At 31.3% G+C, this 115,343-nt stretch carries 99 protein-coding genes, 5 tRNA genes, 1 pseudogene and 2 riboswitches (2 of these 107 only partly in view); of the genes and pseudogenes, 81 read left to right on the top strand and 24 right to left on the bottom strand.

The window, feature by feature from the left end; all coding sequences use genetic code 11:
- From tenA to yidC, 5 genes are all read left to right on the top strand, one after another.
- Positions 1–390: the 3' portion of a thiaminase II gene (gene tenA, locus HMPREF2897_RS05675; RefSeq protein ID WP_070592792.1), read on the top strand. The gene continues 300 nt to the left of window position 1, outside the view; the window shows 390 of its 690 coding nt (coding positions 301–690); its start codon lies off the left edge, out of view; the stop codon is at positions 388–390.
- Positions 383–1,204 carry a bifunctional hydroxymethylpyrimidine kinase/phosphomethylpyrimidine kinase gene (thiD, locus tag HMPREF2897_RS05680; RefSeq protein WP_002458705.1) on the top strand — a complete coding sequence of 274 codons (822 nt, stop codon included), beginning with the start codon at positions 383–385 and terminating at the stop codon, positions 1,202–1,204. Before tenA ends, thiD begins: the two co-directional genes overlap by 8 nt.
- Positions 1,197–1,985 (top strand): hydroxyethylthiazole kinase, encoded by a 789-nt coding sequence (gene thiM, locus HMPREF2897_RS05685; RefSeq protein WP_002475462.1) that lies wholly within the window; start codon positions 1,197–1,199, stop codon positions 1,983–1,985. The genes thiD and thiM overlap by 8 nt, the downstream gene beginning before the upstream one ends.
- A 5-nt stretch (positions 1,986–1,990) precedes the next feature.
- On the top strand, positions 1,991–2,629 hold the full coding sequence (gene thiE / locus HMPREF2897_RS05690; RefSeq protein WP_002458704.1) for a thiamine phosphate synthase: 639 nt from the start codon (positions 1,991–1,993) through the stop codon (positions 2,627–2,629).
- A gap of 88 nt (positions 2,630–2,717) precedes the next feature.
- Positions 2,718–3,590: a membrane protein insertase YidC gene (yidC, locus tag HMPREF2897_RS05695; protein WP_002458703.1), complete on the top strand. Its 873-nt coding sequence runs from the start codon at positions 2,718–2,720 to the stop codon at positions 3,588–3,590.
- Between the two features lie 106 nt (positions 3,591–3,696).
- On the opposite strand, the gene HMPREF2897_RS05700 is transcribed toward yidC, so the two are convergent.
- Both HMPREF2897_RS05700 and cls read right to left on the bottom strand, forming a co-directional pair.
- Positions 3,697–4,350: an HD domain-containing protein gene (locus HMPREF2897_RS05700; protein WP_002475468.1), complete on the bottom strand. Its 654-nt coding sequence runs from the start codon at positions 4,348–4,350 to the stop codon at positions 3,697–3,699.
- A gap of 181 nt (positions 4,351–4,531) precedes the next feature.
- A complete protein-coding gene (gene cls / locus HMPREF2897_RS05705; RefSeq protein WP_002447769.1) occupies positions 4,532–6,016 on the bottom strand; it encodes a cardiolipin synthase in 1,485 nt (494 codons plus the stop codon).
- A gap of 173 nt (positions 6,017–6,189) precedes the next feature.
- Between cls and csoR the strand changes: the two genes are divergently transcribed.
- From csoR to HMPREF2897_RS05720, 3 genes are all read left to right on the top strand, one after another.
- Positions 6,190–6,483 carry a copper-sensing transcriptional repressor CsoR gene (gene csoR, locus HMPREF2897_RS05710; RefSeq protein ID WP_002458700.1) on the top strand — a complete coding sequence of 98 codons (294 nt, stop codon included), beginning with the start codon at positions 6,190–6,192 and terminating at the stop codon, positions 6,481–6,483.
- A gap of 6 nt (positions 6,484–6,489) precedes the next feature.
- Positions 6,490–6,699: a putative copper chaperone CsoZ gene (locus HMPREF2897_RS05715; RefSeq protein ID WP_002447767.1), complete on the top strand. Its 210-nt coding sequence runs from the start codon at positions 6,490–6,492 to the stop codon at positions 6,697–6,699.
- A 143-nt stretch (positions 6,700–6,842) separates the two neighbouring features.
- On the top strand, positions 6,843–6,980 hold the full coding sequence (locus HMPREF2897_RS05720) for an Lmo0850 family protein (protein ID WP_001829949.1): 138 nt from the start codon (positions 6,843–6,845) through the stop codon (positions 6,978–6,980).
- 98 nt (positions 6,981–7,078) lie between these two features.
- On the opposite strand, the gene HMPREF2897_RS05725 is transcribed toward HMPREF2897_RS05720, so the two are convergent.
- Complete coding sequence (locus HMPREF2897_RS05725) at positions 7,079–8,290, bottom strand: FtsW/RodA/SpoVE family cell cycle protein (RefSeq protein ID WP_002447766.1); 1,212 nt, start codon at positions 8,288–8,290, stop codon at positions 7,079–7,081.
- 390 nt (positions 8,291–8,680) lie between these two features.
- Between HMPREF2897_RS05725 and HMPREF2897_RS05730 the strand changes: the two genes are divergently transcribed.
- From HMPREF2897_RS05730 to HMPREF2897_RS05830, 21 genes are all read left to right on the top strand, one after another.
- Positions 8,681–9,754, top strand: coding sequence for a D-alanine--D-alanine ligase (locus HMPREF2897_RS05730; RefSeq protein WP_070592793.1), 1,074 nt, complete (start codon positions 8,681–8,683; stop codon positions 9,752–9,754).
- An 11-nt stretch (positions 9,755–9,765) separates the two neighbouring features.
- On the top strand, positions 9,766–11,121 hold the full coding sequence (gene murF, locus HMPREF2897_RS05735) for a UDP-N-acetylmuramoyl-tripeptide--D-alanyl-D-alanine ligase (RefSeq protein WP_070592794.1): 1,356 nt from the start codon (positions 9,766–9,768) through the stop codon (positions 11,119–11,121).
- A gap of 297 nt (positions 11,122–11,418) precedes the next feature.
- Positions 11,419–12,948, top strand: a complete 1,530-nt coding sequence (locus tag HMPREF2897_RS05740; protein ID WP_070592795.1) for a degradosome RNA helicase CshA — start codon at positions 11,419–11,421, stop codon at positions 12,946–12,948.
- A gap of 250 nt (positions 12,949–13,198) precedes the next feature.
- Entirely contained in the window at positions 13,199–13,678 is a 480-nt protein-coding gene (locus tag HMPREF2897_RS05745) for a PH domain-containing protein (RefSeq protein WP_002447762.1), read from the top strand.
- Complete coding sequence (locus HMPREF2897_RS05750) at positions 13,671–15,176, top strand: PH domain-containing protein (RefSeq protein ID WP_070592796.1); 1,506 nt, start codon at positions 13,671–13,673, stop codon at positions 15,174–15,176. The genes HMPREF2897_RS05745 and HMPREF2897_RS05750 overlap by 8 nt, the downstream gene beginning before the upstream one ends.
- Positions 15,163–15,681 (top strand): PH domain-containing protein, encoded by a 519-nt coding sequence (locus HMPREF2897_RS05755; RefSeq protein ID WP_002447760.1) that lies wholly within the window; start codon positions 15,163–15,165, stop codon positions 15,679–15,681. The genes HMPREF2897_RS05750 and HMPREF2897_RS05755 overlap by 14 nt, the downstream gene beginning before the upstream one ends.
- 38 nt (positions 15,682–15,719) lie before the next feature.
- Complete coding sequence (gene acpS / locus HMPREF2897_RS05760) at positions 15,720–16,073, top strand: holo-ACP synthase (protein ID WP_002447759.1); 354 nt, start codon at positions 15,720–15,722, stop codon at positions 16,071–16,073.
- 65 nt (positions 16,074–16,138) lie between these two features.
- Positions 16,139–17,287 (top strand): alanine racemase, encoded by a 1,149-nt coding sequence (gene alr, locus HMPREF2897_RS05765; protein ID WP_002458690.1) that lies wholly within the window; start codon positions 16,139–16,141, stop codon positions 17,285–17,287.
- Positions 17,288–17,373: 86 nt separating this feature from the next.
- Positions 17,374–17,544 (top strand): type II toxin-antitoxin system antitoxin MazE, encoded by a 171-nt coding sequence (gene mazE, locus HMPREF2897_RS05770; protein ID WP_001829931.1) that lies wholly within the window; start codon positions 17,374–17,376, stop codon positions 17,542–17,544.
- Complete coding sequence (locus tag HMPREF2897_RS05775) at positions 17,541–17,903, top strand: type II toxin-antitoxin system PemK/MazF family toxin (protein ID WP_002447757.1); 363 nt, start codon at positions 17,541–17,543, stop codon at positions 17,901–17,903. Before mazE ends, HMPREF2897_RS05775 begins: the two co-directional genes overlap by 4 nt.
- Positions 17,904–18,247: 344 nt before the next feature.
- A complete protein-coding gene (locus HMPREF2897_RS05780) occupies positions 18,248–19,249 on the top strand; it encodes a SpoIIE family protein phosphatase (protein ID WP_070592797.1) in 1,002 nt (333 codons plus the stop codon).
- Positions 19,250–19,348: 99 nt separating this feature from the next.
- Complete coding sequence (locus HMPREF2897_RS05785) at positions 19,349–19,675, top strand: anti-sigma factor antagonist (protein ID WP_001829952.1); 327 nt, start codon at positions 19,349–19,351, stop codon at positions 19,673–19,675.
- 1 nt (position 19,676) lies between these two features.
- Complete coding sequence (rsbW, locus tag HMPREF2897_RS05790; protein ID WP_002447755.1) at positions 19,677–20,156, top strand: anti-sigma B factor RsbW; 480 nt, start codon at positions 19,677–19,679, stop codon at positions 20,154–20,156.
- Positions 20,131–20,901 carry an RNA polymerase sigma factor SigB gene (gene sigB, locus HMPREF2897_RS05795; protein ID WP_002447754.1) on the top strand — a complete coding sequence of 257 codons (771 nt, stop codon included), beginning with the start codon at positions 20,131–20,133 and terminating at the stop codon, positions 20,899–20,901. Before rsbW ends, sigB begins: the two co-directional genes overlap by 26 nt.
- 291 nt (positions 20,902–21,192) lie before the next feature.
- On the top strand, positions 21,193–23,343 hold the full coding sequence (locus HMPREF2897_RS05800) for a Tex family protein (protein ID WP_070592798.1): 2,151 nt from the start codon (positions 21,193–21,195) through the stop codon (positions 23,341–23,343).
- Positions 23,336–23,791 carry a SprT family protein gene (locus HMPREF2897_RS05805; protein WP_070592799.1) on the top strand — a complete coding sequence of 152 codons (456 nt, stop codon included), beginning with the start codon at positions 23,336–23,338 and terminating at the stop codon, positions 23,789–23,791. The genes HMPREF2897_RS05800 and HMPREF2897_RS05805 overlap by 8 nt, the downstream gene beginning before the upstream one ends.
- 756 nt (positions 23,792–24,547) lie before the next feature.
- Positions 24,548–24,634: transfer RNA gene (locus tag HMPREF2897_RS05810), tRNA-Leu, on the top strand.
- A 21-nt stretch (positions 24,635–24,655) separates the two neighbouring features.
- A tRNA-Gly gene (locus tag HMPREF2897_RS05815) sits at positions 24,656–24,729 on the top strand.
- A 9-nt stretch (positions 24,730–24,738) separates the two neighbouring features.
- Positions 24,739–24,813, top strand: a tRNA-Asn gene (locus HMPREF2897_RS05820).
- A 1-nt stretch (position 24,814) separates the two neighbouring features.
- A tRNA-Glu gene (locus tag HMPREF2897_RS05825) sits at positions 24,815–24,886 on the top strand.
- Between the two features lie 53 nt (positions 24,887–24,939).
- A tRNA-Ser gene (locus HMPREF2897_RS05830) sits at positions 24,940–25,028 on the top strand.
- 146 nt (positions 25,029–25,174) lie between these two features.
- Here HMPREF2897_RS05830 and HMPREF2897_RS13120 read toward each other — a convergent pair.
- A complete protein-coding gene (locus HMPREF2897_RS13120) occupies positions 25,175–25,366 on the bottom strand; it encodes a tyrosine-type recombinase/integrase (RefSeq protein WP_083310231.1) in 192 nt (63 codons plus the stop codon).
- Positions 25,367–26,339: 973 nt separating this feature from the next.
- Between HMPREF2897_RS13120 and HMPREF2897_RS13260 the strand changes: the two are divergent.
- Together HMPREF2897_RS13260 and HMPREF2897_RS05835 are read left to right on the top strand one after the other, a co-directional pair.
- Positions 26,340–26,536: pseudogene (locus HMPREF2897_RS13260) on the top strand (hypothetical protein).
- A gap of 175 nt (positions 26,537–26,711) precedes the next feature.
- Positions 26,712–27,953, top strand: coding sequence for a Fic family protein (locus tag HMPREF2897_RS05835; RefSeq protein ID WP_070592800.1), 1,242 nt, complete (start codon positions 26,712–26,714; stop codon positions 27,951–27,953).
- Between the two features lie 740 nt (positions 27,954–28,693).
- Here HMPREF2897_RS05835 and HMPREF2897_RS05840 read toward each other — a convergent pair.
- Complete coding sequence (locus tag HMPREF2897_RS05840) at positions 28,694–29,359, bottom strand: Ltp family lipoprotein (protein WP_002446741.1); 666 nt, start codon at positions 29,357–29,359, stop codon at positions 28,694–28,696.
- Positions 29,360–30,606: 1,247 nt separating this feature from the next.
- Between HMPREF2897_RS05840 and menE the strand changes: the two genes are divergently transcribed.
- Together menE and menC are read left to right on the top strand one after the other, a co-directional pair.
- The gene (menE, locus tag HMPREF2897_RS05850) at positions 30,607–32,031 is read left to right on the top strand and encodes an o-succinylbenzoate--CoA ligase (protein ID WP_046044309.1); all 1,425 of its coding nucleotides are present in this window, start codon (positions 30,607–30,609) and stop codon (positions 32,029–32,031) included.
- A complete protein-coding gene (menC, locus tag HMPREF2897_RS05855; protein ID WP_070592801.1) occupies positions 32,021–33,022 on the top strand; it encodes an o-succinylbenzoate synthase in 1,002 nt (333 codons plus the stop codon). The genes menE and menC overlap by 11 nt, the downstream gene beginning before the upstream one ends.
- On the opposite strand, the gene yidD is transcribed toward menC, so the two are convergent.
- On the bottom strand, positions 33,019–33,267 hold the full coding sequence (gene yidD, locus HMPREF2897_RS05860; protein ID WP_002457867.1) for a membrane protein insertion efficiency factor YidD: 249 nt from the start codon (positions 33,265–33,267) through the stop codon (positions 33,019–33,021). The two genes, menC and yidD, sit on opposite strands and share 4 nt — an antisense overlap.
- Positions 33,268–33,337: 70 nt before the next feature.
- Between yidD and ytkD the strand changes: the two genes are divergently transcribed.
- Together ytkD and HMPREF2897_RS05870 are read left to right on the top strand one after the other, a co-directional pair.
- Positions 33,338–33,805 (top strand): RNA deprotection pyrophosphohydrolase, encoded by a 468-nt coding sequence (gene ytkD, locus HMPREF2897_RS05865; protein ID WP_002446736.1) that lies wholly within the window; start codon positions 33,338–33,340, stop codon positions 33,803–33,805.
- Positions 33,792–34,580 carry an alpha/beta hydrolase family protein gene (locus HMPREF2897_RS05870; RefSeq protein ID WP_080052294.1) on the top strand — a complete coding sequence of 263 codons (789 nt, stop codon included), beginning with the start codon at positions 33,792–33,794 and terminating at the stop codon, positions 34,578–34,580. Before ytkD ends, HMPREF2897_RS05870 begins: the two co-directional genes overlap by 14 nt.
- Positions 34,581–34,806: 226 nt before the next feature.
- On the opposite strand, the gene pckA is transcribed toward HMPREF2897_RS05870, so the two are convergent.
- Positions 34,807–36,399 carry a phosphoenolpyruvate carboxykinase (ATP) gene (pckA, locus tag HMPREF2897_RS05875; RefSeq protein ID WP_070592802.1) on the bottom strand — a complete coding sequence of 531 codons (1,593 nt, stop codon included), beginning with the start codon at positions 36,397–36,399 and terminating at the stop codon, positions 34,807–34,809.
- Between the two features lie 151 nt (positions 36,400–36,550).
- Positions 36,551–36,660: riboswitch (SAM riboswitch) on the top strand.
- A 108-nt stretch (positions 36,661–36,768) separates the two neighbouring features.
- On the opposite strand from pckA, the gene metK reads away from it, so the two are divergent.
- The 3 genes from metK to HMPREF2897_RS05890 all read left to right on the top strand — a co-directional run bounded on the left by metK (position 36,769) and on the right by HMPREF2897_RS05890 (position 39,996).
- A complete protein-coding gene (gene metK, locus HMPREF2897_RS05880; RefSeq protein ID WP_002457863.1) occupies positions 36,769–37,968 on the top strand; it encodes a methionine adenosyltransferase in 1,200 nt (399 codons plus the stop codon).
- Between the two features lie 102 nt (positions 37,969–38,070).
- On the top strand, positions 38,071–38,979 hold the full coding sequence (locus tag HMPREF2897_RS05885; protein ID WP_002446732.1) for a hypothetical protein: 909 nt from the start codon (positions 38,071–38,073) through the stop codon (positions 38,977–38,979).
- 180 nt (positions 38,980–39,159) lie between these two features.
- Positions 39,160–39,996 (top strand): aldo/keto reductase, encoded by an 837-nt coding sequence (locus HMPREF2897_RS05890; RefSeq protein WP_002446731.1) that lies wholly within the window; start codon positions 39,160–39,162, stop codon positions 39,994–39,996.
- 248 nt (positions 39,997–40,244) lie between these two features.
- Here the strand turns inward: HMPREF2897_RS05890 and HMPREF2897_RS05895 are convergent, their stop codons facing one another.
- From HMPREF2897_RS05895 to HMPREF2897_RS05905, 3 genes are read right to left on the bottom strand one after another with little or no spacing between them, the layout of a single operon-like run.
- Entirely contained in the window at positions 40,245–40,598 is a 354-nt protein-coding gene (locus tag HMPREF2897_RS05895) for a fluoride efflux transporter FluC (RefSeq protein ID WP_002457861.1), read from the bottom strand.
- On the bottom strand, positions 40,595–40,960 hold the full coding sequence (gene crcB, locus HMPREF2897_RS05900) for a fluoride efflux transporter CrcB (RefSeq protein ID WP_002446729.1): 366 nt from the start codon (positions 40,958–40,960) through the stop codon (positions 40,595–40,597). Before crcB ends, HMPREF2897_RS05895 begins: the two co-directional genes overlap by 4 nt.
- 36 nt (positions 40,961–40,996) lie before the next feature.
- Entirely contained in the window at positions 40,997–41,305 is a 309-nt protein-coding gene (locus HMPREF2897_RS05905) for a hypothetical protein (RefSeq protein ID WP_002446728.1), read from the bottom strand.
- Positions 41,306–41,581: 276 nt separating this feature from the next.
- Here HMPREF2897_RS05905 and HMPREF2897_RS05910 point away from each other — a divergent pair, with 276 nt between their 5' ends.
- The gene (locus HMPREF2897_RS05910) at positions 41,582–42,295 is read left to right on the top strand and encodes a transaldolase (protein ID WP_002446727.1); all 714 of its coding nucleotides are present in this window, start codon (positions 41,582–41,584) and stop codon (positions 42,293–42,295) included.
- Positions 42,296–42,434: 139 nt separating this feature from the next.
- Positions 42,435–42,878, top strand: coding sequence for a hypothetical protein (locus HMPREF2897_RS05915; protein WP_002446726.1), 444 nt, complete (start codon positions 42,435–42,437; stop codon positions 42,876–42,878).
- On the opposite strand, the gene HMPREF2897_RS05920 is transcribed toward HMPREF2897_RS05915, so the two are convergent.
- Positions 42,865–43,308 (bottom strand): competence protein ComK, encoded by a 444-nt coding sequence (locus HMPREF2897_RS05920; protein WP_002457860.1) that lies wholly within the window; start codon positions 43,306–43,308, stop codon positions 42,865–42,867. The genes HMPREF2897_RS05915 and HMPREF2897_RS05920 overlap by 14 nt on opposite strands.
- 5 nt (positions 43,309–43,313) lie before the next feature.
- Positions 43,314–43,793, bottom strand: coding sequence for a sigma-70 family RNA polymerase sigma factor (locus HMPREF2897_RS05925; protein ID WP_002446724.1), 480 nt, complete (start codon positions 43,791–43,793; stop codon positions 43,314–43,316).
- Between the two features lie 206 nt (positions 43,794–43,999).
- Between HMPREF2897_RS05925 and HMPREF2897_RS05930 the strand changes: the two genes are divergently transcribed.
- From HMPREF2897_RS05930 to ribE, 7 genes are all read left to right on the top strand, one after another.
- Entirely contained in the window at positions 44,000–44,215 is a 216-nt protein-coding gene (locus tag HMPREF2897_RS05930) for a hypothetical protein (RefSeq protein WP_002446723.1), read from the top strand.
- 378 nt (positions 44,216–44,593) lie between these two features.
- Positions 44,594–45,445: a peptidoglycan release complex glucosaminidase SagB gene (locus HMPREF2897_RS05935; RefSeq protein ID WP_001830727.1), complete on the top strand. Its 852-nt coding sequence runs from the start codon at positions 44,594–44,596 to the stop codon at positions 45,443–45,445.
- A gap of 348 nt (positions 45,446–45,793) precedes the next feature.
- Positions 45,794–47,278: an FAD/NAD(P)-binding protein gene (locus HMPREF2897_RS05940; RefSeq protein WP_002457859.1), complete on the top strand. Its 1,485-nt coding sequence runs from the start codon at positions 45,794–45,796 to the stop codon at positions 47,276–47,278.
- A 148-nt stretch (positions 47,279–47,426) separates the two neighbouring features.
- Positions 47,427–47,567: riboswitch (FMN riboswitch) on the top strand.
- 148 nt (positions 47,568–47,715) lie between these two features.
- Positions 47,716–48,759: a bifunctional diaminohydroxyphosphoribosylaminopyrimidine deaminase/5-amino-6-(5-phosphoribosylamino)uracil reductase RibD gene (ribD, locus tag HMPREF2897_RS05945; protein ID WP_070592803.1), complete on the top strand. Its 1,044-nt coding sequence runs from the start codon at positions 47,716–47,718 to the stop codon at positions 48,757–48,759.
- A 6-nt stretch (positions 48,760–48,765) separates the two neighbouring features.
- Positions 48,766–49,398, top strand: coding sequence for a riboflavin synthase (locus tag HMPREF2897_RS05950; RefSeq protein WP_002474991.1), 633 nt, complete (start codon positions 48,766–48,768; stop codon positions 49,396–49,398).
- 12 nt (positions 49,399–49,410) lie between these two features.
- Positions 49,411–50,592: a bifunctional 3,4-dihydroxy-2-butanone-4-phosphate synthase/GTP cyclohydrolase II gene (locus HMPREF2897_RS05955; protein WP_038812766.1), complete on the top strand. Its 1,182-nt coding sequence runs from the start codon at positions 49,411–49,413 to the stop codon at positions 50,590–50,592.
- A gap of 12 nt (positions 50,593–50,604) precedes the next feature.
- Positions 50,605–51,066, top strand: coding sequence for a 6,7-dimethyl-8-ribityllumazine synthase (gene ribE / locus HMPREF2897_RS05960; protein WP_002446718.1), 462 nt, complete (start codon positions 50,605–50,607; stop codon positions 51,064–51,066).
- A 46-nt stretch (positions 51,067–51,112) separates the two neighbouring features.
- Here ribE and HMPREF2897_RS05965 read toward each other — a convergent pair whose 3' ends face one another.
- Positions 51,113–52,114 carry a proline dehydrogenase family protein gene (locus HMPREF2897_RS05965; RefSeq protein ID WP_002446717.1) on the bottom strand — a complete coding sequence of 334 codons (1,002 nt, stop codon included), beginning with the start codon at positions 52,112–52,114 and terminating at the stop codon, positions 51,113–51,115.
- A gap of 242 nt (positions 52,115–52,356) precedes the next feature.
- On the opposite strand from HMPREF2897_RS05965, the gene HMPREF2897_RS05970 reads away from it, so the two are divergent.
- Both HMPREF2897_RS05970 and HMPREF2897_RS05975 read left to right on the top strand, forming a co-directional pair.
- Complete coding sequence (locus HMPREF2897_RS05970) at positions 52,357–53,184, top strand: alpha/beta fold hydrolase (protein WP_002446716.1); 828 nt, start codon at positions 52,357–52,359, stop codon at positions 53,182–53,184.
- Between the two features lie 490 nt (positions 53,185–53,674).
- The gene (locus tag HMPREF2897_RS05975; RefSeq protein ID WP_141751284.1) at positions 53,675–54,076 is read left to right on the top strand and encodes a SarA family transcriptional regulator; all 402 of its coding nucleotides are present in this window, start codon (positions 53,675–53,677) and stop codon (positions 54,074–54,076) included.
- A 267-nt stretch (positions 54,077–54,343) separates the two neighbouring features.
- On the opposite strand, the gene HMPREF2897_RS05980 is transcribed toward HMPREF2897_RS05975, so the two are convergent.
- Complete coding sequence (locus tag HMPREF2897_RS05980; protein ID WP_070592805.1) at positions 54,344–54,907, bottom strand: tRNA 5-(aminomethyl)-2-thiouridylate-methyltransferase MnmM; 564 nt, start codon at positions 54,905–54,907, stop codon at positions 54,344–54,346.
- Complete coding sequence (locus tag HMPREF2897_RS05985) at positions 54,904–55,857, bottom strand: tRNA modification radical SAM protein MnmL/YtqA (protein WP_002496794.1); 954 nt, start codon at positions 55,855–55,857, stop codon at positions 54,904–54,906. Before HMPREF2897_RS05985 ends, HMPREF2897_RS05980 begins: the two co-directional genes overlap by 4 nt.
- Positions 55,858–55,963: 106 nt before the next feature.
- Between HMPREF2897_RS05985 and HMPREF2897_RS05990 the strand changes: the two genes are divergently transcribed.
- The 4 genes from HMPREF2897_RS05990 to HMPREF2897_RS06005 all read left to right on the top strand — a co-directional run bounded on the left by HMPREF2897_RS05990 (position 55,964) and on the right by HMPREF2897_RS06005 (position 71,704).
- A complete protein-coding gene (locus HMPREF2897_RS05990; RefSeq protein ID WP_070592806.1) occupies positions 55,964–57,178 on the top strand; it encodes an MDR family MFS transporter in 1,215 nt (404 codons plus the stop codon).
- 288 nt (positions 57,179–57,466) lie between these two features.
- Positions 57,467–59,884: a leucine--tRNA ligase gene (leuS, locus tag HMPREF2897_RS05995; protein WP_141751285.1), complete on the top strand. Its 2,418-nt coding sequence runs from the start codon at positions 57,467–57,469 to the stop codon at positions 59,882–59,884.
- A 25-nt stretch (positions 59,885–59,909) separates the two neighbouring features.
- Positions 59,910–60,221, top strand: coding sequence for a rhodanese-like domain-containing protein (locus HMPREF2897_RS06000; protein ID WP_070592808.1), 312 nt, complete (start codon positions 59,910–59,912; stop codon positions 60,219–60,221).
- A gap of 404 nt (positions 60,222–60,625) precedes the next feature.
- A complete protein-coding gene (locus HMPREF2897_RS06005; protein ID WP_070592809.1) occupies positions 60,626–71,704 on the top strand; it encodes a SasC/FmtB family protein in 11,079 nt (3,692 codons plus the stop codon).
- A 467-nt stretch (positions 71,705–72,171) separates the two neighbouring features.
- Here the strand turns inward: HMPREF2897_RS06005 and HMPREF2897_RS06010 are convergent, their stop codons facing one another.
- Positions 72,172–73,434 (bottom strand): BaiN/RdsA family NAD(P)/FAD-dependent oxidoreductase, encoded by a 1,263-nt coding sequence (locus HMPREF2897_RS06010; RefSeq protein ID WP_070592810.1) that lies wholly within the window; start codon positions 73,432–73,434, stop codon positions 72,172–72,174.
- Between the two features lie 271 nt (positions 73,435–73,705).
- Here HMPREF2897_RS06010 and HMPREF2897_RS06015 point away from each other — a divergent pair, with 271 nt between their 5' ends.
- The 7 genes from HMPREF2897_RS06015 (at position 73,706) to trmB (ending at position 80,905) form a co-directional block, all read left to right on the top strand.
- Positions 73,706–75,367, top strand: a complete 1,662-nt coding sequence (locus HMPREF2897_RS06015; protein WP_002457848.1) for a putative polysaccharide biosynthesis protein — start codon at positions 73,706–73,708, stop codon at positions 75,365–75,367.
- Complete coding sequence (locus HMPREF2897_RS06020) at positions 75,364–76,056, top strand: pseudouridine synthase (protein WP_070592811.1); 693 nt, start codon at positions 75,364–75,366, stop codon at positions 76,054–76,056. Before HMPREF2897_RS06015 ends, HMPREF2897_RS06020 begins: the two co-directional genes overlap by 4 nt.
- Positions 76,057–76,073: 17 nt before the next feature.
- The gene (locus HMPREF2897_RS06025) at positions 76,074–76,502 is read left to right on the top strand and encodes a YtxH domain-containing protein (protein WP_002457847.1); all 429 of its coding nucleotides are present in this window, start codon (positions 76,074–76,076) and stop codon (positions 76,500–76,502) included.
- A 302-nt stretch (positions 76,503–76,804) separates the two neighbouring features.
- Positions 76,805–78,214 carry a dipeptidase PepV gene (gene pepV, locus HMPREF2897_RS06030; RefSeq protein WP_002486735.1) on the top strand — a complete coding sequence of 470 codons (1,410 nt, stop codon included), beginning with the start codon at positions 76,805–76,807 and terminating at the stop codon, positions 78,212–78,214.
- Positions 78,215–78,217: 3 nt separating this feature from the next.
- Positions 78,218–79,066, top strand: a complete 849-nt coding sequence (dat, locus tag HMPREF2897_RS06035) for a D-amino-acid transaminase (RefSeq protein ID WP_002474955.1) — start codon at positions 78,218–78,220, stop codon at positions 79,064–79,066.
- 386 nt (positions 79,067–79,452) lie between these two features.
- Positions 79,453–80,244, top strand: a complete 792-nt coding sequence (locus tag HMPREF2897_RS06040) for a phosphotransferase family protein (RefSeq protein WP_002457844.1) — start codon at positions 79,453–79,455, stop codon at positions 80,242–80,244.
- A gap of 13 nt (positions 80,245–80,257) precedes the next feature.
- Positions 80,258–80,905, top strand: a complete 648-nt coding sequence (gene trmB / locus HMPREF2897_RS06045; protein ID WP_002457843.1) for a tRNA (guanosine(46)-N7)-methyltransferase TrmB — start codon at positions 80,258–80,260, stop codon at positions 80,903–80,905.
- Between the two features lie 159 nt (positions 80,906–81,064).
- Here the strand turns inward: trmB and HMPREF2897_RS06050 are convergent, their stop codons facing one another.
- Entirely contained in the window at positions 81,065–81,379 is a 315-nt protein-coding gene (locus tag HMPREF2897_RS06050) for a PepSY domain-containing protein (protein WP_002474691.1), read from the bottom strand.
- An 84-nt stretch (positions 81,380–81,463) separates the two neighbouring features.
- Between HMPREF2897_RS06050 and HMPREF2897_RS06055 the strand changes: the two genes are divergently transcribed.
- The 11 genes from HMPREF2897_RS06055 (at position 81,464) to HMPREF2897_RS06105 (ending at position 96,064) form a co-directional block, all read left to right on the top strand.
- Positions 81,464–82,549, top strand: a complete 1,086-nt coding sequence (locus HMPREF2897_RS06055) for a M42 family metallopeptidase (protein ID WP_070592812.1) — start codon at positions 81,464–81,466, stop codon at positions 82,547–82,549.
- 5 nt (positions 82,550–82,554) lie between these two features.
- Positions 82,555–82,866: a thioredoxin family protein gene (locus HMPREF2897_RS06060; protein ID WP_002446698.1), complete on the top strand. Its 312-nt coding sequence runs from the start codon at positions 82,555–82,557 to the stop codon at positions 82,864–82,866.
- Positions 82,867–83,003: 137 nt separating this feature from the next.
- Positions 83,004–83,858: a DUF1444 domain-containing protein gene (locus HMPREF2897_RS06065; RefSeq protein ID WP_002457840.1), complete on the top strand. Its 855-nt coding sequence runs from the start codon at positions 83,004–83,006 to the stop codon at positions 83,856–83,858.
- 22 nt (positions 83,859–83,880) lie between these two features.
- Positions 83,881–84,477, top strand: coding sequence for a YtpR family tRNA-binding protein (ytpR, locus tag HMPREF2897_RS06070; RefSeq protein WP_002446696.1), 597 nt, complete (start codon positions 83,881–83,883; stop codon positions 84,475–84,477).
- 20 nt (positions 84,478–84,497) lie between these two features.
- Positions 84,498–88,007, top strand: a complete 3,510-nt coding sequence (locus HMPREF2897_RS06075) for a DNA translocase FtsK (RefSeq protein WP_070592813.1) — start codon at positions 84,498–84,500, stop codon at positions 88,005–88,007.
- Between the two features lie 20 nt (positions 88,008–88,027).
- Complete coding sequence (gene murC / locus HMPREF2897_RS06080; protein ID WP_002457837.1) at positions 88,028–89,341, top strand: UDP-N-acetylmuramate--L-alanine ligase; 1,314 nt, start codon at positions 88,028–88,030, stop codon at positions 89,339–89,341.
- Between the two features lie 74 nt (positions 89,342–89,415).
- Complete coding sequence (locus tag HMPREF2897_RS06085; protein WP_001830868.1) at positions 89,416–89,907, top strand: DUF948 domain-containing protein; 492 nt, start codon at positions 89,416–89,418, stop codon at positions 89,905–89,907.
- A gap of 77 nt (positions 89,908–89,984) precedes the next feature.
- Positions 89,985–91,208: a YtxH domain-containing protein gene (locus tag HMPREF2897_RS06090; RefSeq protein WP_070592814.1), complete on the top strand. Its 1,224-nt coding sequence runs from the start codon at positions 89,985–89,987 to the stop codon at positions 91,206–91,208.
- Positions 91,209–91,642: 434 nt separating this feature from the next.
- The gene (locus tag HMPREF2897_RS06095) at positions 91,643–92,734 is read left to right on the top strand and encodes a bifunctional 3-deoxy-7-phosphoheptulonate synthase/chorismate mutase (protein WP_001830908.1); all 1,092 of its coding nucleotides are present in this window, start codon (positions 91,643–91,645) and stop codon (positions 92,732–92,734) included.
- A gap of 255 nt (positions 92,735–92,989) precedes the next feature.
- Positions 92,990–93,979 carry a catabolite control protein A gene (ccpA, locus tag HMPREF2897_RS06100; RefSeq protein ID WP_002446692.1) on the top strand — a complete coding sequence of 330 codons (990 nt, stop codon included), beginning with the start codon at positions 92,990–92,992 and terminating at the stop codon, positions 93,977–93,979.
- Between the two features lie 417 nt (positions 93,980–94,396).
- Complete coding sequence (locus HMPREF2897_RS06105) at positions 94,397–96,064, top strand: formate--tetrahydrofolate ligase (protein WP_002490151.1); 1,668 nt, start codon at positions 94,397–94,399, stop codon at positions 96,062–96,064.
- A gap of 89 nt (positions 96,065–96,153) precedes the next feature.
- Here the strand turns inward: HMPREF2897_RS06105 and HMPREF2897_RS06110 are convergent, their stop codons facing one another.
- The gene (locus tag HMPREF2897_RS06110) at positions 96,154–97,059 is read right to left on the bottom strand and encodes a transglycosylase domain-containing protein (protein ID WP_002446690.1); all 906 of its coding nucleotides are present in this window, start codon (positions 97,057–97,059) and stop codon (positions 96,154–96,156) included.
- Between the two features lie 390 nt (positions 97,060–97,449).
- On the opposite strand from HMPREF2897_RS06110, the gene tyrS reads away from it, so the two are divergent.
- Positions 97,450–98,715 (top strand): tyrosine--tRNA ligase, encoded by a 1,266-nt coding sequence (gene tyrS / locus HMPREF2897_RS06115; protein ID WP_002446689.1) that lies wholly within the window; start codon positions 97,450–97,452, stop codon positions 98,713–98,715.
- A 190-nt stretch (positions 98,716–98,905) separates the two neighbouring features.
- Here the strand turns inward: tyrS and HMPREF2897_RS06120 are convergent, their stop codons facing one another.
- Positions 98,906–100,144, bottom strand: a complete 1,239-nt coding sequence (locus tag HMPREF2897_RS06120) for a S1C family serine protease (protein WP_058702852.1) — start codon at positions 100,142–100,144, stop codon at positions 98,906–98,908.
- A 279-nt stretch (positions 100,145–100,423) separates the two neighbouring features.
- Between HMPREF2897_RS06120 and HMPREF2897_RS06125 the strand changes: the two genes are divergently transcribed.
- The 3 genes from HMPREF2897_RS06125 (at position 100,424) to HMPREF2897_RS06135 (ending at position 103,949) form a co-directional block, all read left to right on the top strand.
- A complete protein-coding gene (locus HMPREF2897_RS06125) occupies positions 100,424–101,047 on the top strand; it encodes a lysophospholipid acyltransferase family protein (protein WP_002446687.1) in 624 nt (207 codons plus the stop codon).
- A 209-nt stretch (positions 101,048–101,256) separates the two neighbouring features.
- Positions 101,257–102,729, top strand: a complete 1,473-nt coding sequence (gene nagE, locus HMPREF2897_RS06130) for an N-acetylglucosamine-specific PTS transporter subunit IIBC (RefSeq protein WP_002446686.1) — start codon at positions 101,257–101,259, stop codon at positions 102,727–102,729.
- Positions 102,730–102,824: 95 nt separating this feature from the next.
- On the top strand, positions 102,825–103,949 hold the full coding sequence (locus HMPREF2897_RS06135; protein ID WP_070592815.1) for an HAD family hydrolase: 1,125 nt from the start codon (positions 102,825–102,827) through the stop codon (positions 103,947–103,949).
- A gap of 79 nt (positions 103,950–104,028) precedes the next feature.
- On the opposite strand, the gene serA is transcribed toward HMPREF2897_RS06135, so the two are convergent.
- The 3 genes from serA to HMPREF2897_RS06150 form a co-directional block, all read right to left on the bottom strand.
- Positions 104,029–105,624 (bottom strand): phosphoglycerate dehydrogenase, encoded by a 1,596-nt coding sequence (gene serA, locus HMPREF2897_RS06140; protein WP_002496783.1) that lies wholly within the window; start codon positions 105,622–105,624, stop codon positions 104,029–104,031.
- Positions 105,614–106,777 carry a pyridoxal-phosphate-dependent aminotransferase family protein gene (locus tag HMPREF2897_RS06145; RefSeq protein ID WP_070592816.1) on the bottom strand — a complete coding sequence of 388 codons (1,164 nt, stop codon included), beginning with the start codon at positions 106,775–106,777 and terminating at the stop codon, positions 105,614–105,616. Before HMPREF2897_RS06145 ends, serA begins: the two co-directional genes overlap by 11 nt.
- A 126-nt stretch (positions 106,778–106,903) precedes the next feature.
- Complete coding sequence (locus HMPREF2897_RS06150; protein WP_002446682.1) at positions 106,904–107,344, bottom strand: SACOL1771 family peroxiredoxin; 441 nt, start codon at positions 107,342–107,344, stop codon at positions 106,904–106,906.
- A gap of 77 nt (positions 107,345–107,421) precedes the next feature.
- On the opposite strand from HMPREF2897_RS06150, the gene HMPREF2897_RS06155 reads away from it, so the two are divergent.
- Positions 107,422–108,168, top strand: coding sequence for a glycerophosphodiester phosphodiesterase (locus tag HMPREF2897_RS06155; RefSeq protein WP_002446681.1), 747 nt, complete (start codon positions 107,422–107,424; stop codon positions 108,166–108,168).
- 273 nt (positions 108,169–108,441) lie between these two features.
- Here the strand turns inward: HMPREF2897_RS06155 and rpsD are convergent, their stop codons facing one another.
- Together rpsD and HMPREF2897_RS06165 are read right to left on the bottom strand one after the other, a co-directional pair.
- The gene (gene rpsD, locus HMPREF2897_RS06160; protein WP_002446680.1) at positions 108,442–109,044 is read right to left on the bottom strand and encodes a 30S ribosomal protein S4; all 603 of its coding nucleotides are present in this window, start codon (positions 109,042–109,044) and stop codon (positions 108,442–108,444) included.
- Between the two features lie 220 nt (positions 109,045–109,264).
- Complete coding sequence (locus HMPREF2897_RS06165; RefSeq protein WP_002446679.1) at positions 109,265–109,735, bottom strand: GAF domain-containing protein; 471 nt, start codon at positions 109,733–109,735, stop codon at positions 109,265–109,267.
- 134 nt (positions 109,736–109,869) lie between these two features.
- Between HMPREF2897_RS06165 and ezrA the strand changes: the two genes are divergently transcribed.
- The 5 genes from ezrA to tpx form a co-directional block, all read left to right on the top strand.
- Entirely contained in the window at positions 109,870–111,564 is a 1,695-nt protein-coding gene (ezrA, locus tag HMPREF2897_RS06170; protein ID WP_070592817.1) for a septation ring formation regulator EzrA, read from the top strand.
- Positions 111,565–111,893: 329 nt separating this feature from the next.
- Positions 111,894–113,033 carry a cysteine desulfurase family protein gene (locus HMPREF2897_RS06175; RefSeq protein ID WP_070592818.1) on the top strand — a complete coding sequence of 380 codons (1,140 nt, stop codon included), beginning with the start codon at positions 111,894–111,896 and terminating at the stop codon, positions 113,031–113,033.
- The gene (gene thiI / locus HMPREF2897_RS06180) at positions 113,033–114,256 is read left to right on the top strand and encodes a tRNA uracil 4-sulfurtransferase ThiI (RefSeq protein WP_002446676.1); all 1,224 of its coding nucleotides are present in this window, start codon (positions 113,033–113,035) and stop codon (positions 114,254–114,256) included. The genes HMPREF2897_RS06175 and thiI overlap by 1 nt, the downstream gene beginning before the upstream one ends.
- Positions 114,257–114,295: 39 nt before the next feature.
- Positions 114,296–115,060 (top strand): sulfite exporter TauE/SafE family protein, encoded by a 765-nt coding sequence (locus HMPREF2897_RS06185; protein ID WP_002491768.1) that lies wholly within the window; start codon positions 114,296–114,298, stop codon positions 115,058–115,060.
- Positions 115,061–115,299: 239 nt separating this feature from the next.
- Positions 115,300–115,343, top strand: the 5' end (the start) of a protein-coding gene (gene tpx / locus HMPREF2897_RS06190) for a thiol peroxidase (protein ID WP_002446674.1). Its footprint extends 451 nt past the window's final position; the window shows 44 of its 495 coding nt (coding positions 1–44); its start codon is at positions 115,300–115,302; the stop codon falls past the right edge of the window.

Raw genomic sequence — 115,343 nt, forward strand, 5'->3', positions numbered from 1 at the left:
GTAAAAGAAAAAGTATGGCCACCAAGTGGTGATCATTATATTAAACACATGTACTTCAATGCATTTGCACGTGAAAATGCAGCCTTCACGATTGCAGCGATGGCACCATGTCCATACGTTTACGCTGTCATTGGTAAACGTGCGATGGAAGATCCAAAATTAAATAAAGAATCAGTGACTTCTAAATGGTTCCAATTTTATAGTACTGAAATGGACAAACTTGTTGATGTGTTCGATCAATTGATGGACCGTTTAACTAAACATTGTAGTGAGACTGAAAAAAATGAAATTAAAGAAAATTTCTTGCAAAGTACTATTCATGAGAGACATTTCTTCAATATGGCATATATTAATGAAAAATGGGAATATAGGGGAGATAATAATGCATAAACCTAAAATTGCACTAACAATAGCAGGCACAGACCCCACCGGTGGGGCAGGTGTTATGGCGGATTTAAAATCATTTCACGCGTGTGGCGTTTATGGTATGGCCACTATAACAAGTATCGTTGCTCAAAATACTCTAGGAGTTCAACATATTCATAATTTAGAAACTTCATGGGTAAAGGAACAACTTGATAGTGTGTTTGATGATGAATTACCACAAGCTATCAAAACGGGTATGATTGCAACAAAAGAAACGATGGAGTTGATTCAAAGTTACTTAAAGGAACATTCCAATATTCCTTATGTGATTGATCCAGTTATGCTTGCCAAAAGTGGTGATTCATTGATGGATGACAATACTAAAAATCATTTGCAATCAACATTATTACCTTTGGCTGATGTTGTCACTCCGAATATACCTGAAGCTGAAGAAATTACTGGTATTAAAATTAACGATGAAGAAAGTATACGTAAAGCAGGTCAAATCTTTATTAATGAAATTGGTAGTAAGGGCGTTGTAATTAAGGGTGGACATTCAGCCGATTTAAATAATGCTAAAGATTTTCTTTTCACTAAGAATGAAACGTATACATTTGAGAACAGACGCTTTGATACTAAACATACGCATGGAACTGGTTGTACTTTTTCAGCAGTCATTACAGCAGAATTAGCTAAAGGTCGTTCCATAAATGATGCAGTAAAAAAAGCAAAAGAGTTTATTTCATTAAGTATTGAACATACCCCAGAAATTGGCAGGGGAAGAGGACCTGTAAATCATTTTGCTTATATGAAGAAAGTAGGTTTAGATGATGAATAATTTAGAACGATTACGTTCAGAAAATCCACTCGTAATTTGCTATACCAATGATGTTGTGAAAAACTTTACTGCGAATGGTTTACTAAGTTTAGGTGCTAGTCCCGCAATGAGTGAGGCACCAGAAGAAGCTGAAGATTTTACTCGAATGGCTAGTGCGCTTTTAATTAATATCGGTACACTCACACGTGAAAATGAGGAAGATATTATCAAAATAGGTAAAATTGCTAATCAGCAAGGTACACCAATAGTTTTTGATCCAGTGGCAGTTGGTGCATCTACATATCGTAAAAATTTTTGTCAACGTTTTCTTGATGAAGTTAATGTCACAGTTATAAAAGGCAATGCATCAGAAATATTGACATTAATTGATTTTAATACAACTATGAAAGGTACTGACAGTGATAGCGAATTAGATTCAGTAAATATTGCAAAAAAAGCGGCAAATACTTTAAACACTGCTATTGTCATTACTGGGGAAGATGATATTATTGCAAAAAATGAGAAAATAATTAAATTATCTAATGGTTCTCCGCTTCTTACTAAAATTACAGGGGCTGGATGCTTGTTAGGTGGTGTATTAGCAAGTTTCTTGTTTAGAAATACTCAACCTTCAATTGATTTATTAGTTGAAGCGGTAAGTGTCTACAACATCGCAGCAGAATTTGCTGAACAAGCACCTCATGTAAATGGACCTGGTACTTTTCTATCTGAACTACTAGATCAACTTTATCAAATAAATGATATTGCTTATAAAAATCAAGTAAAAAAGGTAGAGATATAAATATGATGTTTGATTCAAAACAATTATCAGTCTATTTTATTTGCGGAACACAAGATATACCTAAAAATAAATCAATTGAGCAAGTTCTCAAAGAGGCATTAGAAGCTGGAATCACATTGTATCAATTTCGTGAAAAAGGCCCTAATGCACTAAAAGGAGAAAAGAAAAAACAGCTAGCCTTAAAACTTAAACAATTATGTCATTCATATCACGTACCTATGATAGTTAATGATGATGTTCAATTAGCCCAAGAGATTAATGCTGATGGCATTCATGTAGGTCAAGATGATATGGAAATTCAACAATTTGCAAGCCAATTTAAAAATAAGATTATAGGTTTAAGTGTAGGGAATTTGAAAGAGTATCAACAATCTGATTTGTCTAAAGTTGATTATATTGGAGTAGGTCCAATGTATACAACATCATCAAAAGATGACGCTAGTAAACCTGTTGGGCCATCTATGATATCTCAATTAAGATTATATATTCATGATGTTCCTATAGTTGCCATTGGAGGTATTAATGAAACTAACGTGCAGCCTATTGTTGACGAAGGTGCAGATGGTATTTCTGTCATCTCAGCAATTACACGTAGTACCAATATAGACAAAACGGTTAAATACTTCTTAAGATATTTCACCTAAATCTCTATTTTTTCTACTTTTTGTTTTCTACTATTGTATTAGTATGATAAAATATACTCTATGTGAATATAACATTAGAGGTGGAAAAATGAAGAAAAAAGCGTTACTACCTTTGTTTTTGGGAATAATGATTTTTCTAGCAGGTTGTGATTACTCTACACCTGAGAAGCAAGATGGATTCTTCTTTAATACTTTTGTTCAACCTATGAAACATCTCTTACAGTGGTTAGGAAATGATGTTTTTCATAATAATTTTGGACTAGCAATTATTGTATTAGTTCTTTTCATTCGTTTAATCTTGTTACCATTTATGTTATCTAACTATAAAAATAGCCACATGATGCGTGAGAAAATGAAAGTGGCTAAACCTGAAGTAGATGGCATTCAAGAAAAGGTTAAACGTGCGCGTACACAAGAAGAAAAAATGGCTGCAAACCAAGAACTTATGGAAGTTTATAAAAAATATGATATGAACCCTATGAAGAGCATGTTAGGATGTTTACCTATACTTATTCAAATGCCAATTATTATGGGATTATACTTTGTATTAAAAGATAAACTTGTAAATGGTTTATCTGAACATCCGCATTTCTTATGGTTTAATTTAACTAAACCTGACATTTGGATTACAGTTATTGCCGGTGTGCTATACTTTATTCAAGCTGTAGTTTCAAGCAAAACGATGCCTCAAGAGCAACGTCAGATGGGTTATATGATGATGGTTATTTCTCCAATAATGATTATTTGGATTTCTTTACAAGCATCATCAGCTTTAGGTTTATACTGGTCTGTCAGTGCATTATTCTTAGTAATTCAAACGCATTTTGCTAATATTTATTACTCTAAACTTGCTAAAAAAGAAGTTCAACCTTTTATTGAAAAGTATGAAAGAGAACATAATCCTTCTTCAAAGAAAAAAGGGAAAAATACTCAAGTAGTATCAAAAAAGAATAAAAAATAATAAACAATAACCTGAGACACCAATCGTTGTCTCAGGTATTTTTTATGTGGTAGATACTAATGATTTTGGTTAAAACATGAATTAACAATTTATCTCTTATTTGAATTTACTCTTTATTAAAATTCCACTCTGACATAAATTGTTTGAGAAATTGAATCATAAATTGATGTCTTTCTTCTGCAAGTTTTTTTGCAGTAGGTGTGTGCATTAAATCTTTTAATTTAAATAATTTTTCATAAAAATGTTTTATTGCTGAATTGTCTAACTCTTCAATGTGAGACGTATGTAACGCTTCATTTGAAAACTTCGTTTCAGTCCACATAGGTTCACCAAAGTGTCCTGAAAATTGGAATGTTCTAGCAATGCCGATTGCTCCTATGGCATCTAGGCGATCAGCATCTCTAACGATTTCACCATCTATCGAAAGTTTAACGTGATTATTTTTACCAGCTCGATAGCTCATATGTTTAATAATGTAGAGGACTTGTTGTGATATTTCATCGCTTAAATCTAGAGTAGATAAGAACTGTTTAAGCTGATCATATGCTAAAATTTCATCAGTTAATTTACTATCAACAGTATCATGCAATAAAGATGATAGTTCTATAACGAATGTATCTGTTATATTTTCTTGTTTAGCGATATAACAAGCGTTGTTATAGACACGTTCCACATGTGCAATATCATGTCCAGTAGTATCATGTTGATGGAAACTTTTCATATATTCATAAGCGTTTTTAATCTTCATTCTTGAGTTCATAGATAGACTCCTTACTTAATTTAAAAGTATCAAAGTATTTCATTTTTTAACATTTAGTATTTAATAATATCTTTGACATCATTATAATGGTTTAATTAATGATACTACATATTTTGTTACATTAAAGAAGATATAAATGAAGAAGTGAACCTGTCGTTAAGCGTTCACTTCTTGCAAATTTCTATAAAATTGGAGAAAGTAGTTGTGAAATCCCTTCTTTGAATTTAACTAGTATATTTCGTTTAGCATATGCTTCAGAAGTGAGCTTGTTAGATAATTTCATATCATTAATGAAAGCTTGTTTTAATGATCGCGCTACACCTTCATCATAAATAAAAGCATTGACCTCAAAATTTAATGTAAAGCTTCGATTATCCATATTGGCAGTTCCTACACTTGCTACCTCATCATCAATGACAAGTGTTTTTGAATGTAGAAAACCATTATCATAATGATAGACATTTACGCCAGCTTCAAGTAAAGACGCTACGTTTTTAAGCGTAGCCCAATAAACAAAGGGATGGTCACGTTTGTTAGGAACCATGATGTTAACATCCACACCACCAAGCGCTGCAATCTTAATCGAATCTAAAAAAGCTTGATCGGGAATGAAGTATGGTGATTGAATGTATATAGATTCCTTAGCTGAAGAAATCATTTTTAAATAACCATATTTAATTTGTTCCCAATCTTCATCAGGCCCACTTGAAGCAATTTGTATGCCTATCGTACCACCAGAGTCAACATCAGGAAAATATCGAGATTCATAAGTTAAATTGTCACGAGTTGATTGTGAGTTCCAATCTAAGATGAATCTGAGTTGAAGGGCATTTACCGCGTCACCTTTAATACGTAAGTGTGTGTCCCTCCAATAACCAAATTTCTTAGATTTACCTAAATATTCATCTCCTACATTAAAACCACCAACATATCCAATCGTACCGTCAATGACTACTATTTTTCTGTGATTTCTATTATTCATTCTTAAATTAATAAGTGGTAATTTTGATGGGAAGAAAGATTCAGCATGGCCGCCTCTTTGACGAAATTTTTTTAAGTCCTTCTTTCGTAAATCTCTTGAGCCCATATCATCGTAAAGCATTTTAACTTCTATACCTTCTTCAGCTTTTTTTTCTAGTTCATGTAACAACTGCTTTCCGAGATTATCACTATGAATAATGTAGTATTGGATGTGAATATATGATTGTGCGTGTCTAATATCATTAATTAAATCATCGAATTTCTGATGACCATCTGTATAAATTGTTAAATCGTTATCAGTTGTTAAAAAAGCAGCATTATTATAAAGTAACATTTGTACCATTTCTTTAAATTTAACAATTTGATGATTACCCTTAGAAAAGTCTTGCTTTTTCAAAGCCTCTAATTGCTCGTCAACAATCATTTCAAGACCAACTTTATCCTCTTTGGCGAGTTTAAATATATGTTCTCTCTGTATTTGGCGACCTAATAATAAATACAATATGAATCCTACTAAAGGTAAAAAAACTAAAACCAATAACCACGCCCATATAGAATTTGCTGTACGCCTCTCCATGAAGATAATAATGAATGCAAAAACTAAATTTAATAAAAAGGCACTAACTAATAAAATATTAATTATAATATTAGATTGATGAAGTGCCATAGTAAAGACTTCTATCATAGGTTACCTCCTTTATGATTGTTTATTCTCACTCAGTTTTCATTTCAGTGATTTTTAAATATAATTATAGCATGAAGAAATACGAATATCATGGTGAGATGATATTTAATTAACTGAATCATTGACGAGTGAATTTATGAATAATACGATATAATATGAACAGAGGTGACTTTATGGCAGACATGGAGAGTGCACATCACTCAGAGCAAATAAAAACAAATTTAAAATCAAGATTAAATAGAATAGAAGGTCAAGTAAGAGCAATCAATCGTATGATTGATGACGATGTTTACTGTGATGATGTACTAACTCAAATTAGAGCAACACGTTCAGCATTGAATAGTGTAGCTATTAAATTACTAGATCATCACATGAAGGGTTGTATTATGGAAAAAATAAACGACGGTGCGCAAGAAGAAGCAATGGATGAATTGCTCGTGACATTCCAAAAATTAATAAAAGATTAAGAGGGTATGAAATTGAAAAAAGGATTGATACATGTTTCAGGTATTAAAACAACTGAACAAGAGAAACAGCTCAAAGATCATTTATCTAAGATGATAGGCATCAATAGTGTGGATATCGATTACCAAATGAATGAGATTCGAGTGGAATTTGACACTCCCGCAAATTTAAATAACATTGAAAAAGAAATTTACGATTGCGGATTTCGTATTTTATAATTAAAGGATTGTGTTTAATTCGTTTTTTTCTTTGAATTATTATAACTTTTAGAAATATTTAAAAATATTTCTTGGATGATGTAGTAAAGTAGAAGTAATTAGGGTATGATGGATATGAAGCTATTTCTAACGAGGTGATAATTGTGAAGAATCAGGATAAGATTCAAAATGTAGTCAAATTATTATCATCATTGGGTGTGAATATTAAGAAAACTAAATCTCGTTTAGATATTATTAATACTTTGCCTACATCTAATCAAGTAAGTCATGAATTAAAATGATTTGCATGATAATATAATATTTTATGTATTGATTATCTAAATTAATATAAAAAAGAGAGACACTGTTCAATGTGAATAGTGTCTCTTTTTTATATAGGTTAAATTGTATTAGATTTTTTAGATAATGCGGGTATTTGATATCGTTGAGGTTCATGATAATAAATTGAAAGAACTACTCCTATACCAGTCATTAAACTCCATAAAGAACTTCCGCCGTAACTAATAAACGGAAGTGGTATACCTGTAATAGGTAGTAATTGAACCGTCATGCCGATATTTTGTAACACGTGAAAGACAATCAACGATACATATCCTATGATAAATACTTTGTTAAACTGATTATCAATTTTACTAGCTAATCGTATAAGGTGGAATATTAAGAATAAGAAAAGTAATATCAATAATACTGAACCTATAAAGCCCATTTCTTCGCCAATCACTGAAAAAATAAAGTCGGTATGATTCTCAGGAATATAAACTTCGCCATGGTTATAACCTTTACCTAATAATTGACCAGAACCAATAGCTTTTAAAGATTCTGTTAAGTGATATCCATCCCCACTACTGTATGAATAGGGATCTAACCAAGAATTGATACGTCCCATTTGATACATTTTTATTCCTAATAGGCTCTCTATTAAGGATGGTTTATAAATGATAGCTAATATAATACTAGAGCCACTTACAAATGCAACAATAAAAAGAGGGGCTAATATTCTCCATGTTATTCCACTTACTAACATGACACCAGCTATAATTGCACATAACACCAAAGTAGTACCTAAGTCATTTTGCAATAGAATTAATGCCATAGGTATAATGGATACACCTATAATTTTAAAAAATAACATTAAATCAGACTGAAAAGACTTATTAAATGTAAATTGGTTATGTTTAGATATCGTTTTAGCTAAAGCAAGTATAAGTATAATTTTCATGAATTCGGAAGGTTGGATGCTTATAGGACCGAAACTGTACCAACTTTTAGCACCATTAATAATTGGGGTGATTGAAGTTTCAGGTAAAATAAGTAATCCTATTAATAGAATGCAAAATATACTATATAAAATATAAGTATTACTTTTAATTTTCTTCGGTGAAATTATCATAATTAAAAGTGCAATAATAGCTCCGAAAATATAATAAATGATTTGTCTAATACTGAAATTTGCACTATATTGTCCGCCACCCATAGCGGAACTGATTAAAATAACACTTGTTAGTGCTAATAGCGATATAACTAGTACGAGTATCCAGTCGACTTTACGTAACCAGTTTCGTTTAGGTTGTTGACGAGAAGAATAATTCATTGCTTACTCCTTTATGTATATGGATCACTTTACAAAATTGCTGTAGATACTTTTACAATATTTTAATTATCGGTATTCATTCAAATTTTCTAATCAAATATATATTAATTTTACATGACTTCTTTTAAATTTGCTAGAATATCAAAGAATGATAGCACCTTTTTAACTTTTAATATGTAATAGTCATAATAAAAATATGTATATTGACCCAAATTGTCACTAAAATTTAGTTCTATATTTAGATTATCAAATGCAATTGAATTTCAAAATATGATAATATTAAGTTTCAGAAGTCGTTATGAACTTAAAGTAGCAAATAAAAAGATCAATTAAACAATTACGTCAAAGAAAAAGGCTAAAAGAACTGTAATTGTAATGGAGGAAAACGAAATGACAAAAGAAAATATTTGTATCGTTTTTGGAGGTAAAAGTGCAGAACACGATGTTTCAATTTTAACTGCACAAAATGTTTTAAACGCAATTGATAAAGAACAATATCAAGTTGATATCATTTATATAACAAACGATGGTGAATGGAAGAAAAAAGATAATATTACACAAGAAATAAAAAATACTGACGAACTCGTCATTAATGATGTAGAAACTGGAGAAATCTCACAATTACTCAGTAAAGGTAGTTTAGGAAGATCATATGATGCAGTGTTCCCGTTATTGCATGGTCCAAATGGAGAAGATGGAACTATCCAAGGTCTTTTTGAAGTACTGGATATACCATATGTAGGTAATGGTGTGTTAGCTGCTTCAAGCTCAATGGACAAACTCGTGATGAAACAATTATTTGAGCATAGAGGTTTACCTCAATTACCTTATATTAGCTTTTTAAGAAGTGAGTATGAAAAATATGAAAATAATATCATTAAATTAGTTAATGATAAGTTAACATATCCGGTATTTGTAAAACCTGCTAATCTTGGTTCAAGTGTTGGTATAAGTAAATGTAACAATGAAGAAGAATTAAAATCTGGGATAGCTGAAGCATTCCAATTTGATCGTAAACTTGTCATTGAACAAGGAATTAATGCTAGAGAGATTGAAGTAGCTGTCTTAGGTAACGATTATCCCGAAACAACATGGCCTGGTGAGGTAGTTAAGGATGTAGCATTTTATGATTATAAATCAAAGTATAAAGACGGTAAGATTAAATTAGATATTCCAGCAGATTTAGATCAAGATGTTCAAATGACATTAAGAAACATGGCATTAGAGGCCTTTAAAGCTACTGATTGTTCGGGATTAGTTCGTGCAGATTTCTTTGTTACTGATGATAATCAAATTTATATCAATGAAACAAATGCCATGCCAGGATTTACTGCATATAGTATGTATCCAAACTTATGGAAAAATATGGGCTTATCTTACCCTGATTTAATTGCTAAATTGATTGATTTGGCTAAAGAACGTTATGAAGATAAAAAGAAAAATAAATATAAAATTGATTATTAGAGGTTTTAGTTATGATAAACGTCACATTAGAGCAAATTAAAAACTGGATAGATTGTGAAATTGATGAAAAATATTTAAAAGAAACAATAAATGGGGTTTCAATTGATTCACGGGAAATCAACGAAGGGTCGTTATTTATACCGTTTAAAGGCGAGAATGTTGATGGCCATCGTTTTATTACACAAGCGTTGAACGATGGTGCTGGAGCTGTTTTTAGTGAAAAAGAGAATAGGTATTCTGAAGAGATCCAAGGTCCTATTATTTGGGTAGAAGATACTTTAATAGCCTTACAGCAATTGGCAAAAGCATATCTAAATCATGTAAATCCTAAGGTGATAGCGGTCACTGGTTCTAATGGAAAAACAACCACAAAAGACATGATTGAAAGTGTATTATCAACTGAATTTAAAGTTAAGAAAACACAAGGAAATTATAATAATGAAATTGGAATGCCGTTGACTTTACTAGAACTTGATGAAGACACAGAAATTTCTATTCTAGAAATGGGAATGTCAGGTTTTCATCAAATAGAGTTGTTATCTAACATCGCACAACCTGATATAGCTGTCATCACAAACATTGGTGAGTCACATATGCAAGATTTAGGATCGCGAGAAGGTATTGCAAAAGCTAAATTTGAAATAACAACTGGTCTCAAAACAAATGGTATATTTATTTATGACGGAGATGAACCTTTATTAAAACCTCATGTTACTCAAGTTAAAGATGCGAAATTAATCAGCATTGGATTAAATTCAGACAATACATATACTTGTCATATGAACGATGTGAAAAACGAAGGTATTCATTTTACTATCAATCAAAAAGAACACTATCATTTACCAATTTTGGGCACGCATAATATGAAAAACGCTGCTATTGCAATTGCTATTGGACATGAATTAGGCTTAAATGAAACAATAATTCAAAATAATATTCACAATGTGCAATTAACTGCTATGAGAATGGAAAGACATGAATCATCAAATAATGTAACAGTAATTAATGACGCATATAATGCAAGTCCAACAAGTATGAAAGCTGCCATTGATACATTAAGTGTCATGAAAGGTCGAAAAATTTTAATATTAGCAGATGTACTTGAATTAGGACCTAATAGTCAAGTGATGCACAAACAAGTTGGTGAATATTTGAAAGATAAAAATATAGATGTTTTATATACATTTGGTAAAGAAGCCAGTTATATCCATGATAGTGGTAAAATTTTTGTTAAAGAAGCAAAACACTTTGATCAAAAAGAACAGTTAATTCAGACGTTAATATCTCAAGTTAAACCAGAGGACAAAGTCTTAGTTAAAGGTTCACGGGGTATGAAGCTTGAGGAAGTTGTTGACGCATTGTTGTAATATAAAATCTAATTTTAAAGCATGCAATGAATGAGCATCTGTAAATTAATTTGGGTGTTACTTTCAACGCATGCTTTTATTTTTTTAGTAAATCATGCAAAACGCTTACATTACATATTGCACGACCTTTTTGAAAGTTAAATTGTTTGATGAATTACATTGAAAACAGTAAATGTGTGAAATTGCTTTATTGCTATAATATTTTTAAGGTGGTACTATATAGAAGTTGATAAAACATAAGTGACCATATATGTAAAAAAGCATATTAAGAAATATACACGTAAAAGGAGAATTATTTTGCAAAATTTTAAAGAACTAGGGATTTCGGATAAAACGGTTCAAACATTGGAAACAATGGGGTTTAAAGAACCGACACCTATCCAAAAAGATAGCATCCCTTACGCGTTAGAAGGAGATGACATCCTTGGACAAGCCCAAACTGGTACTGGGAAAACAGGGGCGTTTGGTATACCTTTAATTGAGAAAGTTGTAGGCCAACAGGGTGTTCAATCATTAATTCTTGCGCCAACGAGAGAGCTTGCTATGCAAGTAGCTGAGCAATTAAGAGAGTTCAGTAAAGGTCAAAAAGTACAAGTTGTTACAGTCTTTGGCGGTATGCCTATTGAAAGACAGATTAAAGCATTAAAAAGAGGCCCTCAAATTGTAGTAGGTACGCCAGGAAGAGTTATTGATCATCTTAATCGTCGTACACTTAAAACTCAGGGAATTCACACGCTTATTTTAGATGAAGCAGATGAAATGATGAATATGGGATTCATCGATGATATGAGATTTATTATGGATAAAATTCCAGCTGAGCAACGTCAAACTATGTTATTTTCAGCTACGATGCCAAAAGCAATCCAAGAATTGGTACAGCAGTTTATGAAAGCTCCTAAAATAATTAAGACAATGAATAATGAAATGTCAGATCCTCAAATTGATGAATATTATACAATCGTTAAAGAATTAGAGAAATTTGATACATTTACAAACTTTTTAGATGTTCATCAGCCTGAATTGGCGATTGTCTTTGGTCGTACTAAACGCCGCGTAGATGAATTAACAAGCGCGCTATTATCTAAAGGATACAAAGCAGAAGGTTTACATGGCGATATTACCCAAGCGAAACGTCTAGAAGTATTGAAGAAATTTAAGAACGATCAAATAGATATTTTAGTTGCTACAGATGTTGCTGCACGTGGTCTTGATATTTCTGGTGTGAGTCATGTTTATAATTTTGATATCCCTCAAGATACAGAAAGTTATACTCACCGTATTGGACGTACCGGTCGAGCAGGAAAAGAAGGTATTGCAGTTACTTTTGTAAATCCAATTGAGATGGATTATATTCGACAAATTGAAGATGTCAATAATCGTCGAATGAAAGCATTAAGACCTCCACATCGTAAAGAGGTGCTTAAAGCGCGTGAAGATGATATTAAAGAAAGAGTTCAAAACTGGATGTCAAGAGAGAACGAGCCGCGTTTACAAAGAATATCAAGTGAATTACTTAAAGAATATGATAGTACAGAATTAGTAGCCTCTTTACTTCAAGAACTTGTAGAAGCTAACGATGAAGTGGAAGTACAATTAACATTTGAAAAACCGTTAGCACGTAAAAATCGCAGTAGTAAAGGCGGTTTTAGAAGAAGTAATCATAAACGTGGTAATGGTAAGTTTGATAATAAAAATAGACGATCAAAAGGTTCTAAAGGTCAATCAAGTAAAAAGAAAAATTCAAAGAAATTTGACCGTAGAGATAAGCAACAAAAAAGTGGTAATCAATCACTAAAAGGTCGCACATTTGCAGATCACCAAAAATAAATTAATTAACTAGCCTGAGATAATATTTTTTGTCTCAGGCATTTTTATTTATACGGATTAAAAAGTACATATGTATTGAGCATAAATCTTATTATATATTAGGTGTGACGTGTCGATATGAATTTTTTCATTTTCGTATGGAAATAAATTTTTTAATAAATAATAAATTAAAAATATTGGACACTGTTATTTTTTAGACTTTATTATCACTATGCTATAATGTGGGTAAATCTTGAAAAGGAGTACATTTATGAAAAATGATAGTACGTTTCATAGAAGTCCAATCCAAGCGCTAAAGTACTATTACATCACTAGTTGTATAGGTTTATTTATTTTGCTTATAATATTCAGTTTACTTTTGTATTTTAGTTTTTTAAATCATTGGTGGCCTTTTACATCATACATCTTTCTTGGGCTAGGTTTGTTATCGATTTTAAACACTTGTATATCTCCACTAATTAAATATAGATATCGTTATTATAAAATTCACGAAGACTTTGTCATTTTAAAAAGATTATTTATTTTTAAGAAAGAAGAATTAAGCAAAATAGAGAGAATACAATTTATTGATATTGGAACTAATCCGTTATCAAAAAAATTAAATCTTAATTCTGTAACTTTATTTACTGCAGGTCATACAATCTCATTTCCAATAATATCTGAGAAAGAAGCACAAAATATTCAACAACAAATACTATTGAGATTGAGAGGTGCCAATGACGATGTATAGTCCGCAAAAGCTACATCCAATTTCTTATATTGATGGCTTGATTAGTGTGATTAAATCAAATTTCATTGTAATTATCATCTTTTTATTTAATATAAAAGATTTTAAATATGATGATTTTTCGTCTTATATTATTCCAGGTATAATGACTTTGATATTTTCTATCGGCTTCATTCATAATATTATTAAGGTTTATAATACACGATATTGGATTGAAGAGGATCATTTTATATTAACTACTGGTGTTTTTAATAAGGAACGAAAAGAACTTAATATTAGTCGCATACAATCTGCAGATACGTCTCAAGGTTTGATTAATCAGATTGTTGGCGGTGTTGAACTCATCATTAAAACACCTAGTGATGGCATAGAGTTAGGGACAATTTCAAAAAAGCAAAGTGAAGTTATTGAACAAGAATTGCAATCTATTCAAGAACGCATGAATAACCAGGTAAATCAAGAAGCTAAAGAGTTAAATGAAGAGAACCATACTCAGACATATCAGCAACATGCCAAGCCCCAATATGCCATATTTAAAATGCCTTTTAAGCAACTATTATTTATGTCTATGACAAGTGGAGCTATAGCGCTTGCTTTTGTGACGCTATCCCCTATTATTGGCAGTCTCTCAAGTGTTATTCCATGGGATAAATTTGGTGAAGAAATATCTTCAGTATTTAAAACGATATATTTCATTGTCATCTTTATTGTCATACTAGTGTTATTATTAAGTTATATAATCGGAACTGTCATGTACTTAATTAAGTTTTATGGATATCGAGTTATTCAAGAAAATAATCAACTTAAAATTCAATATGGATTATTTACGAAGAAAAATATCACTGTACCAACTGACCGACTGCAAGGTGTACTTGAACATCAATCTTTTATACGAAAATTATTTGGTTATACATCTATACATTTCTATATTACAAGCGATATAGATGCCACTGAAGGGGAACCCACTGATAATGACGGAAGAATTATGATTTTACCGTTTATTCCAAGAAAAGAGGCATATAAAGTGATTAGGCCTTTAGTTCCTGAGATGACATTTAATCATGCTAAAATTGGTATGCCTTTAAAAGGATTTCATCGTCACTTTTTAATTCCTTCCTTGTGTCTTATTGGTATGGGCATTATTGGATGGTATATGTGGTCTTTATGGTCTTTAATTATAGCTTTATTACCAATCTCATTATTTTTTGTTTACGCTATACTTTATACACGTTTTAGTGGTTTTTCTTTTAGCGAATCAGAGCTAGTTGTACAAAAAGCGTCTATATTAAATATTAAGAGATTTTATGTTAAAAAAGAAAAAGTCTTAGGAATGGCTATTAGTCAACATCCCTTTCTTGAAAGAAGCCAACTCGCAAATTTTCAATTTGTTATTGCTAAAGGTAGTAGTAGGCAAAATATTGGCTTGAAGTTTAGTGAAGTAGATAATGTTCTTAAACTCAAAAATTGGTACATGAAAGGTGATACTCATGAAGTCTTATAAATATATGCACCAAAATGGTATTAAAGTAATGAGAATTAGTGGTGCTTTTTGGACACTTTTACTAGTGATAGCATTGTCTATTTTAATATTGCTTAATGAATTAAAATTCCATTTTATTAATACTAAAAATTTAATAATTGGAGCAATAATTTTAACTACAATAGTTTGTATTTTATTCATGATTCTAGTGCCTTGGTTTAAGTTTAAACATCTTAGATATTTTTTAGATGATAAAGAAATACATATTAGAGAAGGTATCATTTTTATAGATGTGCACGTCATCCCATACTTTAGAATACAAAATATAGATATTGTTGAGGGATTTATCATGAGAAAGTTCCAACTCGCTTCGCTGTCTTTATCAACTGCTGGGGGGAATTCTGAAATAGCTTTGATAGATATTCGAGAAGCACAAAGATTAAAAAAACAAATTAAACAACAAAAATCAATAACGACAAATGTAGCTTCATCAGAAAAAATAAACGATGATATATTAAAGACTTGATAAAAGATTATTGATGATATACTAAAGAGGCGATACAAGTGATTTATGGAATAGGTATAGATCTAATAGAAATTAAACGAATTAAAAATCTTCAGAATCAAACAAAATTTATTGAAAGAATACTTACTATAGAGGAAAGGGACAAATTAAATCAGTATACACATGAGCAACGTAGATTAGAATTTTTAGCTGGTCGCTTTACTGTGAAAGAGGCATTTAGTAAGGCCTTAGGTACTGGGTTGGGGAAATCAGTATCGTTTCAGGATATTAACTGTTACAACGATGCACTAGGTAAACCATGTATTGATTATCCTGGTTTTGATACACATGTGAGTATTACACATACTGAGAATTATGCTATGAGTCAAGTTATTCTTGAAAAAAACGAATGAAAATTGGATAGAATTTTAATCATCAGAAATAAGATAAAGTAAGTAGTTTCAAGGAGGACATGTATATGTCAGAGAAGTTTTATAGAGCAACATATTTAAATGTGAATTTAGATGCAATTTTAGCAAATTATCAAAATTTCAATCAATTACACGCTAATAAAACTGTCATTTCAGTTATTAAAGCTAATGGATATGGATTAGGAAGTGTGAAAATAGCACAACATTTAATGCGTCATGGTGCAACATTTTTTGCAGTGGCTACACTTGATGAAGCAATAGAATTAAGAATGCATGGAGTTGATGCTAAATTATTAGTTTTAGGTGTTGTTCCAACAGAAGACATTGAGAAGGCTATACAGCATCGTGTTGCTTTAACAGTACCTTCTAAAGCATGGTTGAAGGAAACTATCAAGCAAATTCCTGATGATAACCAAAAAAATTTATGGTTACATGTAAAATTAGATACTGGTATGGGCCGAATTGGAATGAAAGATATAGATGAATATAAAGAAGTGGTTGACCTAATTAATAAAAGAAATCATTTAGTTTTTGAAGGCGTTTACACACATTTTGCGAGTGCAGATGAACCTGGAAGTTCTATGAACGAACAATATACTTTGTTCAAAGAGATGGTTAATCAAGTTGAGAAACCAATCTATATTCATTGTCAAAATTCTGCTGGATCACTACTCATGGATGGTCAATTTTGTAATGCAATAAGATTAGGAATCTCTCTTTATGGATACTATCCTTCAGAATATGTTAAAGATAATGTAAAAGTTCATTTAAGACCGAGTGCGCAGTTAGTATCAGAAACGGTTCAAGTCAAAACGCTAAAAGCTGGTGAAACTGTTAGTTATGGACGTACATATACTGCTGCTGAAGAAATGACAATTGCAATTTTACCTATTGGGTATGCCGACGGATATTTAAGATCGATGCAAGGTGCGTTCGTCAATGTTAACGGGAATCAATGTGAAGTCATTGGACGTATTTGTATGGACCAAATGATAGTTAAGGTTCCTTCTCATGTAAAAACGGGTGAAAAAGTAATACTTATGGATAATCATGTTGATTCACCACAATCAGCTGAAGCAGTAGCGAATAAACAAGGTACAATTAACTACGAAGTATTATGTAATTTATCAAGACGTCTTCCAAGAATATATTATTATGATAATAATGAAGAGGTTACAAACGAATTGTTAAAATAGTATAGTCACTGATTAGGAAATTTGTTATTATAAAACTAAATTGATGCTAATATAACAACTTTTGGAATCAGATGGAGGTTCTTTTCATGTTATCTTTTAATCAAAATAGAAACCACAGTCTTGAACAATCTTTAAAAGAAGGTTATGCACAAATGGCCGATTTAAACCTCTCCCTAGCAACAGAAGCTTTCCCGATAGAGTGTGAAGCTTGTGATTGCAACGAATCACATTTAATATCTAATTCCAAGAATGAATGATTAGAAGAGGAGATGTTTATTTAGCGGATTTATCACCAGTTCAAGGGTCTGAACAAGGGGGAGTAAGACCTGTAGTTATCATTCAAAATGATACTGGTAATAAATATAGTCCAACTGTAATTGTAGCTGCGATTACTGGTAGGATTAATAAAGCGAAAATACCAACCCACGTAGAAATTGAAAAGAAAAAGTATAAATTAGATAAAGATTCAGTTATTCTTCTTGAACAAATTAGAACACTAGATAAAAAGCGTTTAAAAGAAAAATTAACATTTTTATCAGATAGTAAAATGATAGAGGTTGATAATGCCTTAGATATTAGTTTGGGATTAAATAACTTTGATCATCATAAATCTTAAATAAATATATGTAGTAAACATAAAAAAATATTGAAATAAAAGGCAATAACTTTATAATAATTAAGTGTTTAAGTAATATTAGGATATTTAAACACTCGTATAGGTGTCGGTATGTCTATTTATCTTTGATTTAAGACGTATCACTATAGTTATTATGAAAATGTATTTATTATAAAAGGATGTCTTGAGTTTTTAAGGCTTTAGGTTATCCATTCCTAAAGTCTTTTTTAGCTATCAACAAAGTTTTAACACCAAAAATTATGCTATTCGCAGAAAGTAAATAAAGGTTTCGTATTGTTATAAAACTGATGGGATATTGAAGTGGAAGTAAGGAGGCACATTTAGTGGAAGAATTCACAAAAAGTTATAAAGCCCTTGTTAAAGAAAGTTTAATAACTAACAATAAAACATTATTAATTAAGAAATGTGAAGCATTCACAAATGAAGTTATAAAGAAAGATGTTTTACCTGAAGATATAGTTGAGATACATAAAGATTATATTAATACATTAGATTTGGCAGAAGAAGATATTTTAGAAACGCTCGATGTGTTACAAGAAGTCGTTAAAGGATTTGGATATAGTTACCGAGATTACCAAAGACTTGTTAATAAGCTTCAAGTCCACGATAAAGAAATGGATTTAGCCTCAAGACTTCAACAGACTATGCTGAAAGCTGATATTCCACAATTTGATAGCATTCAAATAGGAGTGATATCTGTTGCTGCACAAAAAGTAAGTGGGGATTATTTTAATCTTATTGATCATAAAGATGGCACAATGAGTTTTGCTGTGGCAGATGTTATAGGTTCAGGCATTCCAGCAGCTTTAGCTATGAGTATGATAAAATTTGGCATGGATGCTTATGGACATTCACAACTTCCTAGTGATGGTTTGAAGCGTTTGAACCGTGTTGTTGAAAAGAACGTTAACCAATATATGTTTGTCACAATGTTTTATGGGCTGTATGAAGAGATGAATCATCTTCTATACTGTAGCTCAGCTGGGCATGAACCTGGCTATATATATCGCGCAGAAACTGAAGCGTTTGAGGAAATTGGTGTGCGAGGAAGAGTTCTAGGTGTGAGCCCCAAAACACGTTACAGCCAACAAGAGATTCCTATTTACCTTGATGATTTAATCATTATTTTTACTGATGGTGTCACAGAGGCACGTGATGTAGAGGGGAATTTTATTGATAAAGATAAGTTGTTAGACTTAATTCAAAAATATAAGCATATGCATCCACAGGATATTGTGCAAATTATTTACGAAGCTATTTTAAAATTACAAAATCCTGCGAGAAAAGATGATATGACTATTTTAATTATAAAAAGAGTAAACTAAATTATAAAATGTAGATTAAATTTAATTCATGTAGGGTATAGGTAATTTTGAGTACATATGTAGGATAAAAACATCTGATAAAGACTAGGAGTGTATTAAATGAATCTAAATATTGAAACAATAACTCATGATGATTTTTATGAGGTTAAAGTTGGTGGAGAATTGGACGTATATACTGTACCTGAATTAGAAGAGGTACTAGTACCAATGAGACAAGAAGGAACACATGATGTTCACGTTAACTTAGCTAATGTGAGCTATATGGATTCAACAGGCCTCGGTTTATTCGTAGGCACATTAAAAGCATTAAATCAAAATGATAAAAATCTCTATATCTTAGGTGTCTCAGAGCGGATAGGTAGATTGTTTGATATTACAGGATTAAAAGATTTAATGCATGTTAATGAAGGAACGGAGGTAGAATAACATGCAATCTACACAAGATTATATTGAAATGCGGTTGCCAGCTTCTGCAGAATACGTAAGTTTAATACGTTTGACGCTTTCAGGGGTATTTTCAAGAGCTGGCGCATCTTACGATGATATAGAGGATTCTAAAATAGCAGTGAGTGAAGCGGTGACCAATGCGGTTAAACATGCATATAAAAAAAATTCTGAAACAGGTATGATTAATCTTTGTTTTGAAATATTTGATGATAGAATTAAAATCGTTATTTCAGATCAAGGAGAAAGTTTTGATTATGAAGCTACAAAATCACATTTAGGTCCATATAATGATAACGAAAATATTGATTTTCTACGTGAGGGTGGTCTGGGATTATTTTTAATTGAGTCTTTAATGGATGAAGTTACTGTTTATAAAGAATCTGGTGTAACAATCAGTATGATTAAGTATATAAAAAAAGAGCAGGTGCGAAATAATGGCGAAAGAGTCGAAATCAGCTAGTGAAGTATCACCTGAACAAATTAACCAATGGATTAAACAACATCAAGAAAACGAAGATAGCCTAGCTCAAGATAAATTAGTAAAACATTATCGTAAGCTAATTGAATCTTTAGCTTATAAATATTCTAAGGGACAATCACATCATGAAGATTTAGTTCAAGTGGGTATGGTTGGTCTAATAGGTGCTATTAATAGATTTGACTTATCATTTGATCGTAAGTTTGAAGCCTTCTTAGTACCAACAGTTATTGGTGAGATTAAAAGATATTTACGAGATAAAACATGGAGTGTTCATGTACCTAGACGTATTAAAGAAATCGGTCCAAGAATAAAAAAAGTTAGTGATGAATTAACAAATGAACTTGAACGTTCACCATCTATTAGTGAAATCGCACAACGCTTAGAAGTTTCAGATGAAGAAGTTTTGGAAGCGATGGAGATGGGTCAGAGTTACAATGCCCTGAGTGTGGATCACTCTATAGAAGCAGATAAAGATGGTTCGACAGTTACATTATTAGATATTATGGGACAACAAGATGATAATTATGATTTAACGGAAAAGCGTATGATATTAGAGCGTATTTTACCTATTTTGTCGGAGAGAGAAAGACAAATCATACAATGTACTTTTATTGAAGGTCTTAGCCAAAAAGAGACTGGTGAAAGAATTGGTCTTAGTCAAATGCATGTTTCACGTTTGCAACGTACTGCAGTAAAAAAATTACAAGAAGCTGCAAGACAATAAACGAGTTGTTAACAGTGTTGGTAATTAAATCCGTTATAATAGCCTGGAATGAATTTAAAAAATAGTTCATTTCAGGTTTTCTTATATTTGTATTTGTAAGGTTTGATAAAATTAAAAATTAGTATTAGTTATATGAAACGTTTGATACTATTCGAATGAATTTTATCAATTTGAATTATACCTCTATTTTTACTAGGCACTCTGATTAAAATAAAGCGCTAGAAAATCAAATTTAATTATTATGTTAAGATAAATAAGTAATTTTAAAGAAAAGCGTGGTAGAAAAAACAAATGGATAACAGTTTAATTGAAACAATTGTAAGTAAATATCAATTTTCGGAAAAACAAATTAAAGCAGTTTTAAAATTGTTGAAAGAAAACAATACGGTTCCATTTATAGCGAGATATCGTAAAGAAGCTACAGGTGGACTTGATGAAGTAGAAATTAAACAAATCAATGATGAATATAACTATATGTTAAATCTTCAAAAACGTAAAGAAGAGGTAATACATAATATTGAACAACAGGGTCTATTAACGTCAGAATTAAAGAAAGACATATTAACACAGACGAAGTTACAAAGAGTTGAGGATTTGTATCGTCCATATAAACAAAAAAAGAAAACACGTGCAACTGAAGCTAAAAGAAAAGGGTTAGAAGATTTAGCAGACTGGTTTTCACAATCAAAATTGGATTCAAAAATTGAAGATAAAGCCCGATTATTCTTAAATGATGAAGTGACTACAATTGAAGATGCAATAGAAGGGGCTAAAGATATTATAGCTGAACGTATTTCGGATAATCCTCAATATCGCTCTAAAATACTTAAAGATGTTTATAATCAGGGACTAATTGTTTCCTCGAAAAAGAAAAAAGCCGAAGATGAGAAACAAACATTTTCTATGTACTATGATTACAATGAACCAATTAAACGTATTGCAAATCATCGTGTTTTGGCGATGAATCGAGGAGAAAAAGAAAAAGTATTATCAATAAAAATTGATTTTGATACGACACGTATTCAAAGAGAAATAGAAAATGTTGAGATAAAAACTCAAAATGAGGCAACTCCGTTTATTAAAGAGGCTATTCAGGATAGTCTCAAGCGATTAATTCTTCCTTCAATAGAAAGAGAAATTAGAGGAGATTTAACACAAAATGCAGAATCTCATGCAATAGATGTATTTAGTGAAAATCTTAGAAATTTATTACTACAACCACCAATGAAGGGTAAACAAATTCTTGGAGTAGATCCAGCATTTAGAACAGGGTGCAAACTTGCTGTCGTCAATCCATTTGGTACCTTTATTGCTAAAGGTGTTATTTATCCTCATCCACCAATATCAAAAATTGAGTCAGCAGAAAAAGAACTAGTCAAGATGATAAGTGACTATGATATTGAACTTTTAGCGATTGGTAACGGTACTGCTAGTAGAGAAACTGAACAATTTGTAGCTCAAGTAATAAAAAAATATCAACTTCAAGCACAATTTATCATAGTCAATGAAGCTGGCGCATCAGTTTATTCAGCATCAGAAATTGCTAGACAAGAATTTCCAGATTTTCAAGTAGAAGAACGAAGTGCAGTTTCAATTGGTAGAAGAGTTCAAGATCCTTTAAGTGAACTTGTTAAAATAGATCCTAAATCTATAGGAGTAGGACAGTACCAACATGATGTCAATCAAAAAGATTTAAGTAGGGCTTTAACGTTTGTAGTGGAGACTGCCGTCAATCAAGTTGGTGTGGATGTGAATACTGCTTCTAAATCCTTATTACAATATGTATCAGGTCTCACATCAACTATTGCTCAAAATATTATTGATTATAGAGAAGAAAACGGACCTATAAAACATCATAAAGAAATTAGTAGGATTAAACGTTTAGGCGCAAAAACCTTTGAGCAAAGTATTGGTTTTTTAAGAATTGTTGATGGTAAAGAACCTTTAGATAATACTGCAATACACCCTGAAAGTTACGATGTTGCATATCGCATGCTTCATCAATTAGATTTAACTGCACAAGATATAGGTTCCGTTAAACTCAAAAACACGTTATCAAATGTTAATATTTCAACTCTTGTGTCTCAATTAAATATTGGTGAACCTACATTAAAAGATATAATACAATCATTGATTGCACCTAATAGAGATCCAAGAGATGAATTTGAAACACCTATTTTGAAGTCAGATGTATTATCGATTGAAGATTTATCTAAAGGCATGAAATTGAATGGCACAGTAAGAAATGTTGTTGACTTTGGAGCATTTGTAGATATCGGTGTTAAACAAGACGGGCTAGTACACATATCAAAATTATCTAAGAAATTCGTTAAAAATCCAATGGATATGATAAGTGTAGGAGATATTGTAGAAGTTTGGATTTTAGATATAGATGAAAATAAAGGCAAAGTTTCATTGACAATGGTTGACCCAAATGAATGATTTAGCATTACAAAACCTGACTGAAAGTATAGCGATAAAATATTTTGGCAAAGCTTTTAAGCACGAGGTATATTATAATAAGCGTTTACGTACCACTGGTGGTAGGTATATATTAAGTAGTCATAATATAGAAATAAATCCAAAACAGTATGAAATGTTTGGAGAAAAAGCTGTCATTGATATCATAAAACATGAACTGTGTCATTATTTTCTTCATTTATCTGGTGAAGGATATCAACATCGTGATAAAGCATTCAAAATTTTGAGCGCTAAAGTAGGAGCACCTAGATTTTGTACTCCGACAGAATCTTATCAAGATAGAGCTAATTATAAATATAGATGCATCTATTGTGAACAAGAATTTATTCGTATAAAGCGTGTGAATCTGGGAAAAATGCGCTGTGGACGATGTGGAGGTGTTTTAAAACTTCTTCAAACAAGAAAGTGATAGAATTTAAATCACCATTTTGTTTTGAAAATAGGTTGTTAAAATTGACAAAAGAGTACTTGTACTAATCCTATATAAATTTAACCTGAGCCATTTATAATGTCTCAGGTTTTTCTATGATATGTCTTGAAGATATATTTAAAAAGTAGCCGAGTTAGGCGAACAATTATTAAAATAAGATGTAACAGATATGTAATTTTATTTTGAATCATTGAGAAACCTTTAAATTATCTCACAGTTTTTGATTTAATACTGAAAATTGAAATGATAACAATCATAAATTATACGTTTGATAATTGTTGTCTAACAAATTTATTATTAGGTGTCTTAATTAATTGTAAAGTAATAACTGATGATTTGAATATGATGATGTGACTTTTTTACATTTTTATTCTCCATATAAAACTATTTTTAGTTATCCTTGACTTACGTTATGGTAATAAAAAAATAAAAAGAACTTATTTGTATTTTTTAATTGAAGTTTAAGATAATATTGTAGAACGATTTAAGATGTGATGCTATATAATTCGTCTTGTGCATAATGTTACAAACAAAATTTAAATTATAGGGTGTAAAAGCATTGACAATGTAATTGTTGTGATATATTATAGTTATCGTTGTCTTAATAAGAGATCCTAATATTAAGTGCTAATTAATTTTATTAATATAAAGTTAAATTATTATTGACAAAACCTAACGAAGCATTTACAATAGTTATTGTTCTCGATAATTAAATTCTAATTATGCGTTTTGCCAGCGGTCGTGGCGGAATGGCAGACGCGCTAGGTTGAGGGCCTAGTGGGAGTTAATCCCGTGGAGGTTCAAGTCCTCTCGGCCGCACCAAATTGAATTTTATATCTACATGCGGGTGTAGTTTAATGGCAAAACCTCAGCCTTCCAAGCTGATGTTGTGGGTTCGATTCCCATCACCCGCTCCATTTTATTTATCCACAGTAGCTCAGTGGTAGAGCTATCGGCTGTTAACCGATCGGTCGTAGGTTCGAATCCTACCTGTGGAGCCATGGCTCCTTGGTCAAGCGGTTAAGACACCGCCCTTTCACGGCGGTAACACGGGTTCGAGTCCCGTAGGAGTCATACAAACAGAAGTGAAATATCGCTTCTGTTTTTTTATTACTATATTCTAGCATGGAGAGTTGTCCGAGTTGGCCGAAGGAGCACGCCTGGAAAGTGTGTAGGCGTCACAAGCGTCTCGAGGGTTCGAATCCCTCACTCTCCGTTATTTGCTTATACCTCGTTAAATCTCGTGAAACAAAACGTTGATTTAACGGGGTTTTGTTATATCTTGTTATCTTTCGTTAAACCTCGTAAATTAGACCCAACGTTCCTCTATATTGTTGAATTGATAAAAACGTCCCCGCAAAATTAAATTGCGTTCCCGTTTATATTTTCCAATACATTCACTGCTTTTTCTTTCTGCTCAACTTCATCTAATAAATGCGAATATACATCCATAGTAGTTTTAATATTTTTGTGACCTAATCTCTTTGAAATGTAATAGATAGATACGTCGTTGTGTAGTAAGTAAGAGCAATATGTATATCTTAAACTATGCAAAGTCTATTTATTCATCTTATTTGCTATGCAGAATTTTTTTAGTGTATTATTATACTGCATTATAAGTGATAAAAGATACAGCTGTGATAGTAGTTTTTGTGGATAAACATACAGGCATTTGAACTAGTATTTTTATAAAATTTTCATATCAGTAGGGGAACATGTACAGTTTTATATGATTTTTTCGGTTAATGTTCTAGACAAGTGTATTGTATTTTTTTATTCTAAATCATTTCTACTTAAATTTTTGAACTTATCCAAAACTTCTTCTAGCAATGACACAAAAATATATAAACACATATGATTAAATAGGGATTTCGGTTACATATTGTTTTAATTTAGTAAAATTATCAAAACTCATAAATTTGTTCTTCAGGGTGGGTTGATATTGCCACTTTAGTAGCAATTTTATATGTTATATCTTTGTACATTAATCTTTTTTGAATTGCATCGTCTATAGCTTGATTTAAACAATTATGAATTTTTTATACTGTCTTAGTTGAAAAATTAGAAACAAACCATTTAGTAAACGTCCGATAAATTAGGTATGTAACTAATGTTAGCGTCTTTTCGTTACTTCATTTTACTAGTCACTTTTCTTAAGATCATTTTTTATATCAAATGAAATAAACTTACAAAAAACGTTGAGATAAAAGTTCATTTAAGATTATTTCTATACAGAAGATATGAGAAAGAGACGAAAACGGAGAATAAAAAAAGAGCGTCACGACAAAAGAATGATGATAATAGCTTTGACCGGGCTTATTATTCAAAACATTTCAACTATCGTAACGCTACTAAAATAGGAAAGGGCGAAAGCCCTTTACCTCATTATATTATGGAGGTGTTAATTATGACAAGTAAAACTATTAGAAACATAACATTAATCTTAATGATAACAACGATCGTATTAGCATTAATTAACATAGTGATTTTAATTTTAAAATAATAAAAACTGTCTCATCCTAAATAAATGAACGCATATGATGAATTGTACAAAGCTATTGATGTATTAATAAAATCACTGATATATCAAGTTACCAAATAAACAAAGATACTGGTGTTAGTTACGGAAATATAAATGCTATGCGTCGAGGAGAAAGAAGTATTGAAAAACTCACTTTGAAAAATGCAAAAAAACTCTATGATTATCAAATTCAAATGAAATAATAGTTTTAGTAATAAGATATAACTTGCATTAAAATAATCGTTCAAATTACATTTATGTAACCATGTCAAAAAAGCAAAGGTTTAAATTTCTTTATTTAGTAAAGCAAATTAGTTATAATCATATTAATGATAAACAACATATTTTTTAAATATGATTAGTAGCAAGGGTGATATCATGGAATACAAGTCATTAAAAACATTATTTCATATGTATGGTAGTCAAAATTTAGAAACAGAATATCAAATGCGTCGGAAAAGTTTTTCTTCTTATTTAATAGATATAGATATACACCCAATACGTGATGGTAAGCAAGATACAGATCATAGTTACCCACTGTTTTTTGTTATAACAAAAGAATTAGTTAAAAATTTAGAAAAAATATTAATTAATTCTGAAAAAATTAAAAGATTATCTGCCGAATTACCGGGTGTAGCTAATGAATCTTATATCAACCATTTACTTATAAATGAATTACAAAGTACTAATGAAACAGAGAATATTAGAAGTACAAAGGCTGAAATTGCTGAATCTATAAACAAAACTAAAGGTTATAATAAAAGATTTGATGGGTTAGTTAATCAATACTCGATGATTAAAAACTACAATATAACAATTAATTCTATTTCTGATATACGTAAAATATTTGATTCTATGGTTTATAGTGAAATAAAAGAAAGTGATTTACCTGATGGAGAGTTATTCAGAAAAAAAGGGATAGGAGTTTTCGATGAATCAAAGAATAAGTGGATTCATCGAAATGAGTATAATGAAACGAAGCTTATCGAAAATCTAACTTCAATGTTTGAATTTCTTAAATATGATGAAGCACCTGAGGTCTTTAAAATAATGGCTAGTCATTTTATATTTGAATATCTACATCCTTTTTATGATGGTAATGGACGAGTAGGTAGATACATTTTGGCTAAATTATTATCTAATAATTTGGATCCGTTTACTGCTCTTACATTTTCTTATACTGTTAACAATAATAAAAATAAATATTATAAAGCCTTCGAAAATACATCTAATTATTTTAATAAAGGTGAATTAACTATATTTATTAAAGAAATGTTAGATCTGTTGTTGCAAGGGCAATCTAATATTATAGAAACTTTTATAAATAACAAAAATATTCTAGATAAACTAGGTATCTCTTTATCAAAGTTATATAGAGATAAATATGAATTTGATACCTTTTTTATTCTTTTACAAGATAAGATTTTTGGAAGTAAATATTCACGAATTAGTTTAAAGAAAATAAAAGAAATCACTGGTTTTTCTAGAAATAAGATTAATGAGGTTGTAACCAAAAATGAATCAAAACTAAATAAAATAAAAAGTAATCCTGTAATTTATGAAATTAAGGACGATTTTATTGAAGAATTACTTTCTCAAAATGACGTCAATATGACGTAAATAAATTTTAATACAACAGGTGATTTTTATATAAAAAAGGAACGTTCTGAGACGTTCCCGACACACTATAATAGCTATGTTTACGGAGTTTATATACTCTCTCACTCTCCGTAAAACAGTAAAAATTAGTAAACATTAGTTTCACTGATTTATGTTAGAACGTTGTTATATCAACGTTCTTTTTTATTTTGGCAGAAATCTGTAATAGTCTGTTTAAAACATTTTGTATATGTTTCATATCTTTTCTAGCAATTGAAATGATTTTATTAGCTGATTTTGTCATAGTATTTCTTAAATGAATATTACTATTGATATAATCTAAATCATTATATTGTAATTTTGCACCTCTCGAAAAGGTCCACCTGCAACTATAAGTATAAAAATAGTTAAATTATGATAATTCATTTTTACAAGTTAAGAATAATTTTAATTTCCTGTATTCAGTTAAAGACATGAATTTATCTTCTTCTTTCTTTGTAGTTTTCTTTTCATAAATAGGGGCGTTCCAAGTTGGATCACGTTCAATTATTTCCTCATTTAACGCATCTTTAAAAGCTTGTGAAAATCTTTAAGTTGCATTGCCTTATACGCTACTTTTTAGTTTTATAACCTCTTTTACGAGAGCTCTTATTTTACATCTAAAATCATAAGACCATGTTATATTAATTTTTGCACATTCATTCTCATTGTTTTACTCTTGATGTTAAAAAATAGGACGAGAAAGTTACTCGTCCGTAAACTTAATTATCCAAATGCTCAATAGCATATTTTGCTTCTGATTCTGTAAATTTTTCACCGTAGTTAGACACCAAAAGATCGTAAATTGAGTCATTAGACATATGCATATCTTTGGCATATGATTTTGCTTTCTCAAGTGCATTCTTTTCATAATCAGCCTCTAGATGATCTATAGCATATTGTGCATCTTCTTTATCAAATTTTTCTCCATATTCAGATGTTAAAATATCATAAATTCCTAGTTTAGACATGTGGAAATCATCAGAATATGACTTTGCCTTTTCAAGTGCAGAGTTCTCCAATCGTGTTGCAGATTCATTTTCTTTTGCAGGTTCTTTAGTATTTTCTTTGGTGGAGTCATAATTAGTTTTTGTTTCTTCTACTGCAGCTTTATGATTTAGCTCGTCTTTATCATTTACAGTATTCTCTGTAGTTTCTTTAGTTTCGTTATTTGAAATTGATGTTGCTGGTACAATCATTTGTAGATTACCATAATAGGTAATGCTTGCTAATACGATAACTGAAATTGCAACAGTAATGATTGTTCTTGCAATAGATGGCCACTTGCTAAATTTCCACATGAGAAATAAACCTAGTGGAAAAATGAATAAAAGTGATAAAACTATAAACCACTCTTGTTTGTACCATGATGTTGTTTCTTGTTGCATAAAACGTCCTCCTGTGGATCTATTTGATGAAAAGTAGCAGGTTTAATTTTTAATATATTGAAAAAAGCAAATTTGTATATTTAAGGTTATAGAATCACATTGTTAGAAATAAATGTGTAGTAGGTAAGTTAAAGTAATTACTCAAGTCTTGAAGTGTTTTGCAATCGTGAGCGTTGATTGCTTTTTCAATTTGATTTAAAGAGATAAGTGCGTTAGTTTTATTACTTTTTACATAGTAAGTTTTGATGTCTTCTTTCACATAAAAACTTGATGATAATCTACTGTTAACATATAATTCACTATCAAAAAATGACGTATTCTAATTTATCAGGCATTTCAATATATTTAATATCTATACCATCAATCAACTCCTTATATTGATGCATAATTCTCATTCCTTATTTAGTTTTAGAAATTGTATATATTTTATATATAACATCAACGCCTATATGAAACCTTAAATTATGCATAATTTTATTTATAAAAAAAAGAGACTTAATCATACTAAAGTGTAAATTAGTAATATAAGCGTCTCTCTTTATTTATCGCTATTTTTCTTTTGTTTTTATTAATCCATAAAAGCTATAATTTCTCTCATTTCATCTTCAGTAACATCAGGTGTAATATAAGAGATAATTTGATTGTTTTTCATTATGAAGTTTTATTCTGTTAATTTAATAACATTAAACATTATCAGTTACAGTTTAAATTCTCTTTATTCCTATTGGAATGTTAGAATGAGTGAATTTTATAGCTTCATCTATTTCCCTTCAATCTATACTTTTAATATTCGTTGAGATATCTCGGAAAAATTATCTAACAATTTCGGTACTCATATAAGACCCCATATTGTTATATAAAGTAATTTAAAAATATCACAAACTAATCGGTGTTACAATATTATTTAAATGGGATATATTAAATGATTAATTCATGAGATAATTTATTTTTGAAAAGAGAACGATTCTTATAAAAAATGTATATATAGTCAATAATGGAATCATTGATTAAAATAATAGAGTACTTTATAAATTGAAATGTGATGATGAAAGTTACGTAGGTTACTAACTTAAAAGCAATGACTATATTAAAGACTGATAGATGACGCATGTAGTCCACATTTTCAATAGGTGATTGACTTTTAAACATATTACTTTAAGTTGAAAATAACATATTAAGCTCAACTACTGATATTTAATAAGCAAGTAGGTATAATTATACGTGTATATAATTTGGAGGAATGCATTGTGAATTTTTGGTTACAGGAACAAGCTCAATCAAATGGAAATCGATTGGCGATTGTTACAAATCAGTTATCTTTAACGTACGAAGAATTATATCATCGTGCAAAAACAATCGCGCAATATTTAACTTCTTTAAATCAGAAAAGGATTGGTTTATATATAAGCAATGATATTGATTCAGTTGTTTTGATTCATGCTTGTTGGTTAGCTCATATTGAAATCGCTATGATAAATACACGTTTAACGCGACATGAGATGATAAATCAAATGAATTCGGTCGACATAACAACGATTGTACACACGTTACCTTTAGAATTAGAAGGATTTAATTTATATCATTTTAATGATTTAACACAATTGGATAAATATGATGTTTCAAGTTACAAATTTAATTTAGAATCGATTGCATCAATTATGTTTACGTCTGGAACGACGGGACCTCAAAAAGCTGTGCCTCAAACGTTTAATAATCATTTAGCCAGTGCTATAGGCTGTAAACATAGTTTAGGATTCGAACAAGATACTGAGTGGCTTTCGGTCTTACCTATATATCATATTTCTGGGCTCAGTGTTATTTTACGCGCAGTGATAGAAGGATTCACTGTCAGACTTGTTAAAAAGTTTCAAACTGATGATATGTTAACACAAATCAAGACTTATCCAATCACCCACATGTCTCTTGTTCCACAAACGTTAAAGTGGTTAATGGATGCAGGATTGACTCAACCATTTTCTTTAGAAAAAATTCTGCTAGGTGGTGCTAAATTATCACCACAATTAATAGAGCAAGCATTGACTTATCGTTTACCTGTATATAATTCTTTTGGTATGACAGAAACTTGCTCTCAGTTTCTAACAGCCTCACCTCAAATGTTAAATGAACGTTTCGATACTGTTGGAAAACCAAGTGAAAATGTTGAAGTGAAAATAAAAAATCCCAACGCATATGGCCATGGAGAGTTATTAATTAAAGGTGAAAATGTGATGAATGGTTATTTATATCCCAAAGATTTAAAAGACACATTTGATAATGATGGGTATTTTCAAACTGGAGATATAGCTGAAATAGATGATGAGGGTTATGTCATGATATATGATCGGCGCAAAGATTTGATTATAAGTGGCGGAGAGAATATTTACCCTTACCAAATTGAAACAATAGCAAAAGACTTTGAAGGCATTGAAGATGCCGTATGTGTGGGAATATCAGATGATACTTGGGGGCAAGTGCCAATACTATATTATGTGACAAATCAAGATATTAATCGTAATGAATTAATAGAACATTTTGAAAATCATGTAGCTAGATATAAAATTCCTAAAAAATATTATCAGGTAGAATCTTTATCTTATACATCGACAGGTAAATTACAACGTAAAAAGGTCAAAAGTGAAGACTTGAATGAGGGAAAGAATAATGAAAGTTAAGGCAATCAATCTATATACTTATAAGGAACCTTTTAAATCACCAATTTCAACACCGAAAGTGAAGTTAACGCATCGAGAAAGTTTGTTTACGGAAATAGTAACTTATAGTGGAGAAATTTATTATGGAGAGTGTAATGCATTTTTAACTAATTGGTATGATAAAGAAACAATACTCACAGTCGCAAATAGATTAAGAAAGTGGATACCACAAGTACTTCATCAAGATATGATATCTTTTGATTCATGGTTACCTTACCTCAATCAAATGAATGATGCGCCAGCTGCTCGATCAATGGTTGTCATGGCTGTTTATCAAATGTATAACGATCTGCATGATTTTGAAGTACAATATGGTGCTACAGTTAGCGGCTTAACTAATAGTCAAATTGAAACATTATTAGAAACAAGACCGAAACGTATTAAACTTAAATGGTCAACATCACTTATCAAAGATCTTGAAACTATACGTTTATTAAATCTTGAGTGTGATATTGCAATAGATGCAAATGAATCATTAACAAAGCCATCATTTTTACAATTAGCCAATGAAAAAACATCAGATATTATATATATTGAAGAACCTTTTAAAATTCTAGAAGATTTAAATGATATTGATATGTCTATTTTTCCTAAAATTGCCATCGATGAAAAGGCACTTTCTATAGAAAAAATACAATCAATAATTCAACAATATCCCATACAAGTCGTCGTGTTAAAACCATTTAGACTTGGAGGAATAGATAGAATGTTAGACGCCATGAAAATTTTGAAAGAAAAAAATATAAGGTTTGTAGTTGGGGGCATGTATGAGTTTGGTCTAAGTAGATATTTTACAGCAATGTTAGCTAAAGAAGGAAATTATCCGGGTGATATAACGCCACACGGTTATTATTTTGCTAATGATATCGTAGAAACAAGTGGCATATTAAAAGAGGGAATGATTTATTTCACTCCCCCTAAAGTCAAGCGTTCTTTACTTAACAAAGTTTAATGATGATGTGTGGTTTTAGAATTTTTATCCTTTTTTAATGGAACAGGATCAAAGCCACCTTTATGCAATGGATGACATTTAAGTATGCGCCGTACACCGAGATAAAGTCCCTTTAGAGCACCATGGTATTCGATGGCTTCTCTAGTGTATTGTGAACATGTTGGATAAAATCGACATGTTGGGGGTGTAAGTGGCGAAATAAAACGTTGATAAAATACAACTAGAGATAACAATATTTTTTTCAACATTGATAAAGGCCTCCAACTAAATATTTGATAAATATATTTTAACATAGGATGAGAGGAAGTGAGGAACGTGGAGTTTGAGGATAAAGATGGAAGGGTTGTAACATTGAACTATAAAAATGAAAATGATATGCCAAATGGTAATCACGTTCTTGCAATTCCTGTATACAATAGTCAGTTATTATTTACACACCATCAACAACGTGGGATAGAGTTTCCTGGTGGTAAAGTTGAAATAAGCGAACAAAGTAAAGAAGCAGTAATTAGAGAGTTATACGAAGAGACGGGTGCAATCGCAAAATTTATCTACTATTTTGCACAGTATCGTATAAAAACGGAGCATGATGAGCCGTTTATTAAGGATGTTTACTTCGTTGAAGTAAGTCATTTGGAATATGTAGATACCTATTACGAGACTTTAGGCCCTTGTCTTTATCATCATATTAATGATATTCCTTTAAATAAAAGAAGTTTTTTAATCAATGATAAGGCGATTCTTCATTGTTTGGAAAGGGTGAGAGCACTTGGATTTTATTAAGGAAAAGCGCATGCCAATCGAATATGAAACTCATTTTTTTAATGAAGTAACATATATTGTAGATTATTTAAAAGTTAAGGCTCTGATGATGATTCCGAAAAGCAAAAAAGATATCAAACGTATTGTTATATACTTAAGAGGTGGTAAAGGGCAAGTTGGAAGAGTGAGAGCCGCAAGACTTATGCAATTTGCAAATGAACATACCTTAGTTATAGGCCCATACTATAGAGGAAATAATGGAAGTGAAGGAAGAGATGAATTTTACCGTGGTGATTTAAATGATGTAACGCATTTGATTCGACTTTTAAATCAAAACTATCCTTCTGCATTTATACATATGGTAGGATTTTCACGTGGAGGTCTACAGGGATTACTTACTTTTAATGATTTGCCTGTAGATAGTTATATGATTTGGGGTGGCGTATCTGATATACATTTAATGTATGAAGAACGAGTTGATTTGAGAGGAATGTTACGACGAATGGTTGGACATCCAAAAAAAGATACGAAAGCTTATAAGAGCAGAGATGCAATGCAATTTATAAAAAAAGATAGTCCTCCTATTCTCATTATTCATGGTGGCAAAGATATTCAAGTTGGAATACACCAAGCTTATGATTTAGAAAAAAAATTAAAATCCAAAGGAACCTATTATCAAACCTATTATCAATTGGATGAAGGTCATGTACCACGACCTGCTGCGATGAGAGACGTAATTCAATATATACATCAATGGATGAACGACGTCGAAAATAAAAATTTAAATATATTGTGACAATGGATTATACATGTTGATGATAACAATGTATATATTAGAAATAATTAGATATTAAATAATGAGATTGTTTGAAACTTTAGAAATGTATTATCATATATAGATATCCTCAAATAAATGTATTAATAATCCACTCGGCATTTAAATAAAAATTTAAGTGCCTGAGGTATTGAAAGCTTTCTCAGGCACAATGCTTTTAAATTTAACATATAAATGTGCATATTAATTATTGATTAAATGCACCTTTGTTGGCAATATGTTCGACTTCCTTGCCGAATTTTTTAAAGTTATTATTAAAGCGTTGAATCAAATCGTAAGCCTGTGCTTTGTAGTTATCTTTATTGTTCCAAGCATTGATAGGATTCAGAATAGTTGTAGGTACATTGTCAATCTGAACTGGAATATTTAAGCCAAATGTATCATCTTTAATATATTTAGTATTTTTTAATTTACCTGATATAGCTTGATCTACCATTTCACGAGTATAGTGTAGACTAATTCTTCGCCCTATACCATATTTGCCACCTGTCCATCCAGTATTTACTAGATATACATCAACATCATGAATATCGATTAAATTTCCAAGTAAATCAGCATACTTTGTTGGACTTAAAGGTAAGAATGGTGCACCAAAGCAAGTTGAAAACGATGGTTGAGGTTCAGTAACACCACGTTCTGTTCCAGCTAGTTTAGACGTAAACCCACTTAAGAAATGATACATTGCTTGATCTTTAGTTAGCTTTGAAATAGGAGGGATAACTCCAAATGCATCAGCGGTTAAGAATATAATCGTATTCGGATGTGCTGCCTTTGAAGGTGTAACAATATTCTCTATATAGTCAATAGGGTAGGCGGCACGAGTGTTTTCAGTATAGGTGTTATCATCAAAATCTACTGTACCGTCATCATTTGTAACTGTATTTTCTAAGATTGTTCCATATTTAATAGCATTATAAATTTGAGGCTCTTTCTGTTTAGATAAATGAATTGCTTTTGCATAACATCCACCCTCAATATTAAAAACGCCATTTTTATTCCAACCGTGTTCATCGTCACCAATTAACTTACGTTTTGGATCGGCAGAAAGCGTCGTCTTACCAGTTCCTGATAATCCAAAGAATAATGCTACATCTCCTTTTTCTCCAACATTAGCTGAACAATGCATACTCATGATATCCTGCATTGGAAGCAAATAATTCATTACAGAGAAAATACCTTTTTTCATTTCACCAGCGTATTCTGTACCACCAATTAAAATCACTTTATGTTTAAAAGATATAATGACAAATGTTTCACTATGTGTCCCATCTAATTCAGGATTAGCTTTAAAGTTAGGTGCTGAAACAATCGTAAAGTTGGGTTTTATATTTTGAGCTTCATCTATAGATTCTGGACGAATAAACATGTTACGAGCAAATAAGTTATGCCAAGCTAATTCATTTATCACCTTAAGTTTAAGACGTGACTCTTTATCGCTCCCTGCATATCCACTAAATATGTAAAGTTCATCTTTCTGATTTAAATAGTCGAGTACTTTATTGTAAAGTTTTAGAAATGTTTCTTCATCCATGGGCTGATTGATATCTCCCCAATTTATATTATCCTTATACGATGGTTCAGTGACAATAAATTTATCTTTAGGTGAACGACCAGTGTACTTACCTGTTTTAACATTTATTGCCCCCAGTTCAGTTAATTCACCCTCATGGTTTTTTAAAATTTTTTTGTATAATTGTGTTGATGATAGTTGAAAATGTGATGTAGCTTTTTCTATTAGCTGATTTATCTTAAGTGTTTCTGTGTATGTATCTATAGACATACCCAATCCCTCCATACAATAATTTATGTAAGCCCTTACATTTAGATAGTATAACACACCGATTGAATTTATCCACTTTAAAATAGAAATAGTGACAATGTATAAAATTGACAACATACTTTGAATTAGATATTATTAAGTTTAACGGATTCTCTTATCCTGAGTGGTGGAGGGACATGGACCCAATGAAACCCAGCAACCTCTTTATTTAAAGAAAGGTGCCAAACCGTTTGCAGACAAATATGGTCTGAACGATAAGAGCGAATGGACGTTTAAGAGCCTTCTCTCTATCTATATAGTGAAGAAGGCTCTTTTATTTAGCTCTCATATTTAAAGAGAATTTTCGTAATTTATTTAAAGGAGAAAATGATGACATACAATAAACGATTATTTACCTCAGAATCAGTTACTGAAGGCCATCCTGATAAAATTGCTGACCAAGTTTCAGATGCCATTCTTGATGAAATATTAAAGGATGATCCCAATGCTCGTGTAGCATGTGAAACAACAGTAACAACAGGAATGGCACTTATTTCTGGAGAAATCTCAACAACTACTTATGTAGATATTCCTAAAGTGGTGAGGGAAACGATTAAAGATATTGGTTATACTAGAGCAAAATATGGTTATGATTCACAAACAATGGCAGTGTTAACTGCGATTGATGAACAGTCACCTGATATAGCACAGGGTGTAGACAAAGCGCTTGAATATCGAAATGAAATTTCTGAAGAAGAAATTGAAGCAACAGGTGCAGGTGACCAAGGATTAATGTTTGGATACGCAACTGATGAAACTGATACGTATATGCCGCTACCTATATTCCTGTCACATCAACTTGCTAAACGATTATCTGATGTACGAAAAGATGAAATTTTAGATTATCTTCGTCCAGATGGAAAAGTACAGGTGACTGTTGAATATGATGAAGATGACCAACCTAGACGTATTGATACTATTGTTGTTTCTACACAACATGCTGAAGATGTAGAGTTAGCACAAATTGAAAAAGACATTAAAACGCATGTTATATACCCAACTGTAGATAAAGCTTTATTAGATGAAGAAACTAAATTTTACATTAACCCGACTGGACGTTTCGTTATTGGAGGACCTCAAGGAGATGCTGGTTTAACTGGACGTAAAATTATAGTTGATACGTATGGTGGTTATGCCCGTCATGGTGGAGGTTGTTTTAGTGGTAAAGATCCTACTAAAGTAGATCGTTCAGCAGCTTATGCAGCAAGATATGTAGCTAAAAATATTGTTGCAGCTGGTTTAGCTAAACAATGTGAAGTACAACTTGCATATGCAATCGGTGTAGCAGAACCCGTTTCTATTTCAATTAATACGTTTGATACTGGAAAGGTTTCAGAAGCACGTTTAGTTGAAGCTGTAAGAAAGCATTTTGATTTAAGACCAGCAGGTATCATTAAAATGTTAGACTTAAAACAACCGATATATAAACAAACAGCAGCGTATGGTCATTTTGGACGTACAGACGTATTATTACCATGGGAAAAATTAGATAAAGTCAACCTTTTAAAAGATGCAGTTGAAATTCAATGACTTGTAAAATAGAAAATAAATAATTATAAAATATATGTCGAAAATAAGCCTTTTTTCTATTATAATTAGAGTTATTGAAACTGATAAAGGAGCGTTGTTTTAATGGATTTTTCTTCACCGACAGTAATCGGCTTAATTGTTGCAATACTTGTGGCTGTTTTATTCTTTGTACTCTTCTTAGTAGCGAACCATAGTAAGAAGAAAGTGAAAAATCAAACAGAAGCACATTATAAAGAAAAAGAGCAACATCTTAAAGAATCTCATGAAGAAGCTTTAGAAAAAGAGAGAGTAGAGAATAAAAAAGTTGTTACAAAACAACAAGAAGATTTTGACGTGACAGTTAGTAACAAAAATCGTGAAATTGATGCGTTGAAACTATTCTCAAAAAATCATAGCGAATATGTGACAGATATGAGATTAATTGGTATTCGTGAGAGACTAGTAAATGAAAAGAGAATACGCCCTGAAGATATGCATATTATGGCAAATATTTTCTTGCCTAGTAATGAGTTAACTAATGTTGAACGTGTGAGTCATCTAGTACTTACACGAACTGGCTTATATATTATTGACTCTCAATTATTAAAAGGCCATGTTTATAATGGCATTAGTGGTGCGCAATTTAAAGAATTACCTACGATGTCACAAGTTTTTGACACGCTCGACTTAGATTCATCACAGCCACAGACATTGGTCTTGGATCAAAATGAAGATCAACATTCATTATCTTTTGTTAATTATTCGGATAAGATTAAACATATTGAAAAATTAGCAGGAGACTTACAAAATGAATTGAATACTAAATATACGCCAACATCAATACTGTATTTTAATCCTAAAAAGGATAATGATGTGACTATTTCTCATTATACACAATCATCAAATGTTAAAGTTTTAGTTGGTCCTGAACAATTAGAAGAATTCTTTAACAAGTTTGTTTTCCATGGACGCATACAGTACAATGTGGATGATTTACAAGATATCATGGATAAAATTGAGTCATTCAATTAAATTATTAAAGAAATTACTTTATTTTTCATATGAGTGCTTATTATAGTCTTCAAAACAATTACTACAAATTAATTGTTTTGAAGGCTTTTTTGATTTGATAGTATTACTTTTTTAAAAAGTAAAAAAAGGGTATGTATTACTAGTAAATTTTTTAATTACAATGATTAAAGGAGAGATCATATGGAGACGGTTCAATTTTATAACGGAAGAACAATGCCTAAAATAGGACTCGGAACTTATAGAGTAAAAGATAGCGATGAATGTAGAGAATCTGTAAAACATGCTATCGAACAAGGTTATAGAAGTATAGATACGGCAATGATTTATGGTAACGAAGAAACGGTAGGTCAAGGTATTAAGGAAGGATTAAAATCGACTGGTTTGAGCCGTGAAGATTTATTTATAACTTCTAAATTATGGCTAACTGATTTTGGACGTCAAAATGTGGAAGAAGCCTATCGCCAATCTGTTGAAAAATTAGGACTGGATTATTTAGATTTATATCTAATGCATTGGCCAGGTACAAATGAAGCGGTAATGATTGATAGTTGGAGAGGTATGGAAGACTTATATAAACAAAATCAGGTGAAAAATATTGGTGTGAGCAATTTTACCCCAGAACATTTTGAAGCTTTGCTTGCCCAAGTTTCTATTAAACCGGTCATTAACCAAGTAGAATTTCATCCTTATTTAACACAAAATAAATTGCGAAAGTATTTAGAAGCCCAAAATATTATCATGGAATCATGGTCTCCATTAATGAATTCACAAATTCTCCATGATGATGTCATAAATGAAGTAGCTAATGAAGTAGGGAAAACTCCAGCCCAAGTTGTAATAAGATGGAATATTCAGCACGATGTTGTTGTTATACCTAAATCCGTAACACCACATCGCATAGAAGAAAATTTAGACGTATGGAATTTTGAATTAAGCGACAACCAAATGGAAAGAATCGATCAATTAAATCAAGATAAAAGAATTGGACCTAACCCTCTTGAATTTGACGGTAAGTAAATCAATAGTAAAATGGCTAAGACAATAGCATTTGTCTTAGCCATTATTATATATTGGTACAACATCGTTGAGTTGAGAATATGTTTATTTTTTAACTACAATTATTCTCGTTGTCATGATAGCTTGAGGACCTTAATAAGGATTTAGTTTCGTTGAGCTTCTAAATTAATAAGATAATTAAAGATACAAATAGAAATCATAATCTATGAAATAAGTTACTATAACCGTAAGTAAAAGTTATTTTAATATTAGATATGGTATCCACAGAAGCAAGCAATGAAACCTAAAATAAATTGTAATAAGGAATAAACTACAAAACGTAATGGTTTAAATTGAGGGCTTAACATATTAACAAGTTCAGATGATAATGTTGAAAAAGTAGTTAAACCTCCGAGAACACCTGTAACAAAGAAAGGAAACATATCCTGGCTAGCGAGTGCGTGCCCCATCATAAACCCGATAATTAAGCTACCTGTAATATTTACTATAGATGTTCCAATAGGAATTTTACTATTGAATAAGCTTTGGCATATATTTGTGATTAAGGCTCTAAATACAGCACCGATTCCTCCACCTAACATAACGAGCAAAATAGTAATCAAGAAAATCTACCTCCTATTTTGACACCGAGGTAACAGCTTAGTATTCCTAAAATATAACTCGTTACACCGTATACAGTAAACAGTATAAAATGATGTTGATTAAGTAGTGTTATAAGTTCAAATTGAAATGTTGAAAAAGTAGTTAACGCACCAAGTAAACCAGTGGTAAGCCCTTTTTTTATGTTTGGATGAGTTTTAAAGAGTGAAACGCTTAAAGCGCCGATACTGCCCATTAAAAAAGCACCCAATAAATTTGCAACAAATGTTCCCAACGGAAAGGTTGAACCTTCATTAAGCATTGATAAACAGAATCTTATCAATGCACCTAAAGCACCGCCTACAAAAATATATAGATATTGCATCTATATTTCACCTCAAAATATAAAAGAGTTGATTGTTTATTTAAAAATGTAACCAAAAGTATGTAAAGATGAAAGAATATGGATAATAATAGTGATTAAAATAATCAATGGTAAAATTTTGCTTGCAAATCTAATCCAATCTGAACTTTCCTTAGCATACTTTATAGATTTATCGGCAAAAACTATCGATAAAATAAGTATTATAATATTAACGATACTTGTAACTACAACAATTTTCATAAACGATTGAAATATATTACTCAATAATGAATTATTGGTATTAAAGAAAAAACTTAAAATTATCATTAATAGACTAAGATAAAAATACTTTTTTGACCGAGCCATAAACTGCCTCCTAGATAAACATTATTACAATATACTATCATATTTATTAAACTTAAACATAGTAATTTTCATTCCATTTTAGACAGTATATTTAAAATTAAAGCAAATAATTCGCTTACATTTCAAGGTCATGTTATAAATAAGTTATAAAATTTTTAAATTTAAAACGTGATAACAAAACGCTATCCCTAGTTTTAGTATGATATACATACAAATAATCAATTCTATACATATAATTGATAGTATTGACCTTTCACGTTCAGGAGGAGAAATGACATGACAAAGTTAAATGTTAAAGTGTTTGCGGATGGTGCAGATATTGAAGAAATGAAATCAGCATATAAGAATCAACTTGTAGATGGTTTTACAACGAACCCAAGCTTAATGGCTAAAGCGGGTGTAACTGATTATAAAGCTTTTGCAGAGGAAGCGGTTAGTGAAATACCTGACGCATCAATTTCTTTTGAGGTGTTTGCCGACGATTTACCTACTATGGAAAAAGAAGCTGAGATTTTAAAACAATATGGTGATAATGTATTTGTAAAAATTCCTATTGTTACAACAACCGGTGAGTCTACACTACCATTAATTAAAAGTTTATCATCGAAACAGGTAAGGTTGAATGTTACAGCTGTCTATACTATAGAGCAAGTAAAAGCAATTACTGACGTTGTAACTGAAGGTGTGCCAACATATGTGTCAGTATTTGCAGGACGTATTGCAGATACTGGTATTGATCCACTTCCTTTGATGAAAGAAGCCGTTAAGGTAACTCATAGTAAAGAAGGCGTTCAATTATTATGGGCTAGTTGTCGTGAAGTATATAATGTAATTCAAGCTGATGAAATTGGCGCTGATATTATTACTTGCCCAGCTGATGTTGTAAAAAAAGTTAATAATAATTTAGGCCGTGATATAGGAGAACTTTCAGTAGATACAGTCAAAGGTTTTGCCAAAGATATTCAAAGTTCTGGTTTGTCAATTCTATAAATGTAAAAAAACAGCAATTAAGTGGATTTATTTCACTAGATTGCTGTTTTATTTTAGTTATATAAGAAGATTTGAAAGAATAGTTTAATTCATTTACTATTGATAAATATGACTAATTCTGAAGAGAGGTACCTATCAAATGAGTAAAAATGAATTCATCAAAAGAGTAAATAAGCAATTATGGTTTTTAAATGCTAAAGAAAAAAATGCGCTTAACAAATATATTGACTCAGTTGATCAGGATAAAAGTGTTGACACAAATAAGCCAATAAGATTTTCAAATGAATATTTAAAGAAATTTATATTTAATCATAAGAAAAAATCGACTTCTCATGTGTTCGTACTTTTAATTTGTATGGTTTTAGCTTATGCATTTTTGCTCGGACTCTTTATTTTAGGGTTAGTGACCAGCTTAGCTATAGTACATGCCTATATCAACCCACGTATTGATTTATCAGGTTTTGTTATGTTAACTGTTTTGATTATTGCGATAGTTATGATGATTGCTAGTTTATATGCTATTAAACATACGACTGCCTTATTCACTAAAAAGCTTTTAGAATATAAATTTAATAAAAAGTAGTTTTCTCTATGATATGACCTACGGTAAGACTTTCTTGCCACTTTTTTGTTACTAGGGTATAGGGGATGTTCACTTCGATAGTCGAACCATTTTCAAAAACTATCTTTGTTGTATGAATTGAAGAATGAATTCCTATAATATTGCGTGCATTGATAAAATATTTAATCGATGCACGTTTTTGCGTAACTGGAAATAATATGGTTTCCTCATTGATATAGATAGGTATGAGTTTTTTTATGTTTAAAATATTTTTAGATAACATACATTGATGATGATAAGATTTTTGATGTAATTCCAATAAATAATGTAATGTTTTTTCAGGTGAACATGGTAAATGAATATTGTAATGTTCATACTGAATATAGGTTTCAACATTTGTTGAAAACGCAGTTTGAAGATATAAAAGTGAATGCGTTGATATACATTTCATAGATGTCAATCCTTTGTAGATAAAATTAAATAACGACGTAGTTTTCGTATTGTGTTAGATTTTATTTTTTTAATCGTTGTAGGTGAAAAATCTAAGATTTGGGAAATTTCATATTGTTTGTATCCTTGTAAATATAAGGCTAACCAATCTCGTTCGCGTGGAAGTAACTGTTGTGAAATATCTTTAATAAATAAATCGATTTCGTTGATTGAAATTGACGGAGAAAGTTCTGAAAGGGTATCAATACTACATATATTAAGCGTAGTATCTTTTTGTCTAAATAAATCTATAAGATAGAATTTTAAGCGTATAAATAGATAAGATTTAAAAGAAGAAGATTGTTGTTCATCAAAATCGAGTGTAAGTTGCCACATTTTAATGAGCATTTGTTGATAAAATTCATCATAATTATAAGTGATTTGATAACTTTTTAACAAATAATGTATGATATTATTGTATTTTTTATATGATTCCTCAAATGACATGTAATTAACTCCTATTTATGTACATAAAGTGATTTCCGGATAAATAGAAGTTAACTTATTGTTTGAAAATAATCATTTGCGTAATTGAAGCAATAGGTGTTAAATAGTAGTCATAGACTTTATTAATATATAAAATAAGTGTTTTATTTGCATGCTAACTTGGCTTTTCAACATAAATACTTTTTGAATAAAGAGGAGGGACTTTTATGGATTACGCACATTTAAATCTAGAGCACTTTTTTGCACGAAATGATGATTTGGATATCATTAGAGATCGATCTGATTTTGTGATGATTAATAATTTCACCAATGAGATGAAATACCGTGAAGGTGAAATTGAAGGAACTATCGATTTAAATCAATACTATTATAAAAATAGATCACAAGCTGTAAGTTTCATAATGATGAATTATAAGAAATGATATTTAGAGTGTCACCATAGTGACTAAATTTGGATTTATAAAACCTATTCAACACTATAATGTTTAAATAAATTAAAATTTAAATCTAATTGCCATAAAAACAAAAGGTGATATTGCTGTTTAATAATAATCAATGAATTTTTCAGTTTTGTCAGTATATAAAAACATTCATTTGGCATTAAAAAAATTTCGATTCTTGTCTTATTTTTTTAATATGTGCATCGTGTAACCTATTTATTTAAATTTCAATTTGATTACCATTTATTTATGAATTTGTAACAAAAGAAGTTTCAAATTGTGAATGTGTTTGAATAATGTTAAACTTGATTATCGTAATAGAATGACTAGTTTAACAACAATGACCTAAGAGGTGTGAATATGACTAAGCACAAGAAAGGCTCAATATTAGCTATCATAGGTTTGCTAATTGTATTTGTTGTTACAGGTTTTATCTTCTTTTCAATGATTTCAGATCAAATATTTTTTAAACATGTCAAACCAGTTGAAAAGGTTGAAAAATTAGATAAAACTTTAGATAAAGCATCTAAAAAGCAAATACACAATTATACGAGCCAACAAGTATCTAACAAAGCTAATACAGCTTGGCGTGATGCGTCTGGTACAGAAATTAAAGAAGCTATGGATAGTAGTAAATTCATAGATGATGATAAACAAAAATATCAATTTTTAGATTTGTCTAAGTATCAAGGCATTGATAAAAATAGAATTAAACGTATGTTGTTTGATAGACCAGTACTACTAAAACATACAGATGATTTTATTAATGCCGCAAAGTCTAAACATGTCAATGAAGTATATCTTATTTCTCATGCTCTATTAGAAACAGGTGCAGCTAAAAGTGAACTCGCTAATGGTGTAGAAATAGATGGTAAAAAATATTACAATTTCTATGGTGTTGGTGCATTAGATAGTGACCCTATTAAAACAGGTGCCGAATATGCTAAAAAACATGGATGGGACACACCACAAAAAGCTATATATGGTGGCGCTGATTTTATTCATAAGCATTTCTTATCTCATGATGATCAAAATACACTTTATAGTATGAGATGGAATCCTAAAAATCCGGGTGAACACCAATATGCTACTGATATAAAATGGGCTGAAAGTAACGCGAATATCATTGCAGATTTCTACAAGAACATGAAAACAGAAGGTAAATACTTCAAATTATATGTTTATAAAGATGACGATAAACACCAAAAATAAATTAAATAGTTAAACTAAACACCACTAATAAAAGTTGTGAAGTTAATCGTGCTAATTAAAATTAATTTAGATTTAAGCAATAGTTAACTTTCAATAGTTTTATAGTGGTGTTTTTAATTTATTGGATTAAATGTTGAATTATTCAGCTTTGTTTTTTCGCGATAGTATTGTAAACAGAACTGCAAAAGCAATTAAAACTTTAACTATAAATTTCATAAGCTTCACCTCAAATAAAATTTTAGCATACTATTTTAAGATTAAAAGTCAATCAAATAGGTAATATAGATATAGTGAAAAAGTGTACAATAAAATGTAACTACTAATAATAAATACATAAGGATGATTGATATGCGTGTAGCAATAATAGGTATGGGAACAGCTGGTGTAAGTGTGTTACGCCAACTCGTTAAACATGAAAACTTTTCTCAATTAAAAGTAGATGTATATGATGATGATAGAAATATGGGTCAAGGTGTTCCATTTCAAAATGATAGTAGCGAACTACTTATTAACATGCCATCAAAATCTATGAGCTTAAATCTTGATGATGACCAAGAGTTTTGGAAGTGGTATCAAAATCAGACAGAATTCAATTTTAGTAATCCTCAATATTTGCCTAGATTTGTATTTGGTCATTATATGAAGTCTTATTTATCTTATTATAATGACCAATTTGATAATTTAACTATTATCAATGATAAAGTACAAGAAATTTTTACACAATCCGATGTTGATGACACAGATTTAAAATATCATGTATGTACATGTGATGATGAAAAAGAATGGCGTGAATATGATTATTTATTTTTAACTTTTGGAACTTTTAGTTACCATGACCCTTATGATTTGAAGGGAACTAAAGGCTATATCCAAACGCCGTATCCTACATATCATACTCTTGATAATGTTAAAGATTCAGATCGAATCGTGATTATTGGAACAGGGTTGGCTAGTTTAGATGCTGTGAGATATGTAGCTGCACATCATCCATCTTTACCCATTACTATGACAAGTCGTTCTGCAGCATTGCCAAGTGTTAGAGGAAAAATGACTAAAATTCAGTTTACGCATTTAACTAAATCACGATTTAATGGAATTATGAAAAAACACTTTGGTAATGTACCATTAGAAAAGGTAGTTTCATTATTTTTAAAAGAATGTGAAGATTATGGAATAGACTTTAAAAAACTTATTTATCGTAGAACTGGAAACCATGTGAAAGACTTGGAGTATGATTTGAAACATGAAGAAGAAATGGGGATATTCCAAAGTATTATTGAACATTTAAAAGAAAATTTAAACTGGATTTGGAATAGTTTGAGCGTTAAAGATCAAGAAACTTTTAATCGTAAGTACACTAAAATCATTCAATTAAATTCTAATCCAATGCCTCCTAGAACGGCTCGTTTACTAATTAAGTTAATACAGAATAATGAACTTGTCATTAAAAAGGGACTAGAAGACATAGTCCATAAAAATGAGCAATTTATGTTAAAGTACAACGACACCACGCAAAATTATGAGTCGTTTGACATTGTTATTAATGCTACAGGTTCTAAAACACATCTTTCTCAATTAGATGAGGATGATCAATTAATTTTAAACTTAGAAAATAGACAAATTGTTCAACGTCATCCTATGGGTGGCATTCAAATTATCCCAGAAACAAATCAAGTCATAAGTCCTAGATATGGAACCTTAAAAAATGTGATTGCAATTGGACAAATGACCAACGGTGTCAATAAACTTAGAAATGGTGTAAAGATGATTGTTAATCAAGTTGTTGATACAGTATCTCAATTATATATAACACAGGAAAATCGAAATAAGTAATATGCATTTAGCGTGTTTGTGAGTTTAATATATCTTCATAAAATCTTTTAATAAAGTAAGCTATAAAATTGTATTTTAAATTTAAATATAGTAAGATTTAAAATGTAGTGAAGAACTACTGGACTCAATTAATCATAACAATTTCATATATTTCTTTCGGGGCAGGGTGAAATTCCCAACCGGCAGTAAATTAAGCCTGCGACCCACTAGTATTGTTTTTTTGATGTTAGTGGCTGATCTAGTGTGAATCTAGAGCCGACAGTTAGAGTCTGGATGGGAGAAAGAAGATGAATTATCGACTTACACAAATTCGTGTAGTTATGATAAGCGTATTGTATACTTTTGTGCAATTTTAAGTATGCCAATAGGCTTATTTAAAGATATAGATATCTCCTTATGCCTACAGTATAGGTATAAGGTTTTTTTGAGGTGATCAATTGAGTAGATTTATGGATGATGCTATTCAACTAGCAAAAATGGTAAATGGACAAACAGGTGTTAATCCTCCAGTTGGATCCGTTGTTGTTAAAAATGGTAGGATTGTAGGTTTAGGTGCACATTTAAAAAAGGGAGATAAACATGCTGAAGTACAAGCTATTGAAATGGCAGGTTTAAATGCCCAAGGTGCTACCATATACGTTTCATTAGAACCATGCACACACCATGGTTCAACGCCACCTTGTGTGGATAAAATTATTGAAGCGGGCATATCAAAGGTCATCTATGCTGTTAAAGATACTACTTTAGTAAGCAAGGGTGACGAGATTCTTAGAGAAGCTGGTATAGAGGTTGAATTTCAATATAATGAAAATGCAGCTGCATTATACCGTGACTTTTTTACTGCTAAAAGAAACGAAGTTCCGGAAGTAACTGTAAAGGTTTCATCTAGTTTAGATGGTAAACAAGCAACAGACTTTAATGAAAGTAAGTGGATAACAAACAAAGAAGTTAAAGAAGATGTTTATCAATTAAGACATGAGCATGATGCAGTTATTACTGGGCGTAGAACCATTGAAGCAGACAATCCATTGTATACAACCAGGGTTCCTGATGGAAAACATCCGATTCGTGTTATTCTCTCTAAGACAGGACAACTCGATTTTAATCAACAAATATTTAAATATACTGCATCGGAGATATGGATTTACACTGAAAATGAAAAATTAAAAACAGATAAAAGTTTTATTAAAATAATAAATATAAGTAAATGTGATACAACGACAATATTACAAGACTTATATCAAAGAGGTATTGGGAAACTGCTAGTCGAGGCAGGCCCAAATATTACTTCGCAATTTCTCCAATCCAAACATCTAAATGAACTCATTTTATATATAGCCCCGAAATTAATTGGTGGTTCTGGCAAACATCAATTTTATAAGACTGACGAAGTGATTGATTTGCCTGAAGCAACTCAATTTGAAATTGTTGATTCCAAGTTAATTAATCAAAATTTAAAATTGAAATTACGAAAGAAGTGAATGTCTATGTTTACAGGTATCATTGAAGAAATAGGTACTGTACAACAAGTTCGCTCTGAGCAATCAGTAAGAACGCTTGAAATTAAAGCACAAAACATTTTAGTTGATATGCATATTGGTGATTCAATAAGTGTTAACGGTGCATGTTTAACTGTGATAGATTTCACTGATTCAAGTTTTTCAGTTCAAGTCATCAAAGGGACTGAAAACAAAACATATCTTGGAAATGTTCAACGTAATACAGAAGTTAATCTCGAAAGAGCCATGAGTGGAAGTGGGAGATTTGGTGGACACTTCGTGTTAGGTCATGTTGATGAGCTTGGAACAATTTCTAAAATCAATGAAACTGCTAACTCAAAAATTATTTCTATTAAAACAACTAAAAATATTTTGAATCAAATGGTCAAGCAAGGTTCTATAACTGTAGACGGAGTTAGTCTTACTGTATTTGATTTACATGATCATACTTTTGATATACATCTTATACCAGAGACACGTCGATCTACTATTCTTTCATCTAAAAAAGTGGGCGACAAAGTGCATTTGGAGTCTGACGTACTATTCAAATATGTTGAAAACATCATGAATCAAAATCAATCGCAGATAACAGAAGAAAAGCTTAGAGCATTTGGTTTTTAGGAGGAATATCACATGCAATTCGATACAATTGAGTTGGCTATAGAGGCTTTAAGAAATGGAGAGAGCATTATTGTAGTTGACGATGAAGATAGAGAAAATGAAGGAGATCTTGTAGCTGTTACGGAATGGATGGATGATAATACCATTAATTTTATGGCTAAAGAGGGTCGTGGTCTGATTTGTGCACCAATTGATAAATCTATAGCTGAAAGATTAAAACTACAATCTATGGAACAAAATAACACAGATATTTATGGCACACATTTTACTGTAAGTGTTGATCATTATAAAACTACTACAGGAATCAGTGCACATGAACGTACAAAAACGGCTAGAGCACTCATAGATGAAAAGACTAATCCTGAAGATTTTCATCGTCCGGGGCACTTATTTCCACTTATAGCAAAAGAAAATGGTGTGTTAACACGTAATGGTCATACTGAAGCTGCCGTAGATTTGGCACGTTTAACAGGAGCACAACCAGCTGGCGTAATCTGCGAAATTATGAATGATGATGGAACAATGGCTAAGGGTGAAGATCTCCAGTCCTTTAAAGAACGTCACCATTTAAAAATGATTACTATAAAAAGTTTGGTTGCCTTTCGTAAGGCTATTGAACTTAATGTTAATCTCAAGGCAAAGGTCAAGATGCCAACAGATTTTGGTCATTTTGATATGTATGGATTTACAACGGATTATAGCGAAGAAGAAATCGTTGCTATAGTTAAAGGAGATTTAAAAAGCAATCCTAATGTACGTCTGCATTCTGCTTGTCTGACTGGGGATATTTTTCATAGTCAAAGATGTGATTGCGGGGCACAACTTGAAGCGTCAATGAAATATATTGAAGAACATGGTGGAATGATTATTTATTTACCTCAAGAAGGTAGAGGAATAGGTTTAATGAATAAGTTGCGCGCATATGAGTTAATAGAAAAAGGCTATGATACAGTTACTGCAAATCTTGCTCTTGGTTTTGATGAGGATTTGAGGGATTATCATGTTGCAGCTGAAATATTAAAGTATTTTGGTTTAAGTAAAATTAACTTGCTCAGCAATAATCCTAAAAAATTTGAAGGTTTAAAAGATTACGGCATTGAAATCGTAGATAGAATTGAACTTATCGTACCAGAAACGCAACATAACCATAGTTATATGGAAACTAAAAAAAATAAAATGGGACATTTAATATAGGAGGACTCGAAAATGAATTTTGAAGGTAAATTAGTTGGTAAGGATTTAAAAATTGCGATTGTTGTTAGTAGATTTAATGATTTTATTACTACACGTTTACTTGAAGGGGCTAAAGATACACTCATTCGTCATGAAGTAGTAGATACTAATATTGATGTAGCTTATGTGCCTGGTGCATTTGAAATTCCACTCGTTGCAAAAAAATTAGCTCAAAAAGGTGAATATGATGCTGTGATTACATTAGGATGTGTGATTAGAGGCGCAACTTCACATTATGACTATGTATGTAATGAAGTAGCTAAAGGTGTTTCTAAAGCAAATGATATTTCAGATACTCCAGTGATTTTTGGAGTTCTAACAACTGAAAGTATTGAGCAAGCAGTAGAAAGAGCTGGTACTAAAGCTGGAAATAAAGGTTCAGAAGCAGCAGTTAGTGCAATCGAAATGGCTAATCTAATTAAGCAAATCAATTAAAAAATAAAGGCATGAAGTAGATATCAAAATACTTCATGCCTTTATTTTATTTTTTATATCTTTGAATGCCAAGGATAAAAGACGTCAATAAAGTTGCAAATATACCGATACCCAAAGTTAACTTTTTTAAGATTTTGGGTTTAGTAAATTCTTTTATAGCTAATGACAAGTTTTGAGGGCGTTCTGCTAGTCTTCTCATAAAGTACGCAAACCAATCATTACCGTATGGTACATAAACTGTAAATAAATAACCTTCATTAGCTATTTTTTGTGCTAATTCCGTGCGGAAACCGTACAACATTTGAAATTCCATTTTATCTTTGCTAATATGATTTTCTTTCATAAATTGTTTGACTTGGTTGATAATTTCATTGTCATGTGTAGCTACAGATGTAAAGTTCTTTGAATTTAGTAGTCGTTTTTTAATAATTCTAATATAATTTGCGTCAATTTCTTCTTTCGATTGATAAGCGATTGATGCATCTTCCTTATAAGCACCTTTCACTAGTCTCAAACGTAATTCAGGATATTTATCAATTAAATCATCGGCTTCATACAGATAGGCTTGAACGACTGTACCCACATTTTTAAATTCACCTTTCAATCTATCAATAATATGTTGAATTTTAGAAAGACTATCGTACTTCTCTGTATCAATATTAATGTGCATCTTTCCATTCTTATCAGCTTTAAGTAAAATTTCTCTCATATTTTCATAAGCAAGATTTAAATCAAACTCACTTCCAAGTTGGCTTATTTTGACTGACATATGTGCCTTAACATTATTGTTATAGATTGCATCAATAATTTCTAAAATCTCTTCTTTAGCTTTAATACTTTCTTCTCTAGTACTAACAAATTCACCCAATGAGTCGACAGTAACTGAAATATTATAATCATTTAAATATTGTATGGTCTCAATTAATTGATGAATCGTATTTCCTGCGACTACACGATTTGCTCCCATTTGAGGTCCCATCTTTTTAGCTATTTTATTAAGATATGTATGATTAGATAACGCAATGAAAAAATCTTTAAATAAGGACATATGCAATACCTCCGTTATACTAAACTATGATATTTTTAAATAGTGTATCATGAAAATTAAGTTTAAGAAAGCGTTTACATAAAGAGCTTGCACACTTAAAGAGTAATTATACTTTAGGCTATATTGGAAGAGTTAAAGAAAACACTTAAATATCTATCAAATTTCACTTAAAATAGCATTCAATATGTTTGATTTGCTATAATTATATTAATAAAGAACATATAAAAAGGGGCAATTAGAAAATGTGGAAGTGGGAAACAGAAAATGACGCAAAAGGCGTTGTTGTCATTGCTCATAATATATTAGAACATACAGGTAGATATGCATATGTTATCACGATGTTAAGAAGAAATGGTTATCACGTTATCATGGGCGATTTACCAGGACAAGGGCAAACTTCACGAGCTCAAAAGGGACAAATAGATGATTTTAATACGTACCATGAGAATATATTAGAGTGGATAAAAATAGCTAATGAATATAAAATTCCAACATTTGTTTTAGGTGTGGGATTAGGTGGTCTCATCATTTTAAATCTGCTTGAGAAAACAGAATTACCTATTGAGGGTATATTATTATTTTCACCTATGTTAGAACTAAAGAAAGACTATAAAGGGCGCAAAAACAAATTGATTTCTAATGTTGGTAAAATTTCTAAAGATACTAGATTTAAAGTTGGTATAACCCCTCATGATTTAACACGTAATGATGAAATTATTGAAGAAACAGCAAATGATGGGCTAATGCTTAAAAAGGTAACATATAGTTGGTATAACCTTATAAATGAAAAGATGAAAGAAACAATGGATCATATCAGAGATATTAAACCTATTTCAGCATTGATAATGTATGGTACCAAAGACAAAATTTTAGAAACTCAATCTATTAATGAAATGAAAGATAAATTAAAGTCGAAAGAGATGTACTTTAAAGTTTGGGATGGATTATATCATGAAATACATAATGAACCTGAACGCGATTTGGTGATGAGATATGTTCTATCATTTTTAAATAATAGTGTAAATACTATGGGTTTTATAGTAAATGAAGAGGAAATTGAAGACATTTAAGTGAGCGAAAGAAAAATGTTATCAATTTGTATACGATTCTATAATGTGAATAAGTAACTTGGTTTTATACCGGGACTATAGTAATGAGTCCGTAGATCCTAAACATCTACGGGCTCTTATAATTCTTAATGATATATTTAGTTTGGTTTAATAAAAAATATATTTAACAATTTGTATAGAAAGTTTTGCCAAAATTATTGCGTTTTAAATGTAGAATTGATATATTTTGATTATATAATTAATTTAATTTTATTATGTATTAACACTAAGTTTTTGGGTTAGAATTTGAGTTGCACTAGATGTAAGATTTGTTTTAAATCTCATTTTTAAATCTTTTTACGGATAAAGTTGATTTTAAGTAGCTCAATCATTGAAATAAAAGGGTATAATTCTAAAGTTTAATAACTTTACCATTTGTAAAATTAAATTTGGGGGAAATGGTTAAGTTAGTTTATAGAATTCACAATTTTTTATTTGGGAGATGTTAGTTTTGGCTAATAGTGAAAAGAACAGGGTTTATGGTATTTTACAATTAGAGACATTATTCAAAGAGATTGATTCAATCTTTAATACAATCAAAGAAGAATATGGAATGTCTAAAGAGGAAATTTTGATTTTACTTACACTTTTGGAAAAAGGCTCAATGACTTTAAAGGAAATGGATAAATATGTTCATATTAAGCCGTATAAACGTACACGTACTTATAATAATTTAGTTAATCTTGAGTGGATTTACAAAGAAAGACCTCAAGATGATGAACGTACAGTTATTATTCATTTTAATGACAAGCAAAATTCAAAAATAGAAGATTTGTTAGAGTTTATTGATGACTCAATTAAAATCAAGTCTGAACCAATGCAATCTAGTTTACAATCTATTTTAGCGGTTTAGTTTAACGCGCTTTAAATCTTTAACTGAATAAATTATTTTATTTAAAGCATGAGTATACTTATGAGAATTATTTGTTGAACTATGTATTAAAGAATGTGTTCAAAATTATGATAATCAGTAAACTTAATAGCAATTAAAAGTAAGGTAGACTTCATGATGAAATTTATAATTAAAAAAAGAACCTGGGACAAAATGTTTGCTTGTCTCAGGTTCTTTTTATGTTCACGTATTTTATGACTGAATTGAAAATATACATGTACAAACTTTTTAATTACGCTTTTCAATAGCACAGATAAAAGGAGCGTTATTCTTTTGATTTATGAATTGATATTGCAATATATGAGCTTTATTTTGATCAAAGTTTTGTAAAAATTCAAGTAGTGCTTCTTTTTCTATTTTACCTTCTTCATGACCGTGATATATAACTAATATAATAATTCCTTCAATACTTAAGATATCAAAGATTTCATTAATAGCCATAATTGTTGTTTCAGGTTTAGTGACAATTTCTTTGTTACCTTTCGGTAAATAACCTAAATTAAAAATAGCAACATCTATGTGGCCATGATGTTCAGCAGGAATGTGCAATTTAGCATTTTCATGACCAGATTGGATTAATTTTACATTTGAATAATTTTTTATTTTTTTGTGTGTATTCAAAATTGCTTGTTCTTGTATATCGAATCCATAGACAAATCCATTTGGTACATGTTGAGCAAAATAAGCAGTATCATTCCCATTACCACATGTTGCATCAATTACAATACTATTATGATTAATATGAGAATCAATTAACGATTTAGAGAAGGGTAAAATACGTTCTAGTTTCATGATTGTATACTCTGCTTGTTCATTTTACCTTGATAGGAGTTTCGTCTAGCAAGCTCATTATCAATTTCATTTAATACTTCCCATTTATTAACACTCCACATTGGTCCAACCATTAGATCTATAGGTCCATCTCCAGTGATTCTGTGCACAATCATTTCTGGGGGTAATACTTCAAGTTGATCGCAAACAAGATTGGTATAATCTTGTTGACTCATAAACTCGAGCATACCTTTTTCATATTGTTTAACCATAGGCGTTCCTTTTAGCAAGTGTAATAAATGAATTTTAATACCTTGAACGTCCATCTGAGCGACTTCTTTAGCAGTCTCCATCATCATGTCATAATTTTCACCTGGTAAGCCGTTGATTATGTGTGTACAAACATTTATATTATGCTTGCGTAATTTTTTTACGCCGTCATAGTATGTTTGCATATCATGAGCACGATTTATTAAATCGGAAGTGGACTGATGCACAGTTTGTAAGCCCAATTCTACCCATAAGTAAGTGCGCTGATTAAGTTCAGCTAAATATTCTACAACATCATCAGGCAAACAATCAGGTCTTGTCGCGATTGATAAACCAACGACGCCATCTTCTTTTAATACAGGTTCATATTTTTCTTTTAATACTTCTACAGGTGCATGCGTATTTGTAAACGCCTGAAAGTATGCAATATATTGACCTTCACTCCATTTTTCATGCATTCGTTCTTTTATTTTTTTGAATTGAACTTCAATTGGTTCAGCTCTATTACCTGCAAAGTCACCGCTTCCTGCTGCAGAACAAAATGTGCAACCTCCATGAGCTACTGTACCATCTCTATTTGGGCAATCAAATCCTCCATCTAAAGCGACTTTAAATATTTTTTGACCAAACTTGTTTTTTAAATGATAGTTCCATGTGTGATAGCGTTTATCTTCAAAGGCATACGGGAAATAGTTACCCATAATACATTTTCCTTTCTATTTAAGCTCTAAGTACAGATTTTAACATATTTTAGTGTTATAGTGTCTATTGTAGATTGAGAAAAATATAAAGAGAGGGACTCATGATATGAATATACCTAAATCAGTTTGGTGGCTAGTTATAGGTATGGCACTTAATATAACTGGCGCCAGTTTTTTGTGGCCTTTAAATACAATTTTCATGAAGGAAGAACTTCATAAGAGTTTAACAATTGCAGGTATCGTTTTGATGATTAATTCATTTGGAATGGTTGTAGGTAATTTGTTAGGTGGTTCTTTGTTTGATAAACTTGGCGGTTACAAAACGATTTTAATAGGTACATTTACTTGTTTATGTAGTACAACATTACTCAATTTGTTTCATGGCTGGCCTTGGTACGCAATTTGGTTAGTACTACTTGGATTTGGTGGCGGAATGATAGTTCCTGCTATTTATGCGATGGCAGGTGCCGTTTGGCCTAATGGAGGGAGACAAACTTTTAATGCTATATACTTAGCACAAAATATAGGAGTTGCTTTAGGTGCGGCATTAGGAGGTTTTGTGGCTGAATTTAGTTTCAATTATATTTTTATGGCAAATCTCATTATGTATGTACTTTTTGCCATCGTGGCGATTACACAGTTCAATTTAGAGATTAATGCTAAATTTAAACCACAAGATTCGATAGATTTAAAAAGCAAAGAAAATAAAAAACGATTTACTGCTATGATGTTAGTATGTGCAATGTTTGCAATTTGTTGGATTGCATATATTCAATGGGAAACAACGATAGCTTCATTCACTCAATCAATTAATATTTCAATGTCTCAATATAGTGTATTGTGGACAATCAATGGAATAATGATTTTAGTAGCTCAACCGTTAATAAGACCAATTATCATCTTATTAAAAGGTAATTTAAAGCATCAGATGTTTGTAGGTATTTTTATTTTTATGAGTTCTTTCCTAATAACGAGTTTTGCAAATCACTTTGCTATATTTGTAGTTGGCATGGTCATTTTAACATTTGGAGAAATGTTTGTTTGGCCTGCAGTACCAACTATAGCAAATCAACTTGCACCAGTTGGAAAGCAAGGGCAATACCAAGGATTTGTTAATTCAGCATCTACAGTGGGAAAAGCATTTGGACCTTTTATTGGCGGTATACTTGTAGATACATTTAATATGAGTATGATGTTTATTGGGATGATTATATTATTAAGTTTTGCACTGTTATTTTTAAGCTTCTATGATAAAGTGTTGCCTAAGAATCTTAAAAATCAACATCAATCAAGAGGACGACGAAATCAGAATGGTGTTTAATAATGTAATGATGTTTAATTAACTACTTGCATTCATTGACCATATACAATAATATTAAACACGTATAGTATTAAGCATTTAGAGGCTTTTCTACAGAGAGCTAGTGTTGGTGAGAACTAGTGTTAAGGACTAAATGACTTATTAACATAAACGACATTTAATTAGACATCTCTTACTATTAAAATGAAGTGCGCTAAATGTTAGCGAATAAGGGTGGTAACGCGGCACAGGTCGTCCCTTTCAAATCATTAATAGTAGGGATGTCTTTTTTATGAATTAGGAGGAAATGTGTTGAATTATAATCATAAGGAAATTGAAAAGAAGTGGCAGAATTACTGGGAAGAAAATAAGACCTTTAAAACGAATGACAATTTAGGACAAAAGAAATTTTATGCATTAGACATGTTTCCTTATCCATCTGGTGCTGGTTTACACGTAGGTCACCCAGAAGGATATACGGCAACAGATATCATCTCACGATATAAAAGAATGCAAGGTTACAATGTATTACATCCTATGGGATGGGACGCTTTTGGCTTACCGGCAGAACAATATGCTTTAGATACCGGTAATGATCCTCGTGAATTTACACAGAAGAATATTCAAACTTTCAAAAGACAAATTCAAGAATTAGGATTTAGTTATGATTGGGATAGAGAAGTGAATACAACAGATCCTGAATATTATAAATGGACGCAGTGGATATTTATTCAGTTGTATAATAAAGGTTTAGCTTATGTTGATGAAGTTGCTGTCAATTGGTGTCCTGCATTAGGTACTGTTTTGTCGAATGAAGAGGTTGTTGATGGGGTATCAGAACGTGGCGGTCATCCTGTTTACCGCAAGCCTATGAAACAATGGGTACTCAAAATTACAGAATATGCTGATAGATTATTAGAAGATTTAGATGAGTTAGATTGGCCTGAATCAATTAAAGACATGCAACGAAACTGGATTGGACGTTCAGAAGGTGCCAAAGTAACATTTAAAATTGAAAAATCTGACCAAAACATTGAAGTATTTACGACACGACCAGACACAATCTATGGTACTTCTTTCTTAGTTTTAAGCCCAGAGCACCCACTTGTGAATGAAATTACGACAAGAGATAAAGAACAAGAAGTCAAAATGTATCAAAATGAAGCATCAAAAAAATCTGATTTAGAACGTACAGACTTAGCTAAAGAAAAAACAGGTGTGTTTACTGGAGCATTTGCAATTAATCCGCTCTCTGGTGATAAATTACCTATTTGGATAGCAGATTATGTTTTATCAACATACGGTACTGGTGCAGTAATGGCTGTGCCTGGACATGATGAGCGAGATCATGAATTTGCTACGAAGTTTAATTTACCAATTATCGAAGTTATAGAGGGTGGCGAAGTTCAAAAAAATGCATACACAGGTGAAGGAAAACACATTAATTCTGGAGAATTAGACGGTCTAGAAAATGAAGCGGCAATAAGTAAAGCGATAGAATTACTTGAATCTAAAGGTGCTGGTGAGAAAAAAGTCAATTATAAATTACGTGATTGGTTATTTAGTAGGCAACGTTATTGGGGAGAACCAATTCCTATCATACATTGGGAAGATGGATCAATGACTACAGTTCCTGAAGATGAATTGCCTTTACTACTTCCAGAAACAGATGAAATTAAGCCATCAGGTACCGGTGAATCTCCACTTGCAAATATAGATGCGTTCGTAAACGTTATCGATGAAAAGACAGGTATGAAGGGGCGCCGAGAAACCAATACAATGCCTCAATGGGCTGGCAGTTGCTGGTACTATTTACGTTACATTGATCCACATAACGAAAAAATGATAGCGGATCCTGAAAAATTAAAACATTGGCTACCTGTTGATTTATATATTGGAGGCGTGGAACATGCAGTACTCCACTTATTATATGCAAGATTCTGGCATAAAGTGTTATATGACTTAGGTGTTGTACCGACAAAAGAACCATTCCAAAAACTATACAACCAGGGAATGATTTTAGGCGAAGGCAATGAAAAAATGAGTAAGTCTAAAGGTAATGTGATTAATCCAGATGATATTGTTGCATCACATGGTGCTGATACATTACGACTATATGAAATGTTTATGGGACCTTTAGATGCTGCGATCGCATGGAGTGAAAAAGGTTTGGATGGTTCTAGAAGATTCTTAGATCGCGTTTGGAGACTTATCATTACTGATGAAAATTCAATCAATAAAAAAATTGTAGATTCTAACGATCATTCACTTGATAAAGTATACAATCAAACTGTGAAAAAAGTAACAGAAGATTTTGATACACTAAGTTTTAATACCGCAATCAGTCAATTAATGGTGTTTATTAATGAGTGTTATAAAACAAATGAAGTTTACAAACCTTATATCGAAGGGTTTGTAAAAATGTTAGCGCCAATTGCACCACATATTGGTGAAGAATTATGGGATCGATTAGAGCATGAAAATACCATTACTTATCAACCATGGCCAACATTTGATGAAAGCTTATTAGTAGATGATGAAGTTGAAATCGTAGTTCAAGTCAATGGTAAAGTTAGAGCAAAAATTAATATACCAAAAGATTTATCTAAAGAAGAAATGCAAAACCTAGCCTTGTCTAACGATAATGTTAAAATGAGTATTGAAGGTAAAGAAGTTAAAAAAGTTATTGCTGTACCTCAAAAGCTAGTTAATATAGTTGCTAAATAATATTTTTCTAAAGGAGTGCTATTAAATGGAATCAATAACAGTAGATGAATTAAAGAAAAAAATATTAGATTCAAATCCAGTTAACATTGTAGATGTTCGCACGAACGAAGAAACTGAAATGGGTGTTATTCCTGGAGCAAAAACAATTCCTATGGATGAAATTCCTGATAATTTGAAAGAATTCAATAAAAATGATACGTATTATATTGTGTGTGCAGCGGGATCACGCAGTGTTAAAGTAGTTTCATATTTAGAAGAACAAGGTGTTCATGCTGTAAATGTCGAAGGTGGAATGAATGCTTGGGGCGATGAAGGTACTGTAATTGATAATATTTAAATAACTTTGAAGTTGTAGATAACGATATTCTAAGTTAAAAATTAATACAAATAAGTTTATAATTTATTCTAGGAATTTCTGGAATTAGAATGTAAATCACAAATATGGTCACTGAGTACGATTAAGATTTTGATTTGAAATCTTAATCGTACTTTTTTTGATATAAAAATCATTAAATAATTCAATGTGGATCTCAAAAAACAAATTCTGATATCAATTAAAAATATATTAAGATAAATTTTTATACTACTAGATTTAGAATAATATAGATGATAAAATTAAAAAGACTTTAAATAGTTGTGTTTAATTAAATGAGCGATATTGGGAAGAGTCATTACTTTAAATATTTTTCAAAGTTCATTAGACATACATCATAAAGAATTTACAACTAGGAGGCCAATTTAATGAATCTATTTAGAAAACAGAAATTTAGTATTAGAAAATTTAATATAGGTATTTTTTCAGCATTAATAGCTACAGTCTCATTTTTAGCTCATCCGGGGCAAGCAACAGCTTCAGAACTGGAACCTTCTCAAAATAATGACACTACAGCTCAATCTGATGGAGGGTTAGAAAACACATCTCAGTCTAATCCTATAAGTGAGGAAACAACAAATACATTATCTGAGCAAACAGTACCTTCATCTACTGAAAATAAGCAAACACAAAATGATCCTCATCATAATGCTCAACCAATTGCAATAAATGCTGAAGAAGCTGAATCTGCTCAAACAGCACCTTATACCAATATCTATGAAAATAATGATACGAGTGACAACGGGTTACATGTTAATCAGCCGGTTAAACATCATATTGAAGCCCAATCTGAAGATGTAACAAATCATACGAACTCAAATCATTCAAATTCATCGATTCCGGAAAATAAAGCTACAACAGAATCATCAAGTAAACCTAAAAAGAGAGGGAAAAGATCATTAGATACAAATAGCGGAAATGACGCTACAAGTACAACTCAAAATACGGATCCAAATTTAAGTAATACAGGTCCAAATAGCATTAACACTGTAATTACATTTGATGATTTAGGAATAAAGACAAGTACAAATCGCTCTCGACCTGAAGTAAAGGTAGTTGATAGTCTAAATGGCTTTACAATGGTTAATGGTGGTAAGGTTGGTTTATTAAATAGTGTGTTAGAACGTACAAGTGTGTTTGATAGTGCCGATCCGAAAAATTATCAAGCAGTAGATAATGTCGTAGCCTTAGGACGTATTAAAGGAAATGATCCGAATGATCATGATGGTTTCAACGGTATAGAAAAAGAATTTTCAGTAAATCCTAATTCTGAGATAATATTTTCATTTAATACAATGACTGCTAAAAACAGAAAAGGTGGAACTCAATTAGTTTTAAGAAATGCAGAAAATAATCAAGAAATTGCTTCAACTGATATTCAAGGAGGCGGCGTATATCGTTTATTCAAGTTACCTGATAACGTACATAGGCTAAAAGTTCAATTTCTACCTATGAACGAAATACACTCAGATTTTAAAAGAATTCAACAGCTACATGATGGGTATAGATACTATTCTTTTATAGATACAATTGGTGTTAATTCTGGTTCACATCTATATGTGAAATCAAGACAAGTTAACAAAAATGTAAAGAATGGAAAAGAATTTGAAGTTAATACTCGTATAGAGAATAATGGTAACTTCGCTGCTGCTATAGGTCAAAATGAACTTACTTATAAAGTCACACTACCAGACAATTTCGAATACGTTGATAATTCAACTGAAGTTTCATTTGTTAACGGGAATGTGCCAAATTCTACGGTAAATCCGTTTTCAGTTAATTTCGATAGACAAAATCATACTTTAACATTTTCTAGTAATGGTTTAAATTTAGGAAGAAGTGCTCAGGATGTTGCTAGATTCTTGCCCAATAAAATACTAAATATAAGATACAAGCTTAGACCTGTCAACATCTCAACGCCACGTGAAGTGACTTTCAATGAAGCAATTAAATATAAAACATTTTCTGAATATTACATTAACACTACTGACAATACTGTTACAGGCCAACAAACACCTTTTAGTATTAATGTCATCATGAATAAAGATGATTTATCAGAACAGGTCAATAAGGATATCATCCCATCGAACTATACACTTGCTTCTTATAATAAATATAATAAGTTGAAAGAACGTGCTCAGACTGTTCTGGATGAAGAAACAAACAATACACCTTTTAACCAAAGATACTCTCAAACTCAAATTGATGATTTATTACACGAATTACAAACAACACTAATAAGTCGTGTGAGTGCTTCGAGAGAAATTAATGATAAAGCTCAAGAAATGACTGATGGTGTATATGATAGTACAGAATTAACTACTGAAGAAAAAGATACATTAGTTGATCAAATTGAAAATCATAAAAATGAAATTTCTAATAACATTGATGATGAACTTACAGATGATGGTGTTGAAAGAGTTAAAGAGGCTGGATTACGCACTCTAGAAAGTGATACTCCACATCCAGTAACTAAACCAAATGCTCGACAAGTTGTGAATAACAAAGCGGAACAACAAAAGACGCTTATACGTAACAATCATGAGGCAACGACTGAGGAACAAAATGAAGCGATTAGTCAAGTTGAGGCACATTCATCTGATGCTATCGCCAAAATAGGTGAGGCAGAAACAGATACCACTGTGAATGAAGCAAGAGATAATGGTACGAGATTAATAGCTACAGATATTCCAAATCCAACTAAAAAAGCAGAAGCTAGAGAGGCAGTTACCAACAGTGCAAATTCAAAAATTAAGGATATCAACAATAATACACAAGCTACATTAGATGAAAGAAATGATGCTATCACACTTGTTAATAGATCAAAAGATGAAGCGATTCAAAATATTAACACTGCACAAGGTAATGATGATGTCACTGAAGCACAAAACAATGGAACGAATACGATACAACAAGTACCATTAACTCCAGTGAAAAGACAAAATGCAATAGCAACTATCAATGCTAAAGCGGATGAACAAAAACGTTTAATTCAAGCGAACAATAATGCAACTACTGAAGAAAAGGCAGATGCAGAGCGTAAAGTTAATGAAGCATTATTAACTGCAACTCAAAATATTAGCAATGCACCTACTAATAGAGATGTTGATCAAGCACAAACAACGGGAAGTGGTATCATATCCACAATAAGTCCTGCAACGAAGATTAAAGAGGATGCACGTGCAGCAGTTGAAGCTAAAGCTATTGCACAAAATCAACAAATTAATTCAAATAATATGGCAACAACTGAAGAAAAGCAGGATGCATTAAATCAAGTAGAAGCACATAAGCAAGCCGCAATAGCAAATATCAATCAAGCTCAGTCAACTCAACAAGTTTCTGAAGCTAAGAATAATGGCATAAATACTATGAATCAAGATCAACCTAATGCAGTTAAGAAAAATAATACCAAAACATTATTAGAACAAAAAGGAAACGAGAAAAAGTCAGCAATAGCTCAAACACCTGATGCTACGACTGAAGAGAAACAAGAAGCTGTCAGTGTTGTTTCGCAAGCTGTTACCAATGGCAATAATCATATCAACCAAGCAAATTCTAATGATGATGTAGATCAAGCACTTAGTAATGCAGAACAAATTATTACTCATACTGATGTTAATGTTCAAAAAAAACCTCAAGCTAGACAAGCACTGATTGCTAAAGTAAATGAAAAGCAGAGTGCGATTAATACTGATAATGAAGGCACTATAGAAGAAAAACAAAAAGCAATTCAAAGTTTGAATGATGCTAAAAATTCAGCTGATGAACAAATTACACAGGCTGCTTCTAATCAAAATGTTGATAACGCCTTAAATATAGGTATAAGTAATATCAGTAAAATTCAGAGTAATTTCACTAAAAAGCAACAAGCTAGAGATCAAGTAAATCAAAAGTTTCAAGAAAAAGAAGCTGAATTAAATTCAACTCCTCATGCAACTCAAGATGAAAAACAAGATGCGTTAACTAGATTAACACAAGTAAAAGAAAGTACACTCAATGACATAAATCAAGCACAAACAAATCAAAATGTTGATACAGCACTTACTAATGGAATTCAAAATATTCAAAATATACAAGTGGATGTTAGGAAAAAACAAGAAGCCAGAACTACGATTAATGATATTGTTCAACAACATAAACAAACTATACAAAATAATGATGATGCTACAATTGAAGAGAAGGAAGTCGCAAATAATTTAGTTAATGTATCACAGCAAAATGTAATTAGTAAGATTGATAATGCTACAACCAATAACCAAATTGATGGTATTGTGAGTGATGGTAGACAAACCATAAATGCAATCACACCTGATACATCGATTAAAAGAAATGCAAAAAATGATATTGATGGTAAAGCAGCTGATAGGAAAATAAAAATTCAAAGAATAAATGATGCTACAGCTGAGGAAATTCAAGAAGCGAATCGTAAAATTGAAGAAGCTAAAATTGAAGCAAAAGATAATATTCAACACAGTAGCACTAGAGACCAAGTAAATGAAGCGAAAACTAATGGAATAAATAAAATAGAAAATATAACTCCAGCAACTACTGTGAAATCTGAAGCTAGACAAGCAGTACAGAATAAAGCAAATGAACAGATTAATCATATTCAAAACACGCCTGATGCTACTAATGAAGAAAAACAAGAGGCAATAAACAGAGTAAGTGCTGAATTAGCAAGAGTTCAAGCACAAATAAATGCGGAACATACAACCCAAGGTGTCAAAAATATCAAAGACGATGCGATAACTTCTTTATCTCGAATTAATGCGCAAGTTGTTGAGAAAGAGTCGGCAAGAAATGCAATCGAACAAAAGTCAACACAACAAACGCAATTCATTAATGATAATGATAATGCTACAGATGAAGAAAAAGAGGTCGCCAACAATTTAGTTATAGCTAGAAAACAAAATGCGTTAGATAATATTAACTCTTTATCTTCAAATAGTGATATTGAAAATGCTAAAGTAACAGGAATAAATGAAATAGCTAAAGTTTTACCAGCAACCACTGTTAAGTCTAAAGCAAAAAAAGACATTGATCAAAAACTCGCGCAACAGATTAATCAAATTCAAACACATCAAACTGCTACAATTGAGGAAAAAGAAGCGGCTATTCAATTGGCAAATCAAAAAGCAAATGAAGCAAGAACAGCAATTCAAAATGAACATAATAACAATGGTGTCGCACAAGCTAAATCTAACGGCATTCATGAAATTGAAATAGTTACGCCAGATGCGCACAAAAAATCTGATGCTAAACAAAGTATCAATGATAAATATAATGAGCAAAGCAATACTATCAACACTACACCAGATGCAACAGATGAAGAAAAGCAAAAAGCATTAGATAAATTAAAAATAGCAAAAGATACAGGAGACAGGAAAGTTGATCAAGCGCAAACAAACCAACAAGTATCTGATGCAAAAACTGAGGCTATAGATACGATAACTAATATTCAAGCAAATGTTGCAAAAAAACCATCCGCGCGAGTGGAATTAGATTCAAAGTTTGAAGATTTAAAGCGTCAAATCAATGCAACGCCCGATGCTACAGAAGAAGAAAAACAAGATGCAATTCAAAGATTGAATGTTAAAAGAGAAGAAGTTAAGAATCTAATAAATCAAGACAGACGTGACAATGACGTTGAACAGCACAAAAATACTGGACTTCAAGAATTAGAAACGATTCATGCTAATCCAACTAGAAAATCTGACGCGCTTCAAGAGTTACAAACTAAATTTATTTCACAAACAGAGTTAATTAATAATAATAAAGATGCAACTAATGAAGAAAAAGATGAAGCTAAACGACTTCTGGAGATTAGTAAAAATAAAACTATAACAAATATCAATCAAGCGCAAACTAATAATCAAGTTGATAATGCTAAAGATAACGGCATGAATGAGATTGCTACCATAATACCAGCAACAACAATTAAAACAGATGCTAAAACGGCGATTGATAAAAAAGCTGAGCAACAAGTTACAATCATCAATGGTAATAATGATGCAACAGATGAAGAAAAAGCAGAGGCTAGAAAGCTGGTTGAAAAAGCGAAAACTGAAGTCAAATCTAATATTACAAATAGTGATACTGAAAGGGAAGTCAATAGTGCTAAAACTAATGGGTTAGAAAAAATAAACAATATTCATCCATCAACTCAAACTAAAACAAATGCTAAACAAGAAATAAATGACAAAGCTCAAGAACAATTGATCCAAATTAACAACACGCCTGATGCAACCGAAGAAGAAAAGCAAGATGCAACAAATAGAGTCAATGCCGGATTAGCACAAGCAATACAAAATATTAATAATGCACATAGTACTCAAGAAGTAAATGAATCTAAAACAAATAGTATTGCTACAATCAAGAGTGTACTACCCAATGTGATCAAAAAACCGACTGCTATAAATGATTTGACTCAAGAAGCTAATAACCAAAAGACTTTAATAGGTAATGATGGTAATGCTACTGATGATGAAAAAGAGGTTGCAAAACAATTAGTGACCCAAAAATTAAATGAAGAAATTCAAAAAATTCATGAAAGTACACAAGATAATCAAGTTGATAATGTAAAAGCACAAGCTATTACTGCAATTAAATTGATTAATGCAAATGCACATAAAAGACAAGATGCCATCAATATTTTGACTAATCTAGCTGAAAGTAAAAAATCAGATATAAGAGCCAATCAAGATGCAACTACTGAAGAAAAAAATACGGCAATACAATCTATAGATGATACGTTAGCACAAGCACGTAACAATATTAATGGTGCAAATACAAATGCGTTAGTGGATGAGAATTTAGAAGATGGTAAGCAAAAGTTACAACGTATTGAGTTGTCTACCCAAACTAAAACACAAGCTAAAGCAGATATTGCCCAAGCAATAGGTCAACAAAGATCGACAATAGATCAGAATCAAAATGCTACAACTGAAGAAAAACAAGAAGCACTTGAGAGACTTAATCAAGATACAAATGGAGTCAATGATAGAATACAAGCAGCTTTAGCAAATCAAAATGTTACAGACGAAAAAAATAATATATTAGAAACAATAAGAAATGTTGAACCTATTGTAGTTGTAAAACCTAAGGCTAATGAAAATATTAGAAAAAAAGCTGCGGAACAAACGACTTTAATAAATCAAAATCAAGATGCGACACTAGAAGAAAAACAAATAGCACTTGGCAAATTAGAAGAAGTAAAGAATGAAGCGTTAAATCAAGTATCACAGGCACACTCAAATAATGATGTGAAAATTGCGGAAAATAATGGAATTGCTAAAATTTCTGAGGTTCATCCTGAGACTAATATTAAACGTAATGCTAAACAAGAGATTGAACAAGTTGCGCAAAGTCAAATTGATACTATCAATACAAATAATAAATCAACTAATGAAGAAAAATCAGCCGCTATAGATAGAGTTAATGTAGCTAAAATTGATGCTATTAACAGTATTACTAATGCTACAACTACACAATTAGTTAATGATGCTAAAAATAGTGGTAACACGAGTATTACCCAAATATTACCAAGTACAGCAGTCAAAACTAATGCATTAGCAGCTCTAGCTACCGAAGCTAAAAATAAAAACGCTATAATAGATCAAACGCCAAATGCAACAGCAGAAGAAAAAGAAGAAGCAAATAATAAAGTTGATGGTCTTCAAGAAGAAGCAGATGCTAATATCCTGAAAGCGCAAACTACTGAGGAAGTAAATAATATTAAAAATCAAGCTGTTCAAAATATTAACGCTGTTCAAGTTGAAGTTATCAAGAAACAAAACGTTAAAAACCAATTGAATCAATTCATTGATAATCAAAAGAAAATTATTGAAAATACGCCTGATGCAACACTTGAAGAAAAAGCTGAAGCTAATAGATTGCTTCAAAATGTACTAACGTCCGCATCAGATGAAATTGCTAATGTAGATCATAACAACGAGGTTGATCAAGCTTTAGATAAAGCAAGACCTAAAATTGAGGCAATTGTACCACAAGTTAGTAAGAAACGAGATGCTTTAAATGCAATCCAAGAAGCATTTAATTCACAAACTCAAGAAATACAAGAGAACCAAGAAGCTACGAATGAAGAAAAAACTGAAGCATTAAATAAAATAAACCAATTACTTAATCAGGCTAAAGTAAATATTGATCAAGCACAGTCAAATAAAGATGTAGATAATGCGAAAACACGTAGTATTCAAGATATAGAGCAAATTCAACCACATCCACAAACAAAAGCAACCGGGCGTCACAGATTAAATGAAAAAGCTAACCAACAACAAAGTACTATTGCAACTCATCCTAATTCAACAATTGAAGAAAGACAGGAAGCAATTACAAAACTACAAGAAGTCCTTAAAAAAGCTATAGCTAAAATAGATAAAGGTCAAACTAATGATGATGTAGAAAAGACTGTAGTAAACGGAATAGCTGAAATTGAAAATATATTACCTGCTACTACAGTTAAAGATAAAGCTAAAGCTGATGTAAATGCTGAAAAAGAGCAGAAAAACATACAAATTAATAGTAATGATGAAGCAACGACTGAAGAAAAATTAGTTGCTAGTGACAATTTAAATCACGTTGTCGAGACAACAAATCAAGCTATTGAAGATGCGCCAGATACCAACCAAGTGAATGTAGAAAAGAACAAAGGTATAGGTACAATTAGAGATATTCAACCACTTGTAGTTAAAAAACCTACTGCCAAATCTAAAATTGAAAGCGCAGTAGAAAAAAAGAAAACTGAAATTAATCAAACCCAAAATGCAACTGATGATGAAGTAAGAGAGGGTTTAAATCAGTTAAATCAAATTCATGAAAAAGCCAAAAATGATGTAAATCAATCTCAAACTAATCAGCAAGTTGAAAATGCTGAGCAAAATAGTTTAGATCAAATCAATAACTTCAGACCAGATTTCAGTAAAAAACGTAATGCAGTAGCTGAAATTGTTAAAGCGCAACAAAATAAAATTGATGAAATAGAGCAAGAATTTAGTGCTACACAAGAAGAAAAAGATAATGCGTTACAACATTTAGATGAACAGGTTAAAGAAATCATTAATTCTATAAATCGAGCTAATACAGATAATGAAGTAGATAATGCTAAAACTTCTGGCTTGAATAATATAAATGAATACAGACCAGAATATAATAAAAAGAAAAATGCTATATTGAAATTATATGATGTTTCAGATACTCAAGAAGCTATAATTAATGGTTATCCTGATGCAACTGAAGATGAACTTCAAGAAGCTAATAGTAAGTTAAATAAAATACTTTTAGAGGCAAAAAAACAAATTGGACTTGCACACACAAATAATGAAGTTGATGATATTTATAATGAAGTTTCCCAAAAAATGAAAACTATTTTACCTCGTGTAGATACAAAAGCGGTAGCACGTTCTGTACTTAATGCACTTGCTAAACAATTGATTAAAACTTTTGAAAATACTCCAGATGTTACTCATGAGGAACGTAATGATGCGATTAATCATGTAAAAGAACAATTATCATTAGTATTCAATGCTATTGAAAAAGACCAAAAAGATATACAAGTTGCGCAAGATGAATTATTTGGATTAAATGAATTAAATAGTATATTTATCAACATAACTCAAAAGCCTACTGCCAGAAAAGCAATTAGTGATAAGGCGAGTCAATTAAACAACTCTATCAATAATACGCCATATGCTACAGAAGAAGAACGACAAATTGCACTGAATAAAGTTAAGGCGATTGTTGATGATGCAAATGAAAAAATACGAGAAGCTAACACTGATAGCGAAGTACTTGGAACAAAATCAAACGCAATAACATTATTACAAGCGATCAGTGCGGATGTACAAGTTAAACCGCAAGCATTTGAAGAAATCAACGCACAAGCTGAAATTCAAAGAGAACGTATCAATGGAAATAGTGATGCGACAAGAGAAGAAAAAGAAGAAGCTTTAAAACAAGTTGATACATTAGTAAATCAATCATTTATTACAATTAATAATGTTAATAAAAATCAAGAAGTTTACGATACTAAAAACAAAACGATTGAAGCTATTCATAAAATCAAACCAATAACAATCATCAAACCACAAGCATTAAATGAAATCACTAATCAATTAGACGCTCAACGTGATTTAATAAAGAATAATAATGAGTCTACACTTGAAGAAAAAGCATCGGCTATCGATAAATTAATTAAAACTGCGGCAAGAATTGCTGAAGCAATAGATAAAGCTCAAACAAATGAAGAAGTTAAAGATATTAAAAAACAAAGTATTGATGAAATTTCTAAAATACTACCTGTTATTGAAATTAAATCAGCTGCAAGAAATGAAATTAATCAAAAAGCAGAAGTTATTCGCGGATTAATTAATGATAATGAAGAAGCGACTAAAGAAGAAAAAGATGTAGCATTAAATCAATTAGACACAACTCTAACACAAGCAAATCTTTCAATTGACCAAGCATTAACTAATGAAGCTGTTAATAGAGCTAAAGAAATAGCAACTTCTGAAATTAATAAAATTTCTGTCATTACCATTAAAAAGCCTGAAGCTATAGCAGAAATTCAAGAACTAGCAGATAAAAAATTAAATAAATTTAAACAAAATCAAGAAGCTACTATTGAAGAAAAGCAATCAGCTATCAATGAATTAGAACAAGCTTTAAAATCAGCTATTAATCATATTCATCAATCTCAAAATAATGAATCAGTGGGCGCTGCATTAAAAGAAAGTATATCTTTAATAGACTCGATTGAAATTCAAGCACATAAAAAATTAGAAGCTAAAGCATATATTGATGGGTATAGTGACGATAAAATTAATGACATATCTTCTAGAGCTACTAACGAAGAAAAACAAATATTTGTAAGTAAACTTAAAGCATTAATCAATCGTGCACATAAACAGATTGACGAAGCTGAAACATTTGTTTCAGTTGATACAATTGTCCGAAACTTTAAAGTTGAAGTGGATAAATTAAACTCAATTGTACGTAAAAAAGCTAAAGCGTTGAAGGAAATTGAATTAGAAGCAGACCATGTAAAGCAAATGATAAATGCAAATTTAAGTGCTAGTACTAGAGTGAAACAAAATGCTCGTACATTGATAAATGAAATTGTTAGTAACGCTTTAAGTCAACTTAATAAAGTAACCACAAATAAAGAAGTTGATGAATTAGTTAACGAGACGATTGAAAAACTTAAGTCAATACAATTAAGAGAAGATAAAATATTGAGTAGTCAACGCTCAACAACATCTATGACAGAAAAATCTAATCAATGTTATAGTTCCGAGAATAATACAATTAAATCTCTACCAGAGACAGGAAATGTTGATAAATCAGTGCCATTAGCTGGAGTTACTTTAATATCTGGTTTAGCAATCATGTCCTCACGCAAAAAGAAAAAAGATAAAAAAGTGAATGACTAATATTATAAATTTATAAACCACAGAACCGGAGATATCAATTAATAAACTCCCTTCAAAGTAGACATTAATATAATGAAAACTTTGAAGGGAGTATTTTTAGCTATTCAACATAAAATCGTTGCTAATCTATTATTAAACGTTTTTTAAGGATAGCAAAATGTAAATTCTTTTCAATACTATTAAGGTAGTTATTAATATTAACCACCTATATGTGAAATATAATATGGAGTTTAACACCTTTATCATATTTTAATAACAATCGCTATTCAAAGAACAACAAATTAAAAATATAGCATATCATTTTGCTTATATTTGTGGTAGTTATCTTGTGAAAATATTAAGAAATACATTTTATGAATTAGTGTATTTACAATCTAGACGTGTCTAATATAAAAAAATTGCTATAAAGTATTTGATTATTATCAAGTACTTTATAGCTTATGCTAATTTGTATTATATTAATAAAATTATTTGTTTTTATCTATTTTAAATTCACCGGCAAACAATCCAGCAACATGACCCGTAACTAATGCACTTGTTATATTATAACCTCCAGTGTATCCATGAATATCTAAGACTTCGCCACATAAAAATAATCCTGGCACTAATTTGGACATCATAGTTTTAGGTTCTATTTCTTTCAAAGAAATACCGCCACCTGTCACAAAAGCTTTGTCTAATGGAAGTGTACCATCTACTGTAAAGGTAAAAGTCTTTAGAAGATTAACAAAAGTTTGAAACTGTTGGTTTGATAAATGATGTGCAGTCATTTCATCATGAATACCAGATTGTTCGAGAATAAATAATAAATATCGCTCTTCTATTATTCCACGCAAACTATTTTTAATATATTTATCTGGTTCTGCTTTAAGTATTTTTCTCACTTTTTGAAATAGTTGATCTACGTTTAGTTCAGGGAAAACATCTAATTGCATTTGGATATTTTTCTTTTTTTGATTTTTCTGCTCTTTATAAACAAACTGACTGCATCTAAGAGCAGCAGGACCACTAATTCCAAAATGTGTGAATATCATATCCATTTGATGACTTACTCTTTTTTTACCATTTTTCTTTAAAACCGATAAATTAACATCTTTTAAACTTAACCCTTTTAAGCGATTTGATTTGATAAAAGTTTCTGAAGAAGTGATAGGTACTTCAGTAGGGAATAATTCTGTTATAGAATGACCTAGAGATTTTGCAAATTTGTAACCATCTCCAGTAGAACCGGTTTGAGGCACTGATGTACCTCCTGTAGCAATAATTAAACTGTGACTTTCAAATTCACCTATTTGTGTTTTAACTTTAAAATTATGGTCATACGAAACACTGACAACTGGTGTTTCTTCCTTAATCTCAACATGATTCTCTTTGAGCTGGTTAATAAGCACATCAACAACATCTTGAGATTTATTTGAAACTGGGAACATTCTACCATGATCTTCTTCTTTAAGTTTGACTCCACGGGTTTCAAAAAAATTTATAATAGAAAGATTATCAAAAACTGAGAAAGGGCTATATAGGAATTTACCATTACCCGGAATATTTTTTATGATTTCATCATACGGAAGTCTATTAGTTACGTTGCAACGACCACCACCTGAGATTTTTAGTTTTCGTCCAAGACCTTTTTTCTTTTCGATTAATAAAACTGATTCATTTTTTTCACTTGCAGCAACTGCAGCCATAGCCCCACTAGGGCCGCCTCCGATAACAATTGTTTGATACATAATGATAACCTCCACACTTTTTTATCTTAATTATTGTAAATGGAATAGGATGACAGAGCTTAAGATAATAATTATAATATAAAACTTGGCAAATAATATTAAAATTGAAGTTGAGAGTCTTTTAAAGTCATATCGATTTTAATTAAAGTTATCTTTATAGGACAAACAACTATTATTTTGTGATATATTTTAAAGTAATGCAAGATAATGTGTTTAACAGTAAAAATAGAACTGACAAGCATTAATAATTATTAAGATAGGAAGATAGGTTATGAGTGAAAGTAAAGAAATGGTTCGTGGAACCTTTTTAATTACAATAAGTATTTTAATTACAAAAGTATTAGGTGTCTTATTTATTATTCCGTTTACTGCTTTAATAGGTGGACAAGCCAACATGGCACCTTTTACTTATGCTTATGCACCATACAATATAGCTATAGCTATAGCAACAGCAGGTGTTCCGCTTGCCGCGTCAAAATATGTTGCTAAATATAATGCACTGGGTGCATATAAGGTCAGTCAGAAGTTTTATAAATCAAGTTTTGTAGTCATGAGTATTACTGGTATTGTAGGTTTCCTAGTTTTATATTTATTAGCACCATACATAGCCGAACTAACTTTATCACGTAATACTCATGGTAAGAATGGGTGGACAGTTGCTGATATCACTTGGATTATTAGAATAATAAGTATGGTAGTTATATTTATTCCAGTTCTCGCAACTTGGAGAGGTATATTTCAAGGATACAAATCGATGGGACCTACTGCAGTATCAGAAGTTACAGAACAAATTGCAAGAATTGTATTTATTTTAGTAGGTAGTTATTTAACGCTCAATGTATTTGGAGGTACAGTTCTTCAGGCGAACGGTATTGCAACGTTTGCAGCGGCAATAGGTGCAATCGCAGGAATACTTACATTATGGTATTACTGGATTAAAAGAAGAAATAATATTAAAAATATGGTCGACTCAGATACAGCAAATTTAAATGTTTCATACGGGAAAATGTACAAAGAAATTATTGCTTATAGCATTCCATTTGTCATAGTAAGTTTGAATTTTCCACTATTTAATTTGGTTGATCAGTTTACTCATAATGGTGCGCTTAACCTTGTAGGTGTCAAACCTGGTTTGCAAGATATATTCTTTAACATGTTAAACATGTCTACAAACAAAATTGTAATGATTCCAACATCATTAAGTGCTGGATTTGCTGTCAGTTTAATACCATTTATAACTAAAACCTATGAAGAAGGTAGATATGCAGAGATGCATCGACAAATTAGAACTTCGATTGGAGTTTTAATGTTTATTACTGTTCCAGCTAGTATTGGGATCATGGCATTAGCGCAACCTTTATTCACAGTATTTTATGGTTTTGATCCAGTTGTTCACGGTCACGATCCAAATTTCGATGGAAGTAGATTATTATTTTACTATGCTCCTGTTGCAATTTTAATTTCATTATTAAGTGTTACAGCATCAATGTTACAGGGTATCGATAAACAAAAATTAACGGTTTTTGTTATTTTAGGATCTGTTTTAATTAAATTAATTCTGAATTATCCTTTAATTATGTTATTACACACACCTGGCGCTGTATTAAGTACAGCAATAGCTTTATTATTTGCAATTTGTTGCAATTTCTATATTCTTAAAAAATACGCAAACTTTAAATTTAGTTACAGTTGGATACATCTAGCTAAGATTATTCTAATTTCAATCATCATGATGATTGGGGTTGAGGTGATTTTCTTCATTTTAAGATTATTCTTGGAACCAACTAGATTTAATTACTTGATTATTGTTGCAATTGGTGTCATTGTAGGAGCAATCATTTATGGTGGTATTACAATCAAGACTAGATTAGCTGATGAATTTTTAGGTGATATTCCCACTAAAATAAGACGTAAAGTGAAGATATTGCGATGAGATTAGATAAATTTCTAGCTAATATGGGCGTTGGAACGCGATCAGAAGTTAAACAGTTACTCAAAAAAGGAGCTGTTAAGGTCAACCAAAATAAAGTTAAGTCACCTAAACTTCATGTTAATCCTAATTCTGATGAGATAATGGTAAATGATGAAGTAGTAAGTTATATTGACAAAGTGTATATCATGTTAAACAAACCAAAAGGTTATATTTCAGCTACAGAGGATGAGTTGCATCCTACTATTATTGATTTGATACCTGAATACGCACATTTAAATATTTTTCCGGTCGGACGTTTGGACAAAGATACAGAAGGATTACTCCTAGTTACAAATGATGGGCAGTTTAATCATGAAGTAATGAATCCCAATAAGCATGTTTCAAAGACTTATGAAGTCTATTCAAAACACCCAATAACTCAATTTGATATTGATGAATTTAAATCCGGAATAGAATTATCAGATGGAAAATTAAAGCCTGCAATTTTAAAGAAAGTTGATGATTATGTATCACATGTCACCATTTACGAAGGAAGATATCATCAAGTTAAAAGAATGTTTCATAGTATCGAAAATGAGGTATTAGAATTGAAACGCATAAAGATTGCTGAACTAGAACTAGACCATAATTTAGATTTAGGTAGTTATCGTTTGTTAACACAATTGGATTTTGATAACCTTAAAAACTAACAAAGGAGAGATGTAAAATGGGAAAAAGTACTAATTTATTTAAAGTTGCATTAGGCATTGGTGGTGCTATTACTGCTGTAGCATTATCACGTAAAGAAAGTCGAGATAAACTTAAACAAGAATATAATAAATATAAAGAAGATCCTGAATCATATAAATCTAGCGCTAAAGATTTAGCAACTCAAATAGGTAATAAAGCTAATGAAACAATTCAAGAAGTTAAGAAGAACCCTAAAGACTATGTTGAACGTATCAAAAGTAATCCTAAAGAATTTTTAGAAGAAGAAAAGTCTAAAATTATTGGCAAAAATGATCAGACTCAAGATGATATCGAAGAAGGAAAATTCGATGCTGAAGGTGGCGCAACTGCCAATAATAATTTAAGAGTTGTTACTGAAGATGACTTAAAAAATAATAAAAATGCATTACAAGATAAAAAAGAATAGTTATACATTTTAACTTTAGTGGAACAGAATTTGAATTCGTTGTTCCATAGCGATAACAAAGATTAGTTTTAAACATAAGCGTTATAAGTTTATTTTCAATCCGTTTAACGATTGTTAAGAATAAGAGAAGTCTAGGACATTAACTTGTACCTAGGCTTTTTTATATTTTTTAAACTATAAGTTAATCTTTTAGTCGCAACTTATTAATAAAAATTAAGTTATTTTTCTGACATCTTACTGTAGTTTCTTTTAAACATCATGTAAAATGGAACATAACTTAGAAAAAAGGAAGTTGATCTCGAATGTGGAAAGAAAAGGTTCTAGAGTACGAAAATCAAATGATTGAAGATCTTAAAGGCTTACTATCTATAGAAAGCATCAGAGATGATTCTAAAGCCACAGCTGATGCACCTGTGGGACCAGGACCGAGAGAAGCTCTTGATTACATGTACAAGCTAGGTAAAAGAGATGGTTTTTCAGCCCATGATGTTGATCATATAGCTGGTAGAATTGAAGCTGGTAAAGGAGAAGAGGTATTAGGTATTTTATGTCATGTCGATGTAGTACCGGCAGGCGATGGATGGGATTCAAATCCATTCCAACCAGTAGTGACAGACAATGCAATTATAGCCAGAGGGACACTGGATGATAAAGGACCAACCATTGCTGCCTATTATGCAGTTAAAATTTTAAATGAGATGAAGGTAGATTGGAAAAAACGTATACACATTATTATCGGAACTGATGAGGAATCAGATTGGAAATGTACAGACAGATATTTCAAAACAGAAGAAATGCCTGCCTTAGGTTTTGCACCAGATGCAGAATTCCCAGCTATACATGGTGAAAAGGGTATAACAACCTTTGATTTAGTACAAAATGAAGTGACGGAAGATACAGATGAACCTGACTATGAGTTATTAAAATTTGAATCTGGTCAAAGATACAATATGGTTCCTGATTACGCTAAAGCAGAAGTGCTCGTCAAAGAAAATATGACAGATGTCATTCAAAACTTTGAAAACTTTTTACAACAAAATCAACTGCAGGGTGAAAGTACAGTTGACAGTGGTATTTTAATATTAACAGTTGAAGGTAAAGCAGTTCATGGCATGGATCCATCTTTAGGTGTTAATGCAGGATTGTTTTTACTTAAATTTTTAGCAAGTCTTAATCTAAATAAAAGCGCAAAAGATTTCGTAGAATTCAATGAGCGATACTTATTTGAATCTCACTTTGGTGAAAAAATGGGTATGAAGTTCCATACAGATATTATGGGAGATGTCACTACTAATATCGGGGTTATCAGTTATGATAAAGAAAAAGCAGGCCGTTATGGTGTTAATCTAAGATATCCCGAAGGATTTAAATTTGAAGACGCAATTGAAAGATTTAGAAGCGAAATTAATGAACTAGGTTTTAGCTTAGAACTTGGTAAAGTTCAAAAACCGCATTATGTTGATAAAAATGACCCATTTGTAAAAACACTTGTAAACGCATATAGAAATCAAACAGGTGATATGACTGAACCATATACGATTGGTGGAGGAACATATGCGAGAAATTTAGATAAGGGTGTCGCATTTGGTGCGATGTTTGCAGATTCAGAAGATTTAATGCATCAAAAAAATGAGTATATAACTAAAAAGCAATTGATCAATGCAACAAGTATTTATTTAGAAGCTATTTACGCTTTATGTGTGGAGGATTAATTTATGACAAAAGTTTTTATAAATGGTGAATTTGTTAATGAAGAGGATGCTAAGGTTTCATACGAAGATCGAGGATACGTGTTTGGTGACGGAATCTATGAATATATCCGTGCATATGATGGGAAATTGTTTACCGTTAAAGAACATTTTGAAAGATTTTTAAGAAGTGCTGAAGAAATAGGTCTAGATTTAAATTTTACTATCGAGGAATTAATTGAATTAGTACGTCGATTATTAAAAGAAAATAACGTTGTGAATGGCGGTATTTATATACAAGCTACCCGTGGTGCTGCTCCTCGAAATCATTCATTTCCAACACCACCTGTAAAACCTGTTATTATGGCGTTTACGAAAAGTTATGATAGACCTTATGAAGAATTAGAACAAGGTGTTTATGCCATTACAACTGAAGATATTAGATGGTTACGTTGTGATATTAAAAGTTTAAATTTATTAGGTAATGTATTAGCTAAAGAATATGCTGTTAAATATAATGCTGCAGAGGCTATACAACACCGAAGTGATATTGTCACTGAGGGTGCATCTAGTAATGTTTACGCAATTAAAGATGGAGTAATATACACGCATCCTGTCAATAATTTTATATTGAACGGAATTACTCGCCGTGTCATAAAGTGGATAGCAGAGGATGAACAAATACCATTCAAAGAAGAAACATTTACAGTAGAATTTCTTAAAAATGCTGATGAAGTTATCATTTCTAGTACTTCTGCAGAAGTTATGCCAATTACAAAAATTGATGGTGAAAATGTTAAAGATGGACAAGTTGGTACTATAACACGCCAATTACAACAAGGATTTGAAAAGTATATTCAATCACATAGTATTTAGAATTTTTAAATTTATAGTTTGAGGATGAAAATTTAAAATAATTGTCTTATTTCACCGAAAATCTGATCTGATAATGTGTTATAATTTATAATAAAGCGATTTAGAAATCAAAGAGACATTAGACTAGTAAAATGTATCTTTTTGTTTCTGATTTTTAGTTGAAATGTAACCCTAAAAATTATAAAATCTTTTATGAGTGATAAATTATGAACGGACTTAAATAAGTCGAATTAAGATGGGACTAAATATTGACTTAAATAGCTCACATAAACTGTTAACAAATTAAATGTAAAGCGTAAAAAACAAACGCTTTGTAAAAATTAGAATATATGGCTCAGAAAAACTATTTCTTGAGCCATTTTCTAGTTGAAAGTGAGGTGAACGTGTTGGAGCAGTTTTATCAGTTAGGGTGGACACTTGATTCAGCAGGAGGTGCTTCTGGTGAAGCATATATGGCTGAACAAGATGGACAAAAATTATTTTTAAAACGCAATTCAAATCCTTTTATTGCTGCGCTATCTGCAGAAGGTATTGTACCTAAACTTGTTTGGACGAAACGTATTGAAACAGGTGAAGTAGTAACAGCTCAGCATTGGAAAAATGGTAGAGAATTAAATGAAGATGAAATGAATCAAACCAGAGTTGCTGAACTACTACATAAAATTCATGGTTCAAGACCTTTATTAACAATGTTAAAGCGTATGGAGATGGAACCTATTACGCCTGAAATTATGTTGAATAAAATTAACGCATCACTTTCAAGAGAAGTTTTAACGCATCATGTTGTGAGAAGAGCTTTAACCTATCTTGAAGATCATATACCGAATTTAGACGCACGTTTCTTTACTGTTGTACATGGAGATGTTAATCATAACAACTGGTTATTATCAGATCGTGATGAACTTTACCTTGTGGATTGGGAAGGTGCAATGATTGCAGACCCAGCGATTGACATTGGTATGCTGCTTTACAATTACGTTCCTCAAAACAAATGGTCTCAGTGGTTTAAAACTTATGGCGTTGAAGAAAGTGTCAATTTGAATAAACGTATGAAATGGTACACAGTTATTCAAGCAATTGGTCTCATTCAGTGGTATGAAGAACAAAAACGCTATAAAGATATGAATACATGGCTGAAATTTTTAAATGAAGTAATGAATAGTAACTTATTTATATAAGGAGTAATTAATGATGAGAGTTCGTTACAAACCGTGGGCCGAAGATTATTTAAAGAACCATCCTGATTTAGTAGACATGGACGGTGCTCACGCTGGTAAAATGTCTGAGTGGTTCGAAAAAGAACAACCGATTTATATTGAAATTGGTTCAGGAATGGGACAATTTATAACAACATTAGCAGCACAATATCCAGAGATTAATTTTGTATCAATGGAACGTGAAAAAAGTGTGATGTACAAAGTTCTTGATAAAACTAAAGAGATGGGCCTAAAAAATTTAAAAATGATTTGTAATGATGCTATTGAGCTTAATGAGTATTTTCAAGATAATGAAATATCTAGAATTTACTTAAATTTTTCAGATCCTTGGCCTAAAAAGCGTCATGCAAAAAGACGTCTAACGTATCATACATACCTTGCATTATATAAACAAATACTTAAAGATGACGGTGAAATTCATTTTAAAACTGATAATCGTGGTTTGTTCGCATTTAGTATAGAAAGTATGTCGCAATTTGGAATGTATTTTACTAAAATGAATTTAAATTTACACGATGAAGATGATGAAGATAATATTGTGACAGAATATGAGAAGAAATTCTCTGAAAAGGGATCTCGTATTTATCGAATGGAAGCTAAATTTCATAAATGTTTTGAATAGAATAAGTAACTTATGATTAATATCAAACCAACTTTTATGTTTAAAATTATCATGAAAGTTGGTTTTTTTACAAAAAGCCCCAAATGATTTTAAATATAAATTCATTTGGGGCGAAGTTATTGTGATAGGGTTTTGTTATTATATAATATCAATTTTGACTCAGAGTTCAATAATGTCAATAATTTGTCCTGACACAGCATCTGCATAAAACTCATAATTAATAAGATGGTCATTTTTTAATACTGTGATGCCACCTTGGTATATTGGTTGGTTCTGATTTATATTTTCTAAAACAATTGGTTCTTGCACAATATAGGAACCTTTTACTTCTCTAAAATAAGTTTTGACTTCATTAAGTAATAATTCGGCGTTATACAGTTTTTTCTTCGTCAAAAAAATGAGAGAAAAGATTAATATTAAAAAAGCTGTAGAAAAAAACAATATGGTTATTTTTTTAAAATTAACTGACTTCATCACAAATTCTCCTCTTACATAATTCATATCATTAGTTTACCATATTGAAGATGATATAATTAAGCATAAGGAGTGAGAATTTATATGACTATTGATAACTCAAAAACATTGGAACGAATTAAAATATTAACAGAACTTCATGGAGCACCCGGTTTTGAAGATGAAGTGAGAAGTTATATGAAGAGTGAAATGGAACCGTTCGTGGATAAGTTTATTCAAAATAAGATGGGTGGTTTCTATGGAATAAAAAAATCAAATAAAGAAAACGCACCTCGAGTTATGATAGCAGCACATATGGATGAAATAGGTTTTATGATTACTCATATTAATGATAATGGAATGATTCAATTTACAAATTTAGGTGGCGTAGCTAATGATATTTGGCAAGGGCAAAGGTTAAAGATAAAAAATAGGTGCGGTAAAGAAATTATCGGAGTAGTTGCTAATATTCCTAAACATTTTAGAACAGGAAATGAAAGCATACCTCAAATCAAAGATTTAATGTTAGATATTGGTGCCTCTTCATCAGAAGAAGTACGCAATCGGGGTGTGGAGGTTGGTGATACAATAGTTCCTCACACAATAATGACTCAGTTGTCAAATAACAGATATAGCGCGAAAGCCTGGGACAATAGATATGGTTGTGTCTTAGCTATTGAGATATTAGAATTATTAAAAGACGTTCAACTAGATGTTGATTTATATGTTGGTGCCAATGTACAAGAAGAAGTTGGTCTTAGAGGAGCTAAAGCTGCCGCAAAGCAAATTAATCCTGATATTGCATTCGTTGTCGATTGTTCCCCTGCAAATGATATCAAAGGTAAACAACAACTTTCTGGTATGTTAGGGGAAGGGACTTTAATTCGTATCAAAGATGGTACTATGATACTTAAACCAATATTTAGAGATTATCTCCTTAAGCTAGCACAAGAAAATCAGATTGCATATCAATATTATATATCACCTGGTGGTACAGATGGTGGGGAGATTCATAAAGCGAATGAAGGTATACCAACAGCTGTTATTGGAGTGTGTGCACGTTATATTCATAGTACAGATGCGGTGTTTGATATTAGAGATTATTTTGCTGCACGTCACTTGTTAAAAGAAAGTATTATTCATTTAACAAGTGAACAAATTCAACAATTACAATATGGAAAGGAAATTTGACATTTATGATTAAACTTGAATCAGAACAACAATTTGAAGAATTAAAAAAAGGGTATACAGTATTTGAATTCACTGCTGAATGGTGTCCAGATTGTAAGGTGATTGAACCGGATTTACCTAAATTAGAGAAAAAATACAGTCAATTACAATTTGTGTCTGTAGATAGAGATCAATTTATAGATATTTGTGTTCAAAATGATATTTTAGGTATTCCTAGTTTTCTTATCTTTAAAGAAGGTCAACTTTTAGGAAGTTATATAGGTAAAGAGAGAAAATCAATTGATCAAATTGATCAATTTTTATCTCAACACATTTAATAATTAGTCAGAAAATGACTCAGCAAATCTACATTAATTTATAATAACAAATTAATGTGATTATCTGAGTTTTTTCTGTTAACTCAACATTATTTATTGTAAACTGTAAAAAGGTGCGAAAATAGGGAGTGTTAATAATGAATGTCTTCCAAATGAGAGATAAATTGAAAGCGCGTTTAAAACAATTAGACGTAGAATTCAAGTTTGATAGAGAAGAAGAAACGTTACGTATTGTAAGAATTGACAATCACAAAGGTGTAACGATTAAACTTAACGCTATCGTCGCAAAATACGAAGAACAAAAAGAAAAGATTATAGATGAAATTTGTTATTATGTCGAGGAAGCAATCGCTCAGATGGGTGATGAAGAGATAAATAATGTTGAGGACATACAAATTATGCCGGTTATAAGAGCTACAAGTTTCGATAAAGAAACTAAAGAAGGTCATGCATTTGTGTTAACAGAACATACTGCTGAAACTAATATATATTACGCTCTTGATTTAGGAAAATCTTATCGGCTAATAGATGAAAATATGTTACAAACATTAAATTTAACTGCTCAACAAGTGAAAGAAATGTCACTATTTAATGTTCGTAAGTTAGAGTGTCGCTATAGTACGGATGAAGTTAAAGGTAATATTTTTTACTTTATCAACACAAATGATGGATATGATGCAAGTCGTATTTTAAATACTTCCTTTTTAAATCATATTCAACACCAATGTGAAGGTGAAATGCTTGTTGGTGTGCCACATCAAGATGTATTAATTCTTGCGGATATTAGAAATAAAACAGGTTATGATGTTATGGCTCATTTGACTATGGAATTCTTTACTAAAGGACTTGTTCCGATTACTTCTTTATCATTTGGTTATGATAACGGACATCTAGAGCCAATATTTATTTTGGGAAAAAATAATAAACAAAAAAGAGACCCTAACGTTATTCAACGTTTAGAAGCTAACAGAAAAAAATTCAAAAAAGATTAATGAAAGAAATGGAGTTTTATAAATGAACTTATTTTACAATCCTAAAGGTGTTGGAGATGTTGCATTTATTCAAATTGAACCTTCAGTTGGCCCTTTTGAATATGAGCAAAAACAGAATGTGGTAGAAATAAAAAAAGAAAATAAGGTCGTAGGTTATAATATATTTCGTGTGTCTAACAATGTGACAATAAATGATAATGGACATATTAAACTAACTACTGAATTAATCAAAGATTTCCAACAACTAATTACTGAAGCAGGTTTTGATTATCAACTTGATACTGATGTATCGCCTAAATTTGTAGTGGGTTACGTAGAAACTAAAGAAAAACACCCTAATGCAGACAAACTAAGTGTGTTAAATGTAAATGTTGGTACTGAAAAACTTCAAATTGTTTGTGGGGCTCCAAATGTAGAATCTGGTCAGAAGGTCGTTGTTGCAAAAGTTGGAGCCGTTATGCCAAGTGGCATGGTAATCAAAGATGCCCAATTACGTGGGGTGGATTCTAGTGGTATGATTTGCTCAATGAAAGAATTAAATTTGCCTAATGCTCCTAAAGAAAAAGGAATTATGGTACTTAATGATGACTATGATATTGGTCAGGCATTTTTTGAATAATTAAGAAAGGTAGTGTAATTATGAGCTGGTTTGATAAATTATTTGGCGATGACAACGGTTCGAATGACGATTTGTTACGCAAAAATAAAAATAGACGTCAGTCTCAGCAATCAAAACAAAATAATCAAGACTCATTACTGCCTCAAAATAATGATATTTATAGTCGACCAAGAGGTAAATTTAGATTTCCTATACAAGTTTCTGAAAATGAATATACGCAAAAAAATGAAAGTTATAATGAACATAGCCAAGAAGAAACAAATGATACGATGAGTTCATATAACCAGCATGATAACCTTGATTTTGTTTCTTCTGGTAAAAGACATCGACGCCGTCGCCAAGCGTATTCAAAACACAATCAATCTAAGATTACACAGCAAAAGCAATTTGCAGATAATAATTATACAAATAATAACAGTATTTTTAATCAAAACGACAATCAGAAATCTTCACAACAACGCAAATCAATACAATCTGAAAATATTAAAAACAAAGCAAACACTAAGAATACGTCGACATCTCCTGGATTTACATATATAAATCATAGTTTTAAATCAAGTGAGGTACCCTCAGCGATTTTTGGTACAAAAAAACGAAGACCGATTGAGAATGGTGTCATACCACCAGAACATAAGGAATTAAATGATAAAGAGATTGTTCAAAAGGATGAAGGCTCACATTCAACGAAATCAGTAGGTGCGTCAATAAATGTTTCTAATAGTAACGATGATAATGTTGAAAAAAATCAACAGAAAAAACAACAAACAACTGCTCAAACTGAGTCATCATCAGAAAATATTCATAATGTTGAAAAGTCAAATTATCAAACTACTAAGCGTAAAACACCAAATTATTCTAAAGTAGATAATACGATTAATATTGAAAACATCTATGCTTCACAAATTGTAGAAGAAATCAGAAGAGAAAGAGAACGTAAAGTTCTTCAGAAACGACGTTTTAAGAAAGCCTTACAACAAAAACGTCAACAAAATCAACAGTCAGAAGAAGATTCAATTCAAAAAGCTATTGATGAAATGTATGCGAAGCAAGCCCAACATTATACAGGCGAAAGTTCATTGGATTTAGAAAATGAAAGCAATCAAGATTCGTCACCTAATAGCCTTGAGAAACAAACAAACAGCAGCAACATAGACAATAAAGAAGTGAAAAATAATGCAACTTCATTTAACTACGAAGAAATTGACTTAGATGCGACAACAGATGTATATAAAGTTAATGAAGAAGAAACTGAATCTAAAATTGATGAAGATTTAGTATCATCTAATCATTATCATTCTAATGATGATTCGGAAGTAGAAGATGCCGAATATCACGAATTAGATGATAACCGACAACAAAACCAAAGTAAGTCCCAAGAGGATATAATTAGTTCAGAATCAATTAATTCAAATATGGATGATAATGCAATCAGTGCAAGTGTAGATAATGACACTGAAAGAGCTAAACCAAATGAGGATAAAAATGATACAGAAATTACACACTTAGATGAAACAACAAGTGCAAAAGTTAGTGACGAGAAGACTAAATCTAATACAAACAATTATTTAGAACAAGAAAAGAATGTAAAATTAAAAAATGTAAATTCATCAAAATCTTCAAATTCTGATACAGTTCAAACAAGAAAACAACGTTTTGGTGGTAGTAGACCGTTTAATGTTTTAATGACACCGTCAGATAAAAAGAGAATGATGGATCAAAAACACAAAAAAATAAGTGTTCCAGAGCTTACACCTGAAAGAAAAGCGAATGCAAATCATAGAAAAGACAGGGAACCTAATAAATCTGAAGAATTTAAACAAATCAATACTAATAGAAAAACGGATTCTAATAGTAATGAAGCTAATGGCATTGAGCATGATATTAATTCAGCAAGTGATAATCGCGTACATGAAACATCATCCAAACAACACGATGAGCAAATACAAAAGCTACAAGATGATTTTCATTTTGAGAACCCAAACCATGCTAAAACTAACAATTCAAATGAAACTGGCAATCAAAGTAATATAAGTCATTCAAAACGGGCGCAATATTCAACAAATGAAAGTGAAAATATTGATACACAAACTTCAAATTCAAGTACATCAAATCAAAATTTTCAACGTATTCGTAAAGGCCCGAATATTAAATTGCCGAGCTATCAATTATTGGAAGAACCAGAACCACATGAAAAAGATCAAGATTGGATAGATAATAAAAAGCAAGAATTAAATGACGCATTATATTATTTCAACGTGCCTGCGGAAGTGAAAAATGTAACAGAAGGACCGAGTGTTACTCGATTCGAATTATCTGTTGAAAAAGGTGTTAAAGTATCAAGAATCACTGCATTACAAGATGATATAAAAATGGCTTTAGCTGCTAAAGATATTAGAATTGAAGCACCAATTCCAGGTACAAGTTTAGTAGGTATTGAAGTGCCAAATCAAAATCCTACGAAAGTGAATTTAAGGTCAATTATTGAATCTCCTAAATTTAAAAATACAGAGTCCAAACTTACGGTTGCAATGGGATATCGAATTAATAATGAACCCTTATTGATGGATATCGCTAAAACGCCTCATGCACTTATCGCTGGTGCTACAGGGTCAGGCAAATCAGTATGTATCAATAGTATCTTAATGTCTTTACTTTATAAAAATCATCCAGAAGAATTGCGTTTATTACTCATTGATCCGAAAATGGTAGAACTTGCACCGTATAACGATTTACCACATCTTGTATCACCCGTAATAACAGATGTAAAAGCAGCTACACAAAGTTTAAAATGGGCTGTTGAAGAAATGGAAAAACGTTATAAATTGTTTGCTCAATATCATGTCAGAAATATTACTGCTTTCAATAAAAAAGCACCTTATGAGCAAAGAATGCCTAAAATTGTTATAGTTATTGATGAGTTAGCTGATCTCATGATGATGGCACCACAAGATGTAGAACAATCAATTGCACGTATAGCTCAAAAAGCTCGAGCTTGTGGTATCCATATGTTAGTTGCTACACAACGACCATCAGTGAATGTAATCACTGGTCTTATTAAAGCTAATATACCTACTAGAATTGCATTTATGGTTTCATCGAGTGTTGATTCTAGAACGATTTTAGACAGTGGTGGCGCTGAAAGATTATTAGGTTATGGTGATATGCTTTATCTAGGTAGCGGTATGAATAAACCTATACGTGTTCAAGGTACATTTGTTTCAGATGACGAAATAGATGAAGTTGTTGACTTTATTAAGCAACAGCGTGATCCTGAATATTTATTTGAAGAAAAAGAACTATTAAAGAAAACACAAACTCAAGCACAAGACGATTTATTTGATGATGTATGTGAGTTTATGGTTGAAGAGGGACATATTTCTACTTCTCTTATCCAAAGACATTTCCAAATTGGTTATAACAGAGCGGCAAGAATTATCGATCAGCTAGAACAATTAGGATATATTTCAGGTGCTAATGGTTCTAAACCAAGGGATGTTTATATTACAGAAGCGGATTTAAATAAAGAATAAAATGAGTAAGGAGTATTGAAATGACACACTATCATTTTGTCGGAATTAAAGGTTCAGGCATGAGTTCATTAGCACAAATCATGCATGACCTCGGTCATGAAGTACAAGGTTCAGACATAGAATCTTACGTTTTTACAGAAGTTGCCTTAAGAAATAAAGGGATAAAAATCTTACCCTTTGACGCAAATAATATTACAAAAGAAATGGTTGTCATCCAAGGTAATGCATTTCCTGATAATCATGAAGAAATTGTTAAAGCACATGAATTAAAGCTTGATGTCATTAAGTATCATGACTTTCTTGGTCATGTTATAAATCAATATACATCTGTTGCTGTTACAGGCGCACACGGTAAAACGTCTACAACTGGTTTGTTATCACATGTGATGAATGGAGATAAAAAGACCTCATTCCTAATCGGTGATGGTACAGGTATGGGACTACCAGGAAGTGACTATTTTGCTTTTGAGGCTTGTGAATACCGTAGGCACTTCTTAAGTTATCATCCTGATTATGCAATTATGACTAATATTGATTTTGACCATCCAGATTATTTTAAAAATATCGATGATGTTTATGATGCATTCCAACATATGGCGTTAAATGTTAAAAAAGGAATTATTGCTTGGGGTGATGATGAATATTTACGTAAATTAGATGTGGATATTCCGGTTTATTATTATGGCTTTAAAGAAACAGATGACATCTATGCTAAAAATATTCAAATTACTGAAAAGGGTACGCAATTTGATGTATATATTCAAGGTGAATTTTATGATCAATTCTTATCCCCACAATTTGGAAATCACAACATTCTAAACGCACTTGCTGTAATAGCAATTAGTTATTTAGAAGACATGAATGTAGAGAATATTAAAGAAGCCCTGATAACATTTGGTGGTGTAAAACGTCGTTTTAATGAAACAAAAGTATCAAATCAAGTATTAGTAGACGATTATGCACACCATCCAAGAGAAATTAGTGCTACAATTGAGACAGCGCGAAAAAAATATCCACAAAAAGATGTTGTTGCCGTTTTTCAACCACATACGTTCTCAAGAACTCAAGCATTTTTAAACGAATTTGCTGAGAGTTTAAGTAAGGCAGACCAAGTATTTTTATGTGAAATATTCGGTTCAATAAGAGAAAATACGGGAGATTTAACTATAAAAGATTTAATCAATCGTATTGACGGCTCGACGCTTATAGATGAAAATAGTATTGACGTATTAGAAAAATTTGATAACGCTGTAATTTTATTTATGGGCGCAGGTGACATTCAAAAGTTACTAAAAGCTTATTTTGAAAAATTAGGCGTAAAAAATGATTTTTAATATGTTTATATAAAAGCATCATGGGTATTAAATATTAATGACTTTTATTTTATGGTAATTAGGAGGCGTTTTTAATGGATTGGATTTTACCAATTGCAGGAATCATCGCTGCGATAGCGTTTTTAATTCTATGTATCGGTATCGTCGTGGTACTTATTTCTGTTAAAAAGAATTTAGACTATGTGGCTAAAACACTGGATGGTGTTGAAGGCCAAGTTCAAGGTATTACTCGTGAAACGACTGATTTACTTCATAAAGTGAATCGCTTAACTGAAGATATTCAAGGTAAAGTTGATCGTTTAAATTCTGTAGTTGATGCTGTTAAGGGCATTGGAGACTCAGTACAAAACTTAAATGGATCTGTAGATAGAGTTACAAACTCAATTACGCACAATATTTCTCAAAATGAAGATAAAATTTCTCAAGTTGTACAGTGGTCAAATGTTGCAATGGAGATTGCTGACAAATGGCAAAACAGATACAATCGTAGAGGAAGTGCAAACTACAAAACAAACACTGTAGCAGATGATGCAAATCATAGCTACAATTCTCGTGTTAATAAATAATTAATACTATTTAATGACAAATGCACTTAAATGAGGCTTTTACTTATTTAAGTGCTTTTGTTTTAGGAGGAAAGTTTATGAAACATTATAATCGTGATAATTTCGAGAAAAGCCATACAAGCGAAGAATTGTATCATCGCTCATCTCGTTCACAATCTAACTCATTGAAACGCAAGGATTTCGTAGTTAGTTTCATAGCAAGTGCGATAGTAGGTTCTGCTGTTGGATTGTACTATAAAAATAAAATATATAAAAAAACGGATGAATTGAAAGAAAAAGAACAAGATTTACGCAGTAAAGTTGAAGACTATAAACAACGAGCGGAAGATACAATGTTTTCTGTTAAATCTAAAGTTGAGCAATTAAAAAATGATTCCAAAGATAATATACATGCAGATGAATTACAAGCTCAAAAAGCTGCGATACAACGCGAAACGCATTTAGCGGATGAATCACCGGAAGCTCAAGCAATTCAAGAAGCAAAAAAAGAAACAAAAAAAGCGGATGGTGTGAGACCATCAGCAACAGAATTAGCAGCTCAACAAAATGCGATACAACGCGAAACGCATTTAGCGGATGAATCACCAGAAGCTCAGGCAATTCAAGAAGCTAAAAGTGAAGTTGATTCAAACAATAAAACATCTATGACACACATAGATAGTGAGAAAGAACCTTCTGCTGAAGAAATTGCAATTGCTCAAACGGCAGTTAAAGAAGAAGTACGTAGCCATAATTTAGCAAACCCATCTGCAAGTGTAGAAGATACTAAAAGTAAGTCAGAAACTGAAACAGAAAAATTAGCTGCAGCGGCAAAAGCAAAAAGAGATAAAATAAATAACAATAATAAAGTTGCTAGTAACACGAAAAACCTAATGCAAGAAGAATCTATAAAACATTCAAATAACTCTGATGTTCCAAATCTTGTAACTAATTTAAATCAATCTCAAGCATCAGGTACTAATTCAGATGCTTATCGCTTAGCACAGGCAGCAAAAGAGAAAAAATCTAAGCTCACAAATGGTTCTAAAGAAACACAACTTACAGAATCATTGTTAAAAGAACCATCAATTGCTAAAGCTCAAACAAAATTGAAGCGTATCCCTACACTTATTACTGAATCTAAACAACATTTAAATAATCCACACATCCAAAAAAATGCGAATCAGACTAAAAACATCACAGCAACTAAAGAGGATTCCGAAGGCAAACAGCAACATACACCTAATCAAAACAAACGCAATAAACAGCAAAAAGTAGAAAAAACTAGTAGCAAAATTGAAAAACGAACATTTAATGATTAATCTCGAGTTTTAAATATTCACAATGATAAAGTGTACAATGAAGTGTATTGAACATTGTAAAAGTTATATTCTTTATCTACTTAACACGATTTATAAACTATTGTAATTATTATGTTAAATTTTAAATGTAAGTCATTAATTTAAGATATTATTTCACTTTAATTTTAGATATTTAAATAATATCAGACATCTAGAGGTAGGACGACGAATTTATATTCAGTTCGTTCCTATCTCTTTTAACATTTAAATAATATTGGAATGTCATTATTTAATAAATTATTATTTACATAAATTTACAGAAGATTTAGTATTTTCTGTAAATTAACGCTTGAACTATAAATGTGAAATTGTTAAAATTAGATTTGAATATTTTTAATTTTATCGCTTTAAAGTAACATACTTTATGCGGAACTATATCTTAGAGGTGAGTAGAAATGACGAATAAACTAGAACAGTATAGAGAAGAAATTGTTTCCTTAAATGATCAAATATTAGAATTACTATCGAAGCGAGGAGAATTAGCACAGAAAATTGGTGAAGAAAAAATTAAGCAAGGTACACGAGTATATGATCCTCAGCGTGAAAAGGAAATGATTAATCAGCTATTAGATAAAAATAAAGGTCCATTTAACGACAATGTGATTAAGCAATTATTTAAAGAAATTTTTAAAGCCTCTACAGATTTACAAAAATCAGAAAATGAAAAACATCTTTATGTATCACGTAAATTGAAACCTGAAGATACGATTGTTAAATTTGATAATGGCGGAATCATTGGTGATGGTAATAAATCATTTGTATTTGGTCCTTGTTCTGTAGAATCACAAGAACAAGTTGATGCTGTAGCACAAGATTTGCAGGCTAAAGGTGAGAAATTTATTCGTGGTGGAGCGTTTAAGCCTAGAACTTCTCCTTATGATTTCCAAGGTCTTGGAGTAGAAGGTCTTAAAATTTTGAAAAATGTTAAAGATAAATATAACTTAAATGTAGTAAGTGAAATAGTTAATCCAAATGATTTCGAAATCGCTTCAGATTATTTGGATGTTTTCCAAATTGGTGCTAGAAACATGCAAAATTTTGAGTTGCTTAAAGAAGCTGGTCGTACAGACAAACCTATTTTATTGAAACGTGGTTTATCAGCAACGATAGAAGAATTTATCTATGCAGCTGAATATATTGCTTCACAAGGTAACCGAAATATTATTTTATGTGAGAGAGGTATTCGTACATACGAAAAAGCAACTAGAAATACATTAGATATCTCAGCTGTACCTATTTTAAAGCAAGGAACACATTTACCTGTTATGGTTGATGTAACGCATAGTACAGGTAGAAAAGATATTATGTTACCGACAGCGAAAGCGGCTTTAGCCGTTGGTGCTGATGGAGTTATGGCCGAAGTTCATCCAGATCCTTCTGTTGCTTTAAGTGATGCTGGTCAACAAATGGATCTTAATGAATTCAATCAATTTTATCATGAATTAAAACCACTTGCTGATATGTACAATTCGAAGAAACTGAAATAGTAGATCAATGTATCGTTATACAATTAAATAAGTAATAATTTCCCATAGTTCTATATATTTTGAGCTATGGGAAATTTTATTTATACCAACTCATTAATAAAAAATCACATAAAAAATATTAAATGTAACGAAGTTTTTAACAGAATTGTGACAAAAACATAAAATGATTTCACAAACTATACAAATATGATAAACTTTGAAAATGATATGAAAACACGTTATAATAACAAATAAAACGTTTACAAGGAGGAAATTATGACAGTTACAATTTATGATGTAGCCCGAGAGGCCAGGGTATCAATGGCAACTGTTTCACGTGTAGTAAATGGAAACCAGAATGTTAAACCAGAAACACGTAATAAAGTAAATGAAGTCATTAAAAGGTTAAACTATCGACCTAACGCAGTTGCAAGAGGTCTTGCAAGTAAGCGTACAACGACGGTTGGAGTTATTATTCCTGATATTTCAAATGTTTATTACTCTCAACTTGCAAGAGGTTTAGAAGATATTGCAACAATGTACAAATATCACTCAATTATCTCAAACTCAGATAATGATCCAGAAAAAGAAAAAGAAATTTTTAATAATTTATTAAGTAAACAAGTCGACGGTATTATTTTCTTAGGTGGAACTATTTCTGAAGAAATTAAAAGTCTTATTAATCAATCATCTGTACCAGTCGTAGTTTCTGGAACGGATGGTAAGGATGATCATATTGCATCTGTAAATATTGATTTTAAACAAGCAGCCGAAGAAGCAACACAATATCTTATAGAGAAGGGTGCTAAAACTTTTTCTTTAATAGGTGGAGAATATTCTATAAAGGCACAAGATGATGTCTTAGAGGGTCTTAAAAATGTTTTAAGTCAGCATCAACTGAAATTAGACGATACATTACATTTATCTGGCAATGAAAGTTACAAATCAGGTATAAAAACATTTGAACAATTACAATCGAATTTACCAGATGCTGTTCTTTGTATCAGTGATGAGCAAGCAATTGGTATATTACATAGTGCACAAGACGCTGGTGTGAAAGTACCTGAAGATTTACAGATTATTAGCTTTAACAATACACGTTTAGTTGAAATGGTGAGACCACAGTTATCTAGTGTTATTCAACCATTGTATGATATTGGTGCTGTTGGAATGAGATTACTGACTAAATACATGAATGATGAAGAAATTGAAAATCCTAATGTTATATTGCCTCATAGAATAGAATATCGTGGGACAACTCAGTAAAAATAATGAGTGACATATTAGATATCTAGATTAATGCTCTATAGTGAAAAAAATATTTTCATTATAGAGTGTTTTTCATATTCTTTTATTGTATCTAAATCATTCAATTTTTCTATATAAATTCACTTTAACAGATATTACTAAGGAATAACTTTGTAATTGTTCTTGTTATTACAATTAAATATTTATTAATTTTATGGATGAATATGATTATCATATTATCAACGAATTACAAGTTTTGTGATTCGTGTAACTTTTGCAAAATTTCTTATGTATCCAGAATACGAATAGCATGAGTATTTCTTAAATGACGAACTTTTAGTACTAAATACATTAAAATATTCGACATTTAAATGTAAGTCGGTTATCATGATTCATATAACTCGTTAATTATATATAATCAAGGGGCTGAATATTTTGGCACATTTATCAGATTTAGAAATAGCAAACTTATCAAAACTTAAACCAATAAGTGAAATTGCAAGAAAAGTAGGAATTACTGAGGATGCTTTAGAACCATACGGCCACTATAAAGCTAAAATAGATATTAATCAGATACAAGAACAGGAGAAAAAAGGGAAAGTCGTATTAGTAACTGCTATGAGCCCAACACCTGCTGGTGAAGGAAAATCCACAGTAACTGTAGGTTTAGCTGATGCATTTAACAAGTTGAATCATAATGTTACCGTTGCATTACGAGAACCTGCCTTAGGACCAACTTTTGGTATTAAAGGAGGCGCAACTGGTGGTGGTTATGCTCAAGTACTTCCTATGGAAGATATTAATTTACATTTTAATGGTGATTTTCATGCAATTACTACTGCAAACAATGCACTTTCTGCATTTATCGACAACCACCTACATCAAGGAAATGAATTAGGAATTGATCAAAGAAGAATTGAATGGAAACGTGTTTTAGATATGAATGATCGTGCGTTACGTCATGTTAACGTAGGATTAGGTGGTCCAACTCACGGAGTACCTAGAGAAGATGGTTTTAATATAACAGTTGCGTCAGAGATAATGGCTATTTTATGTCTAAGCCGAAATATCGAAGACTTAAAAGAAAAAATAAGTCGAATTACCATTGGTTATACACGTCATCATAAACCGATAACAGTTTCTGATTTGAAAGTAGAAGGTGCATTAACTTTAATACTTAAAGATGCGATTAAACCAAATTTGGTTCAAACAATTGAGGGAACTCCAGCTCTTGTTCACGGAGGCCCTTTTGCCAATATTGCTCATGGTTGTAACTCTATATTAGCAACTGAAACTGCTAGAAACTTATCAGATATTGTTGTTACAGAAGCAGGGTTTGGTTCTGATTTAGGTGCCGAAAAGTTTATGAACATTAAAGCTCGCGAAGCAGGTTTCGATCCTTCAGCAGTTGTTGTTGTAGCAACAATTCGTGCTTTAAAAATGCATGGTGGTGTTGCAAAAGACCAACTTCAACATGAGAACATAGAGGCAGTTGAAGCGGGACTCGTTAATCTTGAAAGACATGTGAATAATATTAAAAAATTCGGTGTCGAACCCATAGTAGCTTTAAATGCATTTATTCATGATACAGCTTCTGAAACAGCGTGTGTGAAACAATGGGCTAAAGATAATCAAGTACGTATTGCTTTAACAGAAGTATGGGAAAAAGGTGGAGAAGGTGGAATTGAACTTGCTAACCAAGTGTTCGATGTAATGCAGGAACCTCAAAACTTTAAGCCTTTATATGAGTTAAAACAACCACTCGAAGCTAAAATTGAAACGATTGTTAAAGAAATTTATGGAGGTTCAAAAGTAAATTTCAGTAGTAAAGCACAAAAGCAATTAAAGCAATTTAAAGAGAATGGCTGGGATGAATATCCGATTTGTATGGCTAAAACTCAATATTCATTTAGTGATGATCAGACATTGTTAGGTGCCCCAAATGATTTTGAAATAACAATTAGAGAACTTGAAGCTAAAACGGGCGCTGGATTCATCGTTGCATTAACTGGTGCTATAATGACTATGCCTGGTTTACCGAAGAAACCAGCTGCACTAAATATGGATGTTACTGATGATGGGAAAGCAATAGGTCTTTTCTAAGAAAATAAAAAAGAGAGTGAGTCAGTGTTGTTAATAAATATTGCTCGCTCTCTTTTTATTACAAAAATTTTGATAAATATATTTGATTTTTATTCGTCTTTCGATTGTTTCAGCAAGTGCTGTTTAATATTGTATTTTTCAGCATTTTTGTATTGTTGTTTAGAAATTTTTCCTTCAACACGCATTCGTTTAAGTACGTATTGTTGACGTTTCATGCTCAATTTTAAAAGATGGTGAGGCTTTATTTTGCCATGTTCGTCATAAGGCGTATAGCCATATGGACTTTGCAGTAAGCCAATGAGATACGCTGATTGTGCAACATTCAAATCTTTTGCAGGTATACCAAACAGACTATATGAAGCGGAAGATATACCAGTTATATTGGCACCGTTGTAGTCATGACCAAAAGGAACGATATTTAAATACGTATATATGATTTCATCTTTTGATAATAAAGTTTCGACCCGTGTAGCCAAGATAATTTCATTTGCTTTACGACTATAAGTTTTTTTGTTTGAGAGCACTTGATTTTTTACTAATTGTTGCGTGATCGTACTACCACCAGAAGATTGGTTTGAATTTGTGATATCTTGAAGCATCGCTCTTAAAAGTGCTTTAGGCATGATACCGTTATGTTTATAAAATAATGTATCTTCAGAGGCTGTAAGTGCATGTATAATATTTGAATTTACATGGTTCGGTCCAACTATAAGTGTATTTTGTGAATGATCATATTCTTCCAAAATTTGATTATTATGATTTATTAGCTCATCGCCAGGTATATGAAGGATTTTTGCTTTCAAATCTTTATCACTTATTGACGAAGCATCTTTTGTTAATTGTTGGAAGTAAAATACTAATGACAACAGTATGATAAAACCAATCAAAAAAAACACCAAAAAAATCATGACACATATATGTTTGACTTTTTTATATAAATGTTCAAATTTAGTATATTTATCTGTAGTTAGTATTTGATACTTGTTGAAATGCATTAGATACCTCCTAAAGTTAGATATAGTATACCACATCTTGAAATTTGACTTTTAAAATAATGTTAACTATAATAATATTCAATTCAATATGTTTTGAATATAAAGGACAAGTAACTTTTGAGAAAGCTTAAAGAGAACTAGTGGTGGCTGTGAACTAGTAGTTTCTTATTGGTGAATACACCTTGCTATTTTTATTATTCAACGTTTTATTAATGAACGTATCATTAATAGAGATATTTATGAGTAACGAACTCTATCTAAGTATGGTGGTACCGTGCATAAGCGCCCTTACATTTTTGTAGGGGCGCTTTTTAATAGGTTTGGATAAATCACTATATTTATTAAATATCTTTAACTTTTTTAATTTAAAAAATTAGGAGGATTTTATCAATGACTAATGCTTTAATAGAAGATTTAAAATGGAGAGGGTTAATTTATCAACAGACAGATGAAGAAGGTATCGAAGAATTATTAAATAAGGAACAGGTCACATTATATTGCGGTGCAGACCCTACAGCTGATAGTTTACATATTGGTCACTTGTTACCTTTTTTAACATTAAGACGATTCCAAGAACATGGGCATCGTCCTATCGTCTTAATTGGTGGAGGTACTGGTATGATAGGTGATCCTTCTGGAAAGTCTGAAGAGCGTGTGTTACAAACAGAATCACAAGTTGAAGCTAACGTCAAAGGCCTGTCTAATCAAATGCATCGATTATTTGAATTTGACAGTGATAAAGGGGCACAATTAGTCAATAATAAAGATTGGCTTGGTCAAATTTCGTTGATTAGTTTTCTTAGAGATTATGGTAAACATGTAGGCGTTAACTATATGCTAGGAAAAGATTCTATTCAAACTCGTTTAGAACATGGTATCTCTTATACAGAATTTACTTATACGATTTTACAAGCTATTGATTTTGGTTATTTAAATCGTGAGTTAAATTGTAAAATTCAAGTAGGCGGTTCTGATCAATGGGGTAATATTACAAGTGGTATTGAATTAATGCGACGAATGTATGGACAAACTGAGGCATATGGACTAACAATCCCATTAGTAACTAAATCGGATGGGAAGAAATTTGGTAAATCAGAGTCTGGAGCTGTGTGGTTAGATCCTGAAAAGACAAGCCCATATGAATTTTATCAATTTTGGATTAATCAATCTGACGAAGACGTAATTAAATTCTTAAAATATTTTACTTTTTTAGAAAAAGAAGAAATTAATCGATTAGAACAATCAAAAAATGAAGCGCCTCACTTACGTGAAGCACAGAAAGCACTAGCTGAAAATGTGACGAAATTTATTCATGGAGAAGCAGCTTTAAAAGACGCTATACGCATTTCGAAAGCACTGTTTAGTGGAGATTTAAAATCGTTATCTGCTAAAGAACTTAAAGAAGGGTTTAAAGATGTACCTCAAGTAACGCTATCTACAAAAACGACAAATATAATTGAAGCACTTATTGAAACAGGTATTGCTTCATCTAAACGTCAAGCTCGTGAAGATGTAAACAACGGTGCAATATATATTAATGGTGAACGTCAACAATCAGTAGATTATGAGTTAAGTAGTAAAGACCTCATTGAAGATGAAATTACAATAATTCGACGAGGAAAGAAAAAATATTTCATGGTTAATTACCAATCATAAATGACAAAAAATTATTTGATTATTTAACAATATTTTATGTATATTGTTAAAATTAAAAGATTTATTTAAAAAGGAATAACTATAAAAGTAAAACTCTGAGTATCTCTTACAATGAAGTATACTCAGAGTTTTTATTTAAAATCGGTCAACTAAAATAGCTTAAAATCAATAAGTATAAAGTGAAAATATTTTATTGAGCAAATTGACTTTGTGATTGAGATGATTCAGGTGCAGGTGCTTGTTTTTTTAATTTCACATTAATATCTTGTGTCTTACCATCTCTGATAACTTTTAGAGTAACCGTTTCACCTGGTTTTTTGCTTTCGTATAAATAAGTTCTTAAATCTGTATCATCTTTTATTTGTTTACCATCTATTCCAGTAATAATATCACCTTTTTTAATGGCATTATCACTGTCCACTTTAGCTACATAAACACCTTTGTCTTTATGAGTATGTAGTTCTTTACGATAGTTTTCAGGAATATCACTTAAGTTTATAAGACCTATACCGATTGAAGGTCGTTCGATTTTACCATGCTTAACGAGTTGTTCAATGGTCACTCTAACTTCATTACTAGGTATAGCAAAACCTATACCTTCTACTTGTGCTGCAGCGATTTTCATAGAATTGATACCAACGAGATTTCCGTTAATATCTACTAATGCACCACCTGAATTACCAGGATTTATTGCAGCGTCTGTTTGTAAAACATTAACTTTAGTATTACCAGCAGAAGTATTGGCATCAATTGTACGTTCGTTAGCTGAGATAATTCCTGATGTAACAGAATTTGCAAATTCTAATCCTAGTGGATTACCCATTGCAAAAACACTATCGCCAGTTTGAACTTTTGATGAATTAGCAAATTGAATTGATTTTATTCCTTTTGTATCCTTTATTTTTAGAACAGCAATATCTGTTAGGGCATCTTTACCTATTAATTTAGCATCTACTTGTTTTGTATTATGTAGTTGAACTTTAATTTCCGAAGCACCATCAACAACGTGATTATTTGTAACGATATATGCGGAACCATCACTTATTTGATAAATCACGCCGGAACCAATCCCCGCTTCTTTTGATTTAGATGCCTTACCATTGAATAGATCATCAAGGTTTGTAGATTTTTGCATGTTTATTACGCCGACAATTGCGGGAGAAACGTCTTTAATCATGTCATGTACTGATTTGTATTGGTTACTTTTACCATCTAACTGATTGCCACCATGACTATTTGAAACTTGATGAACAGTAGCACCTTCATTGTTAAAACCAGTTTTATTAAGGAGTTTACCAATACCTAAGACGAGAAGTGCTCCAATAATTCCAGCGATTATTGCAACAATAATTGTTTTAATCCATGGAAAAGTGTGTCGCTTCTGTGAAGAATTTCGATAGTGGTGTTGATTCTTTTCTTGTTCTGACATTTGTTACCTCCATAATTTGTAGTCTGTATTACTATTATGTATCGTTTGTATAAAATTTGCTAGCAATCAACTATACGACTTTAGGAGTATTATCATAAATGCTATTGTTGTCTTTAAGATTTGGAAGAATCAATGCTTGATAAAAATAACTTTGTAGTCATATTGTTATTTATTTCAGTGCTATAGTTATCAAATGACTAAAGAAAACATGTGTTGTATTGTTCTATGAATTTGATAGTGATAAAATCATTATGATAAAGAAAATAAGCAGGTGACATTATGTACAATTTTATAAGTAAGATTTTAGATGTTATTTTAGTGAAAATGTCTAAATCATTATATGTTATTGGTAAGGAAAATATACCTAAAGATAGTAAATATGTTGTAACTTGTACGCATGAAAGTTATAACGAAGTAATCATGTTAGGAATGGCATTACTCCCTAATCAAATCCATTATATGGCTAAAAAAGAATTATTTAGGAATCAGTGGGCTGGCAAATTTTTGAAATCACTAAATGCATTTCCAGTTGATAGAGAAAATCCTGGTCCAAGTACATTAAAAAAACCAGTGAATTTACTTAAAGAACATAAAACTATAGGTATTTTCCCGACTGGTCATCGTACTTCAGTAGAGGGAGCCCCATTAAAACGTGGTGCAGCTACTATAGCAATGCTAGGGAAGGCGCCTATCTTACCAGCGGCTTATGTGGGTCCCAAAAAAATTCATGGTTTGATTACAGGTCAAGCATTAATCAAAATCGGTAAACCAATTGAGATGGATGATATTCCAAAGGATTTGAAACGTAATGAGAAAGTTGATTTCCTAACCAAAGAAATTGAAAGACGCACAACTCAATTACAAAAAGAACTTAATGAAATTTCACGTAGTTTAAAGAAATAGAGTAATATAGATATCATTACTATTGAGGAACGTCGTACAATTAAATGATTTGTATAGACGTTCTTTCTTTTAGATTATAATTAAGCGTTTACATTAAAGTGGATAATTATTTTTCTAGAGTAAATAATTTGACTTTAATGTATGGTATAGAAAACGATTTTGCATTGCAGTGTTTTAACGTTTGATAATAAAAATAAGGGATGATATAAATGTATAAATTTTTGCAACATTTGGGTAGATCTCTCATGTTACCTGTAGCTGTTCTGCCAGCAGCTGCAATAATTGTAGGTATAGGTCATACTTTAGATGCTTTAAACATACTGCCTCAAGCTGCTCTCTTTTTTACAAGTGTTGGGATCACTATATTAGAGCAATTAGGTATATTATTTGCTATTGGTGTAGCTATCGGTATGGCTAAGAAGAACGATGGCGCAGTAGCATTAGCAGCAGCGTTAGGTTTTTTTATAGTTACGGTAGTACTATCTCCAGAAAAATTAGCAACTTTGTTACAAATTAAAGAATCTAAGATTGATTTAGCATTTAGTCAAATGAATAATGGAAATGTGTTTGTAGGAATTATTATAGGTTTGATTGCTGCATATAGTTATAACAAATTTAGTGAAACGAATTTACCTATGGCCTTATCATTCTTCAGTGGGAAACGACTTGTTCCAATCATGACAGCATTCTTTTGTACAATTTTAGCGGTTATTTTATTATTGATTTGGCCTCCAGTTTTTAATGGCATAGTTACTTTTGGTAAGTGGATTGTTGGTATGGGGCCATTCGGTGCATTATTATATGGTTTTTTTAATAGATTATTAATACCTACTGGGTTGCATCATGCGCTCAACAATGTATTTTGGTTTGATACTGCTGGAATAAATGACATAGGTAAATTTCAAAGTGGTAAAAATGCTATTAAGGGAATTACTGGCAGATACCAAGCAGGATTTTTCCCAGTTATGATGTTTGGTATACCGGCAGCAGCTTTGGCGATGTATCATACTGCGAAGACGAATCAAAAAAAACAAGTTTATGCTTGGTTTTTAGCAAGTTCAGTTTCGGCATTCTTTGTGGGTGTAACAGAACCTATAGAGTTTGCATTCATGTTTGTAGCTCCAGTTTTATTTGTTATTCACGCAGTTTTAACTGGATTATCATTATTTATAGCAGCAATGTTTCAATGGACAGCAGGTTTTTCATTTAGTGCAGGTCTTATAGATTATGTGCTTTCATTAGTTAATCCGATATCTAATCACCCTTGGATGTTATTGTTGCAGGGTGTAGTCTTTTTTATTATCTATTACGTTATCTTTAGAGTTGTCATACAAGTCTTTAATTTAAATACTATAGGAAGGGGAGATAATGAACTTATCGATCCAACATCAAATGATACTTCTGAAATGGAAGTATTACAGAACAAAACCACTACAAGTAAATATTATCAAAATGCTAAACGTATTTTAGATGGATTAGGTGGTAAAGAAAATATTATTAGTTTAAATCATTGTGCAACAAGACTTAGATTGGAGCTTAAAGACAATTCAATTATAGATGAGCAGAAAATTAAAAATGCTGGAGCTATTGGTATAACTCAAAATGGACAGCATTATACCCAAGTGATTATTGGAACACACGTACAACAAGTTGCCAATGAAATGGATCGCCAAATGAATTAGTATGTGAAAGGGCTGGCTCGTAATGAGTTTGCCCTTTTTAATTGAACCATGTAATATAGTTATATCAGAATTTTCTGAAATGAAAGGGGTAAGGCATGAAGGCTATATTATTTGATGTAGATGGCGTATTTTTAAGTGAGGAACGATGTTTTGATGTTTCAGCAATTACTGTAGCTGAACTTTTATCGAGTCCAGATTTCTTAAATTGTGGTATAGATATTCATTTTGATGGTAATTTAACTGAAAACGATATAAACAAAATACGTAAAAACGTATTCAATCATGACCGAATACTAAATCAACTAAAGTCACTAGGTTTAAATTCAAATTGGGATATGCTATTTATTGTATTTAGTATTCATTTAATTGATAAAGCTAAACAATTAAAACCATCATTACGAGAGCAATTACTTGATGAATCATTGTTTACAAAAGAGACTTTAAAGGAAATAGCAAAGTATTTAACTGATAAAACGATAAATTATAGCTTACCTCATGATGTGATAGCTTCGTTTAGAAATGGTAAAGATGCTATTTACGAAGATTTGGAAGTTTACGCTAAAAATCAATTAGAACTTAACAACACTAGTTTATTTAAATTGAAAAGTCCCTTATGGACATTAGCAAAAGATATATATCAAGAATGGTATTTAGGAAAAGCTTTATTTAATCAAGTTGAATATAAAAAAGATATTCAAGATTTTAAGAAAGGTTTCATTTATGATGAGGTCATTCTTAAACCTATAGATGAAATTCAATTATTACTTCAAAATCTAATAGAAGCGGGATATCAAATTGCGATAGCAACTGGAAGACCACGAACTGAAACAATAATTCCATTTCAATCATTGGGATTAAAATCTTATTTTAAAGATGAACATATCGTAACGGCAAGTGAGGTGTTGCTAGCAGAGAAGCAATTTCCTCAATATCAACCTTTAGGAAAACCTAACCCATTTAGTTACATCGCTACTTTAAATGGAAATTATAACGACCAATATGAACGATATGCGACAAATCAAGAAGATATCGTGAATAAAGATGAGGTCTACATAGTAGGTGACTCTTTAGCTGATTTATTAAGTGCGAAGAAGATAGGGGCAACGTTCATTGGTACTTTAACTGGTTTAAAAGGTAAAGCTGCTCACGCTGAATTAGTTGAAAATGGAGCAGATTATGTAGTAGAAGATATAACTAAGATTCGAAAAATTTTATTATAGACAAAAAATGACCTCAGATCGTATATTAATTTCAATCTGAGGCATTTTTGTTAGTTTATAAAAAGACGAAAGTAATTAATTAAATTGTTAACTTAGTACTAATAATTTTGTTAAATCCGCTTGTTTCATTTAAAATTTTTATAACTTCCTCACTTGCTTGTTGATCAATAGAAAGAATCATTAAAGCATCTCCACCAGCATCGTTACGGCCTAAAGTCATTGACGCAATATTAATTCCGTGACTTCCCAATAGGTTTCCTGTTTGTCCTACTATACCAGGTTTGTCTTTATGGCATGTTACTAATTGGTATTGGTTAGGTTTAAAATCAAGTGAGTAATCATTAATACGTACTATTCTTGGCCCAAAACCTGCGAATACCGTTGCGCCAATTTTAATTTTATCTTGATCATTAACTAGTTCTAGCTCAATGTAACTACTAAAGCCAGAATGTTTCTTTTGTTTTTCTATATTATACGTGACACCCTGTTGGTTAAGTATTGCTAATGCATTAATAATATTGACTTCATTACCTAAATCTTCTTTCAAGATGTTCGTTATAATTGTTCTTGTAATTAAACTGGTGTCATTTTGAGCTAAGTCACCAGCATATTTAACTTTAATTTCACTCGGAGCACCATCGAGTAGCTGAATAGCTAACTCACCAATCGTTGTACTTAAACCTATAAAGCTTTGCGTTGTTTCATCAACTTTGCTTAAATCCATTTTTGGAGCATTCACGGCATGCTCCACATTCCCCTTAGTTAGAATTTCAATTATTTCTTCAGATACAGAGACTGCAACCTTCTCTTGGGCTTCTACAGTTGAGGCGCCAAGATGCGGTGTGACGATAATTTTATCATGTTGAATGAGGGGAGAATCAGTAGGAGGTTCATGTTCAAATACGTCAATAGCTGCACGATCTATTAAGTTATTATCCAATGCTTCAATAAGTGCAGTTTCATCTATAATCCCCCCTCTGGCAACATTTATGATTTGTAAATTTTGTTTAGCTTTATTAAAGAAAGATGATCCAACAATTCCTCGAGTTTTAGGTGTTAATGGCGTGTGAACTGTTACAAAGTCAGATTTTTCGGCAATTTCATCAACAGTTGCAATTTGAATATCTAATGACTTCGCTTTATCTTCTGTCAAATAAGGATCGAAAGCTAAAATTTTCATACCGAAACTCTGAGCACGTTTAGCGACACCCAAACCAATCCTACCAGCACCGATAATACCTAACGTTTTGCCATAAAGTTCAACACCTCTAAATGCTTTACGGTTCCATTCTTTGTTACGTAAAGATTGGTGTGCTTGAGGAATATTTCGTGCCATTGCTAGCAACATGGCTACTGAATGTTCTGTAGCAGAAATTGTATTACCATCGGGAGCATTAATTACTAGAATACCTTTTAAAGTCGCTGCTTCTATATTAATATTATCCACGCCTACACCAGCTCTTGCAATGACTTTCAAATTTGTTGCAGCGTTAATAATTCGCTCTGTTACTTGGGTTTGACTTCGTACGATAAGAGCTTCATAAGTTGAAATCATATTTACTAAATCATTCTCAGATAAATCTGTTTGTACATCTACTTCAAATTCTTGATGTTTTAAAATACTTTGTAAACCATCCTCAGAAATTGGGTCTGATACTAATATTTTATGACTCATGTCCAATAACCTCCATAAATTGAGTTATCCCTTTTCCAATATAATTGACATTTCTATTAGAAGTTAAAATAATTTCCAATGCAGACACGACTGCTAAAATATCAAAAGGAGATATTTTTCCCATGTGACCAATTCTCAAAATTTGTCCTTTTAAGTGACCTTGTCCTCCAGCAATAGTTATATTGAATTGAGATTTAAGTTGATTTTTAATGATATTAAGTTCTTCTTGATTTTTTGGAACAAATGAGGTTACAGTAGGTGAGGCATGGGCATCATCTTTTACTAATAATTCTAATTCAAGTGCTTTTAGTGCCGTTCTTAAGGCATCCCGTATTTTAAAATGTCGTGAAATAACGTGATTTAATCCTTCTTTTTTTACAAGTTCTACATAAGCATTTATTCCTCTAAATAGACCAACATTAGGCGTGAAGGGCGTTGAATTTTGCTCTTGTGATTTGATGTATTTATTTAAATCTAAATAGAATCTTGGTGTTTCTACATCAGCAAATCGTTTTTTTGCTCTATCACTATAAGCAACAAATGCTAGACCTGGTGGTAGCATGATAGCTTTTTGACTTCCCGAAACTAATACATCGATTTTATCTTTTGTTAAATCAACATCCACTGCACCGATACAACTTACACCATCAACAATAAAATATAAGGAATTATCAAAAGCTTTAAGTGCATGACCTAATTGGTGAACTGGATGTATGACACCAGTAGACGTTTCACAAAATTGAGTGAATACTGCAGTGACTGGTACATTTAATTGCTTTAAATAATTAATAAAGTCATCAACTACTACAGCTTCACCCCAGTTAACATCATATACATGTACATGATTATAATAAGTTTGTGCGATTTGTTTAAAGCGATTTCCAAATGCACCAGAAACAATTATCACAATATGATCCTCAGGATTTGCGATGTTAAGCATACTTGCTTCTAATACGCTAGTGCCACTAGATGTAAGAATAAGTACTTCGTTTTTGCTACCAAATACTGGCTTTAAACCTTTAAATGCTTCACTAGCAATTTCCTCAAAGTCAGTAGAACGATGACCTACCATTGGTAATTGTACGGCACTCAAGATTTGTTCCGGTACAAGAGTTGGTCCAGGTGTTAATAATAAAGGTTGGTAATACTGCATTGTACATTCCTCCCACAATAAGATTTATTTATTTTAGCAAAAATTCTGAATATTTAAAACCCTTATTAAATAGCTATCACATAATTAAAACGTTTACATGTTTAAAATTTGTGATAGCTATATGATTTATATTAAATTAGGCTCAATTGAAATAATGACATTATTCCGTATAGCATTAGATATCATGCAATTTTTATCTGCAATCACTAATAATTTATCTAAAATACTTTTAAGCTTTTCTTTTTGAGAAGAGGGCACTTCAATTGAGGGATAATGTGTAATACGTTCCATTTTAAATTTTTTATTTTCAAATGAAGCTGTACCTATTGACTGTTGATTAATTTTTACATTAGTAAAACCACTCTTTTCTAGTGTTGCAGCGAGTGAAATGATGTAACAAGATGATGCTGCACTTACTAGTAATTCATCTGGATTTGTGCCTTTTCCTTGGCCACCTAGTGAAGAGGGGATGGATATATTTTCATTGATAATATCTCCTCGAAGTTGACCTACTTCTTCGCGTCCACCTAGCCACTCAGTTTTAACTTTAAAATCATGTTTAACCATATGAATTGACCTCCAATTTAATTATGGTAATTTAAGTTTAGGGCAAATTAAATAAGTTTAAAAGAAAGGTGACTTTGATGAAAATTCGACGTCCAAATCAACATTTCCAAATCGTAGCGCATAGAGGATTACCTGAAGATTATCCTGAAAATACTTTAATCGCTTATCGACATGCGCTCATGTTACATATAGATATGTTGGAAATTGATGTACATTACACAAAAGATAAAGAGCTTGTCGTTATACATGATGATACTATCGATCGTACGTCAAATGGTAAAGGCAAGGTTTCTGACTTTACTTTAAAAGAATTAAAAGCATTAGATTTTGGTTTCTATAAAGGAGAGAAATTTAAAGGGGAGAGGATACCGACTTTTGATGAAGTGTTAGATTTAGCAGATAACTTTTCGCAAAAATTATTAATAGAAATAAAAAAGCCTAGTCAGTATCCAAATATTGAAAATATGATCGTTGATAAATTGAAGGAAAGACAAATATCTAAATCTAAAGTGATTTTACAATCATTCGATTTTGATTGTGTAAAAAAATTGTCGGCAATGAATTTAGATTATGAATTAGGTTTATTAATTAGTAAGAAAAAATATTGGCACAAGTTACCGAATTTCAAAAAAATTGCCAAAGTTGCTGATTATGCTAATCCTAATTATCAAATTGTTTCGAAGAAATTTATGCAACTTGCTCATGAGGAAGAATTAAAAATATTACCTTATACTGTAAATAAATTAAAAGAATCACAAAAATTAATAGATATTGGTGTTGACGGTATTATTTCCGATGTACCTGAAGATTTATTCGAGCTATAAGTATGATGGGAAATGTAAGTAACAACGCGAAGTTCAATACGTATGTACAACCAGAACTTGCTTCAAAAAATAATAAATAAGAGCGTATTTTCAATTAAGTTGAGTATTGATCATTGTTAATAAAAACTGGAATATTAATTAATATCCCAGTTTTTATTAAACAAAATGCATTATACATTTAAATATTTGAAAACTAAAACAAGATAGAAATTTTTATATAAAATAAAACACCCAAATCCAAAATTGGAATTGGGTGTAAAAAGTAGAAATCGATTATCTTGAGTAGTACTCAACGATTAATTGTTCATTGATTTCAGCTGGTAACTCGCTACGTTCAGGGAATCGAACGAAAGTACCTTTTAAGTTGTCAGCATCAAAGTCTAAATATTCTGGTACGAAATTGTTAATTTCAACAGATTCTTTAATAATATCTAAGTCTTGTGATTTTTCACGAACTGTAATCACTTGACCAGGTTTTAATGAGTATGATGGGATATCTACGCGTCCACCATCTACTTCAATGTGACCATGGTTTACTAATTGACGTGCTTGACGACGTGTACGAGCTAAACCTAATGAATAAACAACTGCATCTAAACGACTAGCAAGTAATATCATGAAGTTTTCACCGTGTACACCATATTGCTTACCAGCAATATCAAATGTGTTGCGGAATTGTCTTTCAGTCATTCCATATAAGTAACGTAATTTTTGTTTTTCACGTAATTGTAAACCATATTCTGATAATTTTTTACGTTGGTTAGGACCATGTTGTCCTGGTGCGTATGGTCGTTTTTCTAATTCTTTACCAGTACCGCTTAATGAGATACCTAAACGACGAGATTTTTTCCAGTTTGAACCTCTGAATCGAGCCATGTGAGACTCCTCCTTTTTCTTTTTTGTTGTTATGAAAAAACAAAAAAGAGTGTTACATGCTTATCGAGATATATTGTTTTATGTGTCTTCACCTTATAGCGACAGTTACGCGACACGTCCACATTGGGAACAACATAGAGCTAGATAATATATAACTGCTATTTTCGTTAATTCACACAAAGCTTATTTTATCATTTTAAAAGAAAGTGTCAAGATTATTTTAAATTTGATTGAGTTGTTTTTCTAAAGTTTTTACAATAGATTCAAGTCCTTCTTGATCATCTTGTGAAAATCTATTTTTTATAGGAGCGTCAATATCTAATACTCCGATAATCTGGCCGTTTTGATGTAATGGAATAACAATTTCTGATTGACTATTTGCGTCACAAGCTATGTGACCAGGGAATTGATGGACGTCTTTAACACGTTGTATTTCACCAGATGAAACGGCAGTGCCGCAAACCCCTTTGCCGATAGCAATATGTACACAAGCAGGATGGCCTTGAAATGGTCCAAGAATAAGCTCCTTATTTTCAATAAGGTAAAAACCTACCCAATTAATATGATTAATTGTATCGTTAAGAAGAGCAGAAGTATTGCTTAATATTGCAATTAAATTCTTTTCATCTTCGATTAAACTAGCAAGTTGTTTTGATATCAGTTTATAATTTGTTGGAATATTCATTGTCATCGTCATACCTCGTTACTACAATTTTTAATTTAGTATAAGCTTTTAAAAATAATCTATCAATTAATTGATTTTGTGATTTAACGACGCACAAAATTACGTTATAATGTAAGATGATAAAATAGGAGGAGAAGTATATGGTGTTATTTATCATATTAGCAATATTAGTAGTTATTTTAATTGCTATTGGCGTATTGTTTTATATGCGCTCAAACAAAAGAAATTTAATTGAAAAAACAGAAGAGCGTAAGAACGAAATTGAACAATTACCTTTAGATGATAACCTAAGAAAACTTACTGGTTTAAATTTAAAAGGTGAAACAAAGACTAAGTATGATGCAATGAAAAAAGACAACACAGAAACTACAAATAAATACTTAGCTCCAGTAGAAGAAAAAATTCAAAATGCTGAAGAGTTTTTAGAGAAATTTAAATTCACAGCAGCACAAACTGAAATTGATGATGCTCACGAATTAATGGATCAATACGAAGAGAATTATCAGCATCAAGTAACTCAAGTGGACGACATTATAAACTTACATAAAGAAAATGAAGCATTGTATGAAAAGTGTAAAGTTGACTATCGTGAAATGAAACGTGATGTATTAGCAAATCGTCATCAATTTGGTGAAGCAGCTGAACCACTTGAAAATGAAATCGAAAATTATGAGCCTAAGTTAAATGAATATGAGAGTTTAAAAAGTGAAGGTAACTATGTTCAAGCCCATAATCACATTGCTGCTTTACAGGATCAAATTAAAAATTTAAAATTTTATATGGATGAAATTCCAGAATTAATTCGAGAAACTCAAAAAGAATTACCAGGACAGTTTCAAGATTTAAAATATGGATGCAGAGACTTAAAGGTTGAAGGCTATGATTTAGATCATGTCAAAGTCGATGGTACAATACAAAGTCTTAAGACAGAATTAAGTTTTGTTGAACCAATGATTAGTCGATTAGAATTAGATGAAGCTAACAATAAACTTGAAAATATTAATGATAAATTAGATGAAATGTATGATCTTATTGAATATGAAGTAAAAGCTAAAAATGAAGTTGAAGAAACGAAAGATATCATTACTGATGACTTATTTAAAGCCAAAGATATGAACTATACATTACAAACCGAAATTGAATATGTTCGTGAAAATTACCATATTAATGAATCAGATGCTCAAAGTGTAAGACAATTTGAAAATGAAATTCAAAGTCTCATCTCAGTTTATGATGATATTTTAAAAGAAACTTCTAAATCTGCGGTACGTTATAGTGAAGTACAAGATAATTTACAGTACCTTGAAGATCATGTATCTGTGATTAACAAAGAACAAGATAAACTTCAAAATCATCTCATTCAATTACGCGAAGATGAAGCTGAAGCAGAAGATAATTTATTAAGAGTACAATCTAAGAAAGAAGAAGTATACCGACGTTTATTAGCTTCTAATTTAACTAGCGTTCCAGAACGTTTCATTATCATGAAAAATGAAATTGATAATGAAGTAAGAGAAGTAAATGATCAATTTAGCGAACGTCCAATTCATGTTAAACAACTAAAGGATAAAGTAGCAAAAATTGTTATTCAAATGAATATATTTGAAGATGAAGCTAACGATGTACTTGTAAATGCTGTATACGCAGAAAAGCTTATCCAATATGGTAATAGATATCGTAAGGATCATCATCATGTTGATAAAAGCTTAAATGAAGCAGAACGATTATTTAAAAATAACCGATATAAACGTGCGATAGAGATAGCCGAAGAAGCATTAGAAAGTGTTGAACCTGGTATTACCAAACATATTGAAGAGCAAGTGATTAAAGAATAGTAATTTGTGTATAAATATTATACAAGTGTGAGTTAAATCTACATGAGATTTACTATCTTATTTTAATCATAATTGATAGAGTCAAAGATTAGTATAAGTGTAAATTTCTGCAGTCATCGACTCTCCATGCATCGGAATTACCTGAGACAATAATGAATGTCTCAGGTTTTTTAGTGTTCTATTAGTAGTGAATTAAAATTCATGGTCACACTCTTTTAATTTTGTGAGAAAATAGTATAATGCTTGAGTATCTTAATTTGTAAATTTATAGTGAAGCAATTCATTTTTAAAACAAGATTTAATTAAAATTTGAAAGAGAAGTGATATCAGTGATTTATTTAGACAATGCAGCCACTACCAAAGCTGATCAAGATGTTGTTGATTCATTCGTAAAAGTGAATCAAACATTATACTTCAATCCAAATAGTCCTCATCATGCAGGGGTTCAAGCCGAACAATTATTATTGAAAGCAAAAAGTGAAATCAATAGTATATTAAGCTTAAATAATCAGTTTGATATCATTTTCACAAGTGGCGCAACTGAATCGAATAATATACTGCTAAAAGGTATTGCGTATATGAAAAAAGAAACTGCTAATGAGATTATCACATCAGTCTTAGAACATCCCTCAGTTTTGGAAGTAATGAGGTATTTGGAAAGGGAAAAAGGTTTTAAATTAAAATATGTTGATGTGACAAAAGAAGGTAAGTTGGACACAGAACACTTAAAATTATTAATGACAGATAAAGTAGGACTTGTGACATGTATGTATGTCAATAATATTATGGGACAAATTCAACCTATTGAAGAAATAGCAAATATTGTAAAAAATTACCCACGTGCACACTTTCATGTTGATGCAGTCCAGGCTTTAGGTAAGGTACCTATGCAGATCAATCATGTTGATAGTTTAAGCTTAAGCGGTCACAAGTTTAATGGACTCAAAGGTCAAGGTCTATTACTTTTAAAAAATATTCAAAACATAGAACCTATTGTCCATGGTGGTGGACAAGAATATGGTTTACGAAGTGGTACAGTTAATTTACCAATGGCTATTTCTATGGTTAGAGCTATAAAGAATGCTGTTGATCAAACAAAAGAGCTTAATTTACGTTTAAGCAATTATAAAAATAAATTACTTTCATTTTTAGCAGAATACAAAAATGTATTTATCAACTCTCCTCAAAATGCATCACCCCACATTATAAATATAGGATTTCCAGGTGTTAAGGGTGAGGTACTTGTTAATGCTTTTTCCAAACAAAACGTAATGGTTTCAACTACAAGTGCTTGTTCTTCTAAGATGAATAAATTAAATGAGGTTTTACTTGCTATGGAAATTGCAGAGTCAAAAATAGAAGGTAGTATAAGAATTTCTTTAGGGGCACATACGACTGAAAACGATATATTAAGTTTTATGAATGCATTTGAAACTGTATATAAGGAAATTAAGGAGCTGTTAAAGTAATGCAATTTGATCATTTATTAGTTAGATATGGAGAACTTACGCTTAAAGGTACGAATAGAAAAATGTTTGTTAATCAACTTAAAGACAATGTGAAACGCGCACTTATTCCATTGCGTGGTTATCATCTCAAAGGAAAGAGGGATAGAATGTACATAGAATTATCCCCTGAAGCAGACATAAATGAGATCATTCACCGCTTATCTAAAGTTTATGGTATAAAATCAATCAGTCCAGTCATAAAAATTGATAAAAACGAAGAGAAAATTAATCAATCAGCGATACAGTTATCTCAAGACTTTGTAAAAGGTTCAACTTTTAAGGTAGATGTAAAACGCGTTGATAAGTCATTTCGATTGGATACGTATGAATTGCAACGTCAAGTCGGTGGAGCAATACTAAAAGAAAATAATAATATAACAGTGAATGTTAAAAATCCTGACTATGAAATTAAAATAGAAGTAAGAATGGATACTATTTATATTTATGAAAAAGTAATCGCTGGTGCAGGTGGACTGCCAGTCGGTACAGGAGGTAAGACATTACTTATGTTAAGTGGTGGTATTGATTCTCCTGTAGCAGGAATAGAAGTAATGAAACGTGGCGTAACTGTTGAAGCAATACATTTTCATAGTCCACCATTTACGAGTGAAAAAGCTAAAGATAAAGTTATCGAATTAACAAGAATTTTAGCGGAACGTGTTGGTCCTATTAAGCTGCATCTCGTACCATTTACAGAAATACAAAAGCAAATTAATAAAGTTGTACATCCTCGTTATACAATGACTTCTACAAGAAGAATGATGATGCGTATATCTGATAAAGTTGTACATCAAATAAATGCTAATGCCATCGTAAATGGAGAGAATCTTGGTCAAGTAGCAAGTCAGACACTAAAGAGTATGTACGCTATTAATCATGTCACAGCTACACCTGTTTTAAGACCTCTATTAACGTTAGATAAAGAAGACATTATTAAGAAAGCAAAAGAACTCGGTACATTTGAAACATCTATTCAACCTTATGAAGATTGTTGTACAATATTTACTCCGAAAAATCCTGTAACTGAACCGGATTTTGACAAAGTAGTAAAATATGAAAGTGTATTTAATTTTGATGAAATGATAGAAAATGCAGTTGAAAATATTGAAACATTAACAATAGATCAAAATTATAAGAGTGCGAAAGAACAATCTACAGATTCATTGATTAAAGATTTATTCTAAAATTCGTAATGTAATAAAAACAAAGGGGTTAGGCTTAGTATGGATTGGAATTTATCGATTATGTTGATGATTGTTGCCTTTGGTTTTATCGCTTCATTCGTCGACTCTGTAGTTGGTGGGGGTGGACTAATTTCAACCCCTGCATTACTTGCAGTTGGCTTGCCACCATCTGTTGCTTTAGGTACAAATAAATTTGCGAGTTCTTTTAGTACATTAACAAGTGCATTAAAATTTTTACGTTCAGGTAAAGTTGACTTGAAAATAGTAGGAAAGATGTTTCCATTAATATTTGTTGCTTCCGGTGGTGGTGCTATCATTGCGACATACATACCAGCAAATATTTTAAAACCGCTAATCATTATAGCACTGTCATTAGTTCTTATTTATACCATCATACAAAAAGATTGGGGAAATGTAAGAACATTTACCGATTTTACTTTTACAAAAGCAGTATTATTTACATTAATATTTATTGTTATTGGATTTTATGATGGTTTTTTAGGTGGTGGTACGGGCTCCTTTATGCTATTTACACTTTTATTATTTGGCTTTGACTTTTTAAGCGCAGCTGGTAATGCAAAGGTTTTAAATTTTGCATCTAATTGTGGTGCGTTATTATTTTTCATGATTTTAGGTCAGGTCAATTATTTTTATGGTATTATTATGGCTTTTAGCATGATGATAGGTGCTTTGTTAGGTGCTCAATTTGCCTTGAAAAAAGGGGTAAGGTATGTAAAAGCTTTATTTATAGTAGTTACTGCAATATTAATTATAAAAAATCTCTACGATTTTATTGTGCAGTAAATAATTGTTAGATTAAGAGGTTCAAATGAAATTGTAGACAAACTTTAAATGAGTGTGTATTGCTTATCTTGTCGAGTTAATGTTTGCAAATTTGTTTGGCCTCTTTTATTACTATATTACAAACAACGATTTTTTTGGAAAGGTTTTCATTTTTTAATAGATAATGGCTAAAAAAATTGAAAACCATACGTTCTTTGTCGTATCATTATAATTAACTAAGTTGATAGGAGGTCGTTACGATGACTCAAATTACATTTAAAAATAATCCCATTAAATTATCAGG

The sequence above is a fragment of the Staphylococcus sp. HMSC065D05 genome, from assembly GCF_001813195.1.
In the GTDB taxonomy this organism is placed as follows: domain Bacteria; phylum Bacillota; class Bacilli; order Staphylococcales; family Staphylococcaceae; genus Staphylococcus; species Staphylococcus epidermidis.

Bases quoted from the DNA above. Each gene is read 5' to 3' on its own strand.
- thiD (WP_002458705.1), top strand. From the start codon at position 383: ATGCATAAACCTAAAATTGCACTAACAATAGCAGGCACAGACCCCACC.
- thiM (WP_002475462.1), top strand. From the start codon at position 1,197: ATGAATAATTTAGAACGATTACGTTCAGAAAATCCACTCGTAATTTGC.
- thiE (WP_002458704.1), top strand. From the start codon at position 1,991: ATGTTTGATTCAAAACAATTATCAGTCTATTTTATTTGCGGAACACAA.
- yidC (WP_002458703.1), top strand. From the start codon at position 2,718: ATGAAGAAAAAAGCGTTACTACCTTTGTTTTTGGGAATAATGATTTTT.
- HMPREF2897_RS05700 (WP_002475468.1), bottom strand. From the start codon at position 4,350: ATGAACTCAAGAATGAAGATTAAAAACGCTTATGAATATATGAAAAGT.
- cls (WP_002447769.1), bottom strand. From the start codon at position 6,016: ATGATAGAAGTCTTTACTATGGCACTTCATCAATCTAATATTATAATT.
- csoR (WP_002458700.1), top strand. From the start codon at position 6,190: ATGGCAGACATGGAGAGTGCACATCACTCAGAGCAAATAAAAACAAAT.
- HMPREF2897_RS05715 (WP_002447767.1), top strand. From the start codon at position 6,490: ATGAAATTGAAAAAAGGATTGATACATGTTTCAGGTATTAAAACAACT.
- HMPREF2897_RS05725 (WP_002447766.1), bottom strand. From the start codon at position 8,290: ATGAATTATTCTTCTCGTCAACAACCTAAACGAAACTGGTTACGTAAA.
- HMPREF2897_RS05730 (WP_070592793.1), top strand. From the start codon at position 8,681: ATGACAAAAGAAAATATTTGTATCGTTTTTGGAGGTAAAAGTGCAGAA.
- murF (WP_070592794.1), top strand. From the start codon at position 9,766: ATGATAAACGTCACATTAGAGCAAATTAAAAACTGGATAGATTGTGAA.
- HMPREF2897_RS05745 (WP_002447762.1), top strand. From the start codon at position 13,199: ATGAAAAATGATAGTACGTTTCATAGAAGTCCAATCCAAGCGCTAAAG.
- HMPREF2897_RS05750 (WP_070592796.1), top strand. From the start codon at position 13,671: ATGTATAGTCCGCAAAAGCTACATCCAATTTCTTATATTGATGGCTTG.
- HMPREF2897_RS05755 (WP_002447760.1), top strand. From the start codon at position 15,163: ATGAAGTCTTATAAATATATGCACCAAAATGGTATTAAAGTAATGAGA.
- alr (WP_002458690.1), top strand. From the start codon at position 16,139: ATGTCAGAGAAGTTTTATAGAGCAACATATTTAAATGTGAATTTAGAT.
- mazE (WP_001829931.1), top strand. From the start codon at position 17,374: ATGTTATCTTTTAATCAAAATAGAAACCACAGTCTTGAACAATCTTTA.
- HMPREF2897_RS05775 (WP_002447757.1), top strand. From the start codon at position 17,541: ATGATTAGAAGAGGAGATGTTTATTTAGCGGATTTATCACCAGTTCAA.
- HMPREF2897_RS05785 (WP_001829952.1), top strand. From the start codon at position 19,349: ATGAATCTAAATATTGAAACAATAACTCATGATGATTTTTATGAGGTT.
- rsbW (WP_002447755.1), top strand. From the start codon at position 19,677: ATGCAATCTACACAAGATTATATTGAAATGCGGTTGCCAGCTTCTGCA.
- sigB (WP_002447754.1), top strand. From the start codon at position 20,131: ATGGCGAAAGAGTCGAAATCAGCTAGTGAAGTATCACCTGAACAAATT.
- HMPREF2897_RS05800 (WP_070592798.1), top strand. From the start codon at position 21,193: ATGGATAACAGTTTAATTGAAACAATTGTAAGTAAATATCAATTTTCG.
- HMPREF2897_RS05805 (WP_070592799.1), top strand. From the start codon at position 23,336: ATGAATGATTTAGCATTACAAAACCTGACTGAAAGTATAGCGATAAAA.
- HMPREF2897_RS05835 (WP_070592800.1), top strand. From the start codon at position 26,712: ATGGAATACAAGTCATTAAAAACATTATTTCATATGTATGGTAGTCAA.
- HMPREF2897_RS05840 (WP_002446741.1), bottom strand. From the start codon at position 29,359: ATGCAACAAGAAACAACATCATGGTACAAACAAGAGTGGTTTATAGTT.
- menC (WP_070592801.1), top strand. From the start codon at position 32,021: ATGAAAGTTAAGGCAATCAATCTATATACTTATAAGGAACCTTTTAAA.
- pckA (WP_070592802.1), bottom strand. From the start codon at position 36,399: ATGTCTATAGATACATACACAGAAACACTTAAGATAAATCAGCTAATA.
- metK (WP_002457863.1), top strand. From the start codon at position 36,769: ATGACATACAATAAACGATTATTTACCTCAGAATCAGTTACTGAAGGC.
- HMPREF2897_RS05885 (WP_002446732.1), top strand. From the start codon at position 38,071: ATGGATTTTTCTTCACCGACAGTAATCGGCTTAATTGTTGCAATACTT.
- HMPREF2897_RS05890 (WP_002446731.1), top strand. From the start codon at position 39,160: ATGGAGACGGTTCAATTTTATAACGGAAGAACAATGCCTAAAATAGGA.
- crcB (WP_002446729.1), bottom strand. From the start codon at position 40,960: ATGCAATATCTATATATTTTTGTAGGCGGTGCTTTAGGTGCATTGATA.
- HMPREF2897_RS05905 (WP_002446728.1), bottom strand. From the start codon at position 41,305: ATGGCTCGGTCAAAAAAGTATTTTTATCTTAGTCTATTAATGATAATT.
- HMPREF2897_RS05910 (WP_002446727.1), top strand. From the start codon at position 41,582: ATGACAAAGTTAAATGTTAAAGTGTTTGCGGATGGTGCAGATATTGAA.
- HMPREF2897_RS05915 (WP_002446726.1), top strand. From the start codon at position 42,435: ATGAGTAAAAATGAATTCATCAAAAGAGTAAATAAGCAATTATGGTTT.
- HMPREF2897_RS05920 (WP_002457860.1), bottom strand. From the start codon at position 43,308: ATGAAATGTATATCAACGCATTCACTTTTATATCTTCAAACTGCGTTT.
- HMPREF2897_RS05925 (WP_002446724.1), bottom strand. From the start codon at position 43,793: ATGTCATTTGAGGAATCATATAAAAAATACAATAATATCATACATTAT.
- HMPREF2897_RS05930 (WP_002446723.1), top strand. From the start codon at position 44,000: ATGGATTACGCACATTTAAATCTAGAGCACTTTTTTGCACGAAATGAT.
- HMPREF2897_RS05935 (WP_001830727.1), top strand. From the start codon at position 44,594: ATGACTAAGCACAAGAAAGGCTCAATATTAGCTATCATAGGTTTGCTA.
- HMPREF2897_RS05940 (WP_002457859.1), top strand. From the start codon at position 45,794: ATGCGTGTAGCAATAATAGGTATGGGAACAGCTGGTGTAAGTGTGTTA.
- HMPREF2897_RS05950 (WP_002474991.1), top strand. From the start codon at position 48,766: ATGTTTACAGGTATCATTGAAGAAATAGGTACTGTACAACAAGTTCGC.
- HMPREF2897_RS05955 (WP_038812766.1), top strand. From the start codon at position 49,411: ATGCAATTCGATACAATTGAGTTGGCTATAGAGGCTTTAAGAAATGGA.
- ribE (WP_002446718.1), top strand. From the start codon at position 50,605: ATGAATTTTGAAGGTAAATTAGTTGGTAAGGATTTAAAAATTGCGATT.
- HMPREF2897_RS05965 (WP_002446717.1), bottom strand. From the start codon at position 52,114: ATGTCCTTATTTAAAGATTTTTTCATTGCGTTATCTAATCATACATAT.
- HMPREF2897_RS05970 (WP_002446716.1), top strand. From the start codon at position 52,357: ATGTGGAAGTGGGAAACAGAAAATGACGCAAAAGGCGTTGTTGTCATT.
- HMPREF2897_RS05980 (WP_070592805.1), bottom strand. From the start codon at position 54,907: ATGAAACTAGAACGTATTTTACCCTTCTCTAAATCGTTAATTGATTCT.
- HMPREF2897_RS05985 (WP_002496794.1), bottom strand. From the start codon at position 55,857: ATGGGTAACTATTTCCCGTATGCCTTTGAAGATAAACGCTATCACACA.
- HMPREF2897_RS05990 (WP_070592806.1), top strand. From the start codon at position 55,964: ATGAATATACCTAAATCAGTTTGGTGGCTAGTTATAGGTATGGCACTT.
- HMPREF2897_RS06000 (WP_070592808.1), top strand. From the start codon at position 59,910: ATGGAATCAATAACAGTAGATGAATTAAAGAAAAAAATATTAGATTCA.
- HMPREF2897_RS06005 (WP_070592809.1), top strand. From the start codon at position 60,626: ATGAATCTATTTAGAAAACAGAAATTTAGTATTAGAAAATTTAATATA.
- HMPREF2897_RS06010 (WP_070592810.1), bottom strand. From the start codon at position 73,434: ATGTATCAAACAATTGTTATCGGAGGCGGCCCTAGTGGGGCTATGGCT.
- HMPREF2897_RS06015 (WP_002457848.1), top strand. From the start codon at position 73,706: ATGAGTGAAAGTAAAGAAATGGTTCGTGGAACCTTTTTAATTACAATA.
- HMPREF2897_RS06020 (WP_070592811.1), top strand. From the start codon at position 75,364: ATGAGATTAGATAAATTTCTAGCTAATATGGGCGTTGGAACGCGATCA.
- HMPREF2897_RS06025 (WP_002457847.1), top strand. From the start codon at position 76,074: ATGGGAAAAAGTACTAATTTATTTAAAGTTGCATTAGGCATTGGTGGT.
- pepV (WP_002486735.1), top strand. From the start codon at position 76,805: ATGTGGAAAGAAAAGGTTCTAGAGTACGAAAATCAAATGATTGAAGAT.
- dat (WP_002474955.1), top strand. From the start codon at position 78,218: ATGACAAAAGTTTTTATAAATGGTGAATTTGTTAATGAAGAGGATGCT.
- trmB (WP_002457843.1), top strand. From the start codon at position 80,258: ATGAGAGTTCGTTACAAACCGTGGGCCGAAGATTATTTAAAGAACCAT.
- HMPREF2897_RS06050 (WP_002474691.1), bottom strand. From the start codon at position 81,379: ATGAAGTCAGTTAATTTTAAAAAAATAACCATATTGTTTTTTTCTACA.
- HMPREF2897_RS06055 (WP_070592812.1), top strand. From the start codon at position 81,464: ATGACTATTGATAACTCAAAAACATTGGAACGAATTAAAATATTAACA.
- HMPREF2897_RS06060 (WP_002446698.1), top strand. From the start codon at position 82,555: ATGATTAAACTTGAATCAGAACAACAATTTGAAGAATTAAAAAAAGGG.
- HMPREF2897_RS06065 (WP_002457840.1), top strand. From the start codon at position 83,004: ATGAATGTCTTCCAAATGAGAGATAAATTGAAAGCGCGTTTAAAACAA.
- ytpR (WP_002446696.1), top strand. From the start codon at position 83,881: ATGAACTTATTTTACAATCCTAAAGGTGTTGGAGATGTTGCATTTATT.
- HMPREF2897_RS06075 (WP_070592813.1), top strand. From the start codon at position 84,498: ATGAGCTGGTTTGATAAATTATTTGGCGATGACAACGGTTCGAATGAC.
- murC (WP_002457837.1), top strand. From the start codon at position 88,028: ATGACACACTATCATTTTGTCGGAATTAAAGGTTCAGGCATGAGTTCA.
- HMPREF2897_RS06085 (WP_001830868.1), top strand. From the start codon at position 89,416: ATGGATTGGATTTTACCAATTGCAGGAATCATCGCTGCGATAGCGTTT.
- HMPREF2897_RS06090 (WP_070592814.1), top strand. From the start codon at position 89,985: ATGAAACATTATAATCGTGATAATTTCGAGAAAAGCCATACAAGCGAA.
- HMPREF2897_RS06095 (WP_001830908.1), top strand. From the start codon at position 91,643: ATGACGAATAAACTAGAACAGTATAGAGAAGAAATTGTTTCCTTAAAT.
- ccpA (WP_002446692.1), top strand. From the start codon at position 92,990: ATGACAGTTACAATTTATGATGTAGCCCGAGAGGCCAGGGTATCAATG.
- HMPREF2897_RS06110 (WP_002446690.1), bottom strand. From the start codon at position 97,059: ATGCATTTCAACAAGTATCAAATACTAACTACAGATAAATATACTAAA.
- tyrS (WP_002446689.1), top strand. From the start codon at position 97,450: ATGACTAATGCTTTAATAGAAGATTTAAAATGGAGAGGGTTAATTTAT.
- HMPREF2897_RS06120 (WP_058702852.1), bottom strand. From the start codon at position 100,144: ATGTCAGAACAAGAAAAGAATCAACACCACTATCGAAATTCTTCACAG.
- HMPREF2897_RS06125 (WP_002446687.1), top strand. From the start codon at position 100,424: ATGTACAATTTTATAAGTAAGATTTTAGATGTTATTTTAGTGAAAATG.
- nagE (WP_002446686.1), top strand. From the start codon at position 101,257: ATGTATAAATTTTTGCAACATTTGGGTAGATCTCTCATGTTACCTGTA.
- HMPREF2897_RS06135 (WP_070592815.1), top strand. From the start codon at position 102,825: ATGAAGGCTATATTATTTGATGTAGATGGCGTATTTTTAAGTGAGGAA.
- serA (WP_002496783.1), bottom strand. From the start codon at position 105,624: ATGAGTCATAAAATATTAGTATCAGACCCAATTTCTGAGGATGGTTTA.
- HMPREF2897_RS06145 (WP_070592816.1), bottom strand. From the start codon at position 106,777: ATGCAGTATTACCAACCTTTATTATTAACACCTGGACCAACTCTTGTA.
- HMPREF2897_RS06150 (WP_002446682.1), bottom strand. From the start codon at position 107,344: ATGGTTAAACATGATTTTAAAGTTAAAACTGAGTGGCTAGGTGGACGC.
- HMPREF2897_RS06155 (WP_002446681.1), top strand. From the start codon at position 107,422: ATGAAAATTCGACGTCCAAATCAACATTTCCAAATCGTAGCGCATAGA.
- rpsD (WP_002446680.1), bottom strand. From the start codon at position 109,044: ATGGCTCGATTCAGAGGTTCAAACTGGAAAAAATCTCGTCGTTTAGGT.
- HMPREF2897_RS06165 (WP_002446679.1), bottom strand. From the start codon at position 109,735: ATGACAATGAATATTCCAACAAATTATAAACTGATATCAAAACAACTT.
- ezrA (WP_070592817.1), top strand. From the start codon at position 109,870: ATGGTGTTATTTATCATATTAGCAATATTAGTAGTTATTTTAATTGCT.
- thiI (WP_002446676.1), top strand. From the start codon at position 113,033: ATGCAATTTGATCATTTATTAGTTAGATATGGAGAACTTACGCTTAAA.
- HMPREF2897_RS06185 (WP_002491768.1), top strand. From the start codon at position 114,296: ATGGATTGGAATTTATCGATTATGTTGATGATTGTTGCCTTTGGTTTT.